Source organism: Burkholderia cepacia, assembly GCF_001718835.1.
Lineage (GTDB): Bacteria > Pseudomonadota > Gammaproteobacteria > Burkholderiales > Burkholderiaceae > Burkholderia > Burkholderia cepacia_F.
In genome coordinates, this window is sequence record NZ_CP013443.1 from 340,590 (window position 1) to 452,058 (window position 111,469).

Here is a 111,469-nt window from a genome sequence, read left to right on the forward strand (position 1 = left end):
ATTTTTCGGCGTGAACTCAGGTTCGTGACGGAACGGTCGGAGTCTGACGAAGATGCGTGCATTGGCGCGCCAGGTGTGACTTTCGGTGTTCGCGAGGGCGTAAATGCTCGGTGCGGCGTCGATGAGGGGCTTGGGGCGTATCAGTCAGGTGCTGGTGAAGAGAATGAAAATAATCTTCCGGATGTGCTTGACAGGGGTGCGATGTACCCCCATAATCGTCAGTTCTCTACGGAGGGGTGCCCGAGTGGCTAAAGGGGGCAGACTGTAAATCTGTTGGCTTACGCCTACGTTGGTTCGAATCCAACCTCCTCCACCAAGATATCAGCGCAGTGAGCGGTAAGGAATCGTTTGTGGCCCGTGCGGGTGTAGCTCAATGGTAGAGCAGAAGCCTTCCAAGCTTACGACGAGGGTTCGATTCCCTTCACCCGCTCCAGACCGCGAAGTTGAAGCGTAAAGCGCCCATGTGGCTCAGTGGTAGAGCACTCCCTTGGTAAGGGAGAGGTCGGCAGTTCGATCCTGCCCATGGGCACCAGCAGTAAAAAGTCAGTGTCTTGTTGTTTGCGCGCGGCGCAACCTGTGAAATTCCTTTTGGGAGTTGAAAATGGCCAAGGAAAAGTTTGAGCGGACCAAGCCGCACGTGAACGTTGGTACGATTGGTCACGTTGACCACGGCAAGACGACGCTGACGGCAGCGATCACGACGGTTCTGACGAAGAAGTTCGGCGGCGAAGCGAAGGCATACGACCAGATCGACGCGGCACCGGAAGAAAAGGCGCGCGGCATCACGATCAACACGGCACACGTCGAGTACGAAACGGCTAACCGCCACTACGCACACGTCGACTGCCCGGGCCACGCTGACTATGTGAAGAACATGATCACGGGCGCAGCGCAGATGGACGGCGCGATCCTGGTTTGCTCGGCAGCAGACGGCCCGATGCCGCAAACGCGTGAGCACATCCTGCTGGCGCGTCAGGTTGGCGTTCCGTACATCATCGTGTTCCTGAACAAGTGCGACATGGTGGACGACGCAGAACTGCTCGAGCTGGTCGAGATGGAAGTTCGCGAGCTGCTGTCGAAGTACGACTTCCCGGGCGACGACACGCCGATCGTGAAGGGTTCGGCCAAGCTGGCGCTGGAAGGCGACACGGGCGAGCTGGGCGAAGTGGCGATCATGAGCCTGGCAGACGCGCTGGACACGTACATCCCGACGCCGGAGCGTGCAGTTGACGGCGCGTTCCTGATGCCGGTGGAAGACGTGTTCTCGATCTCGGGCCGCGGTACGGTGGTGACGGGTCGTGTCGAGCGCGGCATCGTGAAGGTCGGCGAAGAAATCGAAATCGTCGGTATCAAGCCGACGGTGAAGACGACCTGCACGGGCGTTGAAATGTTCCGCAAGCTGCTGGACCAGGGTCAGGCAGGCGACAACGTCGGTATCCTGCTGCGCGGCACGAAGCGTGAAGACGTGGAGCGTGGCCAGGTTCTGGCGAAGCCGGGTTCGATCACGCCGCACACGCACTTCACGGCTGAAGTGTACGTGCTGAGCAAGGACGAAGGCGGCCGCCACACGCCGTTCTTCAACAACTACCGTCCGCAGTTCTACTTCCGTACGACGGACGTGACGGGCTCGATCGAGCTGCCGAAGGACAAGGAAATGGTGATGCCGGGCGACAACGTGTCGATCACGGTGAAGCTGATCGCTCCGATCGCGATGGAAGAAGGTCTGCGCTTCGCAATCCGCGAAGGTGGCCGTACGGTCGGCGCCGGCGTCGTCGCCAAGATCATCGAGTAAGCCAGTTATTCGTTGATCGACAGTTTTGGGGCTGGCAACAGCCAGCCCCAGTATGGTTTAGGGGTATAGCTCAACTGGCAGAGCGTCGGTCTCCAAAACCGAAGGTTGGGGGTTCGATTCCCTCTGCCCCTGCCAAAAAATAGCCACGTGTCCTACGTGGCATTTGTTTTAAGGTGTTATGGCGAATCCATCCGTCGAAACTGTAAATACCTCCGGCGATAAGCTGATGCTGGCCCTGGGCGTATTGCTGGTCTTGGCCGGATTCGTGGGCTTCTTCTGGCTGGCCAATCAGCAGTGGTATGTCCGCGGTGCCGCGTTGGCGGTAGGGATCATCGCCGGCGTGGCCGTCGGGCTGATGTCCGCACCTGGCAAGAGCCTCATCGCCTTTGCCAAGGATTCGTACAAGGAAGTCCGGAAGGTCGTTTGGCCCACCCGTAAGGAAGCAACGCAAACCACACTCGTCGTGTTCGGTTTCGTGCTCGTGATGGCGATTTTCCTCTGGTTGAGTGACAAATCGATCGAATGGGTGATTTTCTCGGCGATTCTGGGTTGGAAATGATATGAGCGATACTCCGGCATCCCCGAGCGGAAAGCGTTGGTACGTCGTGCACGCCTACTCCGGTATGGAGAAGAGCGTGCAACGTGCGCTTCAAGAGCGCATCGAACGTGCTGGCATGCAGGACAAATTCGGTCAGATCCTGGTTCCGACCGAAGAAGTGGTCGAAGTCAAAGGCGGCCACAAGGCAGTAACCGAGCGTCGATTCTTCCCCGGCTACGTGCTGGTGGAGATGGAAATGACGGACGAAACGTGGCACCTCGTGAAGAACACCGCGAAGGTCACCGGTTTCGTCGGCGGTGCGCGTAATCGCCCGACCCCGATTTCCCCGAAGGAAGTCGAGAAGATCATGTCGCAGATGCAGGAAGGCGTCGAGAAGCCGCGCCCGAAGACCCTGTTCGAAGTCGGCGAGATGGTGCGTGTCAAGGAAGGCCCGTTCACGGACTTCAACGGCACCGTCGAAGAAGTCAACTACGAAAAATCGCGCGTGCGTGTGTCGGTCACCATCTTTGGCCGATCCACCCCGGTCGAACTCGAGTTCGGCCAGGTCGAAAAAGTTTGATCCCGATTCGGTGGGCAGCCTCGGCTGCCCACCTTCGCGCTTACGGCCCGCGTCATGGCCGTTGAGGAGCGTCAGTAGCCAGCGGCGAAAGCGCGTTATCACTCACCGAACGCCTTTCCTCCGGCGTTCCAATGAGGTTCACAAATGGCAAAGAAGATTATCGGCTTTATCAAGCTGCAGATCCCTGCAGGTAAAGCCAACCCGTCGCCGCCGGTCGGTCCGGCACTGGGCCAGCGCGGCCTGAACATCATGGAGTTCTGCAAGGCGTTCAACGCGCAGACTCAAGGCATGGAGCCGGGTCTGCCGGTGCCGGTGGTCATCACGGCATTCGCTGACAAGAGCTTCACGTTCGTGATGAAGACGCCGCCGGCGACCGTCCTGATCAAGAAGGCGGCGAAGGTGGACAAGGGCTCGAGCAAGCCGCACACCGACAAGGTCGGTTCGATCACGCGCGCTCAAGCCGAAGAAATCGCGAAGACCAAGATGCCGGACCTTACGGCAGCTGATCTGGACGCAGCCGTTCGCACCATCGCTGGTAGCGCACGCTCGATGGGCATCACTGTGGAGGGCGTGTAAATGGCTAAGATCTCCAAGCGCCGTCAGGCATTTGCCGCCAAGGTCGATCGTCAGAAGCTGTACGCGATCGAAGACGCACTGAGCCTCGTGAAGGAATGCGCGAGCGCGAAGTTCGACGAGTCGATCGACGTCGCAGTCCAGCTCGGCATCGATGCGAAGAAGTCGGACCAGGTCGTTCGTGGTTCGGTCGTCCTGCCGGCAGGTACGGGCAAGTCGGTTCGCGTTGCCGTGTTCGCGCAAGGCGAGAAGGCCGAGCAGGCTCGTGCAGCAGGCGCGGAAATCGTCGGTATGGAAGACCTGGCTGAGCAGATCAAGGCTGGCCAGATGGACTTCGACATCGTGATCGCTTCGCCGGACACGATGCGTATCGTCGGTACGCTCGGCCAGATCCTCGGCCCGCGCGGCCTGATGCCGAACCCGAAGGTCGGTACGGTCACGCCGGACGTCGCAACCGCCGTCAAGAACGCGAAGGCTGGTCAGGTGCAATTCCGTGTCGACAAGGCCGGTATCATCCACGCGACCATCGGCCGTGCATCGTTCGAGCCGACCGCACTGCGTTCGAACCTGTCGGCGCTGATCGAAGCGCTGCAGAAGGCAAAGCCGGCAACGAGCAAGGGCGTCTACCTGCGCAAGATCGCACTGTCGAGCACGATGGGCGTCGGCGTGCGTGTCGACCAGGCTACGCTGGCAGCACAGTAAGCAAGTATTCGGGCCGCTTCGTTCGCGAAGCGGCCTACATGGGCTTTGGGCGGTTGTTCGTGCAGCAGGGCGGGCAACCGGTTATCAAAGACCGTTGGTGGGGTGCCGCAGTCAGGTGATCCCTTAATTCAAGCCAACGCAGATGGCGAACCCGAAAAAGTTTTGCAGTGGTGAAGCCGCAGGCCGTGAAGCGATTCGCGGCATGAGGTGGAAATACTCCTAACGAGGTCGGACGCCGTTGTTGAACGAGGTACGTGAGGTTCGTGTGCCATACCGGCAAGCCAAACGTATCGTTTCTGGAGGCTAACCGTGCCGCTTAATAGAGAAGACAAGCAAGCCGTCGTCGCTGAGGTTTCCGCGCAAGTCGCGAAGGCCCAGACCGTTGTGCTGGCTGAGTATCGTGGAATTGCGGTTGGCGATCTGACCAAGCTGCGCGCGAAAGCGCGTGAGCAACAGGTTTACCTGCGCGTGTTGAAGAACACGCTGGCGCGTCGCGCCGTTGAAGGTACGCCGTTTGCTCCGCTGGCAGAGCAGATGACTGGCCCGTTGATCTACGGCATCTCGGAAGATGCAATTGCTGCTGCTAAGGTCGTCAACGACTTCAGCAAGAGCAATGACAAGTTGGTCATCAAGGCTGGTTCGTTCGATGGCAAGGTGATGGACAAGGCTGGCGTGCAAGCGCTGGCAAGCATCCCGAGCCGCGAAGAACTGCTCTCGAAGCTGCTGTTCGTTATGCAATCGCCTGTTTCGGGCTTCGCGCGTGCCCTGGCCGCGCTGGCAGAAAAGAAGCAAGCCGAAGCTGCGTAATCGAACGTGCATCAGCGTCATTGATCGCTGGCTGTATCCGAATTCAATTTAGGAGTATTTCAAATGGCAATCGCAAAAGAAGACATCCTGGCAGCAGTCGAAGGGATGACCGTTCTGGAACTGAACGAACTGGTCAAGGCATTCGAAGAGAAGTTTGGCGTGTCGGCAGCTGCAGTGGCAGTCGCTGGCCCGGCAGGCGGCGGCGCTGCTGCTGCTGCAGAAGAGAAGACCGAATTCACGGTCGTTCTGGCTGAAGCAGGCAGCAACAAGGTTGCAGTCATCAAGGCAGTTCGCGAACTGACGGGCCTGGGCCTGAAGGAAGCGAAGGACGTCGTTGACGGCGCACCGAAGGCTGTCAAGGAAGGCGTCGACAAGGCTGCTGCTGAAGAAGCCAAGAAGAAGCTGGAAGAAGCAGGCGCGAAGGTCGAAGTCAAGTAAGTTTCGGCGCGCTGTGCGAAGGCTGGCGGTATTTTCACCGCCGGCCTTTTTGTGCTTTGTGGGGACGTTATTCTGGCACTCATTCGGGAGCCCGAATAATCGGCCCCAGAAGCCAAAGAAAACCGCCTGATCGTTGTGATTGGTCACGAATGGCGGTTCTCTTTGTCTTCTGAAGCGACTGCAGAAGGCAAGTTTGGTCGGGTAGCGGGCAACACAGGCATCCGCTGCCGTCAGCCAGCGGTTGGTAGCGGCCAACCACCAAGCTTCTCGGCTCGTTCAAGCCGTCGGACGGCCATCGGGTCTCAGTCGGTGAACACTCGGGTTTGAAACGTCCAGGTATTCCGCCTCGATAGCACCCGCCGTGATTCGGAGATCGTATGCAATATTCCTTCACCGAGAAGAAGCGCATTCGCAAGAGTTTCGCGAAGCGCCCCATCGTTCACCAAGTTCCTTTCTTGCTGGCTACCCAGCTTGAATCATTCAGCACGTTTCTGCAAGCCGATGTGCCGGCCACGCAACGCAAGCCTGAAGGTTTGCAGGCCGCGTTCACATCGGTATTTCCCATTGTTTCGCACAACGGCTTCGCGCGCCTCGAGTTCGTGAGCTACGCGTTGTCCGCGCCGGCATTCAACATCAAGGAATGCCAGCAGCGCGGCCTGACGTACTGCTCCGCGCTGCGCGCGAAGGTCCGCCTTGTCATCCTCGACAAGGAATCGCCGAACAAGCCGGTCGTCAAGGAAGTGAAAGAGCAGGAAGTGTACATGGGCGAAATTCCGCTCATGACGCCGACGGGCTCGTTCGTCATCAACGGCACCGAGCGTGTCATCGTCTCGCAGCTGCACCGTTCGCCGGGCGTGTTCTTCGAACACGACAAGGGCAAGACGCACAGCTCGGGCAAGCTGCTGTTCTCGGCGCGGATCATTCCGTACCGCGGCTCGTGGCTCGACTTCGAATTCGACCCGAAGGACATCCTGTACTTCCGCGTCGACCGTCGCCGCAAGATGCCGGTCACGATCCTGCTGAAGGCCATCGGCCTGACGCCGGAACAGATCCTCGCGAACTTCTTCGTGTTCGACAACTTCACGCTGATGGACGAGGGCGCGCAACTCGAGTTCGTGCCCGAGCGCCTGCGTGGTGAAGTCGCGCGTTTCGACATCACGGATCGTGATGGCAAGGTCATCGTCCAGAAGGACAAGCGGATCAACGCGAAGCACATTCGCGACCTCGAAGCCGCGAAGACCAAGTTCATCTCGGTGCCGGAAGACTATCTGCTCGGCCGCGTGCTGGCGAAGAACGTCGTCGACGGCGACACCGGCGAAGTGATCGCGAGCGCGAACGACGAAGTCACGGAAAGCGTGCTCGAGAAGCTGCGCGAAGCGGGCATCAAGGACATCCAGACGCTCTACACGAACGACCTGGACCAGGGCCCGTACATCTCGTCGACGCTGCGTGTCGACGAAACGACCGACAAGACGGCCGCGCGCATCGCGATCTACCGCATGATGCGTCCGGGCGAGCCGCCGACCGAAGAAGCGGTCGAGGCCCTGTTCAACCGTCTGTTCTACAGCGAAGAAGCGTACGACCTGTCGAAGGTCGGCCGCATGAAGTTCAACCGCCGCGTCAGCCGTGACGAGATCACCGGCCCGATGACGCTGCAGGACGACGACATCCTCGCGACGATCAAGATCCTCGTCGAGCTGCGCAACGGCAAGGGCGAAGTGGACGACATCGACCACCTCGGCAACCGTCGCGTGCGTTGCGTCGGCGAACTGGCGGAAAACCAGTTCCGCGCGGGTCTCGTGCGTGTCGAGCGCGCGGTCAAGGAACGCCTCGGCCAGGCCGAAAGCGAAAACCTGATGCCGCACGACCTGATCAACTCGAAGCCGATTTCGTCGGCGATCCGCGAGTTCTTCGGTTCGTCGCAGCTGTCGCAGTTCATGGACCAGACCAACCCGCTGTCGGAAATCACGCACAAGCGCCGTGTTTCCGCACTGGGCCCGGGCGGTCTGACGCGCGAGCGCGCAGGCTTCGAAGTCCGTGACGTGCACCCGACCCACTATGGCCGCGTGTGCCCGATCGAAACGCCGGAAGGTCCGAACATCGGTCTGATCAACTCGCTCGCACTGTATGCGCACCTGAACGAGTACGGCTTCCTCGAGACGCCGTACCGCAAGGTCGTGGACAGCAAGGTGACCGACCAGATCGACTACCTGTCGGCGATCGAGGAAGGCCGCTACATGATCGCGCAGGCGAACGCCGCGATCGACGAGAACGGCACGCTGATCGACGAACTCGTGTCGTCGCGTGAAGCCGGCGAAACGATGATGGTCACGCCGGACCGTATCCAGTACATGGACGTCGCGCCGTCGCAGATCGTGTCGGTTGCAGCCTCGCTGATTCCGTTCCTTGAGCACGACGATGCGAACCGTGCACTGATGGGTTCGAACATGCAGCGTCAGGCCGTGCCGTGTCTGCGTCCGGAAAAGCCGGTCGTCGGGACGGGCATCGAGCGCACCTGCGCGGTCGACTCGGGCACGACGGTTCAGGCGTTCCGCGGCGGCGTCGTCGACTATGTCGACGCAGGCCGTATCGTGATTCGCGTGAACGACGACGAAGCGGTCGCAGGTGAAGTCGGTGTCGACATCTACAACCTGATCAAGTACACGCGTTCGAACCAGAACACGAACATCAACCAGCGTCCGATCGTGAAGATGGGCGACAAGGTCTCGCGCGGCGACGTGCTGGCCGACGGCGCCTCGACGGACCTGGGCGAGCTCGCGCTCGGCCAGAACATGCTGATCGCGTTCATGCCGTGGAACGGCTACAACTTCGAGGATTCGATCCTGATCTCGGAGAAGGTCGTGGCCGACGATCGCTACACGTCGATCCACATCGAAGAGCTGAACGTCGTTGCACGCGACACGAAGCTCGGGCCGGAAGAAATCACGCGCGACATCTCGAACCTGGCGGAAGTCCAGCTCGGCCGTCTCGACGAATCGGGCATCGTGTACATCGGTGCGGAAGTCGAAGCAGGCGACGTGCTGGTCGGCAAGGTCACGCCGAAGGGCGAGACCCAGCTGACGCCGGAAGAGAAGCTGCTGCGCGCGATCTTCGGCGAGAAGGCTTCGGACGTGAAGGACACGTCGCTGCGCGTGCCGTCGGGCATGAGCGGCACCGTGATCGACGTCCAGGTGTTCACGCGTGAAGGCATCCAGCGCGACAAGCGTGCGCAACAGATCATCGACGACGAACTGAAGCGTTACCGTCTCGACCTGAACGACCAGCTGCGCATCGTGGAAGGCGACGCGTTCCAGCGTCTCGCACGCATGCTCGTGGGCAAGGTCGCGAACGGCGGCCCGAAGAAGCTCGCGAAGGGCACGAAGATCGACCAGGCTTACCTGGAAGACCTCGACCACTACCACTGGTTCGACATCCGCCTCGCGGACGACGAAGCAGCGGCATCGCTCGAAGCGATCAAGAACTCGATCGAAGAGAAGCGTCACCAGTTCGACCTCGCGTTCGAAGAGAAGCGCAAGAAGCTCACGCAAGGCGACGAACTGCCGCCGGGCGTGCTGAAGATGGTCAAGGTGTACCTCGCGGTCAAGCGTCGCCTGCAGCCTGGCGACAAGATGGCGGGCCGTCACGGTAACAAGGGTGTCGTGTCGAAGATCGTCCCGATCGAAGACATGCCGTACATGGCCGACGGCCGTCCGGCAGACGTCGTGCTGAACCCGCTGGGCGTGCCGTCGCGGATGAACGTGGGTCAGGTTCTGGAAGTGCACCTCGGCTGGGCCGCGAAGGGCCTCGGCTGGCGTATTGGCGAAATGCTGCAGCGTCAGGCGAAGATCGAGGAACTGCGCGTGTTCCTGACGAAGATCTACAACGAGTCGGGCCGCCAGGAAGACCTGGAAAGCTTCACCGACGACGAGATCCTCGAACTCGCGAAGAACCTGCGCGAAGGCGTGCCGTTCGCGACGCCGGTGTTCGACGGTGCGACCGAGGAAGAAATGGGCAAGATGCTCGACCTCGCGTTCCCGGACGACATCGCCGAACAGCTCGGCATGAACCCGTCGAAGAACCAGGTCCGCCTGTACGACGGCCGCACGGGTGAAATGTTCGAACGTCGCGTGACGCTGGGCTACATGCACTACCTGAAGCTGCACCACTTGGTCGACGACAAGATGCACGCGCGTTCGACCGGCCCGTACTCGCTCGTCACGCAGCAGCCGCTGGGTGGTAAGGCGCAGTTCGGCGGCCAGCGTTTCGGTGAAATGGAAGTGTGGGCACTCGAAGCGTACGGCGCGTCCTACGTGCTGCAGGAAATGCTGACGGTGAAGTCGGACGACGTGACCGGCCGGACGAAGGTGTACGAAAACCTCGTCAAGGGCGATCACGTGATCGATGCAGGCATGCCGGAATCCTTCAACGTGCTCGTGAAGGAAATCCGCTCGCTCGGTATCGACATCGATCTCGACCGCAATTAATCGGACTACGGAGAGAAAGCAATGAAAGCTCTGCTCGATCTATTCAAGCAAGTCCAACAGGAAGAAGTTTTCGACGCGATCAAGATCGGTCTGGCCTCGCCGGACAAGATCCGTTCGTGGTCGTTCGGCGAAGTGAAGAAGCCGGAGACCATCAACTACCGTACGTTCAAGCCGGAACGCGATGGTCTCTTCTGCGCGAAGATCTTCGGGCCGATCAAGGACTACGAGTGCCTGTGCGGCAAGTACAAGCGTCTGAAGCACCGCGGCGTGATCTGCGAGAAGTGCGGCGTCGAAGTGACGCTGGCGAAGGTGCGTCGCGAACGGATGGGCCACATCGAGCTGGCCTCGCCGGTCGCGCACATCTGGTTCCTGAAGTCGCTGCCGTCGCGTCTGGGCATGGTGCTCGACATGACGCTGCGCGACATCGAACGCGTGCTGTACTTCGAAGCGTACGTGGTGATCGAACCGGGCATGACGCCGCTGAAGGCGCGGCAGATCATGACCGAAGAGGATTACTACAACAAGGTCGAGGAATACGGCGACGAATTCCGTGCCGAAATGGGCGCGGAAGGCGTGCGTGAACTGCTGCGCGCGATCAACATCGACGAGCAGGTCGAGACGCTGCGCACCGAGCTGAAGAACACCGGCTCGGAAGCGAAGATCAAGAAGTACGCGAAGCGCCTGAAGGTCCTCGAGGCATTCCAGCGCTCGGGCATCAAGCCCGAGTGGATGATCCTCGAAGTGCTGCCGGTGCTGCCGCCGGAACTGCGTCCGCTCGTGCCGCTGGACGGCGGCCGTTTCGCGACGTCGGACCTGAACGACCTGTATCGCCGCGTGATCAACCGTAACAACCGGTTGAAGCGCCTGCTCGAGCTGAAGGCCCCTGAAATCATCGTCCGCAACGAAAAGCGGATGCTGCAGGAAGCCGTCGACTCGCTGCTCGACAACGGTCGTCGCGGCAAGGCGATGACGGGCGCGAACAAGCGTCCGCTGAAGTCGCTCGCCGACATGATCAAGGGCAAGGGCGGCCGTTTCCGTCAGAACCTGCTGGGCAAGCGCGTCGACTACTCGGGCCGTTCGGTCATCGTGGTCGGCCCGACGCTGAAGCTGCACCAGTGCGGTCTGCCGAAGCTGATGGCGCTCGAGCTGTTCAAGCCGTTCATCTTCAACAAGCTGGAAGTGATGGGCGTCGCGACGACCATCAAGGCTGCGAAGAAGGAAGTCGAGAACCAGACGCCGGTGGTGTGGGACATCCTCGAAGAGGTGATCCGCGAGCATCCGGTGATGCTGAACCGTGCGCCGACGCTGCACCGTCTCGGTATCCAGGCGTTCGAGCCGGTGCTGATCGAAGGCAAGGCAATTCAGCTGCACCCGCTCGTCTGCGCGGCGTTCAACGCCGACTTCGACGGTGACCAGATGGCCGTTCACGTGCCGCTGTCGCTCGAAGCGCAGATGGAAGCGCGTACGCTGATGCTGGCGTCGAACAACGTCCTGTTCCCGGCCAACGGCGATCCGTCGATCGTGCCGTCGCAGGATATCGTGCTGGGTCTGTACTACGCGACCCGCGAAGCGGTCAACGGCAAGGGCGAAGGCCTGTCGTTCACGGGCGTGTCGGAAGTGATCCGCGCGTACGAGAACAAGGAAGTCGAGCTCGCATCGCGCGTCAACGTGCGGATCACCGAAATGGTCCACAACGAGGACAAGTCGGAAGGTGCGCCGCCGTTCGTGCCGAAGATCTCGCTGTACGCGACGACCGTCGGCCGCGCGATCCTGTCGGAGATCCTGCCGCACGGCCTGCCGTTCTCGGTGCTGAACAAGCCGCTGAAGAAGAAGGAAATCTCGCGCCTGATCAACACGGCGTTCCGCAAGTGCGGTCTGCGCGCGACGGTGGTGTTTGCCGACCAGCTGATGCAGTCGGGTTTCCGTCTCGCGACGCGCGCCGGTATTTCGATCTGCGTGGACGACATGCTCGTGCCGCCGCAGAAGGAAACGATCGTCGGCGACGCCGCGAAGAAGGTGAAGGAGTACGACCGCCAGTACATGTCGGGTCTCGTCACCGCGCAGGAACGCTACAACAACGTGGTCGACATCTGGTCGGCAACGTCGGAAGCGGTCGGCAAGGCGATGATGGAGCAGCTGTCGACGGAGCCGGTGACGGACCGCGACGGCAACGAGACGCGCCAGGAGTCGTTCAACTCGATCTACATGATGGCCGACTCGGGCGCCCGGGGTTCGGCGGTTCAGATTCGTCAGCTGGCCGGTATGCGCGGCCTGATGGCGAAGCCGGACGGCTCGATTATCGAGACGCCGATTACCGCGAACTTCCGCGAAGGTCTGAACGTGTTGCAGTACTTCATCTCGACCCACGGTGCACGTAAGGGTCTGGCTGATACGGCACTGAAGACCGCGAACTCGGGTTACCTGACGCGTCGTCTCGTCGACGTCACGCAGGATCTGGTCGTCGTGGAAGACGATTGCGGCACGTCGAACGGCGTGGCGATGAAGGCACTCGTCGAAGGCGGTGAAGTCGTCGAGGCGCTGCGCGACCGTATCCTCGGCCGCGTTGCGGTTGCGGACGTCGTGAACCCGGAAACGCAGGAAACGGTGTACGAATCGGGCACGCTGCTCGACGAAACGGCGGTCGAGGAAATCGAACGCCTCGGCATCGACGAAGTGCGCGTGCGCACGCCGCTGACCTGCGAGACGCGCTACGGCCTGTGTGCGTCGTGCTACGGCCGTGACCTCGGCCGCGGCTCGCTCGTGAACGTCGGCGAAGCAGTCGGCGTGATCGCGGCACAGTCGATCGGTGAACCGGGCACGCAGCTGACGATGCGTACGTTCCACATCGGTGGTGCGGCATCGCGTGCGGCAGTGGCTTCGTCGGTCGAAGCGAAGAGCAACGGTATCGTCCGCTTCACGGCGACGATGCGTTACGTCACGAACGCGAAGGGCGAGCAGATCGTCATTTCCCGTTCGGGCGAAGCGATGATCACCGACGATTTCGGTCGCGAGCGCGAGCGTCACAAAGTGCCGTACGGCGCGACGCTGCTGCAGCTCGACGGCGCGACGATCAAGGCCGGCACGCAGCTTGCCACGTGGGATCCGCTGACGCGTCCGATCATCACCGAGTACGGTGGTACGGTGAAGTTCGAGAACGTCGAGGAAGGCGTGACCGTCGCGAAGCAGATCGACGACGTGACCGGCCTGTCGACGCTGGTCGTGATCGACGTGAAGCGCCGTGGTTCGCAGGCTTCGAAGAGCGTGCGTCCGCAGGTCAAGCTGCTCGACGCGAACGGCGACGAAGTGAAGATTCCGGGCACGGAGCACGCGGTGCAGATCGGCTTCCAGGTCGGCGCACTGATTACCGTGAAGGACGGTCAGCAGGTGCAGGTCGGTGAAGTGCTCGCACGTATCCCGACGGAAGCGCAGAAGACGCGTGACATTACCGGCGGTCTGCCGCGGGTGGCGGAACTGTTCGAAGCGCGTTCGCCGAAGGATGCCGGCATCCTCGCGGAAGTCACCGGTACGACGTCGTTCGGCAAGGACACGAAGGGCAAGCAGCGTCTCGTCATCACGGACCTCGAGGGCAACCAGCACGAGTTCCTGATCGCGAAGGAAAAGCAGGTTCTCGTTCACGATGCCCAGGTCGTCAACAAGGGCGAAATGATCGTGGACGGTCCGGCCGATCCGCACGACATCCTGCGTCTGCAGGGTATCGAGGCACTGTCGCGCTACATCGTCGACGAAGTGCAGGACGTGTATCGTCTGCAGGGCGTGAAGATCAACGACAAGCACATCGAGGTGATCGTTCGCCAGATGCTGCGTCGTGTGCAGATCACCGACAACGGTGATACGCGCTTCATCCCGGGCGAACAGGTCGAGCGTTCCGACATGCTGGACGAGAACGATCGCATGATCGCCGAGGACAAGCGTCCGGCTTCGTACGACAACGTGCTGCTCGGTATCACGAAGGCATCGCTGTCGACCGACTCGTTCATCTCCGCGGCATCGTTCCAGGAAACGACCCGCGTGCTGACCGAAGCGGCGATCATGGGCAAGCGCGACGATCTGCGCGGCCTGAAGGAAAACGTGATCGTCGGCCGTCTGATTCCGGCCGGTACGGGTCTCGCGTTCCACAAGGCACGCAAGGCGAAGGAATCGTCGGATCGCGAGCGTTTCGACCAGATCGCAGCGGAAGAGGCGTTCGATTTCGGCACGCCGAGCACGCCTGCCGCGGAAGAGCCGCAACAGCACCCGGCAGCCGAGTAAGCGCGGGCGGCGCGAGCCGCCTCGCTACGCTGTCGCTGAAACCGCCCAGTTTCGACTGGGCGGTTTTTTTTTCCGTCGTTCGCGCGCGTGACGGGCTTGCGAGCGCGCCTGCCGCAGGCCCGTCATGCACGCGAACGGAACCCGTCCGGATGGCCAACGTTGCGCGATTCGCCACGCGTCCCGCGAGCGGGTTGTTAAAATTGCGGTCATCGTCTAGCCGTCCCCGTCCTCTTTCATGTCCCGCGCCCTCGAAATCCTCGACGAAGTATTTGGTTATCCCGCTTTTCGCGGCCAGCAGGGCGAAATCGTCGAACACGTCGCCGGCGGCGGCGACTGTCTCGTGCTGATGCCGACCGGCGGCGGCAAGTCGCTGTGCTACCAGATTCCGGCGCTGCTGCGTCGCGAGGCCGGGCATGGTGCCGGTATCGTCGTGTCGCCGCTGATCGCGCTGATGCAGGACCAGGTGGCCGCACTGAGCGAAGTGGGCGTGCGCGCGGCGTACCTGAACTCGACGCTGTCGGGCGCCGAGGCCGCGGCGACCGAGCGCGCACTGCGCGAAGGCGAAATCGACCTGCTGTACGTCGCGCCCGAACGGCTGATGACGGGGCGCTTCCTCGACCTGCTCGAGCGCGCGAAGATCGGCCTGTTCGCGATCGACGAAGCGCACTGCGTGTCGCAATGGGGGCACGATTTCCGCCCGGAGTACATCCAGCTGTCGGTGCTGCACGAGCGATTCCCGTCGGTGCCGCGCATCGCATTGACCGCGACGGCCGATGCGATCACGCGCGACGAGATCATCCACCGTCTCGCGCTCGACGACGCACGCGTGTTCGTGTCGAGCTTCGACCGCCCGAACATCCGCTACCGGATCGTCGAAAAGGACAATGCGCGATCGCAGCTGCTCGATTTCATCCGCGCCGAGCACACGAATGCCGACGGCACGACGGATGCGGGTGTCGTCTATTGCCTGTCGCGTCGCAAGGTCGAGGAAACGGCCGAATGGCTGAAGGCGCAAGGCGTGCGTGCGCTGCCGTATCACGCGGGGATGGAGTTCGAGGTGCGGCAGAAGCACCAGGAGATGTTCCAGCGCGAGGAAGGCATCGTGATGTGCGCGACCATCGCGTTCGGCATGGGCATCGACAAGCCGGACGTACGCTTCGTCGCGCACCTGGATCTGCCGAAGAGCGTCGAAGGCTACTACCAGGAAACGGGCCGCGCCGGCCGCGACGGGATGCCCGCGAATGCGTGGATGGCGTACGGGCTCGGCGACGTCGTCCAGCAGCGCAAGATGATCGACGAATCGGATGCGGACGACGCACACAAGCGCGTCCAGACGTCGAAGCTCGACGCGCTGCTCGGGCTGTGCGAGACGATCTCGTGCCGCCGCGTCCGGCTGCTGAACTACTTCGGCGAGGAGAGCAAGCCGTGCGGCAACTGCGATACGTGCCTCGAGCCGCCCGCTTCGTGGGACGCGACGCGTGAGGCGCAGATGGCGCTGTCGTGCGTGTTCCGCGCGCAGCGCGCGAGCGGCTTCAATTTCGGCTCGAGCCACCTGATCGAGATCCTGCGCGGCGGGCGTACCGAGAAGGTGTTGCAGCGGGGTCACGACCAGCTGACGACGTTCGGGATCGGCGCGTCGCTGTCGGAGCCCGAGTGGCGCGCGATATTCCGGCAGCTCGTCGCGTACGGCTACCTGGCCGTCGATCACGGCGGCTTCGGTGCGCTCGTGCTGACCGAGGCCGCGAAGCCGGTGCTGAAGAACGAGGAGAAGGTCACGCTGCGCCGCTACGTGAAGCCGCAGCGCACGCGTCAGTCGTCGAGCCGCAGCGGCACGCGCGTCGATCCGACGGCCGGCATGGGCACGCGCGAGCGCGCACGGTGGGATGCGCTGCGCGCGTGGCGTGCGGAAACGGCGAAGACGGACGGTGTGCCGGCCTATGTGATCTTCCACGACGCGACGCTCGCCGAGATCGCGCGCAACGCGCCGGAGACGATCGACGACCTGCGCCATATCCCCGGCATGGGGGTGCGCAAGCTGGAGCGCTTCGGCGACGAGATCATCGACGTCGTCGAGTCGGCCTGACACAGGCGTTCCGACCCTTCCGGTAAACCACGCGGCCGGCCGGCGAATCACGCAAGCCGTTGACTTAGTTGGCATTTCCGGAATATCATGCTGGGTTCCGGTATTCGGTGGGCCGAGTCGCGTTCGAAAGCTCGCACCCGTTTCGCCGGTTCGGAAGTCAACTGTGCGTCGATTCTCGCTTTGCCCGAAATCGATGTGCGGATTTTGTTCAATTTCAGGAATAAACAATGCCAACCATCAACCAACTGGTTCGCAAAGGCCGTCAGTCGGAAACGACGAAGAGCAAGAGCCCGGCCCTGCAGGACTGCCCCCAGCGTCGCGGCGTGTGCACCCGTGTGTACACGACGACGCCGAAGAAGCCGAACTCGGCACTCCGTAAGGTCGCCAAGGTTCGTCTGACGAACGGCTTCGAAGTGATTTCGTACATCGGCGGTGAAGGCCACAACCTGCAGGAACACTCGGTTGTGCTGATCCGCGGCGGCCGTGTGAAGGACTTGCCGGGTGTGCGTTACCACATGGTTCGCGGCTCGCTGGATACCCAGGGCGTCAAGGATCGTAAGCAAGCGCGCTCGAAGTACGGCGCGAAGCGTGCAAAGGCTGCCAAGTAAGCAGTTTTTGATCAGGGATCGCCGCAGGGCGGTCAAGGCGGGAGTTCCGGATTGCCGGTGCTGTCGAGTAAGTGGTCACCCGGCCAAGCTGGTTAGTCGTGAAGATGTGATCGGGTTTGTTGGTGGCCGCGGAGCTGGAACCAGCTCCAACTGAACAAGTAAAGGAAGAATCATGCCGCGTCGTCGCGAAGTCCCCAAGCGGGAAGTGTTGCCGGATCCGAAGTTCGGTAACGTTGATGTAGCCAAGTTCATGAACATGCTGATGCTGTCCGGCAAGAAGTCGGTCGCAGAGCGCATCGTTTATGGCGCATTCGAACAGATCCAGACCAAGGGTGGCAAGGACCCGCTGGAAGTGTTCACGGTTGCGCTCAACAACGTCAAGCCGGTGGTCGAAGTGAAGAGCCGCCGCGTTGGTGGTGCCAACTATCAAGTTCCGGTCGAAGTGCGCCCGTCGCGTCGTATGGCATTGGCGATGCGCTGGCTGCGCGAGGCTGCGAAGAAGCGCAGCGAGAAGTCGATGGCTCTGCGCCTGGCAGGTGAACTCTCCGAAGCGGCCGAAGGCCGTGGCGGCGCGATGAAGAAGCGCGATGAAGTTCACCGCATGGCAGAAGCCAACCGCGCGTTCTCGCATTTCCGTTTCTAAGCGCCTGGCTGGGCTGTTTGCGGAAATAAATTCCGGGCGGGTGCGCTTTTCAGGCGCCTCGCCCGTTTGTGTTGAAGCACGATGCAGCAGGGCTGCATCGTGTCATCCCAGTAGAGGATCAAAGTGGCTCGCAAGACTCCTATCGAGCGCTACCGCAATATCGGTATTAGCGCTCACATCGACGCCGGCAAAACGACGACGACCGAGCGCATTCTGTTTTACACCGGTGTGAACCACAAGATCGGTGAAGTCCACGACGGCGCAGCCACGATGGACTGGATGGAGCAGGAACAGGAACGTGGCATCACGATCACGTCCGCTGCTACCACGGCCTTCTGGAAGGGCATGGGCGGCAACTATCCGGAACACCGCATCAACATCATCGACACCCCGGGTCACGTCGACTTCACGATCGAAGTGGAGCGTTCGATGCGCGTGCTCGACGGCGCGTGCATGGTGTACTGCGCAGTGGGCGGCGTGCAGCCGCAGTCGGAAACGGTGTGGCGCCAGGCTAACAAGTACAAGGTGCCGCGTCTCGCGTTCGTCAACAAGATGGACCGTACCGGCGCGAACTTCTTCAAGGTCTACGACCAGCTCCGTCTGCGCCTGAAGGCGAACCCGGTTCCGGTCGTGGTGCCGATCGGCGCGGAAGAAAACTTCAAGGGCGTCGTCGACCTGATCAAGATGAAGGCGATCATTTGGGACGAAGCGTCGCAAGGCACGAAGTTCGACTACGTCGACATCCCGGCCGAGCTCGCGGAGACCTGCAAGGAATGGCGCGAGAAGATGGTCGAAGTGGCTGCCGAAGCCAGCGAAGACCTGATGAACAAGTACCTGGAAGAAGGCGATCTGCCGGAAGCCGACATCGTCAAGGCGCTGCGCGACCGTACGATCGCGTGCGAAATCCAGCCGATGCTGTGCGGTACCGCGTTCAAGAACAAGGGCGTGCAGCGTATGCTCGACGCCGTGATCGACTTCCTGCCGTCGCCGGTCGACATCCCGCCGGTCAAGGGCGAGCTCGAAAATGGTGAAGAAGCGGAGCGCAAGGCGTCGGACGACGAGAAGTTCTCGTCGCTCGCGTTCAAGATCATGACCGACCCGTTCGTCGGCCAGCTGATCTTCTTCCGTGTGTACTCGGGCGTCGTCAATTCGGGCGACACGCTGCTGAACTCGACCAAGGGCAAGAAGGAACGCCTCGGCCGTATTCTGCAGATGCACGCGAACCAGCGTGAAGAAATCAAGGAAGTCCGTGCAGGCGACATCGCTGCTGCGGTCGGCCTGAAGGAAGCGACCACCGGCGACACGCTGTGCGATCCGGCAAACCCGATCGTGCTCGAGCGCATGGTGTTCCCGGAGCCGGTGATTTCGCAGGCTGTCGAGCCGAAGACCAAGGCTGACCAGGAAAAGATGGGCCTGGCGCTGAACCGCCTGGCACAGGAAGATCCGTCGTTCCGCGTGCAGACCGACGAAGAGTCGGGCCAGACCATCATTTCGGGCATGGGCGAGCTCCACCTCGAAATTCTGGTCGACCGGATGAAGCGTGAATTCGGCGTGGAAGCAACCGTCGGCAAGCCGCAGGTTGCATACCGCGAAACGATCCGTTCGACGGCGAAGGACGTCGACGGCAAGTTCGTCAAGCAGTCGGGTGGTCGCGGCCAGTACGGTCACGCGGTCATCACGCTCGAGCCGAACGAGCAAGGCAAGGGCTACGAGTTCTTCGACGAGATCAAGGGCGGTGTGATTCCGCGTGAATACATCCCGGCGGTCGACAAGGGTATTCAGGACACGCTGAAGTCGGGCGTGCTGGCTGGCTTCCCGGTCGTCGACGTGAAGGTTCACCTGACGTTCGGTTCGTACCACGACGTTGACTCGAACGAAAACGCGTTCCGCATGGCCGGTTCGATGGCGTTCAAGGAAGCGATGCGCAAGGCGAACCCGGTCGTCCTCGAGCCGATGATGGCTGTCGAAGTCGAGACGCCGGAAGACTACATGGGCAACGTGATGGGCGACCTGTCGGGCCGTCGCGGTATCGTCCAGGGCATGGAAGACATGGTTGGCGGCGGCAAGATCGTGCGCGCCGAAGTGCCGCTGTCGGAAATGTTCGGCTATTCGACGTCGCTGCGCTCGCTGACGCAAGGTCGTGCAACGTACACGATGGAGTTCAAGCACTACGCTGAAGCTCCGCGCAACGTTGCTGATGCGATCATCAGCGCGAAGTCGAAGTAATTCGCTATCTCAATCGATAATTTTTGAAAGAAGAGAATCATGGCAAAAGGTAAATTCGAGCGGACCAAGCCGCACGTGAACGTTGGTACGATTGGTCACGTTGACCACGGCAAGACGACGCTGACGGCAGCGATCACGACGGTTCTGACGAAGAAGTTCGGCGGCGAAGCGAAGGCGTACGACCAGATCGACGCGGCACCGGAAGAAAAGGCGCGCGGCATCACGATCAACACGGCACACGTCGAGTACGAAACGGCTAACCGCCACTACGCACACGTCGACTGCCCGGGCCACGCTGACTATGTGAAGAACATGATCACGGGCGCGGCGCAGATGGACGGCGCGATCCTGGTTTGCTCGGCAGCAGACGGCCCGATGCCGCAAACGCGTGAGCACATCCTGCTGGCGCGTCAGGTTGGCGTTCCGTACATCATCGTGTTCCTGAACAAGTGCGACATGGTGGACGACGCAGAACTGCTCGAGCTGGTCGAGATGGAAGTTCGCGAGCTGCTGTCGAAGTACGACTTCCCGGGCGACGACACGCCGATCGTGAAGGGTTCGGCCAAGCTGGCGCTGGAAGGCGACACGGGCGAGCTGGGCGAAGTGGCGATCATGAGCTTGGCAGACGCGCTGGACACGTACATCCCGACGCCGGAGCGTGCAGTTGACGGCGCGTTCCTGATGCCGGTGGAAGACGTGTTCTCGATCTCGGGCCGCGGTACGGTGGTGACGGGTCGTGTCGAGCGCGGCATCGTGAAGGTCGGCGAAGAAATCGAAATCGTCGGTATCAAGCCGACGGTGAAGACGACCTGCACGGGCGTTGAAATGTTCCGCAAGCTGCTGGACCAGGGTCAGGCAGGCGACAACGTCGGTATCCTGCTGCGCGGCACGAAGCGTGAAGACGTGGAGCGTGGCCAGGTTCTGGCGAAGCCGGGTTCGATCACGCCGCACACGCACTTCACGGCTGAAGTGTACGTGCTGAGCAAGGACGAAGGCGGCCGCCACACGCCGTTCTTCAACAACTACCGTCCGCAGTTCTACTTCCGTACGACGGACGTGACGGGCTCGATCGAGCTGCCGAAGGACAAGGAAATGGTGATGCCGGGCGACAACGTGTCGATCACGGTGAAGCTGATCGCTCCGATCGCGATGGAAGAAGGTCTGCGCTTCGCAATCCGTGAAGGCGGCCGTACGGTCGGCGCCGGCGTCGTCGCCAAGATCCTCGACTAAGATCGACGATCCGCGGGCCCCGGCGGGGCCTGCGATTCCGCGGTACGCGGCTGTACCGTCGAAACCGGGTGTCCAGCTTGTGCTGGCACCCGGTTTTGTTTTTCCGGCACCCCGTTGCGGGTGGCGACAAACCCGCACCACCGCTTTATTTTTTCGTGTAGAATCGCGGGCTTAGCAGTGGAAGTACCGTTCGGAACCTGTCGCTTCGCTCCCCGCAGGCAGCAGGTTTCGCGTTCTTTTGGTGTCCGGCGGTGCAACATCGCCTCGCTCTTTTCAAGGAATCGTCATGCAGCAACAGAAAATCCGCATTCGCCTGAAGGCTTTCGACTATCGTCTGATCGATCAATCGGCTGCCGAAATCGTCGATACCGCGAAGCGGACTGGCGCAATCGTCCGTGGCCCGGTGCCGCTGCCGACGCGCATTCAGCGTTTTGACATCCTGCGTTCGCCGCACGTCAACAAGACGTCGCGCGATCAGCTCGAAATCCGTACCCACCAGCGCCTGATGGACATCGTCGATCCGACCGACAAGACGGTTGACGCGCTGATGAAGCTCGACCTGCCGGCTGGCGTCGACGTGGAAATCAAGCTGCAGTAAGGCTTTCGGCGCCAGCTGGCATGCCGGGTGGCGCTAAGTCTTTGTTATTGCTTGCGGAAATCGAGAAGTCGGGCTATACTGCTTGGCTTTTCGCGTATTCGCGTAAAAAAGTTGGGCCTTGCGTGCCCGGCATTTTGTAAATCAGCCCCGACCAATCGCAGTCGGGAATGGAGAAAATGATGAGCCTTGGACTCGTAGGTCGCAAGGTTGGCATGACCCGTATCTTCACGGCTGAAGGGGATTCGATTCCCGTCACCGTGCTGGACGTGTCGGACAACCGCGTGACGCAGATCAAGACTGTTGAAACCGACGGCTACACGGCCGTGCAGGTTGCATTCGGCTCCCGTCGTGCATCGCGCGTGACGAAGCCGCTGGCAGGTCATCTCGCCAAAGCCGGTGTCGAAGCCGGTGAAATCCTCAAGGAATTCCGCATTGACGCGGCCAAGGCAGCCGAGCTGTCGAATGGCGCCGTGGTCGGTGCCGATCTTTTCGAAGTGGGCCAGAAGGTCGACGTGCAAGGCGTGTCGATCGGTAAGGGCTACGCCGGTACGATCAAGCGTTACAACTTCTCCTCCGGCCGTGCGACGCACGGTAACTCGCGCTCGCACAACGTGCCGGGCTCGATCGGTATGGCGCAGGATCCGGGTCGTGTTTTCCCGGGTAAACGCATGACGGGTCACATGGGTGACGTGACGGTGACGGTGCAGAACCTCGAAATCGCCCGTATCGACGCAGAGCGCAAGCTGCTGCTCGTGAAGGGCGCGATTCCGGGCGCGAAGGGCGGCAAGGTCTTCGTGACGCCGGCCGTCAAGACCAAGGGGGCGAAATAATGGAACTCAAGCTCCTGAACGAAAATGGTCAGGAAGGTGCAGTGGTCAACGCATCGGACGTCGTGTTCGGTCGTGACTACAACGAAGCGCTGATCCACCAGGTCGTCGTCGCTTACCAGGCGAATGCTCGCCAGGGTAACCGCGCACAGAAGGACCGTGAGCAAGTCAAGCACACGACCAAGAAGCCGTGGCGCCAGAAGGGTACGGGCCGTGCTCGTGCCGGTATGTCGTCGAGCCCGCTGTGGCGTGGCGGTGGTCGTATCTTCCCGAATTCGCCGGAAGAAAACTTCTCGCACAAGGTCAACAAGAAGATGCATCGCGCAGGTCTCTGCTCGATCTTCTCGCAGCTGGCCCGTGAAGGCCGCCTGTCGGTCGTCGAGGACATCATCCTCGAAGCGCCGAAGACCAAGCTGCTGGCCGACAAATTCAAGACCATGGGTCTCGACTCCGTGCTGATCATCACCGACACGGTTGACGAAAACCTGTACCTGGCATCGCGCAACCTGCCGCACGTGGCAATTGTCGAGCCGCGCTACGCTGACCCGCTGTCGCTGATCTACTTCAAGAAAGTGCTGGTCACGAAGGCTGCGGTCGCCCAGATCGAGGAGTTGCTGTCATGAGCGAGATTCGCAAGAACGATCATCGTTTGATGCAGGTCCTGCTCGCACCGGTGATCTCGGAAAAGGCGACGCTGGTTGCCGACAAGAACGAGCAAGTCGTGTTCGAAGTCGCACCGGATGCCACGAAGCAGGAAGTGAAGGCGGCTGTCGAGCTGCTGTTCAAGGTTGAAGTTGATTCCGTCAACGTGCTGGTTCAGAAGGGCAAGCAAAAGCGCTTCGGCCGTTCGATGGGCCGCCGCAAGGACGTGAAGAAGGCGTACGTTTGCCTGAAGCCCGGCCAGGAAATCAACTTTGAAGCGGAGGCCAAGTAATCATGGCAATCGTTAAAGTTAAGCCGACATCGCCGGGTCGCCGCGCGATGGTCAAGGTGGTCAACAAGAACCTGCACCAGGGCAAGCCGTTCGCGGCACTGCTCGACTCGCAGAGCTCGACCGCCGGCCGTAACAACAATGGCCGTATCACCACGCGTCACAAGGGTGGTGGTCACAAGCAGCACTATCGTATCGTCGATTTCCGTCGCACGAAGGATGGCATCCCGGCAAAGGTCGAGCGTCTCGAGTACGACCCGAACCGTAGCGCGAACATCGCGCTGGTGCTTTACGCAGACGGCGAACGTCGCTACATCATCGCCCCGAAGGGCCTGACCGTCGGCCAACAGCTGATGTCGGGTTCGGAAGCGCCGATCCGCGCAGGCAACACGCTGCCGATCCGCAACATTCCGGTCGGTACGACGATCCACTGCATCGAGATGCTGCCGGGCAAGGGCGCGCAAATGGCGCGTTCGGCTGGTACGTCGGCCATGCTGCTCGCCCGTGAAGGCGTCTACGCGCAGGTTCGTCTGCGTTCGGGCGAAATCCGCCGCGTGCACATCGAGTGCCGTGCAACGATCGGTGAAGTCGGCAACGAAGAGCATAGCCTGCGCCAGATCGGCAAGGCTGGCGCGAACCGCTGGCGCGGTATCCGCCCGACGGTGCGTGGCGTTGCGATGAACCCGGTTGATCACCCGCACGGTGGTGGTGAGGGCAAGACGGCTGCAGGTCGCGATCCGGTCAGCCCGTGGGGTACGCCGGCTAAGGGTTATCGCACCCGTAGCAACAAGCGCACGACGACGATGATCGTCCAGCGCCGTCACAAGCGTTAAGGAGTAGGCAATGGCACGTTCTGTAAAAAAAGGTCCGTTCTGCGACGCCCATTTGCTGAAGAAAGTTGAGGCGGCTGCAGCTTCGCGCGACAAAAAGCCGATCAAGACCTGGTCGCGTCGCTCGACGATTCTGCCGGATTTCATCGGCCTGACGATCGCCGTTCACAACGGCCGTCAACACGTTCCGGTGTACATCTCGGAAAACATGGTCGGCCACAAGCTTGGCGAGTTCGCACTGACCCGTACGTTCAAGGGTCACGCGGCCGACAAGAAGGCCAAGAAATAAGGGGCAATCAAGATGGAAGTGAAAGCAATTCATCGCGGTGCCCGCATCTCGGCGCAAAAAACGCGCCTTGTGGCTGACCAGATCCGCGGTTTGCCGGTCGACAAGGCGCTGAACGTTCTGACGTTCTCGCCGAAGAAAGCGGCTGGCATCGTGAAGAAGGTTGTGCTGTCGGCAATCGCGAATGCGGAGCACAACGAAGGCGCCGATATCGACGAGCTCAAGATCAAGAGCATCTACGTCGACAAGGCTGCATCGCTCAAGCGTTTCACCGCGCGCGCCAAGGGCCGCGGTAACCGCATCGAGAAGCAATCCTGTCACATCACTGTGACGGTCGGGAATTAAGGAGCCATACGATGGGACAGAAAATTCATCCGACTGGCTTCCGCCTGGCTGTCAGCCGCAATTGGGCTTCGCGTTGGTACGCGAACAACAACAATTTCGCGGCGATGCTTCAGGAAGACATCGGTGTTCGTGAATACCTGAAGAAGAAGCTGAAGAACGCTTCGGTCGGTCGGGTCGTCATCGAGCGTCCGGCGAAGAACGCGCGCATCACGATTTACAGCTCGCGTCCGGGCGTGGTCATCGGCAAGAAGGGCGAGGATATCGAACAGCTGAAGACGGAACTGCAACGCCGCATGGGCGTGCCGGTTCACGTCAACATCGAAGAAATCCGCAAGCCGGAAACCGATGCTCAACTGATCGCTGACTCGATCACGCAACAGCTCGAGCGCCGGATCATGTTCCGTCGCGCGATGAAGCGTGCGATGCAGAACGCGATGCGTCTGGGTGCTCAAGGCATCAAGATCATGAGCGCGGGCCGTCTGAACGGTATCGAAATCGCTCGTACGGAGTGGTATCGCGAAGGTCGCGTGCCCCTTCACACGCTGCGTGCTGATATCGACTACGCGACTTCGGAAGCGAAGACGACCTACGGGATCATCGGCGTCAAGGTGTGGGTTTACAAGGGCGACACGCTCGGCCGCAACGACGCACCGGTGGTGGAAGAAGTAGCCGAAGACAAGCGTCCGCGTCGCAATGCGCGTCCGGGCGACCGTCGTCCGCGCCGTGACGGCGAAGGCGGCGCTCCGGGTGCTCGTCGTGGCGCACCGCGCCGCGGCGCCGGCAAGCCCGAAGACGGCAAGACTGGAGAATAACGATGCTGCAACCGAAACGCAGAAAGTATCGTAAAGAGCAGAAGGGTCGTAACACCGGCAAGGCGACGCGCGGCAACGCAGTGTCGTTCGGTGAATTCGGTCTGAAGGCGATCGGTCGCGGTCGTTTGACCGCACGTCAGATTGAAGCGGCGCGTCGTGCAATGACGCGTCACATCAAGCGTGGCGGCCGCATCTGGATCCGGATCTTCCCGGACAAGCCGATTTCGCAGAAGCCGGCCGAAGTGCGTATGGGTAACGGTAAGGGTAACCCGGAGTACTACGTCGCCGAGATTCAGCCGGGCAAGATGCTCTATGAAATGGACGGCGTAACCGAAGAACTGGCACGCGAAGCGTTCCGTCTGGCTGCAGCCAAGCTGCCGCTGAAGACGGCATTCATCGTGCGCCAGCTCGGCGCCTAAGGAGAAAACATGAAGGCTTCCGAACTTCTCCAGAAAGACCAGGCCGCGCTCAACAAGGAGCTGGCGGACCTGCTGAAGGCGCAATTCGGCCTGCGCATGCAACTCGCGACCCAGCAGCTCACGAACACGAGCCAGCTGAAGAAGGTTCGTCGCGACATCGCACGTGTGCGGACCGTCATGACTCAGAAGGCGAACCAGAAATGAACGATAGCGTGAAAACCTCGCTGAAGCGGACGCTGGTCGGTCGGGTCGTCAGCAACAAGATGGACAAGACCGTCACCGTGCTGATCGAGCACCGCGTCAAGCATCCGATCTACGGCAAGTATGTCGTGCGCTCGAAGAAGTACCACGCGCATGATGAAGCGAACACCTACAACGAAGGCGATCTCGTCGAAATCCAGGAAACGCGTCCTGTTTCGAAGACGAAGGCCTGGACGGTGTCGCGCCTCGTCGAAGCAGCTCGCGTCATCTAAGCGGGCAGCGCAGTAGGCAGTAACCGGCACTTCTCCACGAAGTGCTTGAAATCGCAAAGTTTTTGCTTGCGTGACCGGGATTATTTGTTATAATCCCGGTCTTCCCTCTTTATGGGAGCCCCGTCGCGGGCGAAGTTGGTGGGGGAAGCGGACCGGCGCCTGCCTGTCCGAAAGATTCACCGAATTGCGATGGCGGGTTTCGTTTGCCGTCGCTGCTGTTCCAACCCAAGCAGCCGATTGGCTGACGGGACCAAGACTGACCGAATGCATCATGGTGGTGCATCCGGATTAAGTTGGGAAAGACAAACCATGATCCAGACCGAATCTCGGCTCGAAGTAGCCGACAACACGGGTGCACGTGAAGTCCTGTGCATCAAGGTGCTCGGCGGCTCGAAGCGTCGTTATGCCGGCATTGGCGACATCATCAAGGTGAGCGTCAAAGAGGCAACGCCGCGCGGGCGCGTGAAGAAAGGCGAAATTTACAACGCCGTGGTGGTCCGCACTGCCAAGGGCGTGCGCCGTCAAGACGGCTCGCTGATCAAGTTCGACGGCAACGCCGCTGTGCTTTTGAATAACAAGCTCGAGCCGATCGGCACCCGTATCTTCGGGCCGGTGACGCGTGAGCTGCGTAGCGAACGATTCATGAAGATCGTTTCGCTGGCGCCGGAAGTGCTGTAAGGAGTCGCGATGAACAAGATTCGCAAAGGTGACGAAGTCATCGTCGTCACTGGCAAGGACAAGGGCAAGCGCGGCGTCGTGCTGGCTGTCGGTGCAGAGCATGTGACGGTTGAAGGTATCAACCTCGTCAAGAAGCATGTGAAGCCGAACCCGATGAAGGGTACGACGGGTGGCGTGGAAGCGAAGACGATGCCCCTGCATATTTCGAACGTCGCACTGGTCGACGCGAATGGCAAGGCGTCGCGTGTTGGCATCAAGGTCGAGGAAGGCAAGAAGGTTCGCTTCCTGAAGACGACCGGTGCCGTACTGAGCGCCTGACGCAGCGGAGTAAAAAATGGCTCGTTTTCAAGAGTTTTACAAAGAAAAGGTTGTGCCCGGCCTGATCGAGAAGTTCGGTTACAAGTCGGTCATGGAAGTGCCGCGCATCACCAAGATCACGCTGAACATGGGTCTTGGCGAAGCGATCGCTGACAAGAAGATCATCGAGAACGCCGTTGGCGACCTCACGAAGATCGCTGGTCAGAAGCCGGTCGTGACGAAGGCACGCAAGGCAATCGCAGGCTTCAAGATCCGCCAGGGTTACCCGATCGGCGCGATGGTGACGCTGCGTGGCCGTGCAATGTACGAATTCCTCGACCGTTTCGTGACGGTTGCCCTGCCCCGCGTGCGTGACTTCCGCGGTGTGTCGGGTCGTGCTTTCGATGGCCGTGGCAACTACAACATCGGTGTGAAAGAGCAGATCATTTTCCCCGAAATCGACTACGACAAGATCGACGCACTGCGTGGGCTGAACATCAGCATCACGACGACTGCGAAGACCGACGACGAAGCAAAGGCTCTGCTCGCCAGCTTCAAGTTCCCGTTCAGAAACTGAGGTTACCGTGGCTAAACTGGCACTGATCGAACGTGAAAAGAAGCGCGCCCGCCTGGTCGCGAAGTTCGCAGCAAAGCGCGATGCGCTGAAGGCGATCGTCGAAGACCAAAGCAAGTCGGAAGAAGAGCGCTACGAAGCACGCCTTGAGCTGCAGCAACTGCCCCGCAACGCAAACCCGACCCGCCAGCGTAACCGCTGCGCGATCACGGGCCGTCCGCGTGGCACGTTCCGTAAATTCGGCCTCGCGCGTAACAAGATTCGTGAAATCGCATTCCGTGGCGAGATTCCTGGCCTGACCAAGGCGAGCTGGTAATAGGAGAAACGTAAATGAGCATGAGTGATCCTATCGCCGATATGCTGACTCGCATCCGCAACGCGCAGATGGTCGAGAAGGTATCGGTTGCGATGCCCTCGTCGAAGGTCAAGGTTGCAATCGCGCAAGTCCTGAAGGACGAAGGTTACATCGACGATTTCGCCGTCAAGGCGGAAGGTGCGAAGTCCGAACTGAATATCGCGCTGAAGTACTACGCAGGTCGCCCGGTCATCGAACGCCTCGAGCGCGTGTCGAAGCCTGGTCTGCGCGTGTACCGCGGCCGTAACGACATTCCGCAGGTCATGAATGGCCTGGGCGTGGCAATCGTGTCGACGCCGAAGGGCGTGATGACCGACCGCAAGGCGCGCGCTACCGGCGTCGGCGGCGAAGTCATCTGCTACGTCGCTTAAAGCCGAGGAGAGAGAAACATGTCTCGAGTAGGTAAGAGCCCGATCGCGCTGCAAGGCGCGGAAGTCAAGCTGGCCGACGGTGCGATCACCGTCAAGGGCCCGCTGGGCACCATCACGCAAGCGATCAATCCGCTCGTGAACGTGGCGAACAACGACGGCACGCTGAACCTGTCGCCGGTGGACGAAAGCCGCGAAGCAAATGCACTGTCGGGCACGATGCGCGCGATCATCGCGAATGCCGTGCACGGCGTGACCAAGGGTTTCGAGCGCAAGCTGACGCTGGTTGGCGTCGGTTATCGTGCGCAAGCGCAAGGCGACAAGCTGAACCTGTCGCTGGGTTTCTCGCACCCGGTGGTGCACCAGATGCCGGAAGGCGTCAAGGCAGAAACCCCGACGCAAACCGAAATCGTGATCAAGGGGATCAACAAGCAACAAGTCGGTCAAGTAGCTGCGGAAGTTCGCGGTTACCGTCCGCCGGAGCCGTACAAGGGCAAGGGCGTGCGCTATTCCGACGAGGTTGTGATCCTCAAAGAAACGAAGAAGAAGTAAGGGTGCGCAATCATGGATAAGACTCAATCTCGCCTGCGCCGCGCTCGCCAGACGCGTATCAAGATCGCTGAGCTGCAGGTCGCGCGTCTCGCCGTGCATCGCACGAACACGCACATCTACGCTCAAGTGTTCTCGCCCTGCGGCACCAAGGTGCTCGCCAGCGCGTCGACGCTCGAAGCAGAAGTGCGCGCTGAACTGGCCGACAAGTCGGGCAAGGGCGGCAACGTTAATGCCGCGACGCTGATCGGCAAGCGTATTGCCGAGAAGGCAAAGGCTGCCGGCATCGAATCCGTCGCCTTCGACCGCTCGGGCTTCCGCTACCACGGCCGCGTCAAGGCGCTGGCTGAGGCAGCTCGCGAAGCTGGGCTCAAGTTCTAAGGAAGGAATTCGTCATGGCAAAGATGCAAGCGAAAGTTCAGGCTGACGAGCGCGACGACGGCCTTCGTGAAAAGATGATTTCGGTCAACCGCGTGACCAAGGTCGTGAAGGGTGGCCGTATTCTCGGCTTCGCCGCACTGACCGTGGTTGGCGACGGCGATGGCCGCATCGGTATGGGCAAGGGCAAGGCGAAGGAAGTGCCGGTCGCTGTCCAGAAGGCAATGGAACAAGCTCGCCGCAACATGTTCAAGGTGCCGCTCAAGAACGGCACGCTGCAACACGAAGTGCACGGCAAGCATGGCGCATCGGCTGTCCTCCTCGCTCCGGCGAAGGCAGGTACGGGCGTGATCGCCGGCGGCCCGATGCGCGCAGTGTTCGACGTGATGGGCGTTCAGAACGTCGTGGCAAAGAGCCACGGTTCGACGAACCCGTACAACCTCGTTCGCGCCACGCTGGACGGTCTGCGCAAGCAGTCCACCCCGGCAGACATCGCGGCGAAGCGCGGCAAGTCCGTCGAAGAAATTTTGGGCTAAGCCCGGGTGGTCACCATGTCTGAAAAAACTGTCAAGGTTCAGCTCGTTAAGAGCCTGATCGGGACCCGCGAATCGCACCGCGCGACCGTGCGTGGCCTGGGCCTGCGCCGACTCAACTCGGTCAGCGAGCTTCAGGACACGCCGGCGGTCCGCGGCATGATCAACAAGGTCTCGTACCTCGTTAAGGTCATCGCGTAAGCGGCCCTACGGATCAAGGAGTTGATATGGAATTGAATAACCTGAAGCCGGCCGCTGGCGCCAAGCACGCCAAGCGTCGCGTCGGCCGTGGCATCGGTTCGGGCCTCGGCAAGACGGCTGGCCGTGGTCACAAGGGTCAGAAATCGCGTTCGGGCGGCTTCCACAAAGTCGGTTTCGAAGGCGGTCAGATGCCGCTGCAACGTCGTCTGCCGAAGCGCGGCTTCACGTCGCTGACGAAGGAATTCGTCGGTGAAGTGCGCCTGGGCGACCTCGAGAAGCTGCCGGTCGATGAGATCGATCTGCTCGCACTGAAGCAAGCCGGCCTGGTCGGCGAGCTGACGAAGAGCGCAAAGATCATCGCGACGGGCGAACTGAAGCGCAAGATCGTCGTGAAGGGTCTCGGTGCCACCAAGGGTGCGCGCGCTGCGATCGAAGCGGCTGGCGGTTCGTTCGCCGAGTGACACGCGTAGCGCGTCGTCATTTGCATTCATCGGAGAAGGTACTTGGCTAACAGCCCGAGTCTTGCAAAACCCGGTCGAAGCACGGCGAAATTCGGCGATCTGCGCCGGCGAGCGATGTTCCTGCTCCTGGCGCTGATCGTCTATCGCATCGGCGCGCACATTCCCGTGCCGGGCATCGATCCGGATCAACTGGCTAAGCTGTTCCAGAGCCAGGCGGGCGGCATCCTGGGCATGTTCAACATGTTCTCGGGTGGCGCGCTTTCCCGCTTCACGATCTTTGCGCTGGGGATCATGCCGTACATTTCGGCGTCGATCATCATGCAGTTGCTGGCGATCGTCTCGCCGCAGCTCGAGGCGCTGAAGAAGGAAGGGCAGGCAGGGCAACGGAAGATCACGCAGTACACACGGTATTTCACCGTCGTGCTCGCGACCTTCCAGGCGTTCGGTATCGCGGCTGCGCTGGAAAACCAGCCGGGCCTCGTCACCGATCCCGGCATGCTGTTCCGTCTGACGACGGTCGTGACGCTGGTTACCGGCACGATGTTCCTGATGTGGCTCGGCGAGCAGATTACCGAGCGTGGTCTGGGCAACGGTATCTCGATCATCATCTTCGGCGGGATCGCAGCAGGGTTCCCGAATGCCGTCGGTGGGTTGTTCGAGCTGGTGCGTACGGGTTCGATGAGCATCATTTCGGCGATCATCATCGTCGTCCTGATTGCCGCGGTGACTTACCTGGTCGTGTTCATCGAACGCGGGCAGCGCAAGATCCTCGTGAACTACGCGAAGCGCCAGGTTGGCAACAAGATCTACGGTGGGCAGTCGTCGCATCTGCCGCTGAAGCTGAACATGTCGGGTGTGATTCCGCCGATCTTCGCATCGTCGATCATTCTGTTCCCGGCAACGATTCTCGGCTGGTTCAGTACCGGTCAGCCGACGGGAAGCTGGATTTCCAACACGTTGCATAACGTTGCGGAAGCGCTGAAGCCGGGCCAGCCGGTCTATGTGTTGCTGTACACGCTGGCGATCGTGTTTTTCTGCTTCTTCTACACCGCACTGGTGTTCAACAGCAGGGAAACCGCAGACAACCTGAAGAAGAGCGGCGCGTTTGTTCCGGGCATCCGTCCGGGCGATCAGACCGCACGATATATCGACCGCATCCTCACGCGTCTGACGCTGGCCGGTGCGATCTACATCGTCTTCGTGTGTCTGTTGCCGGAATTCCTGGTGCTGCGCTGGAACGTGCCGTTTTATTTTGGTGGAACGTCGCTGCTGATCATTGTCGTCGTCACGATGGACTTTATGGCGCAGGTGCAGTCGTACGTTATGTCGCAACAGTATGAGTCACTGCTCAAGAAGGCTAACTTCAAGGGCGGCAACATCCCAATGCGTTAATAAGGACTATGGCCAAAGACGATGTAATCCAGATGCAAGGCGAGGTGATCGAAAACCTCCCGAATGCGACCTTCCGCGTGAAGCTGGAAAACGGCCATGTCGTGTTGGGGCATATCTCCGGAAAGATGCGGATGCACTACATCCGCATTCTCCCGGGCGACAAGGTGACGGTTGAATTGACGCCTTACGATCTGTCTCGTGCGCGGATCGTGTTCCGGGCGAAGTGATTTGAAAAAAGGGTATTATCATGAAAGTGATGGCATCGGTTAAGCGCATTTGCCGCAATTGCAAGATCATCAAGCGCAAAGGCGTCGTTCGCGTGATCTGCAGCTCGGATCCGCGCCACAAGCAGCGCCAAGGCTGACCGCGCGTTTGTTTGCGCTTTTTGTTTGAGGAAAAACAATGGCTCGTATCGCAGGGGTTAACATCCCGAATCACCAGCATACCGAGATCGGCCTGACGGCTATCTTCGGTATCGGCCGCACCCGTTCGCGCAGCATCTGCGTGGCAGCTGGCGTCGATTTTTCGAAGAAGGTCAAGGATTTGACCGACGCAGACTTGGAAAAGCTGCGTGAAGAAGTGGGCAAGTTTGTCGTCGAAGGCGATCTGCGCCGTGAAGTGACGATGAACATCAAGCGCCTGATGGACCTCGGTTGCTACCGTGGTGTTCGTCATCGCAAGGGCCTGCCGATGCGCGGTCAGCGTACGCGTACGAACGCACGTACTCGCAAGGGTCCGCGTCGTGCAGCGCAAGCGCTGAAGAAGTAAGCGGAACTGACAGTTACAGGAAAACGTAATGGCTAAGGCTTCGAACACCGCGGCGCAACGCGTTCGCAAGAAGGTTAAGAAGAACGTCGCTGAAGGCGTGGTTCACGTTCACGCGTCGTTCAACAACACGATCATCACGATCACCGATCGCCAAGGCAACGCACTGGCATGGGCGACGTCGGGCGGTCAGGGCTTCAAGGGCTCGCGCAAATCGACGCCGTTCGCTGCCCAGGTCGCAGCCGAGTCGGCTGGCCGCGTCGCGATGGAATACGGCGTGAAGAATCTGGAAGTGCGGATCAAGGGCCCGGGCCCGGGTCGTGAGTCGGCAGTGCGCGCACTGCACGGCCTCGGCATCAAGATCACCGCGATTTCGGATGTCACCCCGATTCCGCACAACGGCTGCCGTCCGCCGAAGCGTCGTCGTATCTAAAGATGTGCTGGCACGTTCGTGCTGGCGCATTGCCTGTCGCCGCGTAGCGTCGACGGGCGTTGCTTTTTTGATTGACTAAGCCCACCGTTCGCCCCAAAGGGAGCGAACTAGCGCGGATTTCGATCCGCGTGACTGATTGATAAAGGAATGCAAAGTGGCACGTTATATCGGCCCTAAGGCCAAGCTGTCCCGCCGTGAAGGCACCGACCTGTTCCTGAAGAGCGCACGCCGCTCGCTCGCCGACAAGTGCAAGCTCGACAGCAAGCCGGGCCAGCATGGCCGTACCTCGGGCGCACGTACGTCCGACTACGGTACGCAGCTGCGTGAAAAGCAGAAGGTCAAGCGCATCTACGGCGTGCTGGAGCGTCAGTTCCGTCGCTACTTCGCTGAAGCCGACCGCCGCAAGGGCAACACGGGTGAAAACCTGCTGCAACTGCTCGAGTCGCGCCTCGACAACGTCGTGTATCGCATGGGCTTCGGCTCGACCCGCGCTGAAGCGCGTCAGCTGGTGAGCCACAAGTCGATCACCGTGAACGGCGTCGTCGCGAACGTCCCGTCGCAGCAAGTGAAGGCGGGTGACGTCGTCGCGATCCGCGAAAAGGCGAAGAAGCAAGCGCGTATCGTCGAAGCGCTGTCGCTGGCCGAGCAAGGCGGCATGCCGAGCTGGGTTGCAGTCGATGCGAAGAAGTTCGAAGGCACGTTCAAGCAAATGCCGGAACGCGCTGAAATCGCAGGCGACATCAACGAAAGCCTGATCGTCGAATTGTATTCGCGTTAATCCGATTGACGGCCGAGGTACCCCGATTGCGTTGCGCAAGGAGGGGCCTCGGCTGTTTATTTTCTGGTTGTTACCGGTCAGCCTTATCGGTGTAACGAGCCGAGGGTATTGAAAAGGAAAGCCCATGCAAACCAGTTTGCTGAAACCCAAGATCATCGCCGTGGAATCGCTGGGCGAGAACCACGCGAGGGTGGTCATGGAACCGTTCGAACGCGGTTACGGCCATACCTTGGGCAATGCGCTTCGCCGCGTGCTGCTGTCGTCGATGGTTGGCTACGCGCCGACCGAAGTGACGATCGCGGGCGTGGTGCACGAGTACTCGACGCTGGATGGCGTGCAGGAAGACGTCGTCAACCTGCTGCTGAACCTGAAGGGCGTGGTGTTCAAGCTGCATAACCGTGACGAAGTGACGGTTACGCTGCGCAAGGAAGGTGAAGGCGTTGTCACGGCCGGCGATATCGAGCTGGCTCACGACTGCGAAGTCATCAACCCGAATCACGTGATTGCGCACCTGTCGAAGGGTGGCAAGCTCGACGTTCAGATCAAGATCGAAAAGGGTCGCGGCTATGTGCCCGGCAACGTCCGTCGCTACGGCGAAGACACGGCCAAGATCATCGGCCGCATCGTCCTCGACGCATCGTTCTCGCCGGTTCGCCGCGTGAGCTATGCGGTCGAAAGCGCACGTGTCGAGCAGCGTACCGACCTCGACAAGCTCGTGATGAACATCGAAACGAGCGGCGTGATCACGCCGGAAGAAGCGATCCGTCAATCGGCCCGCATCCTGGTCGACCAGCTGTCCGTGTTCGCGGCGCTGGAAGGCACGGAAACGGCAGCCGAAGCGCCGTCGCGTGCACCGCAGATCGATCCGATCCTGCTGCGTCCGGTGGACGATCTCGAGCTGACGGTTCGTTCGGCGAACTGCCTGAAGGCCGAGAACATCTACTACATCGGCGATCTCATCCAGCGCACGGAAAACGAGCTGCTGAAGACGCCGAACCTCGGTCGCAAGTCGCTCAACGAGATCAAGGAAGTGCTCGCTTCGCGCGGTCTCACGCTGGGCATGAAGCTCGAAAACTGGCCGCCGGCTGGTCTCGACAAGTAAGCCCGCTTGTAGCGCTGCTGTTGCTGTAGTTGGCAAAGATGCGGATTTTCCTTTAAAATCCGCATCTTGCTTTTTTCGTTACCGGCCCGTGCACCCATCGAGGTGCGATAGAAGAGCTGGATCAAAACTTTGAATCAAGGAAACTGAAATGCGCCATCGTCATGGTCTGCGGAAACTGAACCGCACGAGCAGCCACCGTCTGGCTATGCTCCGTAACATGTCCAACTCGCTGATCGAGCACGAAGTCATCAAGACGACGCTGCCGAAGGCGAAGGAACTCCGTAAAGTCGTCGAGCCGCTGATCACGCTCGGCAAGAAGCCGTCGCTGGCAAACCGTCGCCTGGCGTTCAACCGCCTGCGCGATCGTGACTCGGTGGCGAAGCTGTTCGACGTGCTCGGTCCGCGTTTCGCGAACCGTCCGGGCGGCTACCTGCGCGTGCTGAAGTTCGGCTTCCGCGTGGGCGACAACGCACCGATGGCACTGGTCGAACTGCTCGATCGTCCGGAAGTCGACGAAACGGAAAACGTGCAAGAAGCTGAATAAGCTTCCCGGTACGTCGCAGCAACAGAAAAGGGTCAAGCATTCGCTTGGCCCTTTTTGCTTGGCGGCCGCGGAGTGCGGTCGATTGCCGCAGGCGGCCGCCGGCACCATCGCGCAGGGTGCGCTACGATACGGAGCAAACAGCTGGCGAATGCGCCGGCGAACGAAACTGGAGGTGCGCGAATGGTCGTGGTGCTGATGCTGACGACGGTGCCCGATGCCGTGACCGCCGAAGCGCTTTCCGACGGTGCGCTCGATGCGCGGCTTGCCGCGTGCGTGTCGGAGCTCGGTGCGATCAGGTCGCGCTATCACTGGCAGGGCAAGGTCGAAACGGCCGACGAGATCCAGTTGCTGTTCAAGACGAGCCCCGTGCGCTCGCTCGAGCTGGAGCGCTTCATCCAGTCGCACCATCCTTACGACACGCCCGAAATCGTCTCCTGGCAAGCTGCGGCCGCGCCGAAGTACGGCCAGTGGGTGACCAGCGAAACTCAACGTCTATTTCATGTTTAACGGTATGGCTCTTCGCGCGCGCATCCATGCGTTGCGGCTCCTCGCGCTGCTGCTGTCGCTCCTCGCGTTCACGCTGGGCGGCCTGTCGGTCGCGCGTGCGGCCGACGATTTCCTCGATCCGTCGGTGGCGTTCAAGTTCAGCGCGAGCGAATCGCCGGGGCAGGTGGACGTCCGCTTCAAGGTCGCCAACGGCTATTACCTGTATCGCGAGCGGTTCGCGTTCGCGGTGAAGAGCGGGCAGGCGACGCTCGGCGATCCGCAGTTCCCCGCCGGCCATGTGAAGTTCGACCAGACGTTCCAGAAGAACGTCGAGACCTATCGTGACGAAGTCGTCGTTCACGTGCCCGTCAAGCAAGCGTCGGGGCCGTTCGAGCTCGCGGTGACGTCGCAGGGCTGCGCCGATGAAGGGATCTGCTATCCGCCTGCCGAGCACGTCGTGAAGGTGAGCGGCGACGCGCTCGGCGCGGTGTCCCCGGCGGCGACCGCGGCCTCGCCGGCCGGCCGGGACGACGCGGCCGGCAGCTGGCTCGACAAGGTCACGAGCGCCGATTTCGCGCAGTCGCTGCTCGAGGGGCACGGCTTCTTCACGATCGTCGCGCTGTATTTCGTCGCGGGCGTCGTGCTGAGTCTTCTGCCGTGTTCGTACCCGATGATCCCGATCGTGTCGGCGATCATCATCGGCCAGGGTACGCGTGCGACGCATGCGCGCGGCTTTGCGCTGTCGCTGACGTACGTGGTCGGCATGGCGCTGGTCTATACGGTGCTCGGCATCGCCGCTGCGCTGGTCGGCCAGAGCCTCGGCGCGTGGCTGCAGAACCCGTGGGTGCTCGGCGCGTTCGGCGTGCTGCTCACCGCGTTCGCGGTATCGCTGATTTCGGGCAAGGACATCGCGTTGCCCGCGCGCTGGCAGAACGGCGCCGCCAACGCGACGACCGGCCACAAGGGCGGCCACTTCGTTGCGGTTGCCGCGATGGGTGCGCTGTCCGCGCTGGTCGTGGGGGCATGCATGACGGCGCCGCTGTTCGCGGTGCTCGCTTTCATCGCACACACGGGCAATGCGCTGCTCGGCGGTGCCGCGCTGTTCGCGATGGGGCTGGGGCTCGGCGTGCCGTTGCTCGTGGTCGGCATCGGTGCCGGCACGGTGCTGCCGCGCGCAGGTGCATGGATGGACGGCGTGAAGGTGTTCTTCGGCATCGTGCTGCTCGCGGCCGCGCTGTGGATCGTGTGGCCGGTGCTCGGCGGGGCGTTTCGGATGATGCTGGCCGCGCTGTGGCTGCTCATCGCGGCGGCGGCGCTCGGCCTGTTCACGCCGCATGCCGGCGCCGCGTCGATCTGGCGCCGCCTCGGCCGCGGCCTCGGTGCCGCGCTCGCGATCTGGGCGGCGACGCTGCTCGTCGGCCTCGCCGCAGGATCGACCGATCCCGTCAAGCCGCTGGCGGTGCTTGCCGCGCGCACGACCGCATCCGTGGCCGGCCCTTCCGCGGCCGGTGCGCCGGGCGCGGAAGGGCCGACGTTCGCGTCAGTGGGGTCGAATGTCGAGCTCGACGCGCTGCTGAAGACGTCGGGCCAGCCCGTGATGCTCGACTTCTACGCCGACTGGTGTGTGAGCTGCAAGGAGATGGAGCATCTGACGTTCACGGATTCACGCGTGCAGGCGCGGCTTGCGCAGCTTCACCTGGTACGAGCGGACGTCACCGCAAACAATCCGGACGACCAGGCGCTGCTCAAGCGTTTCAACCTGTTCGGGCCGCCGGGCATCATCTTCTTCGATCGCAACGGCAACGAAATCGGCCGCGTGGTCGGCTATCAGGCGGCCGAGACGTTCCTGCGCAGCCTCGATCGCGCGGCGGTGCCGACGGTGTGATCGGCGCGCGCCGCTCGCGGGTCCGAGACGTTCGAATGCCCTGAGCGCACAAAGACGGCGTCGGCCCTCGATCGACCGGCAAGAAAAAACGGCGACGCACCGAAGTGCGCCGCCGTTTTGCTTTCCGGCCTCCGGCGCCGGGTCAGCGCTGCGCTTTCAGCAGGCGCGCGGCGTCGAGCGCGAAGTACGTGAGCACGCCGTCGGCGCCCGCACGCTTGAACGCGAGCAGCGATTCGAGCACGACCTTGTCGTGGTCGAGCCAGCCGTTCATCGCGGCGGCCTTCAGCATCGCGTATTCGCCGCTCACCTGGTACACGTAGGTCGGAAAGCGGAACTCGTCCTTCACCCGGCGCACGATGTCGAGGTACGGCATGCCGGGCTTGACCATCACCATGTCGGCGCCTTCGTCGATGTCGAGGCGCACTTCGCGCAGCGCTTCGTCGCTGTTCGCCGGGTCCATCTGGTAGGTCATCTTGTTGCCCTTGCCCAGGTTGGACGCCGAGCCGACCGCGTCGCGGAACGGGCCATAGAACGCCGATGCGAACTTGGCCGAATAGGCCATGATGCGCGTATGGATATGGCCGTCGCTTTCCAGCATCTCGCGGATTGCGCCGATGCGGCCGTCCATCATGTCCGACGGCGCGACGATGTCGACGCCGGCCTCCGCCTGCGCGCGCGCCTGATCGATCAGGATCTCGATCGTGTCGTCGTTGATCACGTAGCCGTTCTCGTCGAGCACGCCGTCCTGGCCGTGGCTCGTGTACGGATCGAGTGCGACGTCGGTCAGCACGCCGAGTTCGGGGAAGCGCTTCTTCAGCTCGCGCACCGCGCGCGGGATCAGGCCTTCCGGGTTGGCTGCCTCGCGGCCGTCGGGCGTTTTCACCGACGGTTCGATGGCCGGGAACAGCGACAGGACGGGCACGCCGAGTTCGACGCATTGCTCGGCGACATGCATCAGCAGATCGACGGACACGCGTTCGACGCCGGGCATCGACGGCACCGGCTGCCGTTCGTTGGTGCCTTCGACGACGAATACCGGATAGATCAGGTCGTCGGTGGTCAGGCGGTTTTCGCGCATCAGGCGCCGGGAGAAGTCGTCGCGGCGCATCCGGCGCGGACGATGAAGCGGATGAAAGCTCATGGCGATTGGGTAGAAATCAGGGCTAGAAGGACCTTACGGAACCCTTCGGTCATTTTCGGGAGCGTTGGTATATGATAGCGATCGAGCGGCACGCGTCGCGTGCAGCTCCCCGCTTCTCCTCCCTGAGCGGGTGCCTGTCGTTTTTCGATTAGGCTGTTTGACCCGCCGTTCAACGGCGGGTTTTTTTATGAGCCGGCCGAATCCGCAGGCGCCGTCAGGTGCGCGCCGCCGATCCCGGCCGCGCGCTGCCCGATCATTGTGCTACAGGCTCGCTTTTTTCGTCGGCGGCGGACGGCCGCACCCAGCTCTCGATCAGTTCGTGCGCCTCGTCGAGCCCCGTGCGCTTCATCGCGGAGAACAGCTGGACCGTCAGCTTGCCCTGGACGCCCTGGTCGCGATACGCATCGAGCCCCTTTTGCGTGGTCCGCAGCGCATTGATGCTTTCTTGGCGCGTCAATTTGTCGCACTTCGTCAGCAGCGTGTGGATCGGCTTGCCGGTCGGCACGAACCACTCGATCATGCGGCGATCGAGGTCGGTCAGCGGGCGGCGCGAATCCATCATCAGGATCAGGCCGCAAAGCTGCGAGCGGGTTGCCAGGTAGGACGACAGCAGCATTTCCCAGTGGGCCTTGGCGGCACCGGGCACTTCCGCATAGCCGTAGCCGGGCAGGTCGACGAGATTCGCGACGGGCTCGGCGGCCGGGCCGACGGAGAAGTAGTTGATATGCTGCGTGCGGCCGGGCGTCTTCGACGCGAAGGCCAGCCGCTTCTGGTTGCACAGCACGTTGATCGCCGTCGACTTGCCGGCATTCGAGCGGCCCGCGAACGCGATTTCCGGCTGGACCGTCGGCGGCAGGTCGCGCAGATGGTTGACGGTCGTGTAGAAGCGGGCTTGATGGAGCAGAAAGGCCATGGGAACCAAGGACGGGCGGCGCGAGCCGCTTGGTGGAGGCGGGGTAGCCCCGATAGGCGCGGGAGCTTTCAACGCGATATTGTACAATACGGCGGTTTTGCCGAAGGCCACCGGGCGCCTGCCTCGCGCTTTTATGTGGCTTCTGCGGTAGACTGAACGCCGTCGTTTTTTGCAGAACCTCAAAATTCCCACAAGACGAAACAGGGTGTGCGAATGAATCGACTGTGCAAGTCTCTGATGGTGCTTCAGGTTGCAGCAGGGTTCGTAGGTTTCGTAACGGAGGCAAACGCGGCGGAGGCGGCAAAGCCGGATCTCGACCGCGGCAGGGCGATTGCCGGGCAGGTGTGCGCATCGTGTCACGGTGCCGACGGCAATAGCGCGTCGGGCAGTTTCCCGAAGCTTGCCGGCCAGCATCCCGAATATCTGGTCAAGCAGTTGAACGACTTCAAGACGCAGCCGGGCGCGAAGGGGCCGGTGCGGACCAACGCAGTGATGGTCGGATTCGCGAGCGCGCTGAGTGCCGACGACATGCGCAACGTCGCCGCGTACTACGGGTCGCAGACGACGAAGCTCGGCACCGCACGCGACGCGGCGACCGTGCCGATCGGCCAGAAGATCTATCGCGGCGGCATCGCGGAGAAAGGCGTACCCGCCTGCGCGAGCTGCCACGGGCCGACAGGGCAGGGTCTCCCGGTTCAGTACCCGCGTCTGTCGGGGCAGTGGGCCGATTACACGGTCGCGCAGTTGACCGCGTTCCAGCAGGGTGCCGGCGCGCGCAACAACAACGAGGCGATGCATCAGATCGCGACGCGGCTGTCGGACAACGAGATCAAGGCCGTCGCGGATTACATCGCGGGCCTGCGTTGAGCGGGTCAGCCGCGAACGGAATGACCGGACGCCCGAAGGGCGGCCGGAGTCAGAACAAGAAAAGGGTGGGGCGCCGCGCAGTCGCGGCCGCCTTGCCCTTTTTTGTTGTCAGTCGGAGTTTGAATGAGCGTTACCACGTCGGGGTTGCAGTCGAAGTCGGGTCAGGGTGCGTCGAGGCGCGCGGTCGAGCTGCTGAGCTCGATGCGCTTCGCGATTGCGCTGCTGGTGGTGCTGTCGATTGCGAGCATCATCGGCACGGTCCTGACCCAGGACGATCCGTATCCGAATTACGTGAACCAGTTCGGGCCGTTCTGGGCGGACATCTTCCGCTCGCTCGGCCTGTACAACGTGTACAGCGCGTGGTGGTTCATGCTGATCCTGATCTTTCTCGTCGTGTCGATCTCGCTGTGCGTGATCCGCAACGCGCCGAAGATGCTCGCCGATGCAAAGAGCTGGAAGGACAAGGTTCGCGAAGGCAGCCTGCGGGCTTTCCACCACAAGGCCGAGTACACGGCTGCCGGCACGCGCGCGACCGTCACGGCAACGCTCGCCGCGTTCGTCACCAAGGCCGGCTACAAGCACGTCGTGCGTGAAAACGACGGCGCGACGCTGATCTCCGCGAAGCGCGGCGCGATGACCAAGTGGGGCTACATCTCCGCGCACCTCGCGATCGTCGTGATCTGTATCGGCGGCCTGCTCGACAGCAACCTGCCGATCAAATTCCAGATGCGGATGTTCGGCAAGAGCCCGGTCAACACGAGTGCGACGATCAGCGAGATCTCGGCCGACCATCGCCTGTCCGCGTCGAACCCGACGTTCCGCGGCTACGCGTGGGTGCCGGAAGGCCAGTTCGTGTCGACCGCGATCCTGAACCAGCCGAGCGGCTCGCTGATCCAGGACCTGCCGTTCTCGATCCAGCTCAACAAGTTCATCGTCGACTACTACACGACGGGCATGCCGAAACTGTTCGCGAGCGACATCGTCGTGATCGATCGCGAGACCGGCCAGAAGATCCCGGCGCGCGTCGAGGTCAACAAGCCGTTCACGTACAAGGGCGTGTCGATCTACCAGTCGAGCTTCCAGGACGGCGGCTCGCAGATGCAGATGACGGCCTATCCGATGACGGGCGGCAACGCGAAGACCTTCCCCGTGCAGGGCACGATCGGCAGTTCGGCGCCGCTGCAGATGCCGGGCGCCGACGGCGACACGATCGAGTTCGCCGATTTCCGCGCGATCAACGTCGAGAACATGGCCGACGCGAACGGCAAGCCGGACGTGCGTGGGGTGGCGACGACGAGCTCGCTGAAGGAAGTGTTCGACGAACGGCTCGGCTCCGGCGCGAAGACGTCGAAGCCGACGCAGCTCCACAACATCGGCCCGTCCGTGCAGTACAAGATCCGCGGCAAGGACGGCCAGGCGCGCGAATTCAACAACTACATGCTGCCCGTCGACATGAACGGCGAGCGCGTGTTCCTTGCCGGCGTGCGCACGAGCCCGAACGACCCGTTCCGCTACATGCGGATCCCGGCCGACAGCCAGGATTCGATCGGCGAATGGATGCACCTGCGCGCCGCGCTCGAGGATCCTTCCGTGCGCGCCGAAGCCGCCGCGCGCTTCGCGCAGCGTTCGCTGCCGGGCACCGACGCATCGCTGCGCAGCCGCCTGCAGGATAGCGCGCTGAAGGTGCTGACCCTGTTTGCGGCCGGCGACGACGGCGCCGGGCGCGGGATGGACGGCCAGCCGCTCGGCGGCTTCCAGGCCGTGGCGACGTTCATCGACCGCTCGGTGCCCAAGGCCGAGCAGGAGAAGGCAGCGAGCCTGCTGCTGCGGATGCTCGAAGGCTCGATGTGGGAGGTCTGGCAGATCGCGCGCGAGCGTGCCGGCGAGCCGCCCGTGCAGCAGGGCGCGGAGTCGGTCCGGTTCGTACAGAACGCGATCAACGCGCTATCCGACAGCTTTTTGTATGGATCGCCGGTCTATTTGCAGCTTGACTCATTCAAGCAGGTGCAAGCTTCGGTATTTCAGTTGACGCGCGCACCGGGCAAGAATCTGGTGTATCTTGGCAGCCTGCTGCTGGTCGCCGGCATCTTCTCGATGTTCTACGTGCGCGAGCGGCGCCTCTGGTTCTGGCTGAAGGACGCCGGTTCGGGCGTCGATGTGGTGATGGCAATGTCCACGGCCCGCAAGACCTTCGATTTCGAGAAAGAATACGTGCAGACGCGCGACGCGGCCGGTGCCGCCTTGCACGCCGCACCTCGCGATGCCGCACCGGCATCGGCTCCCCGCCCGCCGGCCGGCGGCGGTTCAGAGAATTCCACCCGGTAACATCATGGATCTCACGCAAGTTTCCCCCGCCCGCGAGGCGTCGGATCAGGCCCCGATTCCGGCGCCGCTGTTCGACGATCGTCCGTTCCTCGCGCGCCTGTCGTTGCTCGACTGGCTGTTCGCACTGGCGCTCGTGGTGGGCGCGGGCTATGCGCTCGTGCACTACAACGCGCACATGGATTACTACGACAAGGCGGTGATGATCGGCACCGTGCCGGCGCTCGTCGCGCTCGGCTGGCGCTGGAAGCCCGCGCGGCTGATGATGGCGTCGATCGCCGTGCTGGCGCTGCTGTCGATCCAGATCTACCAGGGCGATCTCGCGCGCGCCGATTCGGCGTTCCTCCTCAAGTACTTCCTGTCGAGCCAGTCGGCGATCCTGTGGATGAGCGCGCTGTTCGTGCTCGCGACGATCTTCTACTGGATCGGCCTGCTCGCGCGCTCGGAATCGGGCTCCGCGATCGGCCAGAAGCTCACGTGGGTCGCCGTGCTGATGGGCTTCACCGGCCTGATGGTGCGCTGGTACGAGTCCTACCTGATCGGTGCGGACGTCGGGCACATTCCGGTGTCGAACCTGTACGAAGTGTTCGTGCTGTTCAGCCTGATCACCGCGCTGCTCTATCTGTATTACGAAGGCCACTACGGAACGCGTTCGCTCGGCGCGTTCGTGCTGCTGGTGATCAGCGCGGCGGTGGGCTTCCTGATGTGGTACTCGGTCGCGCGCGATGCGCAGCAGATCCAGCCGCTCGTGCCGGCGCTGCAGAGCTGGTGGATGAAGATCCACGTGCCCGCGAACTTCATCGGCTACGGCAGCTTCGCGTTGTCGGCGATGGTGTCGGTGGCGTACCTGATGAAGGAGCGCGGCGTGCTCGCGGATCGCCTGCCGACGCTCGAGGTGCTCGACGACGTGATGTACAAGTCGATCGCGGTCGGATTCGCGTTCTTCACGATCGCGACGATCCTGGGCGCGCTGTGGGCGGCCGAGGCATGGGGCGGCTACTGGAGCTGGGACCCGAAGGAAACCTGGGCGCTGATCGTGTGGCTCAACTATGCGGCATGGCTGCACATGCGCCTGATGAAGGGCCTGCGCGGTACGGTGGCCGCGTGGTGGGCGCTGACGGGCCTGCTCGTGACGACCTTCGCGTTCCTCGGCGTCAACATGTTCCTGTCCGGGCTGCACAGCTACGGCAAGCTGTAAGATTCCCGCTGCTCGTCCGACTATGAGACCGCCGGTGCACTGCGTGCCCGGCGGTTTTCTTTTGTAACGGACGGGCGGTCCGGCCGTCGAACGTCGCAAGATCAGTCGGGTCGAACGCGCATGAACCTGCGCGCGGCGCAGGCAGGAGGAGCAGCACGATGTGGATCAAACGCCCTTTGCTGAACGTACTGACCGGTAGCGATATCGCGCCCGGCGAAATCACGCCGCGCGCGGTCTTCGAGAACCGGCGGCGCGTGTTGCAGGCGGCCGGCCTCGCGGCGGCGGGCGGCCTGCTCGGCGGCAGCGGCGCGGCATTGGCCGCCTATGCGTCGCCCGACGCGCGGGCTGCGAAGCTCGCGGCGAAAACGAACCCGAAGTTCGTCGCGGCCGACAAGGTGACGCCGTTCAAGGACATCACGTCCTACAACAACTTCTACGAGTTCGGCACCGACAAGAGCGACCCCGCGCAGAATGCGGGCACGCTGCGGCCGCGCCCATGGCGCGTGAGCGTCGAGGGCGAGGTGCTGCATCCGAAGGTGTTCGATCTCGACGAACTGCTGAAGCTCGCGCCGCTCGAGGAGCGCGTGTACCGGCTGCGCTGCGTCGAGGGATGGTCGATGGTGATTCCGTGGATCGGCGTGCCGTTGTCCGAGCTGATCAAGCGGGTGCAGCCGACCGGCAATGCGAAATACGTACAGTTCATCACGCTGGCCGACCCGTCGCAGATGCCGGGCCTGTCGACACCCGTGCTCGACTGGCCGTACTCGGAAGGGCTGCGGATGGACGAGGCAATGAATCCGCTGACGCTGCTGACGATGGGCGTCTACGGGCAGGTGCTGCCGAACCAGAACGGCGCGCCGGTGCGTATCGTCGTGCCGTGGAAGTACGGTTTCAAGAGCGCGAAGTCGCTCGTGAAGATCCGCTTCGTCGACAAGCAGCCGAAAACGAGCTGGAACACCTACGCGTCGAACGAGTACGGCTTTTATTCGAACGTGAACCCGAACGTCGATCATCCGCGCTGGAGCCAGGCGACCGAGCGGCGCATCGGCGAGGACGGCTTTTTCACGCCGAAGCGCAAGACGCTGATGTTCAACGGCTACGGCGATCTGGTCGCGTCGATGTATCAGGGCATGGACCTGAAGAAATTCTTCTGACGCGCACCGATGAGAAACGACATGCCCGCTTCGACGCTCGCGCCGGCGCCCGCCGCCGCGCTCCGGCCGGACAAGGCCCGGGCCCGGGCCGCTCCGCCGCGCTGGCTCGCTCCTGCCAGGGTGCTGGCCTTCGCGGCCGGCCTGACTCCGTTCGCGCGCGTCGTGCTGTTCGGGCTGACCGATCGGCTCGGCGTGAATCCGATCGAGTTCATCACGCGTTCGACGGGCCTCTGGACGCTCGTGATGCTGTGCGTCACGCTCGCCGTCACGCCGCTTCGGCGCATGACGGGGTTCGTCACGCTGCTGCGCTTTCGCCGGATGATCGGGCTGTTCGCGTTCTTCTACGCGACGCTGCACTTCACGACTTACCTGTGGTTCGACAAGTGGTTCGACGTCGTCGCGATCCTGAAGGACGTCGGCAAGCGCCCGTTCATCACGGTCGGTTTCGCCGCGTTCGTGCTGCTGATTCCGCTCGCGGTAACGTCGCCGCGCGCGATGGTGCGCCGGCTCGGCCGCCACTGGGCGACGCTGCACAGCGCGATCTACGCGATCGCGCTGTTCGGCGTGCTGCACTTCTGGTGGATGAGGGCCGGCAAGCACGATCTCGCGCAGCCGAAGCTGTATGCGGCGATCGTCGCCGTGCTGCTCGGCTGGCGGCTGGTTGCATGGGGATGGCGGCGCGTGCGGGGTTGACGGGCCGCGAATCGCGACACACCAACAACAAAGGCGATGACCGCGTGGTCATCGCCTTGTTTGCCGCCGTTGCGTGGTTGCTGTCTCGCCGCGTTACTGCGGGCTGGCCGAGCCGGATGCGGGGGCCGGTGCAACGGCGCCGCTCGACAATTCGGGCGACAGCATGAGCGGCGTGCCGGACGAATCGGGCACACTGTCGGACGACGCGTTTTCATCGGTCGGCTTCACGTCCGACGGCGGTGTGTCCTGCTGCTGGTCGACCGGTTTCGGCGGAAGAGGCGGCACGGTGGGCAGATAGAGCGCGCCGCTTTGACCGCAGCCGGCAAGAATCGCCAAAGCCGCTACAATCGCGCTCATCCGGAAAACGACTCGCATGATCGTCCCTGAACAATTGAACCGATAGAGTTTAGCATGTCCGATACCGAATACCTGACCCGTGCCGAGGCCGTGCTGGCGGCCGTCGAGCGTACCGTCGACGACGCCAACGACGGCGATCACGACATCGATCTGGAGCGCAACGGCAGCGTCCTGACGCTGACGTTCGAGAACGGCTCGAAGATCATCGTCAACCTGCAGCCGCCGATGAAGGAAGTGTGGATCGCCGCGAAGGCCGGCGGTTTCCATTACCGGTTCATCGACGGCGCATGGCGCGATACGCGTACGGGCACCGAGTTCTTCTCGGCGCTCACCGAATACGCGACGCAGCAGGCCGGCCTGCCGATCACGTTCAGCGCATGACGATCGGGGCCCGGCCCCGATGCGTGATCCAACGAAAAAAGCGCCCCGCGGGGCGCTTTTTTCGTGTCCGGGCCGAGGGTCAGTGCGCCTGGAACAGGTTCATGATGTCCTGCTTTTCCTGCTCGTCGACGTGCGGCACGGTCGCGTCGACGTTCTGCGCGGCAGGCGCCTGCGGTACGCCGACCGTCGACACGAAGCCGTGACCCGGCGCGAACTCGGTGAAGTACAGCTCGCCGCCGAGCGATTCGACGCCGTCCGGCACCGTCGGCTTGAACTCGGGCACGCCCTTCAGCGCGGCACCCATGTAGTCGATCCAGACGGGCAGCGACAGGCCGCCGCCCGTTTCGCGATCGCCGAGGCTGCGCGGATTGTCGTAGCCGATCCACGCGATCGCGGCGAGCGTGTGCTGGTAGCCGGCGAACCACGCGTCGTGCGAGTCGTTCGTCGTGCCGGTCTTGCCCGCGAGGTCGGTGCGCTTCAGCACGTTGGTCCGTGCGCCCGTGCCGCGCTGCGCGACGCTCTGCAGCAGGCTGTTCATCACGTACGCGTTACGCGCGTCGATCGCGCGCGGCGCATTCTGTTCGGCGACGAGCGGCTGCGCGCGCACGACGATCGCGCCGTTCGGATCGGTGACTTCGGCGATCAGGTACGGATTGACGCGGTAGCCGCCGTTCGCGAATACCGAGTACGCGCCCGCCATCTGCAGCGGCGTGACCTGGCCCGCGCCGAGTGCCATCGGCAGGTACGCCGGATGGCGTTCGGCGTCGAAGCCGAAGCGCGTGATGTACTGCTGCGCGTACTTCGTGCCGATGTGGTTCAGGATCCGGATCGACACCAGGTTGCGCGAACGCTGCAGCGCGGTGCGCATCGACATCGGGCCTTCGAAGCCGCCGCCGTAGTTCTTCGGCTCCCACGGCTGGCCGCCCGTTTCGGCCGCGCTGAAATACAGCGGACCGTCGTTGATCACCGTTGCCGGCCCGAGACCCTTGTCGAGCGACGCCGAATAGATGAACGGCTTGAACGACGAACCCGGCTGCCGCCACGCCTGCGTGACGTGGTTGAACTTGTTCTTGTTGTAGTCGAAGCCGCCGACGAGCGAGCGGATCGCGCCGTCCTGCGGGACGATCGACAGGAACGCCCCCTCGACCTGCGGCAACTGCGTGATCGACCATTTGCCGGCATCGCTCTTCACCACACGGACGATCGCGCCCGGGCGGATGCGGCGATTCGGCTGCGCATTGGCCGACAGCGCGCCCGACGCGAAGCGCAGGTTGTCGCCTTCGATCGTCGCACTGCTGCCGTCGATGAACGCGACCGTGATCTGGCGCGGGGTGGCGGCCGTGACGACCGCGGCGATCAGTTCGCCGTTGTCGGGGTGTTCGAGCAGCGCATCGTCGATCGCCTGCTCGCGGTCGTCGGCGCCGGCCGGCAGTTCGATGAAGCCTTCCGGCCCCCGATAGCCGTGCCGGCGTTCGTAATCCATGATGCCCTTGCGCAGCGCGGTGTACGCGACCTGCTGGTCCGCGGAGTCGATCGTCGTGACGACGTTGAAGCCGCGCGTGTAGGTTTCCTCGCGGTACTGCGCGTACATCATTTGTCGGACCATTTCCGCGACGTACTCGGCGTGCACGCTGAAATCGCGGCCCGGACCCTTGACGACGAGCGGCTGTGCGACGGCCTCGTCGTACTGCTCGCGCGTGATGAAGTTCAGCTCGAGCATCCGTTGCAGGATGTATTCCTGGCGCACCTTCGCGCGCTTCGGGTTCACGACCGGGTTGTACGCGGACGGCGCCTTCGGCAGCCCCGCGAGCATCGCCGCTTCGGCGAGCGTGATGTCCTTCAGGTCCTTGCCGAAGTAGACCCGCGCGGCGCTCGCGAAGCCGTATGCGCGCTGGCCGAGATAGATCTGATTCATGTAGACCTCGAGAATCTGATCCTTCGTCAGCGCACGCTCGATCCGGTACGCGAGCAGCATCTCGTAGATCTTGCGCGTGTAGGTCTTCTCGCTCGACAGGAAGAAGTTGCGCGCGACCTGCATCGTGATCGTGCTCGCCCCCTGCGACGCATGGCCGTTCGTCAGCGCGACGAAGCCGGCGCGGACGATGCCGGTGAGGTCGACACCGCCGTGATCGTAGAACCGCGCGTCCTCGATCGCGAGGATCGCCTTCTTCAGCGAGTCGGGCACGTCCTTGAAATGGACGACGTCGCGGCGCTCTTCGCCGAATTCGCCGATCAGCACGTGATCGGACGTATAGATGCGCAGCGGCACCTTCGGGCGATAGTCGGTCAGCGCGTCCAGCGACGGCATGTTCGGCCACGCGACGACGAGCGCGTAGCCGAGCACGAGGCCGCCGGCCACGACGAGCGCCACGCACACCGTCACGAGGCCGATCAGGATTTTCAGCCACCAAGGCCGCTTCTTCGGCTCCGGGGCGGGAGGCGGGGACGTAGGAGTCGTGGATTGCATAGGCATACCGGAAAACAGTCCCGCGATTATAGCTGCCCGGTAAGACCGGTCCTGACGGGCGAGCACCCGTCGCGCGGCCGCGGGTTGCCGCCCCTCCAGCATAGCGCGCTGGCGCATGCGTTTCGCGGCGTTGGCCGTTCGGCCGACTGCCGGCCGCGCGTGCCGCTCGCCAGAATGCGAGCCTGGGATTGCGGCAGGGGCCGCAGCGACGGCGGGAGGCTGGGATGGACGGACGATGGGCGGTGCGATTCGAGATGGGCAGGCGCACGGCGACAGGGATCGACGTCGGTGCGGACGAGGTGAGGGTGGTCGTGCTGAGCCGGCGCGGGCGCGGCGCGGACGTGCGCGTCGAAGGGCTCGAGACGGAGCCGCACGGGCTGTCCGACGGGCCCGACGAGGTTCGCTGGGCGGCGGTCGCGCGTGCGCTGGCCGCGGCCGTGTCGCGTCTGGCGGCGCGCGGGGTGCGGTGCGACGCACGCGGCGTGATGGCGCTGCGGGACGACGAGATGCACACGGCGACGCTCGACCTGGCCGGGCGCAACGACATCCCCGATGCCGCGCGCCAGGCCGCGGAACGCATCTCCGGGCTGGCGCCGGACAGTCTCGCATTCGACTGGCGGCACGACGGCGGTACGCGGCCCGGCGAGATCGCAATCGCCGCCGCGCCGCAGGCCGCGCTGCAGCGGCGGGTCGACGCGGCCGCTGTGGCTGGTGTCGATCTGACGGCGGTCGACGGCGAATCGATCGCGGCGCTGCGGGCGTTGCGTTTTGCCGCGCTGCGCGAATCGGAGGCAAGCGAGCCATGCCTCGCGCTCTGGTTCGGCGATGCGGGCGTGCGCGGCTGGTGGCTGGAAGGCGGGGAGGCCGTGTCGCAGTTCACGTTTCCGGATCGCGCGCATGCGGCGCTGCCCGACGTATTGCGCGCGCGGGTGCGCCGGCCGGCCCGCTGTGCGCTCGTCGGCGGCGACGAGCGCTGTCTCGCGCGGTTCGGCACGTCCGTCGCCGAGATCGGCGACCTGCTCGGCGCGAGCGCGATGCCGTTCGAGTGCGCGCGTTGGGGCGGCGAAGCGTCCGCGGCGCCGGCCGGTTCCGTCGGCGGGCCGGCATTCGCGGTTGCCTTCGGGCTGGCGTTGCGCGGAGTGTGGGAATGAGCTCGCCGACCGTGTTGCCGGGGGCGCCGCAGAAGCCGGCGGCCGCGTTCGCGTGGCTCGACCTCGACGGATTCAACCTGCTGCCATATCGCGACCGCCTCGCGCGGGCCATGCGTCGGCGCCGGGCCGCGCAATGCGGCGCAGCGATCCTGCTCGGCATCCTGGGCGTCGGCGCATGGACGGGCGGGGCGGCGTGGCTGCGCATGCGAACCGATGCCGAACGTGCTGTCGTCGAGGCGCGGCTGTCGAGGCAACAGCCCCGGGTGGACGCGGCGGCGCGTGCCGCGCGGATGGTCGCCGCCGCCGCACAGCGCGACGCGCAGGCTGCGGCGCTGGCGGCGCCTTACCGGCGGGCCACCGAACTGCTCGTGTTGGTGGCGCGGGTTCGCGATGACGGCATCGGGCTGGAAGCGTTGCGCATGACGGCGTCCGGCGCGGTGCTCGACGCGCGGGCCGCGAGTTATCGGGCCGCGGCGCGGTGGCTCGACCGCATCGCGCGCGAGCAGCACGGGTGGCGCGTCGACGTCGACGCGCTGAAGCCGGCCCCGGCGGAGCCGGCGGGCGCGACGCGGATGCCGTTCCGGTTCTCGGTGCAACTGCGCTGGCACGACGGACCGCCCCGCGACGCCGGGCAGGGGGAGCGGACATGACGGCGCTTGCGTATCGATTCGGGAGCGGCGACGGCGGGAGAAACGGCGCGACGCGGCGCGCGCTGCCGGTTGCGTCGCACGTCGCAGGCTGCCTGCTCGCGTTCGGCATGGTGCTGGCGGGCGGCGTTCACCTCTCGGCCGCCGCGGACTGGAGCGGCCTCGCCCGCAGCCGCGCGTCCCTGGATGCCGCCAGGGCGCGCGCTGCCGAGGCCGAGCGCGCGCTGGCGCAGGCCGCGATGCATCGCGCGGCGCCCGCCAGGACCGACGACGGCCGCGGCGAGCCGGCGGCACCCGGCTGGCCGGCGCTGATGCTGGAGCTGGCCGATCGCGCCGCGTCGAGCGGGCTGCGGGTCGTCTCGTTCGAGCCGCAGCCCGAGCCGGGCGCCCGGCAGGACGTGCGGCGCACGGTGCGCATCGTCGCGGATGGCGGCTTTCCGGCGCTGCGGCGGATGGTCGGCGCCCTGGCGACGTTGCCGGTGCTGGTCGTGCCGACGGCGATAAGCGCCGAGCGCGCCGAGCGCGCCGGGCGGGCCGCGCGCGTCGGGCTGTCGCTCGACGTATTTCCCGCGATGCCGGTCGGTCGCGCGGCATACGGCGACCGACCGATCGCCGTGGCTTCGCAGGACGCGGATCCGTTCGGCATCGGAGACGAGCCGGGAATGGGCGACACCTTGCCGCCCCGGCTCGCCGGCGTGATGCGCGACGCGCGCACCGGCCTCGCGCTGTTCGACGACGGCGCCGGGGCCATTACCGCCGTGGCGGCCGGCGAGGCGGTCGGGGCGATGCGCGTGGTGCGGGTCGAGGCGGACGCGGTGACGCTGGCGACGAGGAACGGGCCGCGCAGGATGGGGCTCGATGACGAGGGCATGCAATGGTGAGAAGCATGCTGAGAGCGGCAGTTGTCTGGATCGGGTTGTACGCTGCCGCGGCGTCGGGCGCGTTGCCGCCGCTGCCGCGCGTGTGGCCGGCAGCGGCGTGGCGCGCCGACGGGCCGGATGTGCCTGACGTGCCGCTGCCGCAGGGCGCCTTCGCCGGCATGGAGCACGCGCCGTTGCCAGCCGAGCCGCCAGCGGGGCCGGAGCCGACGCCGCCGCGCGCCGCGCCCGCGACGATCGCAGCGACGGCGCCCGCCCTGGAAGGCCCACCGGTCCCGCTGCCGCCGCCGGTGCGCATGAGCGACGCCGCGCGCCGGCCCGGCGATGCGGACGACGACCGGCGGATCTCGCTGAACCTGCACGGCGTCAGCCTGGCCGCCGCGTTCGACGCATTCGCGCGCTTCACCGGACTCAATATCGTCGTCGGCGAGCAGGTGCGCGGCACGGTCACGTTACGTCTGAACAATGTCCGCTGGCGCGATGCCTTCGACACGCTGCTCGACACGCACGGGCTCGCGATGTCACGGCGGGGTAACGTGATATGGGTCACGCCGGCCGCCGAACTGGCCGCGCGCGAGCGCGAACGCTTCGAGGCGCACGCGCGGGCGGCGGATCTCGAGCCGCTGGCCAGCCGCACCTTCGTGCTCCACTATCCGCGCGCGCCGGACGTGCAACGGCTGCTGGCCGGCGCGACCGGCCAGCGCCTGCTGTCGAAGCGCGGCGCCGCGGCGGCGGATCCGCGTACGAACCTGCTGTTCGTCACTGATCTCGCGCCGCGTCTCGACCAGATCGCGAGCCTGATCGATGCGATCGACCGGCCGTCGCGGCAGGTCCGGATCGAGGCCCGCATCGTCGAGGGCGAGCAGGGCTTTTCGCGCAATCTCGGCGCCCGCCTCGCATTGCGCGCCCGGGAGCGGGCGGCGGCGGCCGACGGCGCCGCCTTCACCGCAGGGACGCGCAACGCGCTCGACCTTGCCGGGCGGCCGCTCGGCGGATTCGAAGCGGCGACCGCCGGCTTCACGCTGTTTGCCGCGCCGCTCAGCCGTGTGCTCGACGTCGAACTGAGCGCGCTCGAGGCGCAGGGGCGGGGCCAGATCGTTTCGAGCCCGCGCGTGGTGACCGCCGATCGCGTCAAGGCCATCGTCGAACAGGGGTCGGAACTGCCGTACCAGGCGAAGGTGGGCAATGGCGTGAGCGGCGTTCAATTCCGCCGGGCGACGCTCAAGCTCGAGGTCGAGCCGCAGATCACGCCGGACGGGCGCGTCGTGCTCGACCTGGACGTGACGAAGGACAGCGTCGGCGAGCCGACGGCGGCCGGCCCGGCGATTCATACGAAGCACGTACAGACGCGCGTCGAGGTCGAGAACGGCGGGACGGTCGCGATCGGCGGGATCTATGAGCAACTGAACCGGAACGATGTGACGCGCGTGCCGCTCTTGGGCAAAATACCGATTCTGGGCGCGCTTTTCCGTCATCGCGCGCAACGCGACCAGCGCAGCGAACTGGTCGTCTTCATTACGCCGACCGTCGTCGACGCGCGCTGCGATGCACGCGGCATGGGCAGCGCAGATGCCGAAAAAACGGGGCCTGAAGCCGCCGGCGCAGGCTCGACAAGGCAGCCGCTTTGCCAGTAAGCTGCGCCACACACCAGCAAGATTGAAGCAGAGGAAGCCGTTGCAAGCGCGGGACCCACATGCAAACGTATTTTTCGTCGGCCTTATGGGAGCGGGTAAGACCACCGTGGGCCGTGCGGTCGCGCGTCGTCTCGACAGGACGTTCTTCGACTCCGACCACGAAATCGAGGCCCGTACGGGCGCACGCATTCCGGTGATCTTCGAGCTGGAGGGCGAGGCCGGGTTTCGCGATCGCGAAACGCAGGTCATCGCCGATCTCACGCAGCGCGAGAACATCGTGCTCGCGACGGGCGGCGGCGCGGTGCTGCGCCCGGAAAATCGCGACTGCCTGAAAAGCAACGGCATCGTCGTCTACCTGCGCGCGAACCCGCACGACCTGTGGCTGCGCACGCGCAAGGACAAGAACCGCCCGTTGCTGCAGACCGAAGACCCGAAGGGGCGCCTCGAAGCGCTGTATGAAGTGCGCGACCCGCTGTACCGCGAATGCGCGGATTTCGTCATCGAGACCGGCCGTCCGTCGGTCAACGGTCTCGTCAACATGGTGCTGATGCAACTCGAACTGGCGGGCGTCATCGCCAAGCCGCTACAAGCATGATTACTGTCAACGTCGATCTGGGCGACCGCGCCTATCCGATTCACATTGGCGCCGGCCTGATCGGCCGCGCGGAGCTGTTCGCACCTCACATCAAGGGTTCTTCCGTCACGATCGTCACGAACACGACGGTCGATCCGCTCTACGGCGACGCGCTGCGCGCGGCGCTTGCGCCGCTCGGCAAGCGCGTGTCGACGGTCGTGCTGCCCGACGGCGAGGCGTACAAGAACTGGGAGACGCTGAACCTGATCTTCGACGGTCTGCTGACCGACCGCGCGGACCGCAAGACGACGCTCGTCGCGCTCGGCGGCGGCGTGATCGGCGACATGACGGGCTTTGCGGCCGCGTGCTACATGCGCGGCGTGCCGTTCATCCAGGTGCCGACGACGCTGCTGTCGCAGGTCGATTCGTCGGTCGGCGGCAAGACGGGCATCAACCACCCGCTCGGCAAGAACATGATCGGCGCGTTCTACCAGCCGCAGGCCGTGATCGCGGACATCGGCGCGCTGACGACGCTGCCCGACCGCGAACTGGCGGCCGGTGTCGCCGAGATCATCAAGACCGGCGCGATCGCCGATGCGGCATTCTTCGACTGGATCGAGGCAAACGTCGACGCGCTGAACCGTCGCGACCCGGCCGCGCTCGCGCACGCGGTGAAGCGTTCGTGCGAGATCAAGGCGAGCGTGGTGGCGGCCGACGAACGCGAAGGCGGCCTGCGCGCGATCCTGAACTTCGGCCACACGTTCGGTCATGCGATCGAGGCCGGGCTCGGCTACGGCGAGTGGCTGCACGGCGAGGCGGTCGGCTGCGGGATGGTGATGGCGGGCGACCTGTCGGTGCGGCTCGGCCTGCTCGACGAAGCGTCGCGGCAGCGCCTCGATGCGGTGATCGCGGCCGCGCACCTGCCGACCCGCGGGCCCGCGCTCGGCGACGCGCGCTACATGGACCTGATGCGCGTCGACAAGAAGGCGGAGGCCGGCGCGATCAAGTTCATCCTGCTGAAGCGATTCGGCGATACGCTGATCACGCAGGCGCCGGACGAAGCCGTATTCGCTACACTGGCGCAGACGACGCGCTGACGGCGGCCCGGATGCCCCGGCGCCCCTGACATGGAGGAGACGTGAGCGAGACATCCAGCAGCACACTGCCCGAAGCCGGCCGCGTATCCGCTGCGCCGGTGGCCGAGCCGCCGACACTGGCGGCGCTGGAAGCCCATCTCGCTCCGTATGCGGCACACGCATCGCAGTCGCGCGGCCGCCGCCATCCGGAAACACCACCGGCGGCGCGCACCGAATTCCAGCGCGACCGCGACCGCATCGTCCATTCGACCGCGTTTCGCCGGCTCGAATACAAGACGCAAGTCTTCGTCAATCACGAAGGCGACCTGTTCCGCACGCGTCTCACGCACAGCCTCGAAGTCGCGCAGATCGCCCGCTCGGTCGCGCGCAACCTGCGCCTGAACGAGGATCTCGTCGAGGCGATCTCGCTCGCGCACGATCTCGGCCATACGCCGTTCGGCCATGCCGGGCAGGACGCGCTGAACGCCTGCATGCGCGAGCATGGCGGCTTCGAGCACAACCTGCAGAGCCTGGCCGTCGTCGACGAGCTCGAGGAGCACTACGGTGCGTTCAACGGGCTGAACCTGTGCTTCGAGACGCGCGAAGGCATTCTGAAGCACTGCTCGCGCGAGAATGCGCGCAAGCTCGGTGCGCTCGGCGAGCGCTTCCTGCAGGGCCGCCAGCCGTCGCTCGAAGCGCAGCTTGCCAATATCGCGGACGAGATCGCGTACAACAACCACGACGTCGACGACGGCCTGCGTTCCGGCCTGATCACGATCGGGCAGCTTGCGGAAGTCGAGCTGTGGCAGCGCCACTACGAGGCGGCGCTCGCCGAGTTCCCGCACCTCGAAGGCCGCCGTCTCGTGCACGAGACGGTGCGCCGCATCATCAACACGCTGATCGTCGACCTGATCGACGAAACGACGCGCAATCTCGCGCGCGTCGCGCCCGCGTCGCTCGACGACGTGCGCGCGGCGCCGCCGCTCGTGGCGCACAGCGAATCCGTTGCCGCCCAGGCGGCCGCCCTCAAGCGTTTTCTCTTCAAGAACCTCTATCGTCACTACAAGGTGATGCGCATGGCGAGCAAGGCGCAGCGCGTCGTCACCGGGCTGTTCGATGCGTTCATCGACGATCCGCGCCTGCTGCCGCCGCCGTACCAGTCCGACGACGCCGCGCAGCAGCCGCGCCTCGTCGCGCACTACATCGCCGGCATGACCGACCGCTTCGCGCTGAAGGAGTATCAGCGCCTGTTCGTCATCGGCGACAACTGACTGTCACAAACGATCACTAGACTTCGCCGGTTCAATGGCGACGGGAATGTTGCACACGCTGTTGGTAACGTTTTCATAGGAGGAGGTCGATGAAGAAGAAGCCTGCGGGGACCATGGTGCGTTCGATCGCGCTCGGCGGCGCGCTGCTGTTCGGCGTGCAGCACGCGGCGCTCGCCGCGACGGAAATCCAGTTCTGGCATGCGATGGAGGCCGCGCTCGGCGAGCGGGTCAACGCGATCGCCGACCAGTTCAACGCGTCGCAGAGCGACTACAAGATCGTGCCGGTCTTCAAGGGCACCTACGACCAGGCGCTCGCGGCCGGCATCGCGGCCTACCGCAGCGGCAATGCGCCGGCGATCCTCCAGGTCTATGAAGTCGGCACGGCCACGATGATGCAGGCGAAGAAGGCCGTCGTGCCTGTCTACGACGTGTTCAGGCAGGCCGGCGTGCCGCTCGACGAAAAGGCGTTCGTGCCGACCATCGCGAGCTACTACAGCGACGCGAAGACGGGCCATCTCGTGTCGATGCCGTTCAACAGCTCGACGCCGGTGCTGTACTACAACAAGGACGCGTTCAAGAAGGCCGGGCTCGATCCGAACCAGCCGCCGAAGACGTGGGCCGACGTGAAGGACGATGCCGAGAAACTGCGCAAGTCGGGGATGGCGTGCGGCTTCACGACCGGCTGGCAGGGCTGGATCCAGCTCGAAAACTACAGCGCGTGGCATGCACTGCCGTTCGCGAGCCGCAATAACGGCTTCGACGGGACGGACGCCGTGCTCGAATTCAACAAGCCGCAGCAGATCGCGCACGTGTCGTTCCTGCAGCAGATGGCGAAGGACGGCACGTTCACGTACGCGGGCCGCAAGGACGAAGCATCGGCGAAGTTCTACAGCGGCGACTGCGGGATCATGACGACGTCGTCGGGCGCGCTCGCGAACCTGCAGAAGTTCGCGAAGTTCAGCTTCGGCACGGGCATGATGCCGTACGACGCGAACGTGAAGGGCGCGCCGCAGAACGCGATCATCGGCGGCGCGAGCCTGTGGGTGCTGGCGGGCAAGGATCCGGCGACCTACAAGGGCGTCGCGAAATTCCTCGCGTTTCTCGCCTCGCCGGCCGTCGCCGCGAAGTGGCACCAGGACACGGGCTACCTGCCGGTCACCAAGGCGGCATACGACCTGACGCGCGAACAGGGCTTCTACGCGAAGAACCCGAGCGCCGAAACCGCGATCAAGCAGATGCTAAACAAGCCGCCGCTGCCGTACACGAAGGGGCTGCGCCTGGGCAACATGCCGCAGATCCGTACGGTCGTCGACGAGGAGTTCGAGCAGGTCTGGGCGCAGAAGAAATCGCCGAAGGACGCGCTCGATTCGGCGGCCTCGCGCGGCGACGAGCTGCTGCGCCGCTTCGAGAAGTCGGGCAGCTGAGCGCGCATCGCGTTCGTGCCGCCGGCCGCGCCGCGCAAGCGCGCGGGCCGGCCGGCGGCGCGGTTTCCTTTCCGTTTCGCCTGACCGGATATCCGCGATGCAATCCCGTTCCCGTTCCCGTTCCCGTTCCCGTTCCCGTTTCGGCACGAGCCTGCTGCCGTACCTGCTGATCGCGCCGCAGCTCGCGATCACCGCCGTGTTCTTCCTGTGGCCGGCCGGCGTCGCGCTGTGGCAGTCGACGCAGATGCAGGACGCGTTCGGCACGTCGAGCGAATTCGTCGGCTTCGCGAACTTCACGCACCTGTTCGCCGATCCGTTGTATCTCGATTCGTTCCGCACGACGCTCGTGTTCAGCACGCTCGTCACGGTGAGCGGGCTCGTCGTGTCGCTGCTGCTCGCCGCGTGCGCCGACCGCGCGACCCGTGGCGCGCGCACATACCGCACGCTGTTGATCTGGCCGTACGCGGTCGCGCCGACGATCGCCGCCGTACTGTGGGCGTTCCTGTTCAATCCGAGCATCGGCCTGATCACCTATGCGCTCGCGAAGGGCGGCATCGTCTGGAACCACGCGCTGAACGGCGGGCAGGCGATGTTCCTCGTCGTGCTCGCGTCGGTGTGGAAGCAGGTGAGCTACAACTTCCTGTTCTTCTACGCGGGCCTGCAGGCGATACCGCGTTCGCTGATCGAGGCGGCGGCGATCGACGGCGCGGGGCCGGTGCGCCGCTTCTTCAATCTCGTGCTGCCGCTGCTGTCGCCCACCAGTTTCTTCCTGCTGGTCGTCAACCTCGTCTATTCGTTCTTCGACACGTTCCCGGTGATCGACGCGGCCACCGGCGGCGGCCCGGCGCAGAGCACGAAGACGCTGATCTACAAGATCTACGCGGAAGGCTTCCAGGGGCTCGACATCGGCAGCTCCGGCGCGCAGTCGGTCGTGCTGATGATCATCGTCGTCGGGCTCACGGTGATCCAGTTCCGTTTCGTCGAACGCAGGGTGCAATACGCATGATCGAGAATCGCAAGGGTTTCGACCTGTTCTGCCACGCGGTGCTGATCGCGGGCGTCGTGCTGATCGTGTTCCCCGTCTACGTCGCGTTCTGTGCGGCGACGATGAGTGCGCAGGAAGTGCTCACGGTGCCGCTGTCGCTCGTGCCGAGCACGCACCTGTTCGAGAACATCGCCTATATCTGGGGCCACGGCAGCGGCGCCGCGACGGCGCCGTTCGGCCGCCTGCTCGTCAACAGCTTCGCGATGGCGCTCGGCATCTCGGTCGGCAAGATCGCGGTGTCGATCCTGTCCGCGTACGCGATCGTCTATTTCCGCTTCCCGTTCCGCAACACGGCGTTCTGGCTGATCTTCGTCACGCTGATGCTGCCGGTTGAAGTGCGGATCTTCCCGACCGTGCAGGTCGTGTCGACGCTGCATCTGACGAACACCTACGCCGGGCTGACGCTGCCGCTGATCGCGTCGGCCACCGCGACGTTCCTGTTCCGGCAGTTCTTCATGACGCTGCCCGACGAACTGATGGACGCCGCGCGCATCGACGGCGCGGGGCCGATGCGCTTCTTCTGGGACGTCGTGCTGCCGCTGTCGAAAACGAGCATCGCGGCGCTGTTCGTGATCACGTTCATCTACGGCTGGAGCCAGTATCTGTGGCCGATCCTGATCACGACGGAGGCATCGCTGTCGACGGCGGTGGTGGGCATCAAGATGATGATCGCGAGCGGCGACGCCGCGACCGAATGGCAATACGTGATGGCGGCGACGCTGCTGGCGATGATTCCGCCGCTCGTCGTCGTGCTGGCGATGCAGCGCTGGTTCGTGCGCGGCCTCGTCGATTCCGAGAAATGAACAACCGACGATAACCGGGAGAAGGACCAGGTATGGCTGCGCTGAGCTTGAAGGGCGTCAGGAAATCCTACGACGGCAAGCAGCACGTGCTGCATGGCATCGACGTGGAGATCGCCGACGGCGAATTCATCGTGCTGGTCGGCCCGTCGGGCTGCGGCAAGTCGACGTTGCTGCGGATGATCGCGGGGCTCGAGACGGTGACGGACGGCGAGATCGCGATCGGCGAGCGCGTCGTCAACACGCTGGAGCCGAAGGATCGCGACATCGCGATGGTGTTCCAGAACTATGCGCTGTATCCGCACATGACGGTCGCGCAGAACATGGGCTACGGGCTGAAGATCCGCGGGATCGAGCGCGCGACGATCGACTCGCGGGTGGCGGCGGCCGCGAAGATCCTCGAACTCGAGCCGCTGCTCGCGCGGCGCCCGCGCGAGCTGTCGGGCGGCCAGCGGCAGCGCGTCGCGATGGGGCGCGCGATCGTGCGCGAGCCGTCGGTGTTCCTGTTCGACGAGCCGTTGTCGAACCTCGACGCGAAATTGCGCGTGCAGATGCGGCTCGAGATCCAGCGGCTGCATGCGCGGCTCGCGACGACGAGCGTCTACGTGACGCACGACCAGATCGAGGCGATGACGCTCGCGCAGCGCGTGATCGTGATGAACCGCGGCTACGCGGAGCAGATCGGCGCGCCGGTCGACGTGTACGAGAAGCCGGCAACGGTGTTCGTCGCGGGCTTCATCGGCTCGCCCGCGATGAACCTGATGCACGGCCGGCTGTCGGACGACGGCGCGACGTTTACGGTCGCGGGCGGCGGCCCCGCGCTGCCGGTCGCGGGTTCGCCCGGCATCGGCGCGGAGATCGCCACCGGGCGCGACTGGGTGCTCGGCGTGCGTCCGGAGCACATGACACCGCAACCGGGCGTCGCGCAGGCGACGCTGCCGGTCGACTCGTGCGAGCTGCTTGGCGCGGACAACCTCGCGCACGGCCGCTGGGGCAACCACGACGTCGCGGTGCGCCTGCCGCACGCGGACCGCCCCGCGCGCGGCACGGCGCTGGCCGCCGCACTGCCCGCACACCGGCTGCATTTCTTCGATCCGGAGACCGGCAAGCGTGCCGGCTGAACCTGCTGCACCTGCCGGGAGACCGACGATGACAACCCGTATCGACTGGCCCTATCCGCGCGTCGTCGCCCATCGCGGCGGCGGCACGCTCGCGCCGGAGAACACGCTCGCCGCGCTCGACGAGGGCGCGCGCAGGGGCCACCGGATGGTCGAATTCGACGCGAAGCTGTCGGTCGACGACGTGACGTTCCTGCTGCACGACGACACGGTCGACCGGACGTCGAACGGCCACGGGCCGGCGGCGGGCATGCGCTACGAGGCGCTGGCCGCACTCGATGCCGGCGCGTGGCTCGACGCGCGCTTCGCGGGCGAGCGGATGCCGACGCTCGAGGCCGCGGCGGCGCGCTGCATCACGCACGGGCTGGCCGCGAACGTCGAGATCAAGCCGTGCCCGGGGCGCGAGCGCGAGACCGGGCAGCGCGTGGCGGCCGACGCGGCCGCGTACTGGCGCCATGCCGAGGTGGCGCCGCTCTTGTCGTCGTTCTCGTTCGATGCGCTGCAACAGGCGCGCGCGACGGCGCCGGCGCTGCCGCGCGGGATGCTTTACGAGGCCGTGCCGGACGACTGGCATGCGCAGGTTGTCGGCGCGCTCGGCTGCGTTTCGTTGCATGCAGACCACAAACGACTGGATGAACCGCTCGTGCGCGCGATCAAGGCGGCCGGCCTGCGCATCCTGGTCTACACGGTGAACGACCTCGAACGGGCGCGCGAACTTGCGCGCTGGGGTGTCGACGCGGTCTGCACGGACCGGATCGACCTGATCGCCCCCGATGCGCTGGACGACATCGCGTAGCGGCATGCCCCGCGCGACGGCGCGTACGGGAAGACCCTGAGACAAAAAAACGACGCCCCGGCGGGATTTCCGCCGGGGCGTTTTGCATCGTGGAGACGTTACGTCAGGAAAAATCCGCTACAAATTGCAGCAGGATTAACCATTCCCCAAATATTCGACTACGCTTAGAAGCGGTAGCCGACGTTCAGGTACGTGACGATCGGGTTCAGCGAGATGTGAGCCTTCGACGTTTCGGTCAGCGTGCCGACCTGGGTCCGCTTGGCCGTCGTGAAGGTCGCGGTCACGCTCACCGGGATGTACGACATCGAGAAGCCGGCGAACCAGTGTTTCGTGAAGTTGTACGTGAAGCCGGCGTTGAAGACGGGCGCCCACTGGTTGCTGGTCTGCGCGCTGGTCGGGCCGCCGAGCACGCCGTTCTCGAACGCGCTGTTCGTGATCTTCGCGCCGGTGAACCAGATATACGAAGCGCCGACGCCGACATACGGACGGAACTTCGCGTTGGCGTCGTTGAAGTAGTACTTCAGGAGGAGCGCGGGGCTCCACTGGTACGCACGGCCGAGCGTACCGAAACGCGAGAACTGGCCCTTGCCGGTGATGTCGAACTTCGGCGGGATGCCGGCGATGAACTCGGTGGCGATGTGATCGGTCACGAAGTAACCGGTTGCCAGTGCGAGCGTGTCGGCGTCGCTGATGCCGGCACCGGTGTTGGGAACCGACTGGTTGATCGGCGTGCCGCCTACGCCGTACAGGAACAGCGGGTCGCTGCTGTCCTGCGGCGCAAGGTGCAGCCAGCCGGTGCTGACGTAGAAATCACCTGCGGATTGTGCATGTGCCGTACCGCCCGCAAACGTAAATGCGAGCGCTGCAGCCCCCGTAATGGCCAGTTTTCGTTTCATTGTGTCTCCTCCGATCTAAGGCGTGCTCATTATGACGACTGCGTTTAAAACCAAACAAGCTCGTAAGTTAGAGTTTTCACCCTAGGATTAGTACGACCGTACGCATCCGCAGGCCGACAGGACGGGCATTCTGTGCAGGTGCGCACTATCGGACCCTCGGGTATCTCCTAACGCGTTCAAACGGACATTCAGCATGGCACGGTTAGCACGACTCTACGTTCCCGACCAGCCGCAGCACGTGATACTGCGCGGCCTGGATCAGCAACCCGCGTTCGTCGACGACCAGGACTACGAACTCTTCATCGATTGCCTGAAGGCCGCCGCGCGCGATCATCACCTGTCGGTGCACGCCTACGTGCTGCTGCCGCGCCAGGTGCAACTGCTCGTGACGCCGAGCGACGAGGCGAGCCTGCCGAAAGCGATGCAGGCTGTCGGCCGCCGCTACGTCGCGCATTTCAACCGGCGCTATTCGCGGCGCGGCACCCTGTGGGAAGGCCGCTATCGCGCGACCGTGATCGAAGGCGAGCGCTATTTCCTGCTCGCGAGCCGCGTCGTCGAGATGAGCCCGGTGCGCGCGCAGCTGGTCGCGACGCCGGAGGCCTATCGCTGGTCGAGCTACCGGCATCACGTCGGGCTCACCGTCGACAGCCTGATCACCGACCATCCGCTCTACTGGGCGCTCGGCAATACGCCGTTCGACCGCCAGCGCGCTTACAAGGAGCTGTGCGAGCAGCCGCTCGACGAGCGGCAGGCCGACCAGTTGCAGCAGGCGACGCTGAAAGGCTGGGTGCTCGGCGGCGAGAACTATCGCGAGTGGGCGGCGCGCACGGCGAACCGGCGCGTGTCGCCGCTGCCGCGCGGACGCCCCAGAAAGGTGCGCGAGAACACGCCGCCGATCCAGCAGTAACGCGGGAAAGGCGGGCCAGAAGCGGCGCTGCGGGCGCCGCTTCTTTTTGCACCAAAACGATACGGCCCCAATAAAACAGCACCATATCGAAGCATCCATTTAATTGGGGTTCAATCAAGCGGTTTTTGTTGCTATTCCCTTGATTCGTCGCGTATATTCCGAATTCCGGTGGCCCGGGCGAAGCATGCCCACCCACTGTCGGCCGCGCCGTCTCCCGTCGGGAGCGGGATCGACGGCAACAAGAAAATGGTTCAACGGCCTCCAGGCCCCCCTTTACGACGGTGTCCCCATGAACGACCACCAGCAGCCGCTCGCCGCGGTGCCCGCCGCACAAGGTCTGTACGACCCGCAAAACGAACACGACGCCTGCGGCGTCGGCTTCGTCGCTCACATCAAGGGCAAGAAGAGCCACGAGATCATTCAGCAGGGTCTGAAGATCCTCGAGAACCTCGATCACCGTGGCGCGGTCGGTGCCGATCCGCTGATGGGCGACGGCGCGGGCATCCTGATCCAGATTCCGGACGCGTTCTATCGCGAGGAAATGGCGAAGCAGGGCGTGAACCTGCCGCCGGCCGGCGAATATGGGGTCGGCATGATCTTCCTGCCGAAGGAAAACGCATCGCGTCTCGCGTGCGAGCAGGAGCTCGAGCGCACGGTGAAGGCCGAAGGCCAGGTCGTGCTCGGCTGGCGCGACGTGCCGGTCGACCACGCGATGCCGATTTCGCCGACCGTGAAGGCGAGCGAGCCGCTGATCCGCCAGATCTTCATCGGCCGCGGCAAGGACATCATGGTGACGGACGCGCTCGAGCGGAAGCTGTACGTGATCCGCAAGACGGCCAGCCACCGCATCCAGGCGCTGAAGCTCAAGCACGGCAAGGAATACTTCGTGCCGTCGATGTCCGCGCGCACGATCGTCTACAAGGGGCTGCTGCTCGCGGGCCAGGTCGGCGTGTACTACCGCGACCTGCAGGACACGCGCGTCGTGTCGGCGCTCGCGCTCGTGCACCAGCGCTTCTCGACCAACACGTTCCCGGCGTGGGAACTGGCTCACCCGTACCGGATGATCGCGCACAACGGCGAGATCAACACCGTGAAGGGCAACGTGAACTGGCTGAACGCGCGTACCGGCGCGATCGCGTCGCACGTGCTCGCCGACGATCTGCCGAAGCTGTGGCCGCTGATCTACCCGGGCCAGTCGGATACCGCGTCGTTCGACAACTGTCTCGAGCTGCTGGTGATGGCCGGCTACCCGCTCGTGCACGCGGTGATGATGATGATCCCGGAAGCGTGGGAGCAGCACACGCTGATGGACGAGAACCGCCGCGCGTTCTACGAATACCACGCCGCGATGATGGAGCCGTGGGACGGCCCGGCCGCGATCGCGTTCACCGACGGCCGCCAGATCGGCGCGACGCTCGACCGTAACGGCCTGCGCCCGGCGCGCTACATCGTCACCGACGACGACCTCGTCATCATGGCGTCGGAAGCCGGCACGCTGCCGATCCCCGAATCGAAGATCGTCAAGAAGTGGCGCCTGCAGCCGGGCAAGATGTTCCTGATCGACATGGAACACGGCCGCATCATCGACGACAAGGAGCTGAAGGACAACCTCGCGAACGCGAAGCCGTACAAGAGCTGGATCGACGCCGTGCGCATCAAGCTCGACGAGATCGAGCCGAAGGCCGAGGAAGTCGCGGCCGGCCGTACGCAGGGCGCCGCGCTGCTCGACCGCCAGCAGGCGTTCGGCTATACGCAGGAAGACCTGAAGTTCCTGATGGCGCCGATGGCGCAGCAGGGTGAAGAGGCCGTCGGTTCGATGGGCAACGACTCGCCGCTCGCGGTGATGTCGAACAAGAACAAGACCCTCTATCACTACTTCAAGCAGCTGTTCGCGCAGGTCACGAACCCGCCGATCGACCCGATCCGCGAGAACATGGTCATGTCGCTCGTGTCGTTCATCGGCCCGAAACCGAACCTGCTCGACACGAACAACATCAACCCGCCGATGCGGCTCGAAGTGTCGCAGCCGGTGCTCGACTTCAAGGACATCGCGAAGATCCGCGCGATCGACCAGTACACGGGCGGCAAGTTCAGCGCATACGAACTGAACATCTGCTATCCCGTCGCCTGGGGCAAGGAAGGCATCGAGGCGCGCCTCGCGTCGCTGTGCGCGGAAGCCGTCGACGCGGTGAAGTCGGGCTACAACATGCTGATCGTGTCGGACCGCAAGACGGACGCCGAGCACGTCGCGATTCCGGCGCTGCTCGCCACGTCGGCAATCCACACGCACCTCGTCCAGCAAGGGCTGCGCACGAGCACGGGCCTCGTCGTCGAGACGGGCTCCGCACGCGAGACGCACCACTTCGCGCTGCTCGCGGGCTACGGCGCGGAAGCCGTGCACCCGTACCTCGCGATGGAAACGCTCGCGAAGATGGCCGAAGGCCTGCCGGGCGACCTGTCGCCGGAGAAGGCCGTCTACAACTTCACGAAGGCGGTCGGCAAGGGCCTGCAGAAGGTGATGTCGAAGATGGGCATCTCGACGTACATGTCGTACACGGGCGCGCAGATCTTCGAAGCGCTCGGCCTGTCGAGCGACCTCGTCGAGAAGTACTTCAAGGGCACGGCGTCGAAGGTCGGCGGCATCGGCCTGTTCGAAGTCGCGGAAGAGGCGATCCGCCTGCACCGTGACGCATTCGGCGACAACCCGGTCCTGCGCGACATGCTCGACGCGGGCGGCGAGTACGCGTACCGCGTGCGCGGCGAAGACCACATGTGGACGCCGGACTCGATCGCGAAGCTCCAGCACGCGACGCGCAGCAACTCGTACCAGACGTACAAGGAATACGCGCACCTGATCAACGACCAGACCAAGCGTCACATGACGTTCCGCGGCCTGTTCGAGTTCAAGGTCGAGCCGACCAAGGCGATTCCGATCGACGACGTCGAGCCGGCGAAGGACATCGTCAAGCGCTTCGCGACGGGCGCGATGTCGCTCGGTTCGATCAGCACCGAAGCGCACGCGACGCTCGCGATCGCGATGAACCGGATCGGCGGCAAGTCGAACACCGGCGAAGGCGGCGAGGACGAGAAGCGCTACCGCAACGAGCTGCGCGGCATTCCGATCAAGTCGGGCGAGACGCTGAAGTCGGTGATCGGCGACGAGATCGTCAGCGACATCCCGCTGAAGGATGGCGATTCGCTGCGCTCGAAGATCAAGCAGGTCGCGTCGGGCCGCTTCGGCGTCACCGCCGAGTACCTGGCATCGGCCGACCAGATCCAGATCAAGATGGCGCAGGGCGCGAAGCCGGGCGAAGGCGGCCAGCTGCCGGGCCACAAGGTGTCCGAATACATCGGCAAGCTGCGTTACTCGGTGCCGGGCGTCGGCCTGATCTCGCCGCCGCCGCACCACGACATCTATTCGATCGAGGATCTCGCGCAGCTGATTCACGACCTGAAGAACGTGAACCCGAGCTCGAGCATCTCGGTGAAGCTGGTGTCGGAAGTGGGCGTCGGCACGGTCGCGGCCGGTGTCGCGAAGGCGAAGGCCGATCACGTCGTGATCGCCGGCCATGACGGCGGCACGGGTGCGTCGCCGCTGTCGTCGGTCAAGCACGCGGGCACGCCGTGGGAACTCGGCCTGGCCGAAACGCAGCAGACGCTGGTGCTGAACCGCCTGCGCGGCCGCATCCGCGTGCAGGCCGACGGCCAGATGAAGACGGGCCGCGACGTCGTGATCGGCGCGCTGCTCGGCGCGGACGAATTCGGCTTCGCGACGGCGCCGCTCGTCGTCGAAGGCTGCATCATGATGCGCAAGTGCCACCTGAACACGTGCCCGGTCGGCGTCGCGACGCAGGATCCGGTGCTGCGTGCGAAGTTCAAGGGCCAGCCCGAGCACGTCGTGAACTACTTCTTCTTCGTCGCCGAGGAAGTGCGCGAGATCATGGCGCAGCTCGGCGTCGCGAAGTTCGACGACCTGATCGGCCGCGCCGACCTGCTCGACACCCGCAAGGGCATCGAGCACTGGAAGGCGAAGGGCCTCGACTTCTCGCGCGTGTTCTACCAGCCGGAAGAGTGCGAGGACGTCGCGCCGCGTCACGTCGACGCGCAGGATCACGGCCTCGAACGCGCGCTCGACCACGTGCTGATCGAGAAGGCGAAGGCCGCGATCGAGAACGGCGAGCACGTGTCGTTCATCCAGCCGGTGCGCAACGTGAACCGCACGGTCGGCGCGATGCTGTCGGGCGTGATCGCGAAGAAGCACGGCCACGAAGGCCTGGCCGACGACGCGGTGCACATCCAGCTGAAGGGCACGGCCGGCCAGAGCTTCGGCGCGTTCCTCGCGAAGGGCGTGACGCTCGACCTCGTCGGCGACGGCAACGACTACGTCGGCAAGGGCCTGTCGGGCGGCCGGATCATCATCCGTCCGACCAACGACTTCCGCGGCAAGTCCGAGGAAAACATCATCTGCGGCAATACGGTGATGTACGGCGCGATCGAAGGCGAAGCGTTCTTCCGCGGCGTCGCGGGCGAGCGCTTCTGCGTGCGCAACTCGGGCGCGACGGCGGTCGTCGAAGGCACGGGCGACCACGGTTGCGAATACATGACGGGCGGCACGGTCGTCGTGCTCGGCGAGACCGGGCGCAATTTCGCGGCCGGCATGTCGGGCGGTCTCGCGTACATCTACGATCCGGAAGGCACGTTCGCGGCGAAGTGCAACAAGTCGATGGTCGCGCTCGAGCCGGTGCTGCAGCAGGCGGAGCAGGAGCGCACGGTCGACCGCGCTCTCTGGCATGCGGGCACGACGGACGAAGCGCTGCTCAAGGGGCTCGTCGAGCGTCATTTCCAGTTCACGGGTTCGCCGCGCGCGAAGTCGCTGCTGGAAAACTGGGACGCGGCGCGCCGCCAGTTCGTGAAGGTGTTCCCGCACGAATACAAGCGCGCGCTGGGCGAGATCGGTGCGAAGAAGGCGGCGAAGGAAGAACTGGCCGCCTGAGCGACGAACGACATAGCGAATGCCGCGCGCACCTGACGGCCGCGCGCGGCTCCCCCACCCGATACACCGAACAGAAGAGCACCTTATGGGCAAGGCAACCGGTTTTCTGGAGTTCGAACGCCGCCACGAGGCGTACGAAGCACCGCTCACGCGCGTGAAGCACTACAAGGAATTCGTCGCGGCACTGACCGACGCGGACGCGAAGGTCCAGGGCGCGCGCTGCATGGATTGCGGCATCCCGTTCTGCAACAACGGCTGCCCGGTCAACAACATCATTCCGGATTTCAACGATCTCGTTTACCGCCAGGACTGGCAGCAGGCGATCGAAGTCCTGCACTCGACCAACAACTTCCCGGAGTTCACGGGCCGCATCTGCCCGGCGCCGTGCGAGGCAGCCTGCACGCTCGGGATCAACAACGATCCGGTCGGCATCAAGTCGATCGAGCACGCGATCATCGACAAGGCCTGGGCAGAAGGCTGGGTGAAGCCGCTGCCGGCCGAACACAAGACGGGCAAGAAGGTTGCGGTCGTCGGTTCGGGTCCCGCGGGCCTCGCCGCCGCGCAGCAGCTCGCGCGCGCCGGCCACGACGTGACGGTGTTCGAGAAGAACGATCGCGTCGGCGGCCTGCTGCGTTACGGGATCCCCGACTTCAAGCTCGAGAAGTGGCTGATCGATCGCCGCATGCGCCAGATGGAAGCGGAAGGCGTGACGTTCCGCACCAGCGTGTTCATCGGCAAGGATCCGCTGCCCGAGTCGATCGGCAGCCTCGCGAAGGAAACCATTTCTCCGGATACGCTGAAGGAAGAATTCGACGCAGTCGTGATCGCGGGCGGTTCGGAGACGCCGCGCGACCTGCCGGTGCCGGGCCGCGAGCTCGCGGGCGTGCATTTCGCGATGGACTTCCTGCCGCAGCAGAACCGCGTGAACGCGGGCGACAAGCTCGCCGACCAACTGCTTGCAAAGGGCAAGCACGTGATCGTGATCGGCGGCGGCGATACGGGTTCCGACTGCGTCGGGACGTCGAACCGTCACGGCGCGAAGCAGGTCACGCAGTTCGAGCTGCTGCCGCAGCCGCCGGAAGAGGAGAACAAGCCGCTCGTGTGGCCGTACTGGCCGATCAAGCTGCGCACGTCGTCGTCGCACGAGGAAGGCTGCGAGCGCGACTGGGCGGTCGCGACGAAGCGTCTCGAAGGCAAGAACGGCAAGGTCGAGAAGCTGATCGCCGCGCGCGTCGAGTGGAAGGACGGCAAGATGCAGGAAGTGCCGGGCTCCGAGTTCGAACTGAAGGCCGATCTCGTCCTGCTCGCGATGGGCTTCACGCAGCCGGCGGCGCCGGTGCTCGAAGCATTCGGCGTCGCGAAGGACGCGCGCGGCAATGCGCGCGCGGCGACCGAAGGCGATCGCTCGTACTACACGTCGGTCGACAAGGTGTTCGCCGCAGGCGACATGCGTCGCGGCCAGTCGCTCGTGGTGTGGGCGATCCGCGAAGGCCGCCAGTGCGCGCGCTCGGTCGATGCGTACCTGATGGGGCATTCGAACCTGCCGCGATAAGCGTCGCGAGCGGGGTTCGATGAAAGCCGGGCGTTCGAGAGGGCGCTCGGTTTTTTTGCGCCTGTCGACAGCAGCGACGCCCCTCCGCAGTTTTCCAGTCATTCGCGCGGCGTGCGTTGTTCTCTGGCCGCGAACGAGATCATGCGTCCACGGCAGTCGAGTACGGCGAAATAGTTGCCTTCGCGCGTGTGCAGACCGAAATGCCAAGTATCGCGTTTCCCGGGATGGTATTCCGGCTTTCCGTGGAACCGGATGTCGGTCAGTCGAAGCCCGTCGTGCGCGATGAACACGAGGATCTTGCCCTGCATGTGTTCAAGGGACGCGTCCGCGCAATGCATTTCCTCCGTGTAGTCGAGCGTGGCGCCGATCGCAACAGCCAGCACGACGCACGCAATGACGCTCACGATGAGCCGGAGCGGCCAGATCAGCATGTGACGCAAGATGGTCGGAATCATGAGCGCATCCTTGACCGTGGCTCGATCACCGGCGGCGGGTAGGAATGGACGGCTCGACGGTGGCGTAAGCGATGCGTCCGTTGCAGTCCATCGTCGCGATCAGGGTTCCTTCGCGACTGTTCAGGCGGAAACCCCACCAGGCCAGTGATTTCCACCAACCAACGGAATCCGCGTGGTAGGTAGGCAGGCCGTCAAAGTATGCGTCCGTCAGAGGCACCCGACGTTCGGCGAGGAACGCGCGCACTTTGGCGTGCAGCACGTCGGCGGACAGATCTGGGCAAGTGCCCTCATCCGTTTCGTATCTCGCGACCGCGACGGTCACGAGCAACGTGATGCAGAGGGCGGCCGCGATCGTGATGCACCAGAGCGCCCAGTGCACGGTGTGGCGAACGAATGTCGGAATCATGGTGGCGTGCTGGATTCGAGACGGCCTGGTTTCGTCGAGGCCAAGCGGTCACTCTGATCGCTTCATTCGGCAGATTGCAAGCGAGTGCTGTTCGGCCGGTCGAGGACCGGGGGCGTCGCGGCTTGCGCGACTTGTACGGATCGCGGACGTCAAGCCGACAAAACGCGCCCCGGACATCGTTTCCGATCGTAAAGAAAATCATCGCATCTGCCTGATTCGTTCTGTGCACAGGTCGCCTAACCTGAAGACGTTCGCCACCAGTTTTCGTCACTCCAATCCTTTCGTTTTGTAAGAATCCTCGCGAATTGTCATATCATGTCGTCCCTCCGGCGCGCCACGTGCAGCCGGCCATGACTGACCGCATTTAAGAGGACACCGGATGGAAGCATTCGCGCAAGGGCTGATCGACGCCGTCAACGGCGTGCTGTGGAACTACGTGCTGATCGCGCTGCTGCTCGGCGCCGGTGCGTGGTTCACGTTGCGGTTCCGGATGATCCAGCTGAAGGCGCTGTTCCTCAGCATGAAACTGGTCGGCAGCAAGGGCGAGCCGGGCAGCATCTCGTCGTTCCAGGCCTTCGCGACCGGGCTCGCGAGCCGCGTCGGCACCGGCAACATTGCCGGCGTCGCGGTCGCGCTGACTGTCGGCGGGCCGGGCGCGATCTTCTGGATGTGGATGACCGCGCTGGTCGGGATGTCGTCCGCGTTCGTCGAGGCGACGCTCGCGCAGATCTTCAAGGTGTCGCACCCGGACGGCAGCTATCGCGGCGGTCCCGCGTACTACATCCAGACGGGCCTGCGTTCGCGCGGCTTCGGCGTGCTGTTCTCGCTGTCGCTGATCCTCGCGTTCGGTTTCGTGTTCAACGCGGTGCAGGCGAACGCGATCGCCGACGCATTCCACACGTCGTTCGGCTGGCGCCGCGAGACGGTCGGCCTCGGCCTCGTGCTGCTTTCCGCGCCGATCATCTTCGGCGGCATCCGCCGCATCGCGACGGTCGCGCAGGTGATCGTGCCGCTGATGGCGATCGGCTATCTCGCGCTCGCGGTCTATGCGGTCGCGACGCACATCGCGCTCGTGCCGGACGTGATCGCGCTGATCGTGAAGAGCGCCTTCGGTCTCGAGCAGGCGGCAGGCGGCCTGACCGGCTACGCGGTCAGCCAGGCGATCGCGATCGGCGTGAAGCGCGGGCTGTTCTCGAACGAGGCGGGGATGGGCAGCGCGCCGAACGCGGCCGCGACCGCGAGCACGCGGCATCCCGTCACGCAGGGGCTGATCCAGATGCTCGGCGTGTTCGTCGACACGATCGTGATCTGCAGCGCGACCGCGTTCGTGATCCTGCTGTCGGGCCAGTATGAAGTCGGTACGGGGATGGAGGGCGCGGCGCTCACGCAGCGCGCGATCTCGAGCCACGTCGGCGACTGGGGCGGCATCTACATGGCCGTCGCGATCTTCTTCCTCGCGTTTTCGTCGGTGATCGGCAACTACGCGTATGCGGAGGGCAACGTCGAATTCGTCACGAAGCGGCGCGGCGTGCTGCCGCTGTTCCGTGTCGCGGTGCTCGGCATGGTGATGTTCGGCAGCGTCGGGCAACTGCCGCTCGTGTGGGCGATGGCCGATACGAGCATGGGGTTGATGGCGATCATCAACCTGATCGCGATCCTTGCGCTCGGCAAGCATGCGCACGCCGCGTGGGCCGACTATCGCCGCCAGCGCGCGGCGGGCATCGCCGATCCGGTGTTCACGCGCAACACGATCCCCGAGCTCGCGCGCGTGCTGCCGGCCGACGTGTGGGGCGAGCACGGCCCGCTGCCGCAGCGTCCGGCGGCAGCGCCTGCAACCGGCGTCGCGACGGGCGTCGCGGCCAACTGACCATGAACGGCGACCGGCTCCGTGCGTTCGTCGCGCTGATGCCCGATGCGGCCTCGCGCGACGCGCTGCACGCGTTGCCGGTCACCCGCGGGGCGCGGCGCACGCTGCCCGCGCAACTGCACATGACGCTCGCGTTCATCGGCGCGATCGAACGGGACCGATGCGACGCGCTGGCCGCGCATCTGCCCGCGCTCGCGGCCGCGCACGCATTGCCGCTGCAGCAGGTCGAGCGGATCGCGTGGTGGCCGAGCCTGCCGCGCGCGAGGCTGATCGTCGCGGAGCTCGGCGTCGAGCCGGCGCTGGTCGCGCTGAACGACGCGCTGGTGGCCGCGTTGCGGGACGTCGGCATGCCGACCGATCGCCGGCCGTTCCGGCCGCACGTGACGCTCGCGCGGCTGCCGCGCGATGCGGTCGGCCAGCCCGCGCACGGCGGCGAGCTGCGCCAGCCGGTCGAATTGCATTTCGAAGCGCTGACGTTGTTCGAAAGCGTGCTGTCGCACACGGGGGCGTCGCATCGCCCGCTGGTGTCGGCGCCGCTTGCGCTGGCGGATGCGCAGGGAAGAGGAGAGGGCCCGCTGCCGGCGTAGGCGGGCCATGCCGGGCGGGCGGCCGGGACGCTCGACGCGCACCGGCCGCACGCCCGGGCGATTACGCAGCGACCTTGTCGCTGTCGTTCACGCGCTCGACGTTGATCGTGCCGACGTGGAACGCGGCCAGCGATTCGCGGTGCGCGATGCTGACGATCGCGGCCTTCGGCAGCCGTTCGGCGAACAGGTGGTACAGGCGTGCCTCGTTGTCGGCGTCGAGCGCGCTCGTCGCTTCGTCGAGGAACAGGAAGTCGGGCTTGTGCAGCAGCACGCGCGCGCCGGCAAGGCGCTGCTGTTCGCCCGGCGACAGCACGCGGGTCCAGTGCGCGGTCTCGTCGAGGCGCTCGGCATAATCCTCGAGGCGGCATGCGCGCAGCGCGTCGCGGCAGGCTTCGTCGCTGAACGCGTCGGCCGTCGCCGGATAGGTGAGCGCGGCCTTCAGCGTGCCGATCGGCAGATAGCTCGTTTGCGGCACGAACATCATCCGCGCGCCGACCGGCGCATCGATCGCGCCGTCGCCGAACGGCCAGAGCCCCGCGAGCGCGCGCATGAACGTGCTCTTGCCGGAACCCGACTTGCCGATCACGAGCCAGCGCGAGCCGGGCTCGATCGTGACGCTGCCGATGTTCGCGAGCGCGTTGCCGTTGGGCAGCGCGAGCTTGAGCGACGACGTCGACAGCTTCGCGCCGTCGACGTAGTGCAGGTTGATGCCGCCGTGCTCGGTCGCGGGCGACAGGCTTTCCTTCAGGTGCGACGTGCCCATCACGCGCTTGAATTCACGCAGACGGTTGACGGTGGCGCGCCATTCGACGAGGGTCGAGTAACTGTTGATGAACCACGAGAACGAATCGCTGACGGTGCCGAACGCGGACGAGATCTGCATCAGCACGCCGAACGAGAACGCGCCCGCGAAATAACGCGGCGCGGCGACGACGAGCGGGAAGATGATCGCGATCTGCCCGTAGAAGCTCAGCACGAACGTGAGCCGCTTCGTGTACTTCATCACGCGCCACCAGTTGTCGCGGATGCGCATGAAGAGGTTTTGCGCGTTGCCGGTCTCGGTCTTCTCGCCGTCGTAGAACGCGATCTGCTCGGCGTTCTCGCGCACGCGGATCAGCCCGAAGCGGAAGTCGGCCTCGACGCGCTGCTGCTGGTAGTTGATCGACACGAGCGGGTGGCCGACCTTCTGGATGATCAGCGAGCCGACCACCGCGTACAGCGCCGCCGCCCACACCATGTAGCCGGGGATCGTGATCGGCGTCGCGCCGAGCGAGAACGTCAGCGCGCCGGCGAGCGACCACAGGATCGTGATGAACGACACGAGCGTGACGACCGTCGACAGCAGGTCGAGCGACAGCGCGAGCGTGGTCGTCGAGAACGACTGAAGGTCGTCGGTGATCCGCTGGTCGGGGTTGTCGGCGAGACGGTCACGTTCGATCCGGTAGAACGCGCGATCGCCGAGCCACTGGCCGAGAAAGCGGTCGGTGAGCCACTGGCGCCAGCGGAAGCCGAGCATCTGCCGCAGGTAGCGGCCGTACACGGCGAGGATGATGAACGCGAACGCGAGCGCGGAGAACTGCATCAGCAGGTTCGGGAAGTCGTGGACGTCCTTCGACTGCAGCGCGTTGTAGAACTCCGCGTTCCACTTGTTCAGCCGGACGTTGATCCAGACCACGCAGAGGTTGATCGCGATGATCGCGACCAGCAGGCCCCATGCGATTTTCCATTCGGACGATACCCAGTAGGGCTTGATGAGGCTCCATGCGGATACCGGGCGCTCGTCCTGCGGCGCGTCGGAGGCGGAGCGGACGGGATCGATCGATTGGGTCATGTGCTTCCTGATGAGTAGCCGGCGCGCGGGCCGGGCGAAGCCGGGCGCGCGCCGCGATACGGCGGGCCGGAAAAAGGCGCCGGATGACGGCGGGCGTCGCGAATTGTGGTCCGCCCGTCTTAAACGGCACTTAAGGCCGGCGGTGACGCGGCAACCGGCGCGCCCAAGCGCACCGGCCTGCGGGCATTGTGCCAGAGCGGCGCGGCACGTCGGCGAATTTGCCGCAAGGGGGACAGTTTGCGGCGCTTTCCGCTTTTATGGTCTAATGGCCGACGACGAAACAGGGGTGCTTTGTCGCGCGGCCGGCAGATGTTCCGGGCAGCGAGGCTGAGAAAGACCCTTCGCACCCGATCCGGGTAATACCGGCGAGGGAAGTTTCTGATCCCGCCGGGTCGCGCTGGCTGCGTCCCCATTGCCAGCGCGCTGTTCCGTCCGGCCGGCCTTTGCTGCCGGTTTCGTCCTTTTGGGTACGCGCATTGCGCGTTACGGAAGGAATGATGACCGCACAATCTTCAGTCTTTTGTCCCGCCCCGCGCGCGTTCGCACGGGATCGCGCACGCGTGTCCGCTCCGCATGGACGCGCTTTTCGCGGGGAGGGCGTCCAATGAGCACGCCAACGTCTCGCCCCGATTTCGCGGTGCTCGGCGGCGGCCTCGTCGGCCGCCTGATCGCATGGCGGCTCGCGGGCGACGGCCATCGCGTCGCGCTTTACGAGCGCGGCGGCCCGGACGGCGAGCAGTCGGCCGCGTGGATCGCGGCTGCCATGCTCGCACCGCTCGCGGAAGCGGCGAGCGCGGAGCTGCTGATCACCGAGCTCGGCGCCGCGTCGCTCGCGCGCTGGCCGCAGTGGCTCGCGGAACTGCCCGAACCCGTCTTCTTCCAGCATCACGGCACGCTCGTCGTCTGGCATCACGCGGACCGCGCGGAGGCGCCGCTGTTCGAGCGGCGCGTGCGCGCGAACGCGCCGGCCGGCCTGTTCGACAGCGGCTTCGTGACCCTCGCCGGCGCGCAGGTCGACGCGGCCGAGCCGGTGCTCGCGGGCCGCTTCGCGCGCGGCCTGCTGCTGCCGAACGAAGGCCAGCTCGACAATCGCCAGGCGCTGCGCGCGCTCGCGGCCGGCCTCGCCGAGCGCGGCGTCGACCTGCACTGGCACGTCACGATCGACGATGCGAACCTGCCCGCCGCGCATTTCACGATCGATTGCCGCGGGCTCGGCGCGAAACCCGCGCTGCCCGCGTTGCGCGGCATCCGCGGCGAAGTCGCGCGCGTGCGCGCGCCCGGCATCGGGCTCACCCGGCCCGTGCGGCTGCTGCATCCGCGCTACCCGCTGTACATCGCACCGAAGCAGGACGATCTCTACGTGATCGGCGCGACCGAGGTGGAGGGCGAGGACATGTCGCCCGTCAGCGTGCGCTCCGCGCTCGAACTGCTGAGCGCGGCGTTCTCCGTGCATCCGGCGTTCGGCGAGGCGCGCATCCTCGAACTCAATGCGCAGTGCCGGCCGACGCTGCCCGATCATCGCCCGGCGGTGATCTGGGACGGTGCGTCGACGCTCGCCGTCAACGGCCTGTACCGGCACGGCTTCATGATCGCGCCGGAAGTCGCGCACGCGGCGGTCGCGCTCGCCGAAGCCGCGCTCGGCGGCGCGTTCGGCGATGCCGACGCGTTCGCCGCGTGGCGCGACGCCGGGCGCTGGCCGGCGCTCCTTCATCACCGCAACGACGCGCGCCAGCCGGCCTGACGCGCACCGCCGACCGAATTCGACGAAGCCTCATGGATATCCAGATCAACCAACAGAACCTGACGTTGCCCGACGGCGCAACGGTGGCCGACGCGCTCGCCGCGTACGGCGCGCGTCCGCCGTATGCGGTCGCGCTGAACGGCAATTTCGTCGCGCGCACGCAGCATGCGGCGCGCGCGCTCGCGGCGGGCGACAGGCTCGACGTCGTGCACCCCGTCGCGGGCGGCTGAGCGCCGCCGGTTCGTCCCCGCTCTTTCAGGAAAACGACATGACGTCCCTCACCTCCGCCGACGCGCTGACGCTGTACGGCGAAACCTTCGCAAGCCGCGTGCTGATCGGCACGTCGCGCTATCCGTCGCTGCAGTCGCTGTCCGATTCGATCGTCGCGTCGCGCCCCGGGATGGTGACGGTCGCGCTGCGCCGCCAGATGACGGGCGGCACGGCCGAAGCCGGCTTCTTCGACCTGCTCAAGCGCCACGCGGTGCCGCTCTTGCCGAACACGGCCGGCTGCCAGACCGTCGCCGAAGCCGTGACGACCGCGCACATGGCGCGCGAGGTGTTCGACACCGACTGGATCAAGCTCGAGCTGATCGGCGACGACTACACGCTGCAGCCCGATCCGGTCGGGCTGATCGAGGCGGCCGCGCAACTGGTCAAGGACGGCTTCAAGGTGCTGCCGTACTGCACCGAGGATCTCGTGATCGGCAGGCGCCTGCTCGACGTCGGCTGCGAGGCGCTGATGCCGTGGGGCGCGCCGATCGGCACGGGCAAGGGGGTCGTGAACCCGTACGGCCTGCGCGTGCTGCGCGAGCGCCTGCCCGACGTGCCGCTGATCGTCGACGCGGGGCTCGGCGTGCCGTCGCACGCGTGCCAGGTGATGGAATGGGGCTTCGACGGCGTGTTGCTGAACACCGCCGTGTCGCAGGCCACGCACCCCGAGATCATGGCGCGCGCATTTGCGCAGGGTGTCGAAGCGGGACGTGCCGCGTATCTGGCGGGGCCGATGGACGCGCGCGAGACCGCGCACGCCAGCACGCCGGTCGTCGGGATGCCGTTCTGGCACCAGGACGGGGGCGGCGCATGAGCGCGGGGCTGGCCGCCGCATTCTGGCCGCCGGCCGACGAACTGGCCGAAGCGGCCGAACGGATTCGCGCCCGGCTGGGCGACTGGCCGGGCGCCGCCGCGGCGTGGCGGCTGTGCGTCGCGGTGCCCGACGCGCCGGCCGACGGCGACGTGCTGATCGTATCGGCCGGCGACCGTGCCGCGCAGGCGCGCGCGTCGGCCGCGTCGCGGCCTGCGTCGCCGGGCGTGGCGGTCGTCGAATTCGGCGAGCGCCGCGCGGTGCTGCACCGCGCGGGCGAACGCATCGCGCTCGACGCCGCGCATCCGCTCGCGGACGACTGGATTGCCGCGCTCGCCGCGTTCCTCGACTGCGGCTTTGCGCCGGTCGACGCGCTGGTGCTGGCGCTGGCCTGGCGCGACGGCGACGAGGCCGCCGCCGATGACGACGCAGGCGCATGGCCGGTGAACCCCGCGCGGTTCCCGCGTGTCGCCGGGCTGCCGGCCGCGCCGGAGCCCGCGTTCGCGCCGTGCCCCGCGCGGCTCGGCCTCTACCCGGTCGTGCCGGACGCCGAATGGGTCGAGCGCGTGCTCGATTGCGGCGTGCGGACCGTGCAACTGCGCGTGAAAGGCGCCGCGCCGGACCTGCTGCGCGCGGAAATCGCTCGTGCCGTCGCGGCCGGGCGCCGCCATCCCGATGCGCGCGTGTTCATCAACGATCACTGGCAGATCGCCGTAGAAGAGGGGGCGTACGGGGTTCATCTGGGTCAGGAAGACCTCGAAACGGCCGATCTGGCCGCGATCGCGCGCGCGGGCCTGCGGCTCGGACTTTCGAGCCACGGTTATTACGAAATGTTGCGGGCATTGCACGAGCGCCCGAGCTACCTCGCGCTCGGCCCCGTCTACGCGACCGCGACCAAGGCCGTCGCCGCGCCGCCGCAGGGCCTGGCGCGGATTGCCCGCTATGCGCGCTTCGCGGGCGCGCGGGCGCCGCTCGTCGCGATCGGCGGGGTGGGGCTCGACGCGCTGCCCGCCGTGCTGGCGACGGGTGTCGGCAGTGTCGCAGTGGTCAGTGCGGTGACCGGGGCCGCGGATTACCGGGCAAGGATTATTGCGTTGCAGCAATGTTTTCCCGGACAATTTGACAATCATTGACCGCAGGGCCCGGAACGGCGTCACGACATCATTCCAATGCAGGCCCTATAATTCGGCGTTCTGCGTAAAAGGACTGTCAGCTCCGTGAGCCCCACTCCTACCGAGACCCTGCTGGAACTTCGCGACGTCGACTTTGGCTACGGCGACCGCCTCGTCCTGTCCAACCTGAACCTGCGCTTCGGGCGTGGGCAGGTCGTCGCGGTCATGGGCGGGTCGGGTTGCGGCAAGACGACCGTGCTGCGCCTGATCGGCGGCCTCGTGCGCGCGCGCCGAGGCCAGGTGCTGTTCGACGGCGCCGATGTCGGCGCGCAAACGCGCGACGGCCTGTACGCGCTGCGTCGCAAGATGGGCATGCTGTTCCAGTTCGGCGCGTTGTTCACCGACATGTCGGTGTTCGAGAACGTCGCGTTCGCGCTGCGCGAGCATACCGACCTGCCCGAAGACCTGATCCGCGACCTCGTGCTGATGAAGCTCAACGCGGTCGGGCTGCGCGGCGCGCGCGACCTGATGCCGTCCGAGGTGTCGGGCGGGATGGCGCGCCGCATCGCGCTGGCACGCGCGATCGCGCTCGATCCGCAGCTCATCATGTACGACGAGCCGTTCGCCGGCCTCGATCCGATCTCGCTCGGCATCACCGCGAACCTGATCCGCACGCTGAACCAGGCGCTGGGCGCCACGTCGATCCTCGTCACGCACGACGTGCCCGAATCGTTCGCGATCGCCGACTACGTGTATTTCCTGGCCAACGGCGGCGTGCTCGCGCAGGGGACGCCCGACGAGCTGCGCGCATCGACCGATCCGAGCGTGCGGCAGTTCATCGACGGCGCGCCGGACGGCCCGTTCAAATTTCATTACACGAGCCCGCCGCTGGCGGCGGATTTCGGGCTCGGCGGAGGGCGCGCATGATCAGCGCGATCGGACGTTACGTCATCGGCGGCCTCGAGCGCGCGGGCTACGGCACGCGGCTGTTCGTGCGCCTCGTGCTGGAATTCTTCCCGCTGCTGCGCCGGCCGCGGCTGGTCACGAAGCAGATCCACTTCCTCGGCAACTATTCGTTCGTGATCATCGCCGTGTCGGGGCTGTTCGTCGGCTTCGTGCTCGGCCTGCAGGGGTACTACACGCTGAACCGCTACGGTTCCGAGCAGGCGCTCGGCCTGCTGGTCGCGCTGTCGCTCGTGCGCGAGCTCGGGCCGGTGGTCACGGCGCTGCTGTTCGCGGGCCGCGCGGGCACGTCGCTCACGGCCGAGATCGGCCTGATGAAAGCCGGCGAGCAGCTCACCGCGCTCGAGATGATGGCGGTGGACCCGATCAAGAACGTGATCGCGCCGCGCCTGTGGGCGGGCATCATCGCGATGCCGCTCCTGGCCGCGATCTTCAACGCGGTCGGCGTGCTCGGCGGTTACTTCGTCGGTGTCGTGCTGATCGGCGTCGATCCGGGCGCGTTCTGGTCGCAGATGCAGGGCGGGGTCCAGGTCTGGGCTGACGTCGGCAACGGCGTGATCAAGAGCATCGTGTTCGGGTTCGCCGTGACCTTCATTGCACTGTTTCAAGGGTATGAAGCGAAGCCCACGCCCGAGGGCGTGTCGCGCGCGACGACCAAGACGGTCGTGTTCGCGTCGCTTGCCGTACTCGGCCTCGATTTCCTGCTGACCGCGCTGATGTTCAGCTAAGCCTCAGCCAAGCCAAATTTTGGGATGACGATGAAAAAGACTGCTCTCGACTTCTGGGTCGGCCTGTTCGTGGTGGTGGGCTTCCTTGCGGTGCTGTTCCTGGCGCTGAAGGTCGGCAACATGAGCTCGTTTTCGTTTCAGCCGACCTACTCGGTGAAGATGAAATTCGACAATATCGGCGGGCTGAAGCCGCGCGCGGCCGTGAAGAGCGCGGGCGTCGTGGTCGGCCGCGTGAAGACGATCGGTTTCGACACGAACACGTACCAGGCACTGGTGACGATCGATGTCGACGGCCAGTATCAGTTCCCGAAGGATTCGTCGGCGAAGATCCTGACGTCGGGCCTGCTCGGCGAGCAATATATCGGCCTCGATCCGGGCGGCGACACCGAAATGCTGAAGTCGGGCGATACGATCACGATGACGCAATCGGCGATCGTGCTCGAGAACCTGATCGGCCAGTTCCTGTACAGCAAGGCCGCCGACGCGGGCGGTGCGAAGCCGGCAGCCGGTGCGCCGGCCGCGCCTGCACCGGTGGCGGTGCCGGCGTCGGCGGTGTCCGCCGCTCCCGGCTCGGCGGCCCAATAACCACACGAGAGATGAGAAGAGGGTAATGACCATGCAGACGATCCGCATCAGGCACGCCGCGCTGGCGGTGGCGGCAGTCGCCGCGTTGAGCGGCTGCGCGACCGTGCAGACGCCGACCAAGGGCGATCCGCTCGAAGGCTTCAACCGGACGATGTACAAGTTCAACGACACGGTCGATACGTATGCGCTGAAGCCGGTCGCGAAGGGCTACCAGTACGTGGTGCCGCAGCCGGTGCGCGACAGCGTGACGAACTTCTTCTCGAACATCGGCGACGTCTACATCGCGGCGAACAACATCGTGCAGCTGCGGATCGCGGACGGCGTCGGCGACATCATGCGTGTCGTGATCAATACGGTGTTCGGCGTCGGCGGCCTGTTCGACGTCGCGACGATCGCGAAGCTGCCGAAGCACACGGCCGACTTCGGGATCACGATGGGCCGCTACGGGATGCCGTCGGGTCCGTACCTCGTGCTGCCGCTGCTCGGCCCGAGCACGCTGCGCGATACGGCCGGCCTGGGCGTCGACTACGTCGGCAACCCGCTTACCTACGTGAAGCCGGATGGCCTGAGCTGGGGCCTGTTCGGCGTCAACCTCGTCAACACGCGTTCGAACCTGCTCGGCGCGGGCGACGTGCTGGATGCCGCGGCACTCGACAAGTATTCGTTCGTGCGTAACGCGTACCTGCAGCGCCGCCAGATGCTGATCAGCAACGCACGCGGCGAGGCGGCCGCGACGTCGAGCAACGACGCGCTGCCGAAGTACGACCTGCCGGACGACGGCGCGGCGGCGCCGGCGGGTGCATCCGGTGCGGCTGCGCCGGCGCCGGGGTCGGAAGCGGCGGGTGCGCCGAACCCGGCCAGCGAAACGAACGTGCCGCCGATGCAGGTGGCGCCGCCGTCGCCGGGCGGGTTCCGCTTCCCGAGCATTCGTCTGCACTGACGGATTTACATTCGTTACAGCCGGAAACGATTCAGTCGGTAGCGTGCGCGAACTTGCGCGTAAGCTACCTGCTCCAACCTCCGCATCGACTCATTCATGCAGGTCACTATGATGAAAAAACTGTTCCTGATCCCCGTTTTCGCGGCGCTGTTCTCGTTCGGCAGCGCAGCCCACGCGCAAGTCGACCAGTCGAACCCGCAGGCGCTGATCAAGACGGCGACGCAGCAGGTGCTCGACGAAGTCAAGCAGCAGACGATCAAGCAGGGCGACACCAACCGCATCATCACGATCGTCAACAAGGACATCCTGCCGTACACCGATTTCCGCCGCACCACGCAGCTCGCGATGGGCCGCAACTGGCGCACCGCGACGGCGGAACAGCAGCAGCAGGTTCAGGAGCAGTTCAAGCTGCTGCTGATCCGCACGTATTCGGGCGCGCTGGCGCAACTGAAGCCGGATCAGCAGATCCAGTACCCGCCGTTCCGCGCCGATCCGGCCGATACCGATGTCGTGGTCAAGACGGTCGCGATGAACAACGGCCAGCCGGTCCAGATCGACTACCGCCTGTACAAGACGGCGAACGGCTGGAAGGTGTATGACCTGAACGTGCTCGGCGCCTGGCTGATCCAGACGTACCAGCAGCAGTTCAACGAGAAGATCCAGCAAAGCGGCGTGGACGGCCTGATCCAGTTCCTCACGCAGCGCAACCAGCAACTTGCCGCCGGCAAGCAAGCGTCGTGAGCGGCTTCGAAGCCGGCTCCTCGCTGACCGTCGCGAGCGCGAAGTCCGCGCTCGCGGACGGTCTTGCGCGCATCGGCGCGGGCGCGACCGCCGTCGATTGTGCGGCGCTGACGCAGTTCGACTCGTCCGCGCTCGCCGTGCTGCTCGCATGGCAACGTGCCGCCAAAGCGCGCGGCGCGACCCTCGACATCCTCAATCTTCCCCCGAAGCTCGCCAGCCTCGCGCGCGCCTACGGCGTCGACGCGCTCATCGAAGGCACCGGGCGACATTGACCCTGCCGCTGAACGCCGGCCCCCGCGGGCGCCGGCTGCCGCACGGCCGATTCCGATGGCCGTCCCCTCCCGCCGGTTTGCCCTATAATCAAGCGTTTTGCGGGGCAGCCAATCGGCGTCCGGCCCCCATTTTCATTCGCAGCAAGCACAGAATAGGCGTCGCGGCCCATGCGCCGCGCACAGTCATGTCAGCCATAGAAATCCGTCACGTCAAGAAGCGCTACAAATCGCTTCAGGCGCTCAAGGGCGTCAGCCTGTCGGTCGAGGAAGGCGAGTTTTTCGGTCTGCTCGGCCCCAACGGCGCAGGCAAGACCACGCTCATCAGTATCCTCGCCGGGCTCGCCCGGGCCGACGAAGGCAGTATCTCGGTGCGCGGTCACGACGTCGTCAAGGACTTCCGTGGCGCGCGCCGCGCGCTCGGCGTCGTGCCGCAGGAACTCGTGTTCGACCCGTTCTTCACCGTCCGCGAGACGTTGCGGATCCAGTCCGGCTATTTCGGGCTGCGCCGCAACGACGACTGGATCGACGAAGTGATGGCCAATCTCGACCTCACCGAGAAAGCCGACGCGAACATGCGCGCGCTGTCCGGCGGGATGAAGCGCCGCGTGCTGGTCGCACAGGCGCTCGTGCACCGGCCGCCCGTGATCGTGCTCGACGAGCCGACCGCCGGCGTCGACGTCGAATTGCGCCAGACGCTGTGGAAATTCATCTCGCGACTGAACCGCGAAGGCCACACGATCGTGCTGACCACCCACTACCTCGAGGAAGCCGAGTCGCTGTGCGACCGCATCGCGATGCTGCGCCGTGGCGAAGTGGTCGCGCTCGACCGCACCGACGCGCTGCTGCGCCGCTTCGCGGGGCTGCAGCTGTACCTGCGCTTCGCGCTCGGCGCGCTGCCGTCCGAGCTGCGCGGGCTGGAGTCCGACCCGGCCGCGCGCGCGCCGGGCGAGCACCTGCTGCGCCTGACGAGCTACGACGATGTCGAGCGGATCCTCGCGCAATGCCGCGCGGCGGGCTGCACATTCGACGAGATCGAGGTCCGCAAGGCCGACCTCGAAGACGTGTTCGTCCAGGTGATGAACGGGGCCGAGGTGATCGAGGGTCTGGCATGAGCGGGTTTCAAACGCTGTTCTACAAGGAACTGCTGCGTTTCTGGAAGGTGTCGTTCCAGACGGTGTGCGCGCCGATCGTCACGGCGCTGCTGTATTTGACGATCTTCGGCCACGCGCTGTCGGGCCGCGTGGAGGTCTATCCGGGCGTCGAGTACGTGAGTTTTCTCGTGCCGGGCCTCGTGATGATGAGCGTGCTGCAGAACGCGTTCGCGAACAGCTCGTCGTCGCTGATCCAGTCGAAGATCACCGGCAACCTCGTGTTCGTGCTGCTGCCGCCGCTGTCGTACCGCGACATCTTCTGCGCGTACGTGCTCGCGTCCGTGGTGCGCGGGCTCGCGGTCGGCGCGGGCGTGTTCGTCGTGACGATCTGGTTTATCCCGATGCATTTCGCGGCGCCGCTGTTCATCATTGCGTTCGCGCTGCTCGGCTCGGCGATCCTCGGCACGCTCGGCCTGATCGCCGGGATCTGGGCCGAGAAGTTCGACCAGCTCGCCGCGTTCCAGAACTTCCTGATCATGCCGCTGACGTTCCTGTCCGGCGTGTTCTATTCGACGCACTCGCTGCCGCCCGTGTGGCGCGAGATCTCGCGTCTCAATCCGTTTTTCTACATGATCGACGGCTTCCGTTTCGGGTTCTTCGGCGCGTCCGACATCAACCCGTTCGCGAGCCTCGCGATCGTCACCGGTTTCTTCGTGCTGCTCGCGCTGATCGCGATGCGGCTGCTCGCGACCGGCTACAAACTGCGTCATTGATATCGACAGGCCGCGGCCGCCATCCGGGCGGCGCGCGTCGACAGGAGCCTTACACCATGTTGCCGACTCCCGAACAGGTCAAGCAATACATCGCCGGCGGTCTCGCCTGCACGCATCTGGAAGTCGAAGGCGACGGCCAGCATTTCTTCGCGACGATCGTGTCGGCGGCCTTCGAAGGCAAGCGCCCGATCCAGCGGCACCAGCTCGTCTACGCGGCGCTCGGCGATCGCATGAAGCAGGAAATTCACGCGCTCAGCATGAAGACGCTGACGCCCGCCGAATGGCAGAACGCATAACCGGAACTTCACTGAGTGCAAGTCACCGTCAACGAGCGCGACGCCGTCCAGAGCGTCGCCACGGCACACCCGGCCGCCAACGGGGAATCGCATGGCCATGGGATGGACAAGCTCGTCATCGAAGGCGGCCGCCGCCTGTCGGGCGAGATCGTCGTGTCGGGCGCGAAGAATGCCGCGCTGCCGATCCTGTGCGCGGGCCTGCTCACCGCCGATCCGGTCGACCTCGACAACGTGCCGAACCTGAAGGACGTGCGCACCACGCTGAAGGTGCTGAACCAGATGGGCGTGAAGAGCGAGACCGACGGCTGCCGCGTGCAGCTCGACGCGTCGCGCGTCGACAACCTCGTGGCGCCGTACGAGCTCGTGAAGACGATGCGCGCGTCGATCCTGGTGCTCGGGCCGCTGCTCGCACGTTTCGGCGAGGCGAAGGTGTCGCTGCCGGGCGGCTGCGCGATCGGCGCGCGTCCGGTCGACCAGCACATCAAGGGCCTGCAGGCGATGGGGGCCGAGATCAGCATCGAGCACGGCTTCATCGAGGCCCGCGCGAAGCGCCTGAAGGGCGCGCGCATCGTGACCGACATGATCACGGTGACGGGCACGGAGAACCTGCTGATGGCCGCGACGCTGGCAGACGGCGAGACGGTGATCGAAAACGCTGCACGCGAGCCGGAAGTGAGCGATCTCGCACACTTGCTGGTCGCGATGGGCGCGAAAATCGACGGCATCGGCACCGATCGCCTCGTGATCCAGGGCGTCGAGCGGCTGCACGGCGCCCGCCATTCGGTGATCCCCGACCGTATCGAGGCCGGCACGTTCCTGTGCGCGGTCGCGGCGGCGGGCGGCGACGTGATGCTGACGGGCGTGCGCCCGCACATCCTCGACGCGGTGATCGACAAGCTGCGCGAAGCCGGCGTGTCGATCGAGGAGGGCGACAGCTGGCTGCGCGTGAAGATGGACCGGCGGCCGTCGGCGGTCACGATCCGCACGTCGGAATACCCGGCGTTCCCGACCGACATGCAGGCGCAGTTCATGGCCCTCAATACGGTCGCGACGGGCACCGCGCAGGTCGTCGAAACCATTTTCGAGAACCGTTTCATGCACGTGCAGGAATTGAACCGGCTCGGCGCGAACATCACGATCGACGGCAACACCGCGCTCGTGACGGGCGTCGAGAAGCTGTCGGGCGCGAACGTGATGGCGACCGACCTGCGCGCGTCGGCGAGCCTCGTGATCGCCGGGCTGCGTGCCGACGGCGAGACGCTCGTCGACCGCATCTATCACCTGGACCGCGGCTACGACCGCATGGAAGCCAAACTGACCGCCGTCGGCGCGAACGTGCGCCGCCTTTCCGGGAGCCAAGCATGACCGCGCCGCAGACCCCGCCGTTGACCCTTGCGCTGTCGAAGGGCCGGATTTTCGAGGAAACCCTGCCGCTGCTCGCCGCTGCCGGCGTCCAGGTGACCGAGGATCCGGAAACGTCGCGCAAGCTGATCCTGCCGACGACGAACCCGGACCTGCGCGTGATCATCGTGCGCGCGAGCGACGTGCCGACCTATGTCGAATACGGCGCGGCCGATTTCGGCGTGGCCGGCAAGGACGTGCTGGTCGAGCACGGCGGCTCGGGCCTGTACCAGCCGATCGATCTGAACATTGCGCGCTGCCGGATGTCGGTGGCGGTGTCGGCCGGCTTCGACTACGCGAGCGCCGTGCGCCAGGGCGCGCGGCTGCGCGTCGCGACGAAGTACGTCGAAACGGCGCGCGAACACTTTGCCGCGAAGGGCGTGCACGTCGACCTGATCAAGCTGTACGGCTCGATGGAGTTGGCGCCGCTGGTCGGCCTGGCCGACGCGATCGTCGACCTCGTCAGCTCGGGCGGCACGCTGAAGGCGAACAATCTGGTCGAGGTCGAGGAGATCATGGCGATCTCGTCGCGCCTCGTCGTGAACCAGGCTGCGCTGAAATTGAAGCGCACGGCACTCAAGCCGATCCTCGACGCGTTCGAACGCGCGTCGCAGAATGGCGGTTGAGCGCATCACCGTAACGGAACTCCCATGTCCATCACCATCCGCAAGCTCGATTCGACGAGCGACGGCTTCGGCGCCGAGTTGCGCGCGTTGCTCGCCTTCGAGGCAAGCGAAGACGCGGCGATCGAGCAATCGGTCGCGCAGATCCTCGCCGACGTGAAGTCGCGCGGCGACGCCGCGGTGCTCGAATACACGAACCGCTTCGACCGGCTGAGCGCAAACAGCGTCGCCGCGCTGGAGCTGCCGCAGGACGCGCTGCAGACGGCGCTCGACGGCCTCGCGCCGAAGGCGCGCGCGGCGCTGGAAGCGGCGGCCGCGCGGGTGCGCGCATACCACGAGAAGCAGAAGATCGAGTGCGGCACGCATAGCTGGCAGTACACGGAAGCGGACGGCACGGTGCTCGGCCAGAAGGTCACGCCGCTCGACCGCGTCGGCCTGTACGTGCCGGGCGGCAAGGCCGCGTATCCGTCGTCGGTGCTGATGAACGCGATTCCCGCGCGCGTCGCGGGCGTCGGCGAGATCGTGATGGTCGTGCCGACCCCGGACGGCGTGAAGAACGACCTCGTGCTCGCCGCGGCGCTGCTCGGCGGCGTCGATCGCGTGTTCACGATCGGTGGCGCGCAGGCGGTCGGCGCGCTCGCGTACGGCACGGCGACGGTGCCGGCCGTCGACAAGATCTGCGGCCCCGGCAATGCGTACGTCGCGTCGGCGAAGCGCCGCGTGTTCGGCACGGTCGGCATCGACATGATCGCCGGGCCGTCGGAAATCCTCGTGCTGTGCGACGGCACGACCGACCCGAACTGGGTCGCGATGGATCTCTTCTCGCAGGCCGAACACGACGAGCTCGCGCAGTCGATCCTGCTGTGCCCGGACGGTGCGTTCCTCGAGCGCGTCGAGAAGGCGATCAACGAGTTGCTGCCGTCGATGCCGCGCCAGGACGTGATCCGCGCGTCCCTCGAAGGCCGCGGCGCGCTGGTCAAGGTGCGCGACATGGCCGAAGCCTGCCGGATCGCGAACGACATCGCGCCCGAGCACCTGGAAATTTCCGCGCTGGAGCCGCAGCAGTGGGGCCAGCAGATCCGCCATGCGGGCGCGATCTTCCTCGGCCGCTACACGAGCGAGAGCCTCGGCGACTACTGCGCGGGCCCGAACCACGTGCTGCCGACGTCGCGCACCGCGCGCTTCTCGTCGCCGCTCGGCGTGTACGACTTCATCAAGCGCTCGAGCCTGATCGAGGTCAGCGCCGAAGGCGCGCAGACGCTGGGCGAGATTGCATCCGAACTCGCGTACGGCGAGGGGCTGCAGGCGCACGCGAAAAGCGCCGAATTCCGGATGAAAGGCGGCGGCCAGGGCTGATTGCCGGGCCGCAGACGGGCGCGGCGGCTGTCGCCGCGCTGACCCATTGACGCCGGCGCGACGCACGCCGGCTTGAGATCATGACGACGCCACAAGACATCATTCGCCGCGACGTGCTCGCGATGACGAGCTATCCGGTGCCGGACGCGAGCGGATTCGTGAAGCTCGACGCGATGGAGAACCCGTACCCGCTGCCCGAACCGCTCGCCGCGGCGCTCGGCGAGCGTCTCGCGCAGGTCGCGCTGAACCGCTACCCGGCGCCGCGCCCGGCCGCGCTGATCGACAAGCTGCGCCACGCGATGGGCGTGCCGGCGGCCTGCGAGGTGCTGCTTGGCAACGGCTCGGACGAAATCATCAGCATGATGTCGGTGGCCTGCGCGAAGCCGGGCGCGAAGGTGCTCGCGCCGGTGCCGGGCTTCGTGATGTACGAACTGTCCGCGAAGCTCGCGCAGCTCGAATTCGTCGGCGTGCCGCTGCAGGCCGACCTGACGCTCGACGTCGACGCGATGCTCGCGGCGATCGCCGAGCATCGTCCGGCGATCGTCTACCTCGCCTATCCGAACAACCCGACCGGCACGCTGTACGACGATGCCGACGTCGAACGGATCGTCGCGGCCGCGCGGCACAGCCTGATCGTGATCGACGAGGCGTACCAGCCGTTCGCCGGGCGCTCGTGGCTGCCGCGCGCCGCCGAGTTCGACAACGTCGTCGTGATGCGCACGGTGTCGAAGCTGGGCCTCGCGGGCATCCGCCTCGGCTATCTCGTCGGTTCGCCCGCGTGGCTGACCGAATTCGACAAGGTGCGCCCGCCGTACAACATCAACGTGCTGACCCAGGCGACCGCCGATTTCCTGCTCGACCACCTCGGCGTGCTCGACGCGCAGGCGGCCGATCTGCGTGCGGAACGCGCGCGCCTCGCGCAGGCCGTGGCCGCGCTGCCGGGCGCGACGGTGTTCCCGAGCGCCGGCAATTTCCTGCTGGTGCGCGTGCCGGACGCGGCCGCGGTGTTCGACGCGCTGCTCACCGAGCGGGTTTTGGTCAAAAACGTGAGTAAAATGCATCCGTTGCTGGCTGAATGCGTGCGGCTGACCGTCGGTTCTCCCGACGAAAACGCGCGCCTGCTGGCCGCTTTGAAACTCGCGCTGCCCGGTTGAGCCCGCGGGCGCCGCAGCGCGAAACGATCAATCCCCATTTACATCGACTCAGTCAAGGAATTGCCATGCGTGTGGCGGAAGTCGTTCGCAATACCAGCGAAACGCAGATCCGTGTGAAGCTCGATCTCGACGGCACCGGCCAGCAGAAGCTGGCCACCGGCGTGCCGTTCCTCGACCATATGCTCGACCAGATCGCTCGACACGGTCTGGTCGATCTCGAGGTTGAGGCGCATGGCGATACGCATATCGACGACCACCACACGGTCGAGGATGTCGGCATCACGCTCGGGCAGGCCGTCGCGAAGGCGATCGGCGACCGCAAGGGCATCCGTCGCTACGGCCATTCGTACGTGCCGCTCGACGAGGCGCTGTCGCGCGTCGTGATCGACTTCTCCGGCCGGCCGGGCCTCGAATTCCACGTGCCGTTCACGCGTGCGCGGATCGGCACGTTCGACGTCGACCTGTCGATCGAGTTTTTCCGCGGTTTCGTGAACCACGCGGGCGTCACGCTGCACATCGACAACCTGCGCGGGATCAACGCGCACCATCAGCTCGAGACCGTGTTCAAGGCCTTCGGCCGTGCGCTGCGCGCGGCGGTGGAGCTGGACGAGCGTGCGGCGGGGCAGATCCCGTCGACGAAGGGCAGCCTCTGAACCTGAACTGACCGGACGGAGCGTCAAGGACAACCTCACGGCTTCGGCGCGCGGCGCCGGCTTGCGATGGATCTGCTCAAATCGTTCATTTCGCTGCTGGCGCTGATCAACCCGATCGGCGCGGTGCCGTTCTTCCTGAGCCTGACCGCGCAGCAGACGGACCTCGAGCGGCGGCGTACGATCCGGATCGCGTCGGTGTCGGTGTTCTGCGTGATGACGGTGACGGCGCTGCTCGGGCAGCAGATCATCGACTTCTTCGGCATTTCGGTCGGGTCGCTCGAAGTGGGCGGCGGGATCATCATGCTGCTGATGGCGATCAACATGCTGAACGCGCAGATCGGCAACACGCGATCGACGCCGGAGGAGCGCCACGAGGCCGAGCTGAAGGACAACATCGCGGTCGTGCCGCTGGCGATTCCGCTGCTCACGGGCCCCGGCTCGATCAGCACGGTAATCATCTACGCGGCGAATTCGCATCACTGGTATGAACGGGCCGGGCTGGTCGCGATCGGCGCGGTCCTGGCTTTTCTGTGTTTCGTCGCGATGCGGCTCGCCGAGCCGATCGCGAACTGGATCGGCCGCACGGGCATCAACATCGCCACGCGGCTGATGGGTCTGATGCTGTCGGCGCTGGCGGTGGAATTCATCGTCAATGGACTGAGGGCGCTACTGCCTGCACTGAGATGAAAACTTCGATTGCGATTGTGGATTATGGGATGGGCAACCTGCGCTCGGTCGCGCAGGCGCTCAAGAAGGCCGAACCGGCCGCCGACGTGGCGATCGTCGACACGCCGGCCGCGATCCGCGCGGCCGACCGTGTCGTGCTGCCCGGCCAGGGCGCGATGCCCGACTGCATGCGCTGCCTCGGCGAGTCGGGCCTGCAGGAGGCCGTGATCGAGGCGTCGCGCACGAAGCCGCTGCTCGGCGTGTGCGTCGGCGAGCAGATGCTGTTCGACTGGAGCGCGGAAGGCGACACGAAGGGCCTCGGCCTGTTGCCCGGCAAGGTCGTGCGTTTCGAGCTCGACGGCCGCGTGCAGGACGACGGCTCGCGCTTCAAGGTGCCGCAGATGGGCTGGAACCGCGTGCGCCAGTCGCAGCCGCATCCGCTGTGGGACGGCGTGCCCGACGACGCGTATTTCTACTTCGTGCACAGCTACTACGTGACGCCGGACAACCCGGCGCATACGGTCGGCGAAACGGCCTACGGCGCGCCGTTTACGTCCGCGGTCGCACGGGACAACCTCTTCGCGACCCAATTCCACCCCGAGAAAAGCGCGGAGGTCGGGTTGCGTCTGTATCGCAACTTCGTACACTGGAAACCGTGAACGTCGCGCGCGTGCCACAGTCGGCGGGCCGGAAAGGCCTGTCGCACGGGGCTCACACGCGAAGGCGCCGAAAGAGTTGTACTAAACTAGCGAGACGGCGCGGTACCGGATTGGCCGGTACGCGCCGGATTCTTTTCTTTTTCCACGACGACACCCGATTGCTATGTTGCTGATTCCGGCCATCGATCTCAAAGACGGTCAGTGTGTGCGCCTCAAACAGGGCGATATGGACCAGGCCACGATTTTCTCCGAGGACCCGGCGGCGATGGCTCGCAAGTGGGTCGATCTCGGCGCCCGGCGGCTCCATCTGGTCGACCTGAACGGCGCATTCGCCGGCAAGCCGAAGAATCTCGAGGCGATCGAAGCGATCCTCGACGAAGTCGGCGATGAAATCCCCGTACAGCTCGGCGGCGGCATCCGCAGCCTCGAGACGATCGAGAAGTACCTCGACGCGGGCCTGTCCTACGTGATCATCGGCACTGCGGCCGTGAAGGACCCGGGCTTCCTGCAGGACGCGTGCACCGCGTTCGCGGGCAACATCATCGTCGGGCTGGACGCGAAGGACGGCAAGGTCGCGACCGACGGCTGGAGCAAGCTCACGGGCCACGAAGTGGTCGATCTCGCGAAGAAGTTCGAGGACTACGGCGTCGAATCGATCGTCTACACGGACATCGGCCGCGACGGGATGCTGCAGGGCATCAACATCGAGGCGACCGTGAAGCTCGCGCAGGCGGTCGGCATCCCGGTGATCGCCAGCGGCGGCCTGTCGAACCTCACGGACATCGAGAACCTGTGCGAAGTGGAAGAGCACGGCGTCGAAGGCGTGATCTGCGGCCGTGCGATCTACTCCGGCGATCTCGATTTCGCGGCCGCGCAAAAGCGCGCGGACGAACTGAACGGCGAACTCGACAACGCCTGATCCGGCCGTCGTCACCCTTGCCGGGGCTGCCCGCCGGGCGGCCCTGACCGGGCGGCCGCTCGCGGCCGTCCCTATTTGCGGCATTTGGCGCAACATCATGGCTCTAGCTAAACGCATCATCCCCTGCCTGGACGTGACTGCCGGGCGTGTCGTCAAGGGCGTCAACTTCGTCGAGCTGCGCGACGCCGGCGACCCCGTCGAGATCGCCCGCCGCTACGACGACCAGGGCGCCGACGAACTGACGTTCCTCGACATCACCGCGACGTCCGACCAGCGCGACCTGATCCTGCCGATCATCGAAGCCGTCGCGTCGCAGGTCTTCATTCCGCTGACCGTCGGCGGCGGCGTGCGCGCCGTCGAGGACGTGCGGCGCCTGCTGAATGCGGGCGCGGACAAGGTCAGCATGAATTCGTCGGCGGTCGCGAACCCTCAGCTCGTGCGCGACGCGGCCGACAAGTACGGCTCGCAGTGCATCGTCGTCGCGATCGACGCGAAGCGCGTGTCGGCCGACGGCGAGACGCCGCGCTGGGAAGTCTTCACGCACGGCGGCCGCAAGAACACGGGCCTCGACGCGATCGAATGGGCGCGCAAGATGGCCGAGCTCGGCGCGGGCGAGATCCTGCTCACGAGCATGGATCGCGACGGCACCAAGTCGGGTTTCGACCTTGCGCTCACGCGCGGCGTGTCGGATGCGGTGCCGGTGCCGGTGATCGCGTCGGGCGGTGTCGGCTCGCTGCAGCACCTGGCCGACGGCATCAAGGACGGCCGCGCCGATGCGGTGCTGGCCGCGAGCATCTTCCACTACGGCGAGCACACGGTCGGCGAGGCGAAACGCTTCATGGCCGACCAGGGCATCCCGGTGAGGCTGTGATGAATACGGAAACGAATGCATTGCCCGCGTGGCTCGACAAGGTCCGCTGGGACGACAACGGCCTCGTGCCGGTGATCGCGCAGGAGGCGTCGACGAACGACGTGCTGATGTTCGCGTGGATGAACCGCGAGGCGCTGGCGAAGACGATCGAGACGCAGCGCGCGGTCTATTATTCGCGTTCGCGCAAGCGCCTGTGGTTCAAGGGCGAGGAGTCGGGCCATGTGCAGCACGTGCACGAAGTGCGGCTCGATTGCGACGAGGATGTCGTGCTGCTGAAGGTCGAGCAGGTGTCGGGCATCGCGTGCCACACCGGCCGGCATTCGTGCTTCTTCCAGAAATTCGAAGGCACCGTCGACGGCGGCGACTGGGTCGCGGTCGAACCGGTGCTGAAAGATCCCGAACACATCTACAAATGACGCAATCCACCGAAGACACGCTGCTGCGCCTCGCGGCCGTGATCGATAGCCGCAAGGGCGGCGACCCCGATCAATCGTATGTATCGCGCCTGTTCCACAAGGGCGACGACGCGGTGCTGAAGAAGATCGGCGAAGAGGCGACGGAAGTCGTGCTGGCCGCGAAGGACGTGCGCCAGGGCGGCGCGCCGACCGCGCTCGTCGGCGAGGTGGCCGACCTGTGGTTCCACTGCCTCGTGATGCTGTCGCATTTCGACCTGAGCCCGGCCGACGTGATCGCCGAGCTCGAGCGCCGCGAAGGGCTGTCGGGTATCGAGGAGAAGGCCCTGCGCAAGCGTCGCGAGCGTGAGGAAAACGGCGGCTGACACGCATCCTCGCGCGGCCGGCCGCCATATCGTGGCAAACTGTAAGAATTGTCATCTAACGGGGGTAGCATCATGACCGATACGCCAAGCCAGTTTCCGCCGTCGGTTCCGGGCAGCGCGGAAAGCGAGCGCCTGAACGGGCTGCGCACGTTGACTCACGTGCTCTACGGTCTCTACGCGTTCCATTGGCTCACGGGCGGCGTCACCGGCATCATCGCGATCATCATCAACTACGTGAAGCGCGACGACGTGGCCGGCACGCCGTATGCCGCCCACTTCGAGTGGCAGATCCGCACGTTCTGGCGCGCGCTGATCGCGTACGTGATCGGGTTCGCGCTGATGTTCGTTGGCATCGGCTTTCTGGTGCTGGGAGCGGTCTGGATCTGGACGCTGTACCGTATCATCAAGGGTTGGCTGTACCTGAACGACAACAAGCCGCTCGATCCGCAGGCCTGGTTCTGACCGACCGCGTGCGGGCGTCTGCAGGAGCAACATGAGTCACGATCCGAATTGCCTGTTCTGCAAGATCGCGGCAGGCGAGATCCCGAGCACGAAGGTGCACGAGGATGACGAATTCGTCGCGTTCCGCGACATCCGCCCGGCGGCCGAGACGCACGTGCTCGTGATTCCGCGCCAGCATCTGCCGACGCTGTCGTCGGCCGGGGAAGAGGACGCGCCGCTGCTTGGTAGAATGCTGGTGCTCGTCGCGCGCCTGGCCGAGCAGCTCGGCGTTGCCTATACGGGCGGCGAAACCGGTTTCCGTACGGTCATCAATACAGGCCCGGGCGGCGGGCAGGAGGTCTACCACCTGCACGCGCATATCCTGGCCGGCCCGCGCCCCTGGCAGCGGATGGGTTGACGGCGCGGGGCGTTTCCCCGCATCGATAGTCGAAGCCGGCATGTTGCCGGCGATTTGCGCCGCGACGCGGCGTGGTTGAGGAGAGGTTTCATCATGGGTGGATTGAGCATTTGGCACTGGCTGATCGTGCTGCTGATCGTCGCGCTGGTTTTCGGTACGAAGAAGCTGCGCAACATCGGCAACGATCTCGGCAGCGCCGTGAAGGGTTTCAAGGACGGCATGAAGGACGGTGAAGCACCGGCCGACGCGCAGCAACTGCCGCGCTCGGGCTCGGTCGACGTCAACGCGAAGGAAACGACGCGTTCCGATTCGAACAAGGCGTAACGCCGGCCCGCTGACAGGCATTCGCGATGCTGGATCTCGGTCTTTCGAAGATGGCGCTGATCGGCGTCGTCGCGCTCGTGGTGCTCGGCCCCGAGCGCCTGCCGCGCGTCGCGCGTACGGCAGGCGCATTGTTCGGCCGCGCGCAGCGGTACATCAACGACGTGAAGGCCGAGGTCTCGCGCGAAATCGAACTCGACGCGCTGCGGACGATGAAGACCGATTTCGAGTCGGCCGCGCGCAACGTCGAGACGACGATTCACGACAACCTGCGCGAGCACGAAAAGGAACTGAACGACACGTGGCATTCCGCGGTTGGCGGCGCGAGCGAAACGGTCGACGGCTCCGGCTCGCCGGCCGCGCCGTCGTGGCTCGGCAGCACCGCCGCGTCGGCGCCGAAGCGCCGCAACTGGCGCGTCAAGCAGGCGGCTGCGCCTGTCTGGTACAAGCGCGCGACCACTCGCCGCACGCACGTGCAGTCGGGCGCCGCGCGCGTCGCGCGCCACCAGCCGGCCAGCCTGCGCCGGCCGACGCGCTTCTTCTGAGCCGAGCGCATGCTCGCTCGTTTATCCTACCGAGGGCCGGTGTGAGCGACCCCCAGCAGAACCCGGGCGACGCCCCGGAAGAAACTTTCATTTCCCATCTCGTCGAGCTTCGCGATCGCATCATTCGAGCGGGGGCGGCCGTGATCGTCGTGTTCCTCGGGCTCGTCTACTGGGCGCCCGACATCTTCCGGCTGCTTGCGCGGCCGTTGATGGAGAACCTGCCGAAGGACGGCAAGATGATCGTCACCGACGTCACCGGCTCGTTCTTCGTGCCGATGAAGGTCACGATGCTCGTCGCACTGGTGATCGCGCTGCCGATCGTGCTGTACCAGATCTGGGCGTTCGTCGCGCCGGGGCTGTACCAGCACGAGAAAAAGCTCGTCGCGCCGCTCGTCGGCAGCAGCTACTTCCTGTTCCTGTGCGGGATGGCGTTCGCGTACTTCCTCGTGTTTCCGACGATCTTCCGCGTGATGGCGCACTACAACGCGCCGCTCGGCGCGGAAATGACCACCGACATCGACAACTACCTGAGCTTCGTGCTCGGGATGTTCATCGCGTTCGGGGTCACGTTCGAGGTGCCGATCGTCGTCGTGCTGCTCGTCCGGATGGGCGTGCTGTCGTTGAAGAAGCTCAAGGAGATGCGGCCCTACGTGATCGTCGGCGCGTTCGTCGTCGCGGCGGTCGTCACGCCGCCGGACGTGTTCTCGCAACTGATGCTCGCGTTGCCGCTCGTCGTGCTGTTCGAGATCGGGCTGCTGGCCGCGCGATTCTTCGTGCCGAAGCCGGCGCAAGCCGAGCCCGAGAACGGCGAGGCCGCGAGCTGACGCTTTCGGGCAGCGTGACGGAGCCCGGCCGGGCGATTCCCCCAGCAAAAATGGCAGCCGATCGGCTGCCATTTTTTTATGCAGGCGAACCGGCAAAAAGGCGGCGCGCCGGCGGCGGCGTCATTCGGTATCGCTGTCCTGCTCGTCGAGCGTCTGCTTCGGCGGCGGCGGGCGCTTGCCGATCACGACGTTCATGTCGAACTCCTTGCCCTTGCGTACGACGTGCACCTTGGTCGGCGTGCCCGGCTTGATCTGCGCGACCGTGTTCAACAGCTTCGTCGTGTCGGTGATGTCCTCGCCGTTGACCGAGACCAGGATATCGCCCGGCTTGATGCCGGCCTTGTCGGCCGGCCCGCCCTGCAGTACGCCCGCGACGATCGCGCCCGATTTCTGCTGAAGCCCGAACGACTCGGCGATCTCCGGCGTGACGTCCTGCGGCTCGACGCCGATCCAGCCGCGCGTGACCGAGCCCGTCGTGATGATGCTTTCGAGCACCGTGCGCGCGGTCGACACGGGAATCGCGAAACCGATGCCGAGCGAGCCGCCCGAGCGCGAGTAGATCGCGGTGTTGATGCCGAGCAGGTTGCCGTTCACGTCGACCAGCGCGCCGCCCGAGTTGCCGGGGTTGATCGGCGCGTCGGTCTGGATGAAGTTCTCGAACGTGTTGATGCCGAGGTGGTTGCGGCCCAGTGCGCTGATGATCCCCATCGTGACCGTCTGGCCGACGCCGAACGGGTTGCCGATCGCGAGCACGACGTCGCCGACCCGCGACTGGTCTGAGCGGCCGAGCGTGATCGTCGGCAGGTTCGTCATGTTGATCTTCAGCACGGCGAGATCGGTTTCGGGATCGCTGCCGATGACCTTCGCAGTGGCCGTGCGCCCGTCGGCGAGCGCGACCTCGATCTGGTCGGCGCCGTCCACGACGTGCTGGTTCGTTAGAATGTAACCTTCAGGGCTCACGATAACGCCCGAGCCGAGGTTGGCTGCCGGTTCGTCCTGCTGCTTGCGGGCGTTGCGGTCGCCGAAGAAGTAGCGGAACAGCGGATCTTTCGCGCGCGGATCGGGCGGCAGCGAGCCGTCCTTGCTGGAGAAGACGTTGACGACGGCCGGCATCGCCTTCTGCGCGGCTTCCGCGTACGACGTGGTCGCCGGCGCGCCGCCGATGCCCGGTGCGACTTCCCGCAGCGCAACGATCGGCGTGGCGAGCTGCTTGCCGAGCTGTCCTTGCCGTTGCAGCCATTGCGGCTTGAGCGTCACGACGATGAACATCAGCGCGAGCAGCACGGTAACCGCCTGCGCGAAGAACAGCCAGAAGCGTCTAAGCATCTGAATGGATTAGAGGTTTATATGGATCGGATCGAACTTGAATTGTACTTGAACAATACCCTTGAAACCGCGCGCTTCAAGGACTATTGCCCGAACGGCCTGCAGGTCGAGGGGCGCCGCAAGATCGAGAAGATCGCCACCGGCGTGACGGCGTCGGTCGCGTTTCTCGAAGCAGCGCTCGAATGGGGAGCGGATGCCGTGCTGGTCCATCACGGCTATTTCTGGCGCAACGAGCCGCCGCAGATCACGGGCCGCAAGTACCAGCGCCTGAAGCTGCTGCTCGCGAACGACCTGAACCTGTTCGCGTTCCACCTGCCGCTCGACTCGCATCCCGAATTCGGCAACAACGCACAGCTCGGCGAGCGGCTCGGGCTGATCGGCGAGCAGCGTTTCGGCGAAGGCGACCTTGGCTGGATGGCCACGCTGCCGATGCCCGTCTCGCTCGAGCACTTCGTCGCGAAGGTCGAGCGCACGCTCGGCCGCACGCCGCTCGTGCTCGGCGATCCGGACATGCAGCTGCGGCGCATCGCGTGGTGCACGGGCGCCGCGCAGAGCTATTTCGACGCGGCGATCGATGCCGGCGCGGATGTGTTCCTGACCGGCGAGGTGTCCGAATACGTGACGCACACGGCTGCCGAGAGCGGCGTTGCGTTCGTTGCGGCGGGGCACCATGCGACCGAACGCTATGGAATCCAGGCACTTGGCGCCCACTTGTCCGAAGAATTCGATATCGAACACCTTTTTATCGATATCCATAACCCGGTCTGAATGCCGGATTTGCGGCGGCGCATCGAAATTTCTCAATGTAGCAGATGCTTAAAAGTGAAATGATTTAATCGCTCCGATAGTGGGGGGAAACCCTTAACTATCAATCACTTCGAAGGGATTTTCATCTCCGGGCCTTGTAAATGGCGACTCCATTCGAGCAAACTAGCGGCGGAATGGAAAGTCGTGACGGAAAATCCAACTCAGAAGTGGGGCGTGTGATGCGAGACAAGGAAGAGAAACGCGTCGACAGCGGCCGCCGTACCTGGCTGATTGCGACATCCGTAGCAGGTGGCGTAGGAGGCGTAGCCACCGTCATACCTTTCGCGGCGTCGCTTGCGCCGTCCGCGAAAGCGAAAGCGGCCGGAGCACCGGTCGAGGTTGATATCAGCGGCCTGAAGCCCGGCGAAATGGTCACCGTGCCGTGGCGCGGCAAGCCCGTCTGGATCCTGAATCGCACCGATTCGATGCTGGCCGACGTGGTCAAGGCCGACAAGGAAGTCGCCGATCCGACCACGAAATCCCCGTATTCGATGCCGTTGCCCGCATATTGCGCCAACGAATATCGCTCGCGGGCCGATCGCAAGAACATTCTCGTCGTGATGGCCGTGTGTACGCACCTCGGCTGCACGCCAAGCCAACGCTTCACGCCGGGTCCGCAGCCGAACCTGCCGGACGACTGGCCGGGCGGTTTCCTCTGCCCGTGCCACGGTTCGACCTACGACCTCGCCGGCCGTGTGTTCAAGAACAAGCCGGCGCCTCAGAATCTCGACATCCCGCCCTACATGTTCACGTCGGCAACGACCCTCGTGATCGGCAAGGACGAGAAAGGAGAAGCGTGATGGCCGACAACAAGGAAGTCTCCACGACAGGTCTCACCGGCTGGATCGATCAGCGCTTCCCGCTCACGTCCACCTGGAAGAAGCACGTTTCCGAGTACTACGCGCCGAAGAACTTCAACTTCTGGTACTTCTTCGGCTCCCTCGCGCTGCTGGTGCTCGTCAACCAGATCGTCACCGGCATCTTCCTGACGATGAACTACAAGCCCGATTCGACGCTCGCGTTCGCGTCGGTCGAGTACATCATGCGCGAGGTGCCGTGGGGCTGGCTGATCCGCTACATGCACTCCACGGGCGCGTCGATGTTCTTCGTGGTCGTCTACCTGCACATGTTCCGCGGGCTGCTCTACGGGTCGTACCGCAAGCCGCGCGAGCTCGTGTGGATCTTCGGCTGCGCGATCTTCCTGTGCCTGATGGCCGAGGCGTTCTTCGGTTACCTGCTGCCGTGGGGCCAGATGTCGTTCTGGGGCGCGCAGGTAATCGTGAACCTGTTCTCGGCGATCCCGTTCGTCGGCCCCGACCTGTCGCTGTGGATTCGCGGCGACTACGTGGTGTCGGACGTCACGCTGAACCGCTTCTTCGCGTTCCACGTGATCGCGATTCCGCTCGTGCTGGTCGGCCTCGTGATCGCGCACCTCGTCGCGCTGCACGAAGTGGGGTCGAACAACCCGGACGGCATCGAGATCAAGGCGAAGAAGGACGAGAACGGCATTCCGCTCGACGGCATCCCGTTCCACCCGTACTACTCGGTGCACGATTTCCTCGGCGTGTGCGTGTTCCTGATGGTGTTCGCGCTGATCGTGTTCTTCTCGCCGGAAATGGGCGGCTACTTCCTCGAGGCGAACAACTTCGTCCCGGCGAACCCGCTGCAGACCCCGCCCGAGATCGCGCCGGTCTGGTATTTCACCGCGTTCTACGCGATGCTGCGCGCGACCACCGACCCGTTCAAGATCGTCCTGATGATCGTCATCGCGCTGCTCGGCGTGCTCGCGCTGATCCGCGCGCGCGGCAAGTGGAAGGTCGGGTTGCCGGTGCTGGCTGCGGCGATCGTCGTGTTCATGTACCTGACGGAGTCGAAGTTCTGGGGCGTCGTCGTGATGGGTTCGGCGGTGATCACGCTGTTCTTCCTGCCGTGGCTCGACCGCAGCCCGGTGAAGTCGATCCGCTACCGGCCGCTGTTCCACAAGGTGTTCCTCGGGATATTCGTCGCGGCGTTCCTGACCCTCGCGTTTCTCGGCACGCGGCCGCCATCGCCGGCGGCCACGCTGATCGCGCAGTGTTGCGCGCTGATCTACTTCGCGTTCTTCCTCGGCATGCCCGTCTGGACGCCGCTTGGCACGTTCAAGCAGCCGCCGGAGCGGGTGCGCTTCAAGCCCCATTAACGTGAGCGAGGAGAGAACGACATGAAGAAACTGCTTTCGACACTCGCGCTGATCGGGGCGACCGCGTGTGCGCTGCTGGTGGCGCCGGCGGTGTGCGGGCGGAAGGTAATTTTCCGCTCGACCGGGCGCCCGATAACACGGAAAATCTCGTTTCGCTTCAGCACGGCGCGCAATTGTTTGTAAACTATTGCCTGAACTGCCACAGCGCGAACCTGATGCGCTACAACCGTCTGACGGATCTGGGCATATCCCAGAAGGAGATCGAAAAGAATCTCCTGTTCACGACCGACAAGGTCGGCAACACGATGTCCGTCGCGATGCGGCCTGAAGACGCGAAGAACTGGCTCGGCACCTCGCCGCCCGACCTGTCGGTCGAGGAACGCGCCCGCGGCCGCGACTGGCTGTATACGTATCTGCGCAGCTTCTACCGCGACGATACGCGGCCGACCGGCTGGAACAACGCGGTGTTCGAGAACGTCGGCATGCCCCATGTACTGTGGCAACTGCAGGGGCAGCGCACTGCCAAATTCGAAGACAAGACGGACGAGGAGACGGGCGAGAAGGTTCATACGCTCGTCGGCTTCCAGCAGGTCACACCGGGGACACTGTCCGCGGTGGATTATGATGCTGCGGTTGCCGATCTGGTGGCGTACATGACCTGGATGTCCGAGCCGGCTCAGCAGACCCGCAAACGCCTCGGCGTATGGGTGCTGATCTTTCTCGGTGTCCTGACTTTCCTGGCCTGGCGGCTCAATGCCGCGTACTGGAAAGATATCAAGTAATCACGCCTGACCGGCGTGGGGCCGGCGCAAGGTGGAACCCCGGAAGGAGGTTCGCCGCGTGCCGGCCCTCGGCTTTTTTGAGGAAACGCAAACATGATGGTTCTGTATTCCGGCACAACTTGCCCGTTCTCCCAGCGTTGCCGGCTGGTGCTGTTCGAGAAGGGCATGGACTTCGAAATCCGTGACGTCGACCTGTTCAACAAGCCGGAAGACATTTCGGTGATGAACCCGTACGGTCAGGTGCCGATCCTGGTCGAGCGCGACCTGATCCTGTACGAATCGAACATCATCAACGAGTACATCGACGAGCGCTTCCCGCACCCGCAACTGATGCCGGCCGACCCCGTGCAGCGCGCACGTGCACGCCTGTTCCTGCTCAACTTCGAGAAGGAACTGTTCGTCCACGTCAGCACGCTCGAGAACGAGAAGGGCAAGGCAGCGGAGAAGAATCACGAGAAGGCGCGCCTCGCGATCCGCGATCGCCTGACGCAGCTCGCGCCGATCTTCGTGAAGAACAAGTACATGCTCGGCGAGGAATTCTCGATGCTCGACGTCGCGATCGCGCCGCTGCTGTGGCGTCTGGATCACTACGGCATCGAGCTGTCGAAGAACGCCGCGCCGCTGATGAAGTACGCCGAGCGGATCTTCAGCCGTCCGGCCTATATCGAAGCACTGACGCCGTCCGAAAAGGTCATGCGTCGTTGATGGCGTGACGAAGGGCAAGACGGAGCGGCGCGCGCGGAGGGCCGCGCGATCCGTTCCGGTTAGAGGATTGTGATGCAAGAGATTTCAACGAAGCCTTATCTGCTGCGCGCGCTGTACGAGTGGTGCACCGATAACGGTTACACACCGCATATCGCGGTGAGGGTCGACAACTCGACGCGCGTGCCGCGTCAGTTCGTGCGTGACGGCGAGATCGTGCTCAACATCAGCTTCGAGGCGACGAGCCAGTTGCAGATGGGCAACGAGTGGATCGAGTTCACGGCCCGGTTCTCCGGGAAGGCGCACAAGATCGAGATTCCGGTTGCGAACGTGCTCGCGATCTATGCGCGCGAGAACGGGCAGGGGATGGCGTTCCAGGTCGATGCGGTCGCGGAGGATGGTCCGGATTCGGGCGAATTCGACGAGGAAGCGCACGTGGACGAGCAGCGCGGCGCAGCGACGGGGCTGACGCCCGTGGCCGACAGCGGTGCGAACGAAGAGCCGTCGGAAGGCGCGGATGAACCGCCGACGTCCGATGGTGACGGGGCGAAAGGCGGCAGACCTCGCCTCAAGATCGTGAAATGAGGTAGAATCTCGCGCTACGCCGGCTTAGCTCATCTGGTAGAGCAGTTGATTTGTAATCATCAGGTGGCGGGTTCGAGTCCTGCAGCCGGCACCATATCTAGCAAGGGGTTACGCGATGTTTGCGTAGCCCCTTTCTCGTTTGTGGCGGCCGTGTAACCGGAAAACTACTTCGCGACCTCGAGGCGTACCACGGCACGGCTTCCCGTCGCCTCGGCATAGCGGGACAGCGTCCGCAGCGACGGCATCGTGCGACCGCTTTCCATGCGCGCGATGGTCGATTGGGTCGTCTGCATCCTCTCGGCCACCTGTTCCTGCGTCAATCCGGCACGTACGCGCGCAGCGACGAGTTCGCGCGCAACGGCAAACTCCGGCGCTTGTGCGTCATACTCGGCCTGGGTAGCCGGGTCGGCCAGCAGGCGCTTCTTCAGGGTTGCAAGGCTGGTCATCGTTCAATCCTCCTTCATCCGGGCACAGGCCGTTTCCATGGCTCGGTGGGGTGTCTTCTGCGTCTTTTTCACGAACACGTGCAGCACGACCAAGCGCTGCCCCGTCCGTGCAACGTATATCGCCCGGGCGATGCCATCTCGCCCCGTCATGCGGATTTCCCACAGCTTTCCCTCCAGTGGGCGCACGTGGGGCATCCCGACGCGTTGCGGACCGAACTCCGCAAGCATCTCTGCGATGTGGAGGAAACGGGCGCGCATATCGGGCGGCAGCGCCAGCAATTCGGCTGTGGCCTCGGGTATCAACTCAACATGCCAAGTCATCAGTTTATCTCTTTTTTGCTATATTTGGTGGGTTAGGTCACCGACCGCGCGCAGTCCCGGTGGGACTGCATCGGCAACCACGCTTTGATGCGGATGTATTGCGTACGCGGCTGGTCGAGCCGGCGGTGGCGGTTATGTGTCGTTCACGTAGCGCATTCGCCTTTGGAGGCGTGCGCAGCGAACTCGTCGTGTAGTTCGTTCCGGGCACGGTCGGGCGGGGAGCCCGGCAGTTACATCCCCGGAAGATCGAACTGGAATCCTCTGCTCGGGACGCTTTCCATCACATGCCCCCTGACAAGCGGGTCCGCATATTCCGGGGTGATCGAGATCTTCCTGCTGGCGTGATTGATGGAGAGGTACACGTGTCCACCCGGTTCGAACCCGAACAGCTTGAAGTGCGCGTCGATAACTTCCATCCACGGCATGCAGGGCCGATCAGACCGCATGACCGGATCGGGCGAACTCCGAAGCGGCAACCGAAGGGTGGTCTCCGGTTCCCTGCGCTTTGCACGTGCTTTATGATTGGCGTCAGCCATGATCAACTCCTGGGTTGAGTTGGTGGTGGTCAGCGGGCCGTGAGTGCTGCAACACTCACGGCCCGCGCTTCGTTTACTGCTTGCCTTTCCTCTTCTCTGCGACCTGATTCCTGACGATCAGCGCATCAAGCAACTCCCGCGCGAGTTCGCGGACACGTTCCGGCATCCTCGAGATCGCTTCGAACTGGTACCGCAAGGCGTCGTCAGGCTCGCGTTCGTCATCGTCGAAGACAATCGCATTAGCACTGACTCCGAGCGTGATTGCCAGTCGACGAACCCCATTCAGCGACGGGTAGGCGCTTCCGCTTTCATAGCGCCTGATTTGCAGGACGCCGATGCCGACGGCATCTGCCAGGGCTAGTTGGGTAAGCCCGCGTGCTTTACGGAGATTTCTTAGACGCTGTGAAAATTCCATATGCCAGATCCAGGGTGAGGGACAGCCGTTTTCGACACGAATGTTGACAATCCATTTTGCGCAAGAGAATTTCTCGCTTGATAGTAAATATAGTTCGTTTTACTTATTGAGATGCTTGATTAGCCGAACGGTATATGTTCACCACGGACCACAGGCGTGTGATGCCGCGTGGCGGCGTGTTCGGATTCGATGAGCTTGACTGAACGGTACGCCACGCGGCCACAACGACCGACGCAAACAAAAAGGAGGGGGGCGCGATCCCTCGCGACACCCCTCCTTCACGTATTCTCAGACCGAGCGTCGACCCCGTTGCACTCAAGGCCCGCCGCCGAGCCGTACAAGCTTATGGGTGGTGGCGGGATGCACCTCCAAGTGCATACGAACGGTTTCCGTCACGAGCGCCTAGCGTACCGTATCGAGGGTATGTCGTGGCCCGGTGAACGCCTGCTTATCGCTCACATCTTCTTGCAAAAAATTCTAGCGTCGTCTGCATCGATCTTGATCGGGTATTCACGCTCAATCAGCGCTTTTTCCGCGTCGGTTGGGTTCCCGAGCCATTGCGGCGTGCAGCGATACAGCAGTCGCCCGGCCGTGCGGTGGGACCGTTCGTCATACAGCAGCGCCACATTCGTGACGTTGCATTGATGCTCTTGACAAGTTTGATACAGCCACTCGCGAGACTCGCCTACCTTCCAAAGCGATCCTTCCGTCGCCGGGCCGCTCAGCAAACGCTTTCGAAGCATCTTCACATCCAGGCCGGACAGATTCAGAAAGTGATCGAACGCGGCCGACACCGCCCGCCCGATTGCCGTTCCATATTGGTTCCCGGCCGGATCTGCGAGGTTGAAGATCTCTGTTTTATATCCGGAGCTCGCGGGCGTGACATTGTTCGGAGCGGGCGCCTGGCTCTGGGCGTTGCAACCAAACGCTATGGAGCAAAACAAAGCTGCCAACAAAGATTTCGTTCGGGCCTGAATCGAGTGGACATCTGAAAAGTCATTTAAGCGCATTTTTTTATTGTGGTTTCGCATCGTTCCTATACTCCATCACCGTCGGCAAACTCTGCGAGCGTACCCGATAAATCGCATCGCAAGCCATCGTGCACGTGTGACGCTGCCGAGCGGCGTACTCTGGCTGGATGAGTGCAAAAGAACGGCGCATCACACGTCTTCCAACATTCTCTCAATCGGCCACAACGACCGAAGCAAACAAAAAAGAGGGGGCCACGATCGCTCGCGGCGCCCCTCCTCAGACATTCTCAGACTTAGCCTCGACCCCGGCGCATTCGGGGTTCACAAGCCCAGCCAAGAGCTCAGTTGTTGTACTGCCAGGTATTGATGTAGTAATCGCCTCCCGCCTGCCACCCAAGCTGGACCTGAACGGCCGATTCCGCATGGGCGCCGTTGGCGGTCGAGGTCAGCTGATCGACGAAGCCGCTCAGCGTGCTCGAATACGTCGTGCCGTTGATCGTCGGCGTGATCCAGCGCATCACGTCATACGGCTGCGCCTGATACGTCTCGACGCCGTTCACGAACTGCGCGGCGCCCTGCGAATTGATCGCGATCCACGCATTCGGATAGGCCAGGCCGGCAGCCGGCACCGTCCAGTCGATGCTGGCCGTCGGCAACGTCGTAGACGACGCGGTCGACGTACCCGGGCCGCCGGCCGTCAGCAGGTTCGCGATCACATCGCTGCCGAGCGTCTGCCACGGAACGGTTGCCCCGGCCGACGCATTCATGTTCGGCGCGATGTTGACGACCTTCTGCGGCGTGCCGATCTGCTGACCGGCGGCGTCGTACAGCGTGATCGTGTACACCCCGTGCTGCCGGATGGTCGAGACGTCGACCGGCGCCGGCGCATAGTCGGGCGTGGTCGGCGCGAACGCGCTGGCGCCGCCGGACAGCGACGCCCACGACCACTTGTACTGCGTGCTCATGCCGACGTCCGGCCAGGACGGCATGCTGGTCGACGCCCGCGCGGGCGGCGCCGTGACGGCTTTGAGCGGGAACGTCAGATTCGGTCCGATGCCGGCATTGGGACTGAGCATGTAGACGCCGCTCGCCGGCAGCCCGGGGCCGCTCACCAGCGCCGATCCGACGGCTTGGCGCGTACCGTTGAATGGCACGTCCACCGGAATCTGGATGTTCAGGCCGGATTCGAAGCGGCCGTTGCCGGCGTCCGCCGCGTTGGTGAACTGGACGCGGCCGACGAACGATGCAATGTAGATGTCGAATTGCGCCTGGTTGCCGATGATGTCCCAGGTGCCATTGGGCAGTTGCTGCACGATGTCGCTTGCGAAGTTCGGCGTGCCGTCAGCCTCCGTGATGAGGAAGTACACCAGCGCGGCCGGGTTGCTGATCGCGGGCAGCGTGCCGGGCGGCAGGAACGCGACAGTCTTCACGCCCTGGAGCGTCGTGCCTTTCGTGAACAGCGTGTGGCGCGTGCCGAAGCTCGTGAAGCCGTCGTTCAGGTAGCTCGCGTCGATGGCCGACGAACAGGCCGGATTGCTCGTGCCGGGTGAAGCCTGCATCGCGCTCATGCATTGACCGAGTTGCGAGACGAGCGTCGCCAGGTAGTTCGCGGGCTGCGACGGTGCGCGCAGCGGCACCGATACGGTCGTGCCCTGGTTAAGCGCGATCGCCGTGTCCGGATCGGCGAGGCTCGTGAGCTGCAGCCCCGTGCCCTTGATCGCCGGCCCGACTGCGACCGAATCGATCACGGCGTCCGCGCCGCTCTGGTTCGGCGAGAAGATGCTGCCGACGGGATCGAACGACGCGGCGGACAGGCCATTCGCGGCCAGGATCGGGGCGAGCGCCGTGTCGAGCGTGGCGACCGCCGTCGACACGGAGGATGGCGTGACGGCCGCCAGGCCGCCCGATTGCGTCAGCGTGAGCGGGTTGCCGCTCGACGTGAGAAGGGCTGCGACTGCGGTTGTCAGCGGGGTGACGTTGGCCGTCACCGGCGCACCGTTGCTCGTTGCCGTACTGGCAACGACCGAATACAGGGTTCCGGACGCGCCTGACGGATCGGTGGCGGTAATCACGAACGGCGCCGTGAGGCCGCTGATCGATACGCTATATGCGCCGTTGCTGCCCGAAGTCGCCGCAGCCGTCTTGCCCATCGCGTCGATGACCGTGATCGGTGCGCCCACGAGCGCGTTGCCGATTGCGACCGTGCCGCTCATCGAGCTTGCGGTCGTCGCGCTGGACGAGCCGGATGAACCAGAGCCTGATCCGCCGCCGCCGCATGCCGTGAGCATCGCGGTCGCGGCAATACACAGCGTGAACCGTGCGATCCCCGAGGTGCCTTTCTTCTTCATCTTGTTGTTCCTGTTGAAGTGGCGGGTTTCGAACGAAACCCGAATGAGCACCTGTCGCGCCGATTTTGGCATCCGGTTATTCGTGACGTGCAGCGCTTGCTCGACAGAAAACTCGTGCACTACCGGTGGCGTGCAACATGCTCACTTGGCGCTATATCGGCTCCGGAACGTATTGCTGAAGAGTTAGTGTTTCAACAAAGAGCGTATTTCTCGCATCTGGAGTAAAGCTTCGGGAATTCCGTCTCGCTGGATTGCGAAATGCTCTATTAAATGCCAATCGCGTCAGGTAATTGTCTGGATTGTGTAATAAATCGCCGCGCAAGCTGGTTGGGGGAAATGTGATTTCACTTTGCAAGTGCGTGATGCGTGACGGCAGGCAAGATCATGGATCGCACGGAGCGGAACCGCAGCAAGTCAGTAAAATGGCTGAAACACGCCGATGGCGTGACGTTCGAAACGAGCGCGCCGAAGCCCCTCGACAATGAATTTCACATTGCCTTTGCCCAAAAGAACAAAAATGCAGATCGTCAAGACGTGGTGCGTATCCGTGGTGTTTTCGACGGCAGTGGCGGGCAGCGCGTCCGCCTTTGCGCGACCGCCTTCTGAAGACTGCCTTACGCAGGCGGAAGTCAAGCAGCTCGACCGTGATTTCTGGGCGACGTTCCCGTCGCCCGACGCGTTCGCGGCGTATTCGGCGCCCAAGCTCACATTCGGCACGAACATCGCGGAGCTCTCGGAGTCGCTCGCGCATGCGTCCGGCGGCCCGGCGCGCGCGCGTGCTGTTGCGACCTTCCTTGGGCAGCATCCGGACGTGTTCGGTGCGTTCAAGACCATGCATGACTCGACGTACGTGTATTACCCCGGCCGCGATCACCATCCGGATGCGGCGCGCACGTCGTCGACGCTTCCCGCGAATCAGTGCGTATCCGAGTTCAATTACGCGATCGATTTGAGCCGCGTTCAATGCATAAGCGGTCAACGTCTCCGCGCATTCAGCTTGTCGTTCATCAAGGATCGCGGGCGTGTGATGCTGCGCAGCGGCGTGATCGGGCTGGATGAGTGCAACTGAAGTGCGAAGTTCGAAACGAGCACGCCGAAGAATCTCGACAAGAAATTGCGCATCGCTTTTGCCAAGAAGAAAAATGCAGATCGTCAAGACGTGGTGCGTATCCGTCGTGTTGTCGATGGCTGCGTTGGGCAGCGGGTCCGCCTTCGCGCGTCCGCCTGCGGAGGACTGTCTGACGCAGGCGGAAGTCAAGCAGCTCGACCGCGATTTCTGGGCGACCTTCCCGTCGCCCGACGGGTTCGCCGCGTATGCGGCTCCTGACTTCTCGTTCAATACCAACGTCGCAGATCTGTCGCAGTCGCTCGCGCATGCGCCAAAGGGCCCGGCGCGCGCGCGGGCCGTTGCCACCTTCCTAGGCCAGCATCCGGACCTGTACGGGTCGTTCAACACGGCGCTCGATTCGACGTACCTGTACTACCCGGGGCGCGATCACCACCCGGATGCGGTGCGCACGTCCGCCACGTTTCCCGCGAATCGATGCGTGTCCGAATTCAACTTCGCCGGAAACGAGAAAAGCAGTCAATGCGTGTACGGTCAGCGCACCCGTGCATTCCTTCTGTCGTTCATCAAGGATCGCGGGCGCGTCATGCTGCGGACCGGCATGCTCGGGATGGAGGCTTGCAACTGACCGGTGCGTCACGCCTCTCCCGACCTCCGCATGCCCCGTTCTTCCCGCCACAAAGGCGTATCCTGACACGGTGTCGTGCAACGGCGGCGGCGCATCGATTCCGGCCGCCGCCCTGAGCGCGGCCGGCCGTTCCTACGCATCGCCCGCCTCCCCTGGCGCCGATATCCGGCCCGCCGCGCACGTCTTTAATGGGGGCGTCATCATGTCAGTCACGCACCATTCCGCAGGCTCCACGGCCACGGCAAGCGAGATTCGCGAGATTGTCGGTCCGATGGAAGACGAAGTCATCGCGCAGATCCTCGACATCGGCCCGACCAGCGCCGAAGTGCTGGATGCATACACGTGGCTCAGGGCCGACGACCGTCAGCAAATCAAGCTCGAACGCGAATTGCATGGCAAGGCCGCACGCGTGCTTGAAATCCTCGAGCAGGAAGAATCCGACGGCGACGACTGAACTCGCTGAACATCGAATCGCGCCGCGGGACGCGCCGTGCATGGCGTGGGGAGGGCGTTTGCGCGCCCCTTTTTGGGTGTCACGTACGCGTCACGACGACCCAATATGGTTTGACGTTCTCGCGACGGCGACTTCGCCATTCGTGCAAACGCGCCGCCCAGGTCCGATATGCCGGCCGGGAACGTTTCCAGGGAGCGGAGCGCATCGCGCCATGCGGCGGAACCGCGAAGGTTCCACGTACGCGCCGCCGGCGACACCACGCGCGTGCCGCACGTGG

120 protein-coding genes, 5 tRNA genes, 1 pseudogene and 1 riboswitch are annotated in these 111,469 nt (G+C 64.5%); of the genes and pseudogenes, 111 read left to right on the plus strand and 15 right to left on the minus strand.

The features are described 5' to 3' along the window. Window positions 1-230 precede the first annotated feature (230 nt). The 49 genes from WT26_RS04825 to dsbD all read left to right on the plus strand — a co-directional run bounded on the left by WT26_RS04825 (window position 231) and on the right by dsbD (window position 38,273). Window positions 231-316 (plus strand) — tRNA-Tyr (locus WT26_RS04825). Between the two features lie 43 nt (window positions 317-359). Next, a tRNA-Gly gene (locus tag WT26_RS04830) sits at window positions 360-433 on the plus strand. A gap of 24 nt (window positions 434-457) precedes the next feature. Beyond that, window positions 458-532: transfer RNA gene (locus WT26_RS04835), tRNA-Thr, on the plus strand. A gap of 69 nt (window positions 533-601) precedes the next feature. Then, on the plus strand, window positions 602-1,792 hold the full coding sequence (tuf, locus tag WT26_RS04840) for an elongation factor Tu (RefSeq protein WP_006482910.1): 1,191 nt from the start codon (window positions 602-604) through the stop codon (window positions 1,790-1,792). Between the two features lie 59 nt (window positions 1,793-1,851). Then, a tRNA-Trp gene (locus WT26_RS04845) sits at window positions 1,852-1,927 on the plus strand. Between the two features lie 43 nt (window positions 1,928-1,970). Then, window positions 1,971-2,351 (plus strand): preprotein translocase subunit SecE, encoded by a 381-nt coding sequence (secE, locus tag WT26_RS04850; protein ID WP_006482892.1) that lies wholly within the window; start codon window positions 1,971-1,973, stop codon window positions 2,349-2,351. 1 nt (window position 2,352) lies between these two features. Beyond that, entirely contained in the window at window positions 2,353-2,910 is a 558-nt protein-coding gene (gene nusG / locus WT26_RS04855) for a transcription termination/antitermination protein NusG (protein WP_006400672.1), read from the plus strand. A 144-nt stretch (window positions 2,911-3,054) separates the two neighbouring features. Then, complete coding sequence (rplK, locus tag WT26_RS04860) at window positions 3,055-3,486, plus strand: 50S ribosomal protein L11 (RefSeq protein WP_006477201.1); 432 nt, start codon at window positions 3,055-3,057, stop codon at window positions 3,484-3,486. Continuing rightward, on the plus strand, window positions 3,487-4,185 hold the full coding sequence (gene rplA, locus WT26_RS04865; protein WP_006482906.1) for a 50S ribosomal protein L1: 699 nt from the start codon (window positions 3,487-3,489) through the stop codon (window positions 4,183-4,185). It begins immediately after the preceding gene. A 309-nt stretch (window positions 4,186-4,494) separates the two neighbouring features. After that, window positions 4,495-4,992 (plus strand): 50S ribosomal protein L10, encoded by a 498-nt coding sequence (gene rplJ, locus WT26_RS04870; RefSeq protein WP_021161756.1) that lies wholly within the window; start codon window positions 4,495-4,497, stop codon window positions 4,990-4,992. A 63-nt stretch (window positions 4,993-5,055) separates the two neighbouring features. Further along, a complete protein-coding gene (rplL, locus tag WT26_RS04875) occupies window positions 5,056-5,430 on the plus strand; it encodes a 50S ribosomal protein L7/L12 (RefSeq protein WP_021161757.1) in 375 nt (124 codons plus the stop codon). A 377-nt stretch (window positions 5,431-5,807) separates the two neighbouring features. Continuing rightward, window positions 5,808-9,914 carry a DNA-directed RNA polymerase subunit beta gene (rpoB, locus tag WT26_RS04880; protein WP_027788581.1) on the plus strand — a complete coding sequence of 1,369 codons (4,107 nt, stop codon included), beginning with the start codon at window positions 5,808-5,810 and terminating at the stop codon, window positions 9,912-9,914. A gap of 21 nt (window positions 9,915-9,935) precedes the next feature. Next, a complete protein-coding gene (gene rpoC / locus WT26_RS04885) occupies window positions 9,936-14,183 on the plus strand; it encodes a DNA-directed RNA polymerase subunit beta' (RefSeq protein WP_059522251.1) in 4,248 nt (1,415 codons plus the stop codon). A 235-nt stretch (window positions 14,184-14,418) separates the two neighbouring features. Beyond that, window positions 14,419-16,266, plus strand: coding sequence for a DNA helicase RecQ (gene recQ, locus WT26_RS04890; RefSeq protein ID WP_069272302.1), 1,848 nt, complete (start codon window positions 14,419-14,421; stop codon window positions 16,264-16,266). A gap of 227 nt (window positions 16,267-16,493) precedes the next feature. Continuing rightward, window positions 16,494-16,874 (plus strand): 30S ribosomal protein S12, encoded by a 381-nt coding sequence (rpsL, locus tag WT26_RS04895; RefSeq protein ID WP_006400662.1) that lies wholly within the window; start codon window positions 16,494-16,496, stop codon window positions 16,872-16,874. A gap of 172 nt (window positions 16,875-17,046) precedes the next feature. Then, window positions 17,047-17,517, plus strand: a complete 471-nt coding sequence (rpsG, locus tag WT26_RS04900; RefSeq protein ID WP_006477195.1) for a 30S ribosomal protein S7 — start codon at window positions 17,047-17,049, stop codon at window positions 17,515-17,517. 123 nt (window positions 17,518-17,640) lie between these two features. Beyond that, window positions 17,641-19,743, plus strand: coding sequence for an elongation factor G (gene fusA / locus WT26_RS04905; protein WP_021161762.1), 2,103 nt, complete (start codon window positions 17,641-17,643; stop codon window positions 19,741-19,743). A gap of 39 nt (window positions 19,744-19,782) precedes the next feature. Beyond that, the gene (gene tuf, locus WT26_RS04910) at window positions 19,783-20,973 is read left to right on the plus strand and encodes an elongation factor Tu (protein WP_057056448.1); all 1,191 of its coding nucleotides are present in this window, start codon (window positions 19,783-19,785) and stop codon (window positions 20,971-20,973) included. 286 nt (window positions 20,974-21,259) lie between these two features. Next, complete coding sequence (rpsJ, locus tag WT26_RS04915; protein ID WP_004199280.1) at window positions 21,260-21,571, plus strand: 30S ribosomal protein S10; 312 nt, start codon at window positions 21,260-21,262, stop codon at window positions 21,569-21,571. A gap of 179 nt (window positions 21,572-21,750) precedes the next feature. Beyond that, entirely contained in the window at window positions 21,751-22,401 is a 651-nt protein-coding gene (gene rplC, locus WT26_RS04920) for a 50S ribosomal protein L3 (protein WP_006482922.1), read from the plus strand. Then, window positions 22,401-23,021 carry a 50S ribosomal protein L4 gene (rplD, locus tag WT26_RS04925; RefSeq protein WP_006477192.1) on the plus strand — a complete coding sequence of 207 codons (621 nt, stop codon included), beginning with the start codon at window positions 22,401-22,403 and terminating at the stop codon, window positions 23,019-23,021. The genes rplC and rplD overlap by 1 nt, the downstream gene beginning before the upstream one ends. Then, the gene (gene rplW / locus WT26_RS04930) at window positions 23,018-23,332 is read left to right on the plus strand and encodes a 50S ribosomal protein L23 (RefSeq protein ID WP_004199275.1); all 315 of its coding nucleotides are present in this window, start codon (window positions 23,018-23,020) and stop codon (window positions 23,330-23,332) included. Before rplD ends, rplW begins: the two co-directional genes overlap by 4 nt. A 2-nt stretch (window positions 23,333-23,334) precedes the next feature. After that, window positions 23,335-24,162: a 50S ribosomal protein L2 gene (gene rplB / locus WT26_RS04935; RefSeq protein ID WP_006482900.1), complete on the plus strand. Its 828-nt coding sequence runs from the start codon at window positions 23,335-23,337 to the stop codon at window positions 24,160-24,162. A 10-nt stretch (window positions 24,163-24,172) separates the two neighbouring features. Then, entirely contained in the window at window positions 24,173-24,448 is a 276-nt protein-coding gene (rpsS, locus tag WT26_RS04940; protein WP_004199273.1) for a 30S ribosomal protein S19, read from the plus strand. Window positions 24,449-24,460: 12 nt separating this feature from the next. Then, window positions 24,461-24,790 (plus strand): 50S ribosomal protein L22, encoded by a 330-nt coding sequence (gene rplV, locus WT26_RS04945; protein ID WP_004199272.1) that lies wholly within the window; start codon window positions 24,461-24,463, stop codon window positions 24,788-24,790. An 11-nt stretch (window positions 24,791-24,801) separates the two neighbouring features. Then, a complete protein-coding gene (gene rpsC / locus WT26_RS04950) occupies window positions 24,802-25,602 on the plus strand; it encodes a 30S ribosomal protein S3 (protein WP_006482899.1) in 801 nt (266 codons plus the stop codon). 2 nt (window positions 25,603-25,604) lie between these two features. Beyond that, window positions 25,605-26,021, plus strand: coding sequence for a 50S ribosomal protein L16 (gene rplP / locus WT26_RS04955; protein WP_006482873.1), 417 nt, complete (start codon window positions 25,605-25,607; stop codon window positions 26,019-26,021). A 9-nt stretch (window positions 26,022-26,030) separates the two neighbouring features. Then, window positions 26,031-26,225, plus strand: coding sequence for a 50S ribosomal protein L29 (gene rpmC / locus WT26_RS04960; RefSeq protein WP_006400652.1), 195 nt, complete (start codon window positions 26,031-26,033; stop codon window positions 26,223-26,225). Next, window positions 26,222-26,494 (plus strand): 30S ribosomal protein S17, encoded by a 273-nt coding sequence (rpsQ, locus tag WT26_RS04965; protein WP_006477189.1) that lies wholly within the window; start codon window positions 26,222-26,224, stop codon window positions 26,492-26,494. The genes rpmC and rpsQ overlap by 4 nt, the downstream gene beginning before the upstream one ends. A gap of 309 nt (window positions 26,495-26,803) precedes the next feature. Continuing rightward, window positions 26,804-27,172, plus strand: coding sequence for a 50S ribosomal protein L14 (gene rplN, locus WT26_RS04970; protein ID WP_006482918.1), 369 nt, complete (start codon window positions 26,804-26,806; stop codon window positions 27,170-27,172). 9 nt (window positions 27,173-27,181) lie between these two features. Beyond that, window positions 27,182-27,490: a 50S ribosomal protein L24 gene (rplX, locus tag WT26_RS04975; protein WP_006477187.1), complete on the plus strand. Its 309-nt coding sequence runs from the start codon at window positions 27,182-27,184 to the stop codon at window positions 27,488-27,490. Between the two features lie 16 nt (window positions 27,491-27,506). Then, entirely contained in the window at window positions 27,507-28,046 is a 540-nt protein-coding gene (gene rplE / locus WT26_RS04980) for a 50S ribosomal protein L5 (RefSeq protein ID WP_006482882.1), read from the plus strand. A gap of 7 nt (window positions 28,047-28,053) precedes the next feature. After that, window positions 28,054-28,359: a 30S ribosomal protein S14 gene (rpsN, locus tag WT26_RS04985; protein ID WP_011350676.1), complete on the plus strand. Its 306-nt coding sequence runs from the start codon at window positions 28,054-28,056 to the stop codon at window positions 28,357-28,359. Between the two features lie 14 nt (window positions 28,360-28,373). After that, window positions 28,374-28,769: a 30S ribosomal protein S8 gene (rpsH, locus tag WT26_RS04990; RefSeq protein ID WP_006477185.1), complete on the plus strand. Its 396-nt coding sequence runs from the start codon at window positions 28,374-28,376 to the stop codon at window positions 28,767-28,769. An 18-nt stretch (window positions 28,770-28,787) separates the two neighbouring features. Then, the gene (rplF, locus tag WT26_RS04995) at window positions 28,788-29,318 is read left to right on the plus strand and encodes a 50S ribosomal protein L6 (protein ID WP_006758786.1); all 531 of its coding nucleotides are present in this window, start codon (window positions 28,788-28,790) and stop codon (window positions 29,316-29,318) included. Between the two features lie 12 nt (window positions 29,319-29,330). Further along, window positions 29,331-29,696 (plus strand): 50S ribosomal protein L18, encoded by a 366-nt coding sequence (gene rplR / locus WT26_RS05000; RefSeq protein WP_006477183.1) that lies wholly within the window; start codon window positions 29,331-29,333, stop codon window positions 29,694-29,696. Between the two features lie 14 nt (window positions 29,697-29,710). Further along, window positions 29,711-30,229, plus strand: coding sequence for a 30S ribosomal protein S5 (gene rpsE / locus WT26_RS05005; RefSeq protein ID WP_006482895.1), 519 nt, complete (start codon window positions 29,711-29,713; stop codon window positions 30,227-30,229). 15 nt (window positions 30,230-30,244) lie between these two features. After that, on the plus strand, window positions 30,245-30,427 hold the full coding sequence (gene rpmD, locus WT26_RS05010; protein ID WP_006400644.1) for a 50S ribosomal protein L30: 183 nt from the start codon (window positions 30,245-30,247) through the stop codon (window positions 30,425-30,427). Between the two features lie 26 nt (window positions 30,428-30,453). Continuing rightward, the gene (gene rplO, locus WT26_RS05015; RefSeq protein WP_006482880.1) at window positions 30,454-30,888 is read left to right on the plus strand and encodes a 50S ribosomal protein L15; all 435 of its coding nucleotides are present in this window, start codon (window positions 30,454-30,456) and stop codon (window positions 30,886-30,888) included. 42 nt (window positions 30,889-30,930) lie between these two features. Beyond that, window positions 30,931-32,280 carry a preprotein translocase subunit SecY gene (gene secY / locus WT26_RS05020; protein ID WP_006482915.1) on the plus strand — a complete coding sequence of 450 codons (1,350 nt, stop codon included), beginning with the start codon at window positions 30,931-30,933 and terminating at the stop codon, window positions 32,278-32,280. Between the two features lie 8 nt (window positions 32,281-32,288). After that, window positions 32,289-32,507 (plus strand): translation initiation factor IF-1, encoded by a 219-nt coding sequence (gene infA / locus WT26_RS05025; protein WP_004521905.1) that lies wholly within the window; start codon window positions 32,289-32,291, stop codon window positions 32,505-32,507. Between the two features lie 20 nt (window positions 32,508-32,527). Beyond that, entirely contained in the window at window positions 32,528-32,644 is a 117-nt protein-coding gene (rpmJ, locus tag WT26_RS05030; protein WP_004199844.1) for a 50S ribosomal protein L36, read from the plus strand. 38 nt (window positions 32,645-32,682) lie between these two features. Beyond that, window positions 32,683-33,048, plus strand: coding sequence for a 30S ribosomal protein S13 (gene rpsM, locus WT26_RS05035; RefSeq protein ID WP_006400641.1), 366 nt, complete (start codon window positions 32,683-32,685; stop codon window positions 33,046-33,048). A gap of 28 nt (window positions 33,049-33,076) precedes the next feature. After that, on the plus strand, window positions 33,077-33,478 hold the full coding sequence (gene rpsK / locus WT26_RS05040; RefSeq protein WP_004197937.1) for a 30S ribosomal protein S11: 402 nt from the start codon (window positions 33,077-33,079) through the stop codon (window positions 33,476-33,478). 154 nt (window positions 33,479-33,632) lie between these two features. After that, complete coding sequence (gene rpsD, locus WT26_RS05045; protein ID WP_006477177.1) at window positions 33,633-34,256, plus strand: 30S ribosomal protein S4; 624 nt, start codon at window positions 33,633-33,635, stop codon at window positions 34,254-34,256. Window positions 34,257-34,380: 124 nt separating this feature from the next. Continuing rightward, window positions 34,381-35,358: a DNA-directed RNA polymerase subunit alpha gene (locus WT26_RS05050; RefSeq protein ID WP_006477176.1), complete on the plus strand. Its 978-nt coding sequence runs from the start codon at window positions 34,381-34,383 to the stop codon at window positions 35,356-35,358. Window positions 35,359-35,506: 148 nt separating this feature from the next. After that, on the plus strand, window positions 35,507-35,902 hold the full coding sequence (rplQ, locus tag WT26_RS05055) for a 50S ribosomal protein L17 (protein WP_006477175.1): 396 nt from the start codon (window positions 35,507-35,509) through the stop codon (window positions 35,900-35,902). A 180-nt stretch (window positions 35,903-36,082) separates the two neighbouring features. Continuing rightward, a complete protein-coding gene (gene cutA, locus WT26_RS05060) occupies window positions 36,083-36,409 on the plus strand; it encodes a divalent-cation tolerance protein CutA (protein ID WP_069272303.1) in 327 nt (108 codons plus the stop codon). After that, window positions 36,402-38,273, plus strand: coding sequence for a protein-disulfide reductase DsbD (gene dsbD / locus WT26_RS05065; protein ID WP_069272304.1), 1,872 nt, complete (start codon window positions 36,402-36,404; stop codon window positions 38,271-38,273). The genes cutA and dsbD overlap by 8 nt, the downstream gene beginning before the upstream one ends. Window positions 38,274-38,415: 142 nt before the next feature. Here dsbD and hemB read toward each other — a convergent pair whose 3' ends face one another. Next, entirely contained in the window at window positions 38,416-39,414 is a 999-nt protein-coding gene (hemB, locus tag WT26_RS05070) for a porphobilinogen synthase (RefSeq protein WP_021161736.1), read from the minus strand. A gap of 253 nt (window positions 39,415-39,667) precedes the next feature. Continuing rightward, window positions 39,668-40,327, minus strand: a complete 660-nt coding sequence (gene yihA, locus WT26_RS05075) for a ribosome biogenesis GTP-binding protein YihA/YsxC (RefSeq protein ID WP_021161737.1) — start codon at window positions 40,325-40,327, stop codon at window positions 39,668-39,670. Between the two features lie 213 nt (window positions 40,328-40,540). Between yihA and WT26_RS05080 the strand changes: the two genes are divergently transcribed. The 5 genes from WT26_RS05080 to msrQ all read left to right on the plus strand — a co-directional run bounded on the left by WT26_RS05080 (window position 40,541) and on the right by msrQ (window position 46,561). Further along, on the plus strand, window positions 40,541-41,194 hold the full coding sequence (locus tag WT26_RS05080; RefSeq protein WP_069272305.1) for a c-type cytochrome: 654 nt from the start codon (window positions 40,541-40,543) through the stop codon (window positions 41,192-41,194). Window positions 41,195-41,317: 123 nt separating this feature from the next. After that, on the plus strand, window positions 41,318-43,519 hold the full coding sequence (locus WT26_RS05085; protein WP_069272306.1) for a cytochrome c biogenesis protein ResB: 2,202 nt from the start codon (window positions 41,318-41,320) through the stop codon (window positions 43,517-43,519). Window positions 43,520-43,523: 4 nt separating this feature from the next. Beyond that, window positions 43,524-44,714: a c-type cytochrome biogenesis protein CcsB gene (gene ccsB / locus WT26_RS05090; protein WP_069272307.1), complete on the plus strand. Its 1,191-nt coding sequence runs from the start codon at window positions 43,524-43,526 to the stop codon at window positions 44,712-44,714. A gap of 158 nt (window positions 44,715-44,872) precedes the next feature. Continuing rightward, window positions 44,873-45,868: a protein-methionine-sulfoxide reductase catalytic subunit MsrP gene (gene msrP, locus WT26_RS05095; protein ID WP_069272308.1), complete on the plus strand. Its 996-nt coding sequence runs from the start codon at window positions 44,873-44,875 to the stop codon at window positions 45,866-45,868. Window positions 45,869-45,889: 21 nt separating this feature from the next. After that, window positions 45,890-46,561, plus strand: coding sequence for a protein-methionine-sulfoxide reductase heme-binding subunit MsrQ (gene msrQ, locus WT26_RS05100; protein ID WP_069272309.1), 672 nt, complete (start codon window positions 45,890-45,892; stop codon window positions 46,559-46,561). A gap of 93 nt (window positions 46,562-46,654) precedes the next feature. Here the strand turns inward: msrQ and lptM are convergent, their stop codons facing one another. Continuing rightward, a complete protein-coding gene (gene lptM / locus WT26_RS05105) occupies window positions 46,655-46,936 on the minus strand; it encodes an LPS translocon maturation chaperone LptM (protein WP_069272310.1) in 282 nt (93 codons plus the stop codon). A 36-nt stretch (window positions 46,937-46,972) separates the two neighbouring features. Between lptM and cyaY the strand changes: the two genes are divergently transcribed. Further along, window positions 46,973-47,299 (plus strand): iron donor protein CyaY, encoded by a 327-nt coding sequence (gene cyaY, locus WT26_RS05110; RefSeq protein ID WP_021161744.1) that lies wholly within the window; start codon window positions 46,973-46,975, stop codon window positions 47,297-47,299. A 79-nt stretch (window positions 47,300-47,378) separates the two neighbouring features. On the opposite strand, the gene WT26_RS05115 is transcribed toward cyaY, so the two are convergent. Next, complete coding sequence (locus WT26_RS05115) at window positions 47,379-49,772, minus strand: penicillin-binding protein 1A (RefSeq protein WP_069272311.1); 2,394 nt, start codon at window positions 49,770-49,772, stop codon at window positions 47,379-47,381. 218 nt (window positions 49,773-49,990) lie between these two features. Between WT26_RS05115 and WT26_RS05120 the strand changes: the two genes are divergently transcribed. The 12 genes from WT26_RS05120 to ugpQ all read left to right on the plus strand — a co-directional run bounded on the left by WT26_RS05120 (window position 49,991) and on the right by ugpQ (window position 62,180). Further along, window positions 49,991-50,917 carry a competence protein ComA gene (locus WT26_RS05120; RefSeq protein ID WP_069272312.1) on the plus strand — a complete coding sequence of 309 codons (927 nt, stop codon included), beginning with the start codon at window positions 49,991-49,993 and terminating at the stop codon, window positions 50,915-50,917. Then, window positions 50,914-51,567, plus strand: coding sequence for a hypothetical protein (locus WT26_RS05125; RefSeq protein ID WP_060020025.1), 654 nt, complete (start codon window positions 50,914-50,916; stop codon window positions 51,565-51,567). The genes WT26_RS05120 and WT26_RS05125 overlap by 4 nt, the downstream gene beginning before the upstream one ends. Continuing rightward, window positions 51,564-52,445, plus strand: a complete 882-nt coding sequence (locus WT26_RS05130) for a pilus assembly protein (protein ID WP_069272313.1) — start codon at window positions 51,564-51,566, stop codon at window positions 52,443-52,445. The genes WT26_RS05125 and WT26_RS05130 overlap by 4 nt, the downstream gene beginning before the upstream one ends. A gap of 5 nt (window positions 52,446-52,450) precedes the next feature. Then, the gene (locus WT26_RS05135) at window positions 52,451-54,076 is read left to right on the plus strand and encodes a type IV pilus secretin PilQ (protein WP_231130457.1); all 1,626 of its coding nucleotides are present in this window, start codon (window positions 52,451-52,453) and stop codon (window positions 54,074-54,076) included. A gap of 40 nt (window positions 54,077-54,116) precedes the next feature. Continuing rightward, window positions 54,117-54,671 carry a shikimate kinase AroK gene (gene aroK / locus WT26_RS05140; protein ID WP_027788566.1) on the plus strand — a complete coding sequence of 185 codons (555 nt, stop codon included), beginning with the start codon at window positions 54,117-54,119 and terminating at the stop codon, window positions 54,669-54,671. Next, a complete protein-coding gene (aroB, locus tag WT26_RS05145; protein WP_027788565.1) occupies window positions 54,668-55,747 on the plus strand; it encodes a 3-dehydroquinate synthase in 1,080 nt (359 codons plus the stop codon). Before aroK ends, aroB begins: the two co-directional genes overlap by 4 nt. 41 nt (window positions 55,748-55,788) lie before the next feature. After that, on the plus strand, window positions 55,789-56,997 hold the full coding sequence (locus tag WT26_RS05150; protein WP_059522264.1) for a deoxyguanosinetriphosphate triphosphohydrolase: 1,209 nt from the start codon (window positions 55,789-55,791) through the stop codon (window positions 56,995-56,997). A gap of 89 nt (window positions 56,998-57,086) precedes the next feature. After that, complete coding sequence (gene ugpB / locus WT26_RS05155) at window positions 57,087-58,421, plus strand: sn-glycerol-3-phosphate ABC transporter substrate-binding protein UgpB (protein ID WP_059522265.1); 1,335 nt, start codon at window positions 57,087-57,089, stop codon at window positions 58,419-58,421. Between the two features lie 97 nt (window positions 58,422-58,518). Beyond that, entirely contained in the window at window positions 58,519-59,427 is a 909-nt protein-coding gene (gene ugpA / locus WT26_RS05160; RefSeq protein ID WP_069272315.1) for a sn-glycerol-3-phosphate ABC transporter permease UgpA, read from the plus strand. Next, window positions 59,424-60,269: a sn-glycerol-3-phosphate ABC transporter permease UgpE gene (gene ugpE, locus WT26_RS05165; protein ID WP_027788562.1), complete on the plus strand. Its 846-nt coding sequence runs from the start codon at window positions 59,424-59,426 to the stop codon at window positions 60,267-60,269. Before ugpA ends, ugpE begins: the two co-directional genes overlap by 4 nt. A gap of 32 nt (window positions 60,270-60,301) precedes the next feature. Next, window positions 60,302-61,387, plus strand: coding sequence for a sn-glycerol-3-phosphate import ATP-binding protein UgpC (locus WT26_RS05170; RefSeq protein ID WP_042977269.1), 1,086 nt, complete (start codon window positions 60,302-60,304; stop codon window positions 61,385-61,387). 28 nt (window positions 61,388-61,415) lie between these two features. Further along, window positions 61,416-62,180 carry a glycerophosphodiester phosphodiesterase gene (gene ugpQ / locus WT26_RS05175; RefSeq protein WP_059522267.1) on the plus strand — a complete coding sequence of 255 codons (765 nt, stop codon included), beginning with the start codon at window positions 61,416-61,418 and terminating at the stop codon, window positions 62,178-62,180. Window positions 62,181-62,344: 164 nt separating this feature from the next. Here ugpQ and WT26_RS05180 read toward each other — a convergent pair whose 3' ends face one another. Further along, window positions 62,345-63,076, minus strand: coding sequence for an OmpW/AlkL family protein (locus WT26_RS05180; protein WP_059522268.1), 732 nt, complete (start codon window positions 63,074-63,076; stop codon window positions 62,345-62,347). A gap of 193 nt (window positions 63,077-63,269) precedes the next feature. On the opposite strand from WT26_RS05180, the gene WT26_RS05185 reads away from it, so the two are divergent. The 3 genes from WT26_RS05185 to WT26_RS05195 all read left to right on the plus strand — a co-directional run bounded on the left by WT26_RS05185 (window position 63,270) and on the right by WT26_RS05195 (window position 70,528). Then, window positions 63,270-63,983, plus strand: coding sequence for a transposase (locus WT26_RS05185; RefSeq protein WP_006477151.1), 714 nt, complete (start codon window positions 63,270-63,272; stop codon window positions 63,981-63,983). A gap of 289 nt (window positions 63,984-64,272) precedes the next feature. Next, a complete protein-coding gene (locus WT26_RS05190; RefSeq protein ID WP_069272316.1) occupies window positions 64,273-68,976 on the plus strand; it encodes a glutamate synthase-related protein in 4,704 nt (1,567 codons plus the stop codon). A gap of 85 nt (window positions 68,977-69,061) precedes the next feature. Further along, on the plus strand, window positions 69,062-70,528 hold the full coding sequence (locus WT26_RS05195; RefSeq protein ID WP_059665857.1) for a glutamate synthase subunit beta: 1,467 nt from the start codon (window positions 69,062-69,064) through the stop codon (window positions 70,526-70,528). 98 nt (window positions 70,529-70,626) lie between these two features. Here the strand turns inward: WT26_RS05195 and WT26_RS05200 are convergent, their stop codons facing one another. Both WT26_RS05200 and WT26_RS05205 read right to left on the minus strand, forming a co-directional pair. Then, on the minus strand, window positions 70,627-70,959 hold the full coding sequence (locus WT26_RS05200) for a hypothetical protein (RefSeq protein WP_060175142.1): 333 nt from the start codon (window positions 70,957-70,959) through the stop codon (window positions 70,627-70,629). A 49-nt stretch (window positions 70,960-71,008) separates the two neighbouring features. Continuing rightward, window positions 71,009-71,389, minus strand: coding sequence for a hypothetical protein (locus WT26_RS05205; RefSeq protein WP_069269827.1), 381 nt, complete (start codon window positions 71,387-71,389; stop codon window positions 71,009-71,011). 379 nt (window positions 71,390-71,768) lie between these two features. Here WT26_RS05205 and WT26_RS05210 point away from each other — a divergent pair, with 379 nt between their 5' ends. Both WT26_RS05210 and thpR read left to right on the plus strand, forming a co-directional pair. Continuing rightward, on the plus strand, window positions 71,769-73,256 hold the full coding sequence (locus WT26_RS05210; RefSeq protein ID WP_069272317.1) for an alanine/glycine:cation symporter family protein: 1,488 nt from the start codon (window positions 71,769-71,771) through the stop codon (window positions 73,254-73,256). A 2-nt stretch (window positions 73,257-73,258) separates the two neighbouring features. Next, window positions 73,259-73,843, plus strand: coding sequence for an RNA 2',3'-cyclic phosphodiesterase (thpR, locus tag WT26_RS05215; RefSeq protein ID WP_069272318.1), 585 nt, complete (start codon window positions 73,259-73,261; stop codon window positions 73,841-73,843). 61 nt (window positions 73,844-73,904) lie between these two features. Here thpR and WT26_RS05220 read toward each other — a convergent pair whose 3' ends face one another. Next, on the minus strand, window positions 73,905-75,674 hold the full coding sequence (locus tag WT26_RS05220) for an ABC transporter ATP-binding protein/permease (RefSeq protein WP_059522275.1): 1,770 nt from the start codon (window positions 75,672-75,674) through the stop codon (window positions 73,905-73,907). 272 nt (window positions 75,675-75,946) lie between these two features. Then, a riboswitch (TPP riboswitch) is annotated at window positions 75,947-76,065 on the plus strand. 213 nt (window positions 76,066-76,278) lie between these two features. On the opposite strand from WT26_RS05220, the gene WT26_RS05225 reads away from it, so the two are divergent. From WT26_RS05225 to tatC, 29 genes are all read left to right on the plus strand, one after another. Beyond that, window positions 76,279-77,415, plus strand: a complete 1,137-nt coding sequence (locus tag WT26_RS05225) for an FAD-dependent oxidoreductase (protein ID WP_069272319.1) — start codon at window positions 76,279-76,281, stop codon at window positions 77,413-77,415. Window positions 77,416-77,447: 32 nt separating this feature from the next. Next, window positions 77,448-77,645, plus strand: a complete 198-nt coding sequence (gene thiS, locus WT26_RS05230; protein ID WP_059522277.1) for a sulfur carrier protein ThiS — start codon at window positions 77,448-77,450, stop codon at window positions 77,643-77,645. A 38-nt stretch (window positions 77,646-77,683) separates the two neighbouring features. Next, window positions 77,684-78,499 (plus strand): thiazole synthase, encoded by an 816-nt coding sequence (locus WT26_RS05235; RefSeq protein WP_059665869.1) that lies wholly within the window; start codon window positions 77,684-77,686, stop codon window positions 78,497-78,499. Beyond that, window positions 78,496-79,629, plus strand: a complete 1,134-nt coding sequence (thiE, locus tag WT26_RS05240) for a thiamine phosphate synthase (RefSeq protein ID WP_069272320.1) — start codon at window positions 78,496-78,498, stop codon at window positions 79,627-79,629. Before WT26_RS05235 ends, thiE begins: the two co-directional genes overlap by 4 nt. An 84-nt stretch (window positions 79,630-79,713) precedes the next feature. Beyond that, complete coding sequence (locus tag WT26_RS05245; RefSeq protein WP_006477138.1) at window positions 79,714-80,535, plus strand: ABC transporter ATP-binding protein; 822 nt, start codon at window positions 79,714-79,716, stop codon at window positions 80,533-80,535. After that, on the plus strand, window positions 80,532-81,299 hold the full coding sequence (gene mlaE / locus WT26_RS05250) for a lipid asymmetry maintenance ABC transporter permease subunit MlaE (protein ID WP_021164333.1): 768 nt from the start codon (window positions 80,532-80,534) through the stop codon (window positions 81,297-81,299). The genes WT26_RS05245 and mlaE overlap by 4 nt, the downstream gene beginning before the upstream one ends. Before the next feature lie 24 nt (window positions 81,300-81,323). Next, window positions 81,324-81,884: an outer membrane lipid asymmetry maintenance protein MlaD gene (gene mlaD / locus WT26_RS05255; RefSeq protein WP_059522279.1), complete on the plus strand. Its 561-nt coding sequence runs from the start codon at window positions 81,324-81,326 to the stop codon at window positions 81,882-81,884. A gap of 31 nt (window positions 81,885-81,915) precedes the next feature. Next, a complete protein-coding gene (locus tag WT26_RS05260) occupies window positions 81,916-82,824 on the plus strand; it encodes a VacJ family lipoprotein (RefSeq protein WP_069273692.1) in 909 nt (302 codons plus the stop codon). Window positions 82,825-82,935: 111 nt separating this feature from the next. Continuing rightward, on the plus strand, window positions 82,936-83,565 hold the full coding sequence (locus WT26_RS05265) for an MlaC/ttg2D family ABC transporter substrate-binding protein (protein ID WP_059522369.1): 630 nt from the start codon (window positions 82,936-82,938) through the stop codon (window positions 83,563-83,565). Next, window positions 83,562-83,837 (plus strand): STAS domain-containing protein, encoded by a 276-nt coding sequence (locus tag WT26_RS05270; protein WP_027788544.1) that lies wholly within the window; start codon window positions 83,562-83,564, stop codon window positions 83,835-83,837. The genes WT26_RS05265 and WT26_RS05270 overlap by 4 nt, the downstream gene beginning before the upstream one ends. 185 nt (window positions 83,838-84,022) lie before the next feature. Further along, window positions 84,023-84,949, plus strand: coding sequence for an ABC transporter ATP-binding protein (locus tag WT26_RS05275; protein ID WP_069272321.1), 927 nt, complete (start codon window positions 84,023-84,025; stop codon window positions 84,947-84,949). Then, window positions 84,946-85,701, plus strand: coding sequence for an ABC transporter permease (locus WT26_RS05280; RefSeq protein ID WP_059522282.1), 756 nt, complete (start codon window positions 84,946-84,948; stop codon window positions 85,699-85,701). The genes WT26_RS05275 and WT26_RS05280 overlap by 4 nt, the downstream gene beginning before the upstream one ends. Window positions 85,702-85,757: 56 nt before the next feature. Further along, window positions 85,758-85,997: a BolA family protein gene (locus tag WT26_RS05285; protein WP_006477131.1), complete on the plus strand. Its 240-nt coding sequence runs from the start codon at window positions 85,758-85,760 to the stop codon at window positions 85,995-85,997. A gap of 15 nt (window positions 85,998-86,012) precedes the next feature. Further along, window positions 86,013-87,362, plus strand: coding sequence for a UDP-N-acetylglucosamine 1-carboxyvinyltransferase (murA, locus tag WT26_RS05290; protein WP_059522283.1), 1,350 nt, complete (start codon window positions 86,013-86,015; stop codon window positions 87,360-87,362). Next, on the plus strand, window positions 87,359-88,024 hold the full coding sequence (hisG, locus tag WT26_RS05295) for an ATP phosphoribosyltransferase (RefSeq protein ID WP_059522284.1): 666 nt from the start codon (window positions 87,359-87,361) through the stop codon (window positions 88,022-88,024). Before murA ends, hisG begins: the two co-directional genes overlap by 4 nt. A 24-nt stretch (window positions 88,025-88,048) precedes the next feature. Further along, window positions 88,049-89,377, plus strand: a complete 1,329-nt coding sequence (gene hisD / locus WT26_RS05300) for a histidinol dehydrogenase (RefSeq protein ID WP_069272322.1) — start codon at window positions 88,049-88,051, stop codon at window positions 89,375-89,377. An 80-nt stretch (window positions 89,378-89,457) separates the two neighbouring features. Continuing rightward, the gene (gene hisC, locus WT26_RS05305) at window positions 89,458-90,531 is read left to right on the plus strand and encodes a histidinol-phosphate transaminase (RefSeq protein WP_059665871.1); all 1,074 of its coding nucleotides are present in this window, start codon (window positions 89,458-89,460) and stop codon (window positions 90,529-90,531) included. 65 nt (window positions 90,532-90,596) lie between these two features. Beyond that, window positions 90,597-91,184, plus strand: coding sequence for an imidazoleglycerol-phosphate dehydratase HisB (gene hisB, locus WT26_RS05310; protein WP_006477126.1), 588 nt, complete (start codon window positions 90,597-90,599; stop codon window positions 91,182-91,184). A gap of 66 nt (window positions 91,185-91,250) precedes the next feature. After that, the gene (locus WT26_RS05315) at window positions 91,251-91,871 is read left to right on the plus strand and encodes a YchE family NAAT transporter (RefSeq protein ID WP_069272323.1); all 621 of its coding nucleotides are present in this window, start codon (window positions 91,251-91,253) and stop codon (window positions 91,869-91,871) included. Then, window positions 91,868-92,509, plus strand: a complete 642-nt coding sequence (gene hisH, locus WT26_RS05320) for an imidazole glycerol phosphate synthase subunit HisH (RefSeq protein ID WP_034189815.1) — start codon at window positions 91,868-91,870, stop codon at window positions 92,507-92,509. The genes WT26_RS05315 and hisH overlap by 4 nt, the downstream gene beginning before the upstream one ends. A gap of 163 nt (window positions 92,510-92,672) precedes the next feature. Then, the gene (hisA, locus tag WT26_RS05325) at window positions 92,673-93,428 is read left to right on the plus strand and encodes a 1-(5-phosphoribosyl)-5-[(5-phosphoribosylamino)methylideneamino]imidazole-4-carboxamide isomerase (RefSeq protein WP_021161854.1); all 756 of its coding nucleotides are present in this window, start codon (window positions 92,673-92,675) and stop codon (window positions 93,426-93,428) included. Between the two features lie 97 nt (window positions 93,429-93,525). Continuing rightward, window positions 93,526-94,299 carry an imidazole glycerol phosphate synthase subunit HisF gene (hisF, locus tag WT26_RS05330; RefSeq protein WP_011350732.1) on the plus strand — a complete coding sequence of 258 codons (774 nt, stop codon included), beginning with the start codon at window positions 93,526-93,528 and terminating at the stop codon, window positions 94,297-94,299. Next, complete coding sequence (gene hisI, locus WT26_RS05335) at window positions 94,299-94,715, plus strand: phosphoribosyl-AMP cyclohydrolase (RefSeq protein WP_059665873.1); 417 nt, start codon at window positions 94,299-94,301, stop codon at window positions 94,713-94,715. The genes hisF and hisI overlap by 1 nt, the downstream gene beginning before the upstream one ends. Continuing rightward, window positions 94,712-95,077, plus strand: a complete 366-nt coding sequence (locus WT26_RS05340) for a phosphoribosyl-ATP diphosphatase (RefSeq protein WP_006485344.1) — start codon at window positions 94,712-94,714, stop codon at window positions 95,075-95,077. Before hisI ends, WT26_RS05340 begins: the two co-directional genes overlap by 4 nt. Window positions 95,078-95,149: 72 nt before the next feature. Beyond that, window positions 95,150-95,539, plus strand: coding sequence for a DUF4870 family protein (locus tag WT26_RS05345; RefSeq protein WP_069272324.1), 390 nt, complete (start codon window positions 95,150-95,152; stop codon window positions 95,537-95,539). A gap of 31 nt (window positions 95,540-95,570) precedes the next feature. Further along, complete coding sequence (locus tag WT26_RS05350; RefSeq protein ID WP_069272325.1) at window positions 95,571-95,936, plus strand: histidine triad nucleotide-binding protein; 366 nt, start codon at window positions 95,571-95,573, stop codon at window positions 95,934-95,936. Window positions 95,937-96,029: 93 nt separating this feature from the next. Further along, entirely contained in the window at window positions 96,030-96,260 is a 231-nt protein-coding gene (gene tatA, locus WT26_RS05355; RefSeq protein ID WP_021161850.1) for a Sec-independent protein translocase subunit TatA, read from the plus strand. 26 nt (window positions 96,261-96,286) lie between these two features. Then, window positions 96,287-96,802, plus strand: a complete 516-nt coding sequence (tatB, locus tag WT26_RS05360) for a Sec-independent protein translocase protein TatB (protein WP_069272326.1) — start codon at window positions 96,287-96,289, stop codon at window positions 96,800-96,802. A gap of 41 nt (window positions 96,803-96,843) precedes the next feature. Beyond that, complete coding sequence (gene tatC / locus WT26_RS05365) at window positions 96,844-97,626, plus strand: twin-arginine translocase subunit TatC (protein WP_069272327.1); 783 nt, start codon at window positions 96,844-96,846, stop codon at window positions 97,624-97,626. Between the two features lie 120 nt (window positions 97,627-97,746). Here tatC and WT26_RS05370 read toward each other — a convergent pair whose 3' ends face one another. Further along, window positions 97,747-98,952, minus strand: coding sequence for a Do family serine endopeptidase (locus WT26_RS05370; protein WP_021161847.1), 1,206 nt, complete (start codon window positions 98,950-98,952; stop codon window positions 97,747-97,749). 21 nt (window positions 98,953-98,973) lie between these two features. Between WT26_RS05370 and WT26_RS05375 the strand changes: the two genes are divergently transcribed. The 7 genes and pseudogenes from WT26_RS05375 to WT26_RS05405 all read left to right on the plus strand — a co-directional run bounded on the left by WT26_RS05375 (window position 98,974) and on the right by WT26_RS05405 (window position 104,101). Then, window positions 98,974-99,720: a Nif3-like dinuclear metal center hexameric protein gene (locus WT26_RS05375; protein WP_069272328.1), complete on the plus strand. Its 747-nt coding sequence runs from the start codon at window positions 98,974-98,976 to the stop codon at window positions 99,718-99,720. Window positions 99,721-99,938: 218 nt separating this feature from the next. Continuing rightward, window positions 99,939-100,559 (plus strand): ubiquinol-cytochrome c reductase iron-sulfur subunit, encoded by a 621-nt coding sequence (gene petA / locus WT26_RS05380; protein ID WP_006477110.1) that lies wholly within the window; start codon window positions 99,939-99,941, stop codon window positions 100,557-100,559. Next, window positions 100,556-101,938, plus strand: a complete 1,383-nt coding sequence (locus WT26_RS05385; protein ID WP_155630833.1) for a cytochrome b — start codon at window positions 100,556-100,558, stop codon at window positions 101,936-101,938. The genes petA and WT26_RS05385 overlap by 4 nt, the downstream gene beginning before the upstream one ends. A gap of 21 nt (window positions 101,939-101,959) precedes the next feature. Beyond that, window positions 101,960-102,720 (plus strand): annotated as a pseudogene (locus WT26_RS05390) (cytochrome c1). A 93-nt stretch (window positions 102,721-102,813) separates the two neighbouring features. After that, window positions 102,814-103,425 carry a glutathione S-transferase N-terminal domain-containing protein gene (locus tag WT26_RS05395; protein ID WP_006400565.1) on the plus strand — a complete coding sequence of 204 codons (612 nt, stop codon included), beginning with the start codon at window positions 102,814-102,816 and terminating at the stop codon, window positions 103,423-103,425. A gap of 72 nt (window positions 103,426-103,497) precedes the next feature. Beyond that, entirely contained in the window at window positions 103,498-104,007 is a 510-nt protein-coding gene (locus WT26_RS05400; protein ID WP_069272329.1) for a ClpXP protease specificity-enhancing factor, read from the plus strand. A gap of 18 nt (window positions 104,008-104,025) precedes the next feature. After that, window positions 104,026-104,101, plus strand: a tRNA-Thr gene (locus WT26_RS05405). 70 nt (window positions 104,102-104,171) lie between these two features. Here the strand turns inward: WT26_RS05405 and WT26_RS05410 are convergent. From WT26_RS05410 to WT26_RS05435, 6 genes are all read right to left on the minus strand, one after another. Then, window positions 104,172-104,453 (minus strand): helix-turn-helix domain-containing protein, encoded by a 282-nt coding sequence (locus WT26_RS05410; protein ID WP_059592487.1) that lies wholly within the window; start codon window positions 104,451-104,453, stop codon window positions 104,172-104,174. 3 nt (window positions 104,454-104,456) lie between these two features. Beyond that, on the minus strand, window positions 104,457-104,774 hold the full coding sequence (locus WT26_RS05415) for a type II toxin-antitoxin system RelE/ParE family toxin (RefSeq protein WP_059592488.1): 318 nt from the start codon (window positions 104,772-104,774) through the stop codon (window positions 104,457-104,459). Between the two features lie 230 nt (window positions 104,775-105,004). Then, window positions 105,005-105,310 carry a hypothetical protein gene (locus WT26_RS35245; protein WP_080485625.1) on the minus strand — a complete coding sequence of 102 codons (306 nt, stop codon included), beginning with the start codon at window positions 105,308-105,310 and terminating at the stop codon, window positions 105,005-105,007. 73 nt (window positions 105,311-105,383) lie between these two features. After that, window positions 105,384-105,725: a helix-turn-helix domain-containing protein gene (locus tag WT26_RS05425; protein WP_059808466.1), complete on the minus strand. Its 342-nt coding sequence runs from the start codon at window positions 105,723-105,725 to the stop codon at window positions 105,384-105,386. Window positions 105,726-106,180: 455 nt separating this feature from the next. Then, window positions 106,181-106,756: a hypothetical protein gene (locus WT26_RS05430; protein WP_155123062.1), complete on the minus strand. Its 576-nt coding sequence runs from the start codon at window positions 106,754-106,756 to the stop codon at window positions 106,181-106,183. Between the two features lie 281 nt (window positions 106,757-107,037). Further along, window positions 107,038-109,044, minus strand: a complete 2,007-nt coding sequence (locus WT26_RS05435; RefSeq protein WP_069270649.1) for a cell wall anchor protein — start codon at window positions 109,042-109,044, stop codon at window positions 107,038-107,040. A 517-nt stretch (window positions 109,045-109,561) separates the two neighbouring features. On the opposite strand from WT26_RS05435, the gene WT26_RS05440 reads away from it, so the two are divergent. From WT26_RS05440 to WT26_RS05450, 3 genes are all read left to right on the plus strand, one after another. Further along, on the plus strand, window positions 109,562-110,113 hold the full coding sequence (locus tag WT26_RS05440) for a hypothetical protein (protein ID WP_069269831.1): 552 nt from the start codon (window positions 109,562-109,564) through the stop codon (window positions 110,111-110,113). Window positions 110,114-110,186: 73 nt separating this feature from the next. Continuing rightward, window positions 110,187-110,738, plus strand: a complete 552-nt coding sequence (locus WT26_RS05445; protein WP_069269832.1) for a hypothetical protein — start codon at window positions 110,187-110,189, stop codon at window positions 110,736-110,738. A gap of 202 nt (window positions 110,739-110,940) precedes the next feature. After that, window positions 110,941-111,192 (plus strand): hypothetical protein, encoded by a 252-nt coding sequence (locus WT26_RS05450; RefSeq protein ID WP_029226620.1) that lies wholly within the window; start codon window positions 110,941-110,943, stop codon window positions 111,190-111,192. The last annotated feature ends 277 nt before the right edge of the window (window positions 111,193-111,469 follow it).

Coding starts and splice junctions, on each gene's coding strand:
- WT26_RS05315 (WP_069272323.1), top strand. CDS start 91,251: ATGGATCTGCTCAAATCGTTCATTTCGCTGCTGGCGCTGATCAACCCG.
- thpR (WP_069272318.1), top strand. CDS start 73,259: ATGAACGGCGACCGGCTCCGTGCGTTCGTCGCGCTGATGCCCGATGCG.
- WT26_RS05120 (WP_069272312.1), top strand. CDS start 49,991: ATGGACGGACGATGGGCGGTGCGATTCGAGATGGGCAGGCGCACGGCG.
- hisF (WP_011350732.1), top strand. CDS start 93,526: ATGGCTCTAGCTAAACGCATCATCCCCTGCCTGGACGTGACTGCCGGG.
- rplP (WP_006482873.1), top strand. CDS start 25,605: ATGCTGCAACCGAAACGCAGAAAGTATCGTAAAGAGCAGAAGGGTCGT.
- rplA (WP_006482906.1), top strand. CDS start 3,487: ATGGCTAAGATCTCCAAGCGCCGTCAGGCATTTGCCGCCAAGGTCGAT.
- WT26_RS05435 (WP_069270649.1), bottom strand. CDS start 109,044: ATGAAGAAGAAAGGCACCTCGGGGATCGCACGGTTCACGCTGTGTATT.
- cyaY (WP_021161744.1), top strand. CDS start 46,973: ATGTCCGATACCGAATACCTGACCCGTGCCGAGGCCGTGCTGGCGGCC.
- rpmJ (WP_004199844.1), top strand. CDS start 32,528: ATGAAAGTGATGGCATCGGTTAAGCGCATTTGCCGCAATTGCAAGATC.
- WT26_RS05445 (WP_069269832.1), top strand. CDS start 110,187: ATGCAGATCGTCAAGACGTGGTGCGTATCCGTCGTGTTGTCGATGGCT.
- infA (WP_004521905.1), top strand. CDS start 32,289: ATGGCCAAAGACGATGTAATCCAGATGCAAGGCGAGGTGATCGAAAAC.
- WT26_RS05115 (WP_069272311.1), bottom strand. CDS start 49,772: ATGCCTATGCAATCCACGACTCCTACGTCCCCGCCTCCCGCCCCGGAG.
- WT26_RS05225 (WP_069272319.1), top strand. CDS start 76,279: ATGAGCACGCCAACGTCTCGCCCCGATTTCGCGGTGCTCGGCGGCGGC.
- cutA (WP_069272303.1), top strand. CDS start 36,083: ATGGTCGTGGTGCTGATGCTGACGACGGTGCCCGATGCCGTGACCGCC.
- rplX (WP_006477187.1), top strand. CDS start 27,182: ATGAACAAGATTCGCAAAGGTGACGAAGTCATCGTCGTCACTGGCAAG.
- rpmC (WP_006400652.1), top strand. CDS start 26,031: ATGAAGGCTTCCGAACTTCTCCAGAAAGACCAGGCCGCGCTCAACAAG.
- WT26_RS05130 (WP_069272313.1), top strand. CDS start 51,564: ATGACGGCGCTTGCGTATCGATTCGGGAGCGGCGACGGCGGGAGAAAC.
- WT26_RS05190 (WP_069272316.1), top strand. CDS start 64,273: ATGAACGACCACCAGCAGCCGCTCGCCGCGGTGCCCGCCGCACAAGGT.
- rplR (WP_006477183.1), top strand. CDS start 29,331: ATGGATAAGACTCAATCTCGCCTGCGCCGCGCTCGCCAGACGCGTATC.
- rplO (WP_006482880.1), top strand. CDS start 30,454: ATGGAATTGAATAACCTGAAGCCGGCCGCTGGCGCCAAGCACGCCAAG.
- nusG (WP_006400672.1), top strand. CDS start 2,353: ATGAGCGATACTCCGGCATCCCCGAGCGGAAAGCGTTGGTACGTCGTG.
- ugpA (WP_069272315.1), top strand. CDS start 58,519: ATGCAATCCCGTTCCCGTTCCCGTTCCCGTTCCCGTTCCCGTTTCGGC.
- rpmD (WP_006400644.1), top strand. CDS start 30,245: ATGTCTGAAAAAACTGTCAAGGTTCAGCTCGTTAAGAGCCTGATCGGG.
- hisB (WP_006477126.1), top strand. CDS start 90,597: ATGCGTGTGGCGGAAGTCGTTCGCAATACCAGCGAAACGCAGATCCGT.
- hisH (WP_034189815.1), top strand. CDS start 91,868: ATGAAAACTTCGATTGCGATTGTGGATTATGGGATGGGCAACCTGCGC.
- thiS (WP_059522277.1), top strand. CDS start 77,448: ATGGATATCCAGATCAACCAACAGAACCTGACGTTGCCCGACGGCGCA.
- ugpB (WP_059522265.1), top strand. CDS start 57,087: ATGAAGAAGAAGCCTGCGGGGACCATGGTGCGTTCGATCGCGCTCGGC.
- rplB (WP_006482900.1), top strand. CDS start 23,335: ATGGCAATCGTTAAAGTTAAGCCGACATCGCCGGGTCGCCGCGCGATG.
- dsbD (WP_069272304.1), top strand. CDS start 36,402: ATGTTTAACGGTATGGCTCTTCGCGCGCGCATCCATGCGTTGCGGCTC.
- WT26_RS05260 (WP_069273692.1), top strand. CDS start 81,916: ATGCAGACGATCCGCATCAGGCACGCCGCGCTGGCGGTGGCGGCAGTC.
- WT26_RS05400 (WP_069272329.1), top strand. CDS start 103,498: ATGCAAGAGATTTCAACGAAGCCTTATCTGCTGCGCGCGCTGTACGAG.
- tatA (WP_021161850.1), top strand. CDS start 96,030: ATGGGTGGATTGAGCATTTGGCACTGGCTGATCGTGCTGCTGATCGTC.
- aroB (WP_027788565.1), top strand. CDS start 54,668: ATGATTACTGTCAACGTCGATCTGGGCGACCGCGCCTATCCGATTCAC.
- WT26_RS05345 (WP_069272324.1), top strand. CDS start 95,150: ATGACCGATACGCCAAGCCAGTTTCCGCCGTCGGTTCCGGGCAGCGCG.
- WT26_RS05430 (WP_155123062.1), bottom strand. CDS start 106,756: ATGCGAAACCACAATAAAAAAATGCGCTTAAATGACTTTTCAGATGTC.
- WT26_RS05185 (WP_006477151.1), top strand. CDS start 63,270: ATGGCACGGTTAGCACGACTCTACGTTCCCGACCAGCCGCAGCACGTG.
- ccsB (WP_069272307.1), top strand. CDS start 43,524: ATGGATCTCACGCAAGTTTCCCCCGCCCGCGAGGCGTCGGATCAGGCC.
- rpsL (WP_006400662.1), top strand. CDS start 16,494: ATGCCAACCATCAACCAACTGGTTCGCAAAGGCCGTCAGTCGGAAACG.
- WT26_RS05375 (WP_069272328.1), top strand. CDS start 98,974: ATGGATCGGATCGAACTTGAATTGTACTTGAACAATACCCTTGAAACC.
- lptM (WP_069272310.1), bottom strand. CDS start 46,936: ATGCGAGTCGTTTTCCGGATGAGCGCGATTGTAGCGGCTTTGGCGATT.
- rpsM (WP_006400641.1), top strand. CDS start 32,683: ATGGCTCGTATCGCAGGGGTTAACATCCCGAATCACCAGCATACCGAG.
- WT26_RS05135 (WP_231130457.1), top strand. CDS start 52,451: ATGCTGAGAGCGGCAGTTGTCTGGATCGGGTTGTACGCTGCCGCGGCG.
- rpsK (WP_004197937.1), top strand. CDS start 33,077: ATGGCTAAGGCTTCGAACACCGCGGCGCAACGCGTTCGCAAGAAGGTT.
- petA (WP_006477110.1), top strand. CDS start 99,939: ATGCGAGACAAGGAAGAGAAACGCGTCGACAGCGGCCGCCGTACCTGG.
- rplQ (WP_006477175.1), top strand. CDS start 35,507: ATGCGCCATCGTCATGGTCTGCGGAAACTGAACCGCACGAGCAGCCAC.
- WT26_RS05410 (WP_059592487.1), bottom strand. CDS start 104,453: ATGACCAGCCTTGCAACCCTGAAGAAGCGCCTGCTGGCCGACCCGGCT.
- hemB (WP_021161736.1), bottom strand. CDS start 39,414: ATGAGCTTTCATCCGCTTCATCGTCCGCGCCGGATGCGCCGCGACGAC.
- hisA (WP_021161854.1), top strand. CDS start 92,673: ATGTTGCTGATTCCGGCCATCGATCTCAAAGACGGTCAGTGTGTGCGC.
- ugpQ (WP_059522267.1), top strand. CDS start 61,416: ATGACAACCCGTATCGACTGGCCCTATCCGCGCGTCGTCGCCCATCGC.
- rplK (WP_006477201.1), top strand. CDS start 3,055: ATGGCAAAGAAGATTATCGGCTTTATCAAGCTGCAGATCCCTGCAGGT.
- rpsE (WP_006482895.1), top strand. CDS start 29,711: ATGGCAAAGATGCAAGCGAAAGTTCAGGCTGACGAGCGCGACGACGGC.
- rpoB (WP_027788581.1), top strand. CDS start 5,808: ATGCAATATTCCTTCACCGAGAAGAAGCGCATTCGCAAGAGTTTCGCG.
- WT26_RS05125 (WP_060020025.1), top strand. CDS start 50,914: ATGAGCTCGCCGACCGTGTTGCCGGGGGCGCCGCAGAAGCCGGCGGCC.
- rpsH (WP_006477185.1), top strand. CDS start 28,374: ATGAGCATGAGTGATCCTATCGCCGATATGCTGACTCGCATCCGCAAC.
- rplL (WP_021161757.1), top strand. CDS start 5,056: ATGGCAATCGCAAAAGAAGACATCCTGGCAGCAGTCGAAGGGATGACC.
- hisG (WP_059522284.1), top strand. CDS start 87,359: ATGACCGCGCCGCAGACCCCGCCGTTGACCCTTGCGCTGTCGAAGGGC.
- WT26_RS05440 (WP_069269831.1), top strand. CDS start 109,562: ATGCAGATCGTCAAGACGTGGTGCGTATCCGTGGTGTTTTCGACGGCA.
- tuf (WP_006482910.1), top strand. CDS start 602: ATGGCCAAGGAAAAGTTTGAGCGGACCAAGCCGCACGTGAACGTTGGT.
- WT26_RS05340 (WP_006485344.1), top strand. CDS start 94,712: ATGACGCAATCCACCGAAGACACGCTGCTGCGCCTCGCGGCCGTGATC.
- rplF (WP_006758786.1), top strand. CDS start 28,788: ATGTCTCGAGTAGGTAAGAGCCCGATCGCGCTGCAAGGCGCGGAAGTC.
- WT26_RS35245 (WP_080485625.1), bottom strand. CDS start 105,310: ATGGCTGACGCCAATCATAAAGCACGTGCAAAGCGCAGGGAACCGGAG.
- rpsJ (WP_004199280.1), top strand. CDS start 21,260: ATGCAGCAACAGAAAATCCGCATTCGCCTGAAGGCTTTCGACTATCGT.
- WT26_RS05415 (WP_059592488.1), bottom strand. CDS start 104,774: ATGACTTGGCATGTTGAGTTGATACCCGAGGCCACAGCCGAATTGCTG.
- WT26_RS05370 (WP_021161847.1), bottom strand. CDS start 98,952: ATGCTTAGACGCTTCTGGCTGTTCTTCGCGCAGGCGGTTACCGTGCTG.
- hisI (WP_059665873.1), top strand. CDS start 94,299: ATGAATACGGAAACGAATGCATTGCCCGCGTGGCTCGACAAGGTCCGC.
- rpoC (WP_059522251.1), top strand. CDS start 9,936: ATGAAAGCTCTGCTCGATCTATTCAAGCAAGTCCAACAGGAAGAAGTT.
- mlaE (WP_021164333.1), top strand. CDS start 80,532: ATGATCAGCGCGATCGGACGTTACGTCATCGGCGGCCTCGAGCGCGCG.
- thiE (WP_069272320.1), top strand. CDS start 78,496: ATGAGCGCGGGGCTGGCCGCCGCATTCTGGCCGCCGGCCGACGAACTG.
- msrQ (WP_069272309.1), top strand. CDS start 45,890: ATGCCCGCTTCGACGCTCGCGCCGGCGCCCGCCGCCGCGCTCCGGCCG.
- WT26_RS05180 (WP_059522268.1), bottom strand. CDS start 63,076: ATGAAACGAAAACTGGCCATTACGGGGGCTGCAGCGCTCGCATTTACG.
- WT26_RS05395 (WP_006400565.1), top strand. CDS start 102,814: ATGATGGTTCTGTATTCCGGCACAACTTGCCCGTTCTCCCAGCGTTGC.
- WT26_RS05080 (WP_069272305.1), top strand. CDS start 40,541: ATGAATCGACTGTGCAAGTCTCTGATGGTGCTTCAGGTTGCAGCAGGG.
- msrP (WP_069272308.1), top strand. CDS start 44,873: ATGTGGATCAAACGCCCTTTGCTGAACGTACTGACCGGTAGCGATATC.
- rplV (WP_004199272.1), top strand. CDS start 24,461: ATGGAAGTGAAAGCAATTCATCGCGGTGCCCGCATCTCGGCGCAAAAA.
- WT26_RS05280 (WP_059522282.1), top strand. CDS start 84,946: ATGAGCGGGTTTCAAACGCTGTTCTACAAGGAACTGCTGCGTTTCTGG.
- rpsC (WP_006482899.1), top strand. CDS start 24,802: ATGGGACAGAAAATTCATCCGACTGGCTTCCGCCTGGCTGTCAGCCGC.
- WT26_RS05220 (WP_059522275.1), bottom strand. CDS start 75,674: ATGACCCAATCGATCGATCCCGTCCGCTCCGCCTCCGACGCGCCGCAG.
- WT26_RS05200 (WP_060175142.1), bottom strand. CDS start 70,959: ATGCTGATCTGGCCGCTCCGGCTCATCGTGAGCGTCATTGCGTGCGTC.
- yihA (WP_021161737.1), bottom strand. CDS start 40,327: ATGGCCTTTCTGCTCCATCAAGCCCGCTTCTACACGACCGTCAACCAT.
- WT26_RS05265 (WP_059522369.1), top strand. CDS start 82,936: ATGAAAAAACTGTTCCTGATCCCCGTTTTCGCGGCGCTGTTCTCGTTC.
- hisC (WP_059665871.1), top strand. CDS start 89,458: ATGACGACGCCACAAGACATCATTCGCCGCGACGTGCTCGCGATGACG.
- secE (WP_006482892.1), top strand. CDS start 1,971: ATGGCGAATCCATCCGTCGAAACTGTAAATACCTCCGGCGATAAGCTG.
- WT26_RS05205 (WP_069269827.1), bottom strand. CDS start 71,389: ATGATTCCGACATTCGTTCGCCACACCGTGCACTGGGCGCTCTGGTGC.
- rplN (WP_006482918.1), top strand. CDS start 26,804: ATGATCCAGACCGAATCTCGGCTCGAAGTAGCCGACAACACGGGTGCA.
- ugpE (WP_027788562.1), top strand. CDS start 59,424: ATGATCGAGAATCGCAAGGGTTTCGACCTGTTCTGCCACGCGGTGCTG.
- WT26_RS05170 (WP_042977269.1), top strand. CDS start 60,302: ATGGCTGCGCTGAGCTTGAAGGGCGTCAGGAAATCCTACGACGGCAAG.
- WT26_RS05210 (WP_069272317.1), top strand. CDS start 71,769: ATGGAAGCATTCGCGCAAGGGCTGATCGACGCCGTCAACGGCGTGCTG.
- recQ (WP_069272302.1), top strand. CDS start 14,419: ATGTCCCGCGCCCTCGAAATCCTCGACGAAGTATTTGGTTATCCCGCT.
- tuf (WP_057056448.1), top strand. CDS start 19,783: ATGGCAAAAGGTAAATTCGAGCGGACCAAGCCGCACGTGAACGTTGGT.
- WT26_RS05450 (WP_029226620.1), top strand. CDS start 110,941: ATGTCAGTCACGCACCATTCCGCAGGCTCCACGGCCACGGCAAGCGAG.
- tatB (WP_069272326.1), top strand. CDS start 96,287: ATGCTGGATCTCGGTCTTTCGAAGATGGCGCTGATCGGCGTCGTCGCG.
- mlaD (WP_059522279.1), top strand. CDS start 81,324: ATGACGATGAAAAAGACTGCTCTCGACTTCTGGGTCGGCCTGTTCGTG.
- WT26_RS05235 (WP_059665869.1), top strand. CDS start 77,684: ATGACGTCCCTCACCTCCGCCGACGCGCTGACGCTGTACGGCGAAACC.
- WT26_RS05275 (WP_069272321.1), top strand. CDS start 84,023: ATGTCAGCCATAGAAATCCGTCACGTCAAGAAGCGCTACAAATCGCTT.
- WT26_RS05085 (WP_069272306.1), top strand. CDS start 41,318: ATGAGCGTTACCACGTCGGGGTTGCAGTCGAAGTCGGGTCAGGGTGCG.
- WT26_RS05050 (WP_006477176.1), top strand. CDS start 34,381: ATGCAAACCAGTTTGCTGAAACCCAAGATCATCGCCGTGGAATCGCTG.
- WT26_RS05285 (WP_006477131.1), top strand. CDS start 85,758: ATGTTGCCGACTCCCGAACAGGTCAAGCAATACATCGCCGGCGGTCTC.
- WT26_RS05425 (WP_059808466.1), bottom strand. CDS start 105,725: ATGGAATTTTCACAGCGTCTAAGAAATCTCCGTAAAGCACGCGGGCTT.
- rplW (WP_004199275.1), top strand. CDS start 23,018: ATGAGCGAGATTCGCAAGAACGATCATCGTTTGATGCAGGTCCTGCTC.
- WT26_RS05350 (WP_069272325.1), top strand. CDS start 95,571: ATGAGTCACGATCCGAATTGCCTGTTCTGCAAGATCGCGGCAGGCGAG.
- rplC (WP_006482922.1), top strand. CDS start 21,751: ATGAGCCTTGGACTCGTAGGTCGCAAGGTTGGCATGACCCGTATCTTC.
- rplD (WP_006477192.1), top strand. CDS start 22,401: ATGGAACTCAAGCTCCTGAACGAAAATGGTCAGGAAGGTGCAGTGGTC.
- rpsG (WP_006477195.1), top strand. CDS start 17,047: ATGCCGCGTCGTCGCGAAGTCCCCAAGCGGGAAGTGTTGCCGGATCCG.
- rpsQ (WP_006477189.1), top strand. CDS start 26,222: ATGAACGATAGCGTGAAAACCTCGCTGAAGCGGACGCTGGTCGGTCGG.
- rplE (WP_006482882.1), top strand. CDS start 27,507: ATGGCTCGTTTTCAAGAGTTTTACAAAGAAAAGGTTGTGCCCGGCCTG.
- WT26_RS05195 (WP_059665857.1), top strand. CDS start 69,062: ATGGGCAAGGCAACCGGTTTTCTGGAGTTCGAACGCCGCCACGAGGCG.
- rpsS (WP_004199273.1), top strand. CDS start 24,173: ATGGCACGTTCTGTAAAAAAAGGTCCGTTCTGCGACGCCCATTTGCTG.
- hisD (WP_069272322.1), top strand. CDS start 88,049: ATGTCCATCACCATCCGCAAGCTCGATTCGACGAGCGACGGCTTCGGC.